This window comes from Curtobacterium sp. PhB128, from assembly GCF_004340725.1.
Lineage (GTDB): Bacteria > Actinomycetota > Actinomycetes > Actinomycetales > Microbacteriaceae > Curtobacterium.
Genome location: NZ_SLUR01000011.1, coordinates 1 through 115,343, shown reverse-complemented (window position 1 = coordinate 115,343; position 115,343 = coordinate 1). Strand labels below are relative to the sequence as shown.

General features: G+C 71.7%; 98 protein-coding genes (1 of these 98 running past the window's edge). 40 read left to right on the top strand and 58 right to left on the bottom strand.

The features are described 5' to 3' along the window. Positions 1-244 carry the 3' portion of a WhiB family transcriptional regulator gene (locus EDF23_RS16805; protein WP_017888820.1) on the top strand. 5 nt of this gene lie to the left of the window's left edge, so 244 of the gene's 249 nt are visible here — the last part of the coding sequence; its start codon lies beyond the left edge, outside the window; it ends in the stop codon at positions 242-244. A gap of 261 nt (positions 245-505) precedes the next feature. Here EDF23_RS16805 and EDF23_RS16800 read toward each other — a convergent pair whose 3' ends face one another. After that, positions 506-2,005 carry a PAS domain-containing sensor histidine kinase gene (locus tag EDF23_RS16800; protein ID WP_111085963.1) on the bottom strand — a complete coding sequence of 500 codons (1,500 nt, stop codon included), beginning with the start codon at positions 2,003-2,005 and terminating at the stop codon, positions 506-508. Between the two features lie 118 nt (positions 2,006-2,123). On the opposite strand from EDF23_RS16800, the gene EDF23_RS16795 reads away from it, so the two are divergent. Further along, positions 2,124-2,564: an Rv3235 family protein gene (locus EDF23_RS16795; protein WP_123292251.1), complete on the top strand. Its 441-nt coding sequence runs from the start codon at positions 2,124-2,126 to the stop codon at positions 2,562-2,564. A 151-nt stretch (positions 2,565-2,715) separates the two neighbouring features. Here EDF23_RS16795 and secA read toward each other — a convergent pair whose 3' ends face one another. The 6 genes from secA to mtrA form a co-directional block, all read right to left on the bottom strand. Next, positions 2,716-5,496: a preprotein translocase subunit SecA gene (gene secA / locus EDF23_RS16790; protein ID WP_123938737.1), complete on the bottom strand. Its 2,781-nt coding sequence runs from the start codon at positions 5,494-5,496 to the stop codon at positions 2,716-2,718. 171 nt (positions 5,497-5,667) lie between these two features. Next, positions 5,668-6,369, bottom strand: a complete 702-nt coding sequence (gene raiA / locus EDF23_RS16785) for a ribosome-associated translation inhibitor RaiA (protein WP_123292249.1) — start codon at positions 6,367-6,369, stop codon at positions 5,668-5,670. Between the two features lie 160 nt (positions 6,370-6,529). After that, complete coding sequence (locus tag EDF23_RS16780; RefSeq protein WP_131922475.1) at positions 6,530-7,198, bottom strand: phosphoribosyltransferase family protein; 669 nt, start codon at positions 7,196-7,198, stop codon at positions 6,530-6,532. Positions 7,199-7,298: 100 nt separating this feature from the next. Further along, positions 7,299-8,993, bottom strand: a complete 1,695-nt coding sequence (locus EDF23_RS16775) for a GerMN domain-containing protein (protein ID WP_131922472.1) — start codon at positions 8,991-8,993, stop codon at positions 7,299-7,301. Next, positions 8,993-10,714 carry an MtrAB system histidine kinase MtrB gene (gene mtrB, locus EDF23_RS16770; RefSeq protein WP_243648968.1) on the bottom strand — a complete coding sequence of 574 codons (1,722 nt, stop codon included), beginning with the start codon at positions 10,712-10,714 and terminating at the stop codon, positions 8,993-8,995. Before mtrB ends, EDF23_RS16775 begins: the two co-directional genes overlap by 1 nt. A 5-nt stretch (positions 10,715-10,719) precedes the next feature. Then, positions 10,720-11,394 (bottom strand): MtrAB system response regulator MtrA, encoded by a 675-nt coding sequence (gene mtrA / locus EDF23_RS16765; protein ID WP_123292246.1) that lies wholly within the window; start codon positions 11,392-11,394, stop codon positions 10,720-10,722. A 328-nt stretch (positions 11,395-11,722) separates the two neighbouring features. Here mtrA and EDF23_RS16760 point away from each other — a divergent pair, with 328 nt between their 5' ends. From EDF23_RS16760 to EDF23_RS16740, 5 genes are read left to right on the top strand one after another with little or no spacing between them, the layout of a single operon-like run. Next, positions 11,723-12,928 (top strand): glycerophosphoryl diester phosphodiesterase membrane domain-containing protein, encoded by a 1,206-nt coding sequence (locus EDF23_RS16760; RefSeq protein WP_131922470.1) that lies wholly within the window; start codon positions 11,723-11,725, stop codon positions 12,926-12,928. Then, entirely contained in the window at positions 12,925-13,566 is a 642-nt protein-coding gene (locus EDF23_RS16755; protein ID WP_131922468.1) for a DUF4129 domain-containing protein, read from the top strand. The genes EDF23_RS16760 and EDF23_RS16755 overlap by 4 nt, the downstream gene beginning before the upstream one ends. Further along, the gene (locus EDF23_RS16750; protein ID WP_131922466.1) at positions 13,563-14,795 is read left to right on the top strand and encodes a DUF4350 domain-containing protein; all 1,233 of its coding nucleotides are present in this window, start codon (positions 13,563-13,565) and stop codon (positions 14,793-14,795) included. Before EDF23_RS16755 ends, EDF23_RS16750 begins: the two co-directional genes overlap by 4 nt. Next, positions 14,792-15,820: a MoxR family ATPase gene (locus EDF23_RS16745; RefSeq protein ID WP_243648967.1), complete on the top strand. Its 1,029-nt coding sequence runs from the start codon at positions 14,792-14,794 to the stop codon at positions 15,818-15,820. The genes EDF23_RS16750 and EDF23_RS16745 overlap by 4 nt, the downstream gene beginning before the upstream one ends. Beyond that, positions 15,820-17,172, top strand: coding sequence for a DUF58 domain-containing protein (locus EDF23_RS16740; RefSeq protein WP_123292241.1), 1,353 nt, complete (start codon positions 15,820-15,822; stop codon positions 17,170-17,172). The genes EDF23_RS16745 and EDF23_RS16740 overlap by 1 nt, the downstream gene beginning before the upstream one ends. Positions 17,173-17,185: 13 nt before the next feature. On the opposite strand, the gene EDF23_RS16735 is transcribed toward EDF23_RS16740, so the two are convergent. Then, positions 17,186-18,184: a stage II sporulation protein M gene (locus EDF23_RS16735; RefSeq protein ID WP_131845594.1), complete on the bottom strand. Its 999-nt coding sequence runs from the start codon at positions 18,182-18,184 to the stop codon at positions 17,186-17,188. 42 nt (positions 18,185-18,226) lie between these two features. Between EDF23_RS16735 and EDF23_RS16730 the strand changes: the two genes are divergently transcribed. Continuing rightward, positions 18,227-19,096, top strand: coding sequence for an RDD family protein (locus EDF23_RS16730; RefSeq protein ID WP_131922465.1), 870 nt, complete (start codon positions 18,227-18,229; stop codon positions 19,094-19,096). 15 nt (positions 19,097-19,111) lie between these two features. On the opposite strand, the gene ahcY is transcribed toward EDF23_RS16730, so the two are convergent. Further along, the gene (gene ahcY, locus EDF23_RS16725; RefSeq protein ID WP_131922462.1) at positions 19,112-20,590 is read right to left on the bottom strand and encodes an adenosylhomocysteinase; all 1,479 of its coding nucleotides are present in this window, start codon (positions 20,588-20,590) and stop codon (positions 19,112-19,114) included. A gap of 105 nt (positions 20,591-20,695) precedes the next feature. Further along, positions 20,696-20,911 (bottom strand): DUF3499 family protein, encoded by a 216-nt coding sequence (locus EDF23_RS16720; RefSeq protein WP_123313702.1) that lies wholly within the window; start codon positions 20,909-20,911, stop codon positions 20,696-20,698. Between the two features lie 78 nt (positions 20,912-20,989). On the opposite strand from EDF23_RS16720, the gene EDF23_RS16715 reads away from it, so the two are divergent. Next, on the top strand, positions 20,990-21,430 hold the full coding sequence (locus EDF23_RS16715) for a metallopeptidase family protein (RefSeq protein ID WP_123938728.1): 441 nt from the start codon (positions 20,990-20,992) through the stop codon (positions 21,428-21,430). Positions 21,431-21,466: 36 nt separating this feature from the next. Here EDF23_RS16715 and EDF23_RS16710 read toward each other — a convergent pair whose 3' ends face one another. From EDF23_RS16710 to manA, 5 genes are all read right to left on the bottom strand, one after another. Beyond that, positions 21,467-22,870 carry a DUF5719 family protein gene (locus EDF23_RS16710; protein WP_131922460.1) on the bottom strand — a complete coding sequence of 468 codons (1,404 nt, stop codon included), beginning with the start codon at positions 22,868-22,870 and terminating at the stop codon, positions 21,467-21,469. Then, a complete protein-coding gene (locus EDF23_RS16705; RefSeq protein ID WP_131922458.1) occupies positions 22,867-25,704 on the bottom strand; it encodes a glycosyltransferase family 2 protein in 2,838 nt (945 codons plus the stop codon). The genes EDF23_RS16710 and EDF23_RS16705 overlap by 4 nt, the downstream gene beginning before the upstream one ends. 180 nt (positions 25,705-25,884) lie before the next feature. Continuing rightward, positions 25,885-26,208, bottom strand: coding sequence for a WhiB family transcriptional regulator (locus EDF23_RS16700; RefSeq protein WP_111085981.1), 324 nt, complete (start codon positions 26,206-26,208; stop codon positions 25,885-25,887). A gap of 197 nt (positions 26,209-26,405) precedes the next feature. Continuing rightward, positions 26,406-27,368 (bottom strand): UDP-glucose 4-epimerase GalE, encoded by a 963-nt coding sequence (gene galE, locus EDF23_RS16695; RefSeq protein WP_123292353.1) that lies wholly within the window; start codon positions 27,366-27,368, stop codon positions 26,406-26,408. A gap of 75 nt (positions 27,369-27,443) precedes the next feature. Beyond that, on the bottom strand, positions 27,444-28,652 hold the full coding sequence (gene manA, locus EDF23_RS16690; protein WP_131922456.1) for a mannose-6-phosphate isomerase, class I: 1,209 nt from the start codon (positions 28,650-28,652) through the stop codon (positions 27,444-27,446). A gap of 65 nt (positions 28,653-28,717) precedes the next feature. Between manA and EDF23_RS16685 the strand changes: the two genes are divergently transcribed. Beyond that, positions 28,718-30,097 (top strand): O-antigen ligase family protein, encoded by a 1,380-nt coding sequence (locus EDF23_RS16685; protein ID WP_131922454.1) that lies wholly within the window; start codon positions 28,718-28,720, stop codon positions 30,095-30,097. A 44-nt stretch (positions 30,098-30,141) separates the two neighbouring features. On the opposite strand, the gene EDF23_RS16680 is transcribed toward EDF23_RS16685, so the two are convergent. Beyond that, positions 30,142-31,500, bottom strand: coding sequence for a hypothetical protein (locus tag EDF23_RS16680; protein WP_131922452.1), 1,359 nt, complete (start codon positions 31,498-31,500; stop codon positions 30,142-30,144). A 131-nt stretch (positions 31,501-31,631) separates the two neighbouring features. Here EDF23_RS16680 and EDF23_RS16675 point away from each other — a divergent pair, with 131 nt between their 5' ends. Further along, a complete protein-coding gene (locus tag EDF23_RS16675; protein WP_123938722.1) occupies positions 31,632-32,918 on the top strand; it encodes an O-antigen ligase family protein in 1,287 nt (428 codons plus the stop codon). A 310-nt stretch (positions 32,919-33,228) separates the two neighbouring features. On the opposite strand, the gene EDF23_RS16670 is transcribed toward EDF23_RS16675, so the two are convergent. Further along, positions 33,229-33,975: a polyprenol monophosphomannose synthase gene (locus tag EDF23_RS16670; RefSeq protein ID WP_131845602.1), complete on the bottom strand. Its 747-nt coding sequence runs from the start codon at positions 33,973-33,975 to the stop codon at positions 33,229-33,231. Continuing rightward, entirely contained in the window at positions 33,972-36,461 is a 2,490-nt protein-coding gene (locus EDF23_RS16665) for a glycosyltransferase (RefSeq protein ID WP_131922450.1), read from the bottom strand. The genes EDF23_RS16670 and EDF23_RS16665 overlap by 4 nt, the downstream gene beginning before the upstream one ends. A gap of 137 nt (positions 36,462-36,598) precedes the next feature. On the opposite strand from EDF23_RS16665, the gene EDF23_RS16660 reads away from it, so the two are divergent. After that, entirely contained in the window at positions 36,599-37,915 is a 1,317-nt protein-coding gene (locus tag EDF23_RS16660) for a glycosyltransferase (protein WP_131922448.1), read from the top strand. Positions 37,916-38,122: 207 nt separating this feature from the next. Here the strand turns inward: EDF23_RS16660 and EDF23_RS16655 are convergent, their stop codons facing one another. Next, complete coding sequence (locus EDF23_RS16655; RefSeq protein ID WP_131922445.1) at positions 38,123-40,672, bottom strand: hypothetical protein; 2,550 nt, start codon at positions 40,670-40,672, stop codon at positions 38,123-38,125. Next, a complete protein-coding gene (locus tag EDF23_RS16650) occupies positions 40,672-41,265 on the bottom strand; it encodes a hypothetical protein (RefSeq protein WP_131922441.1) in 594 nt (197 codons plus the stop codon). Before EDF23_RS16650 ends, EDF23_RS16655 begins: the two co-directional genes overlap by 1 nt. 190 nt (positions 41,266-41,455) lie before the next feature. On the opposite strand from EDF23_RS16650, the gene EDF23_RS16645 reads away from it, so the two are divergent. The 6 genes from EDF23_RS16645 (at position 41,456) to EDF23_RS16620 (ending at position 47,373) form a co-directional block, all read left to right on the top strand. Next, entirely contained in the window at positions 41,456-42,358 is a 903-nt protein-coding gene (locus tag EDF23_RS16645; RefSeq protein WP_123292227.1) for an ABC transporter permease, read from the top strand. Between the two features lie 3 nt (positions 42,359-42,361). After that, a complete protein-coding gene (locus EDF23_RS16640) occupies positions 42,362-43,591 on the top strand; it encodes an ABC transporter ATP-binding protein (protein ID WP_131922439.1) in 1,230 nt (409 codons plus the stop codon). Continuing rightward, complete coding sequence (locus EDF23_RS16635) at positions 43,510-44,649, top strand: glycosyltransferase family 2 protein (protein WP_207895528.1); 1,140 nt, start codon at positions 43,510-43,512, stop codon at positions 44,647-44,649. Before EDF23_RS16640 ends, EDF23_RS16635 begins: the two co-directional genes overlap by 82 nt. Before the next feature lie 74 nt (positions 44,650-44,723). Further along, positions 44,724-45,926, top strand: a complete 1,203-nt coding sequence (locus EDF23_RS16630; protein WP_243648966.1) for a glycosyltransferase family 1 protein — start codon at positions 44,724-44,726, stop codon at positions 45,924-45,926. Continuing rightward, positions 45,923-46,777, top strand: coding sequence for a glycosyltransferase family 2 protein (locus EDF23_RS16625; protein ID WP_131922435.1), 855 nt, complete (start codon positions 45,923-45,925; stop codon positions 46,775-46,777). Before EDF23_RS16630 ends, EDF23_RS16625 begins: the two co-directional genes overlap by 4 nt. Before the next feature lie 50 nt (positions 46,778-46,827). Further along, positions 46,828-47,373 carry a DUF805 domain-containing protein gene (locus EDF23_RS16620; protein WP_165901175.1) on the top strand — a complete coding sequence of 182 codons (546 nt, stop codon included), beginning with the start codon at positions 46,828-46,830 and terminating at the stop codon, positions 47,371-47,373. A gap of 85 nt (positions 47,374-47,458) precedes the next feature. Here EDF23_RS16620 and EDF23_RS16615 read toward each other — a convergent pair whose 3' ends face one another. Genes EDF23_RS16615 through rfbC form a run of 3 tightly spaced genes read right to left on the bottom strand, consistent with a single transcriptional unit; the run spans position 47,459 to position 50,781 of the window. Continuing rightward, positions 47,459-49,279 carry a glycosyltransferase gene (locus EDF23_RS16615; RefSeq protein WP_131922431.1) on the bottom strand — a complete coding sequence of 607 codons (1,821 nt, stop codon included), beginning with the start codon at positions 49,277-49,279 and terminating at the stop codon, positions 47,459-47,461. Between the two features lie 8 nt (positions 49,280-49,287). Next, positions 49,288-50,151, bottom strand: a complete 864-nt coding sequence (gene rfbA / locus EDF23_RS16610) for a glucose-1-phosphate thymidylyltransferase RfbA (protein WP_111085998.1) — start codon at positions 50,149-50,151, stop codon at positions 49,288-49,290. 21 nt (positions 50,152-50,172) lie between these two features. Beyond that, complete coding sequence (gene rfbC, locus EDF23_RS16605) at positions 50,173-50,781, bottom strand: dTDP-4-dehydrorhamnose 3,5-epimerase (protein WP_111085999.1); 609 nt, start codon at positions 50,779-50,781, stop codon at positions 50,173-50,175. A gap of 98 nt (positions 50,782-50,879) precedes the next feature. On the opposite strand from rfbC, the gene EDF23_RS16600 reads away from it, so the two are divergent. From EDF23_RS16600 to EDF23_RS16575, 6 genes are all read left to right on the top strand, one after another. Continuing rightward, positions 50,880-51,821: a glycosyltransferase family 2 protein gene (locus EDF23_RS16600; RefSeq protein ID WP_111086000.1), complete on the top strand. Its 942-nt coding sequence runs from the start codon at positions 50,880-50,882 to the stop codon at positions 51,819-51,821. Then, the gene (locus EDF23_RS16595; protein WP_123292219.1) at positions 51,811-53,370 is read left to right on the top strand and encodes a glycosyltransferase family 39 protein; all 1,560 of its coding nucleotides are present in this window, start codon (positions 51,811-51,813) and stop codon (positions 53,368-53,370) included. The genes EDF23_RS16600 and EDF23_RS16595 overlap by 11 nt, the downstream gene beginning before the upstream one ends. After that, positions 53,367-55,031, top strand: a complete 1,665-nt coding sequence (locus tag EDF23_RS16590) for a glycosyltransferase family 39 protein (RefSeq protein ID WP_131922429.1) — start codon at positions 53,367-53,369, stop codon at positions 55,029-55,031. Before EDF23_RS16595 ends, EDF23_RS16590 begins: the two co-directional genes overlap by 4 nt. Continuing rightward, positions 55,028-56,014: a dTDP-glucose 4,6-dehydratase gene (rfbB, locus tag EDF23_RS16585; protein WP_111086003.1), complete on the top strand. Its 987-nt coding sequence runs from the start codon at positions 55,028-55,030 to the stop codon at positions 56,012-56,014. The genes EDF23_RS16590 and rfbB overlap by 4 nt, the downstream gene beginning before the upstream one ends. After that, positions 56,011-56,862 (top strand): dTDP-4-dehydrorhamnose reductase, encoded by an 852-nt coding sequence (gene rfbD, locus EDF23_RS16580; protein WP_131922427.1) that lies wholly within the window; start codon positions 56,011-56,013, stop codon positions 56,860-56,862. The genes rfbB and rfbD overlap by 4 nt, the downstream gene beginning before the upstream one ends. A gap of 179 nt (positions 56,863-57,041) precedes the next feature. Beyond that, a complete protein-coding gene (locus tag EDF23_RS16575) occupies positions 57,042-58,184 on the top strand; it encodes a glycosyltransferase family 1 protein (RefSeq protein ID WP_123292216.1) in 1,143 nt (380 codons plus the stop codon). A gap of 38 nt (positions 58,185-58,222) precedes the next feature. On the opposite strand, the gene EDF23_RS16570 is transcribed toward EDF23_RS16575, so the two are convergent. The 6 genes from EDF23_RS16570 to EDF23_RS16545 form a co-directional block, all read right to left on the bottom strand. Then, positions 58,223-58,978, bottom strand: coding sequence for a glycoside hydrolase family 16 protein (locus EDF23_RS16570; RefSeq protein ID WP_131922425.1), 756 nt, complete (start codon positions 58,976-58,978; stop codon positions 58,223-58,225). A gap of 250 nt (positions 58,979-59,228) precedes the next feature. Then, positions 59,229-59,507 carry a hypothetical protein gene (locus tag EDF23_RS16565; protein WP_131922422.1) on the bottom strand — a complete coding sequence of 93 codons (279 nt, stop codon included), beginning with the start codon at positions 59,505-59,507 and terminating at the stop codon, positions 59,229-59,231. 242 nt (positions 59,508-59,749) lie between these two features. Beyond that, complete coding sequence (gene purE / locus EDF23_RS16560) at positions 59,750-60,262, bottom strand: 5-(carboxyamino)imidazole ribonucleotide mutase (RefSeq protein WP_111086008.1); 513 nt, start codon at positions 60,260-60,262, stop codon at positions 59,750-59,752. Positions 60,263-60,271: 9 nt separating this feature from the next. Further along, the gene (locus EDF23_RS16555) at positions 60,272-61,369 is read right to left on the bottom strand and encodes a hypothetical protein (protein ID WP_131922419.1); all 1,098 of its coding nucleotides are present in this window, start codon (positions 61,367-61,369) and stop codon (positions 60,272-60,274) included. Between the two features lie 353 nt (positions 61,370-61,722). After that, positions 61,723-63,393 (bottom strand): glycoside hydrolase family 6 protein, encoded by a 1,671-nt coding sequence (locus EDF23_RS16550; protein ID WP_165901174.1) that lies wholly within the window; start codon positions 63,391-63,393, stop codon positions 61,723-61,725. 123 nt (positions 63,394-63,516) lie between these two features. Then, positions 63,517-64,653, bottom strand: a complete 1,137-nt coding sequence (locus EDF23_RS16545) for a 5-(carboxyamino)imidazole ribonucleotide synthase (RefSeq protein ID WP_131922414.1) — start codon at positions 64,651-64,653, stop codon at positions 63,517-63,519. 113 nt (positions 64,654-64,766) lie between these two features. Here EDF23_RS16545 and EDF23_RS16540 point away from each other — a divergent pair, with 113 nt between their 5' ends. Both EDF23_RS16540 and EDF23_RS16535 read left to right on the top strand, forming a co-directional pair. Beyond that, positions 64,767-65,252: a GtrA family protein gene (locus EDF23_RS16540; protein WP_131881413.1), complete on the top strand. Its 486-nt coding sequence runs from the start codon at positions 64,767-64,769 to the stop codon at positions 65,250-65,252. Continuing rightward, positions 65,249-66,802: a DUF2142 domain-containing protein gene (locus EDF23_RS16535; protein WP_131922412.1), complete on the top strand. Its 1,554-nt coding sequence runs from the start codon at positions 65,249-65,251 to the stop codon at positions 66,800-66,802. The genes EDF23_RS16540 and EDF23_RS16535 overlap by 4 nt, the downstream gene beginning before the upstream one ends. A gap of 181 nt (positions 66,803-66,983) precedes the next feature. Here the strand turns inward: EDF23_RS16535 and EDF23_RS16530 are convergent, their stop codons facing one another. Both EDF23_RS16530 and EDF23_RS16525 read right to left on the bottom strand, forming a co-directional pair. Next, positions 66,984-68,015: a lysylphosphatidylglycerol synthase domain-containing protein gene (locus EDF23_RS16530; protein ID WP_165901173.1), complete on the bottom strand. Its 1,032-nt coding sequence runs from the start codon at positions 68,013-68,015 to the stop codon at positions 66,984-66,986. A 72-nt stretch (positions 68,016-68,087) separates the two neighbouring features. Further along, a complete protein-coding gene (locus tag EDF23_RS16525; protein ID WP_131922410.1) occupies positions 68,088-69,950 on the bottom strand; it encodes a hypothetical protein in 1,863 nt (620 codons plus the stop codon). A 116-nt stretch (positions 69,951-70,066) separates the two neighbouring features. On the opposite strand from EDF23_RS16525, the gene EDF23_RS16520 reads away from it, so the two are divergent. Beyond that, positions 70,067-71,359 (top strand): acyltransferase, encoded by a 1,293-nt coding sequence (locus EDF23_RS16520; RefSeq protein WP_165901172.1) that lies wholly within the window; start codon positions 70,067-70,069, stop codon positions 71,357-71,359. Positions 71,360-71,502: 143 nt separating this feature from the next. Continuing rightward, positions 71,503-72,528: a GH25 family lysozyme gene (locus EDF23_RS16515; protein ID WP_207895526.1), complete on the top strand. Its 1,026-nt coding sequence runs from the start codon at positions 71,503-71,505 to the stop codon at positions 72,526-72,528. 577 nt (positions 72,529-73,105) lie between these two features. Here the strand turns inward: EDF23_RS16515 and EDF23_RS16510 are convergent. Continuing rightward, positions 73,106-74,329, bottom strand: coding sequence for a polysaccharide pyruvyl transferase family protein (locus tag EDF23_RS16510; RefSeq protein ID WP_165901171.1), 1,224 nt, complete (start codon positions 74,327-74,329; stop codon positions 73,106-73,108). 48 nt (positions 74,330-74,377) lie between these two features. On the opposite strand from EDF23_RS16510, the gene EDF23_RS16505 reads away from it, so the two are divergent. Then, positions 74,378-75,565 carry a glycosyltransferase gene (locus tag EDF23_RS16505; protein WP_131922408.1) on the top strand — a complete coding sequence of 396 codons (1,188 nt, stop codon included), beginning with the start codon at positions 74,378-74,380 and terminating at the stop codon, positions 75,563-75,565. On the opposite strand, the gene EDF23_RS16500 is transcribed toward EDF23_RS16505, so the two are convergent. From EDF23_RS16500 to EDF23_RS16485, 4 genes are all read right to left on the bottom strand, one after another. Then, positions 75,532-76,917, bottom strand: coding sequence for a hypothetical protein (locus EDF23_RS16500; RefSeq protein ID WP_131922406.1), 1,386 nt, complete (start codon positions 76,915-76,917; stop codon positions 75,532-75,534). The two genes, EDF23_RS16505 and EDF23_RS16500, sit on opposite strands and share 34 nt — an antisense overlap. Positions 76,918-76,958: 41 nt before the next feature. Next, positions 76,959-78,266 (bottom strand): UDP-glucose/GDP-mannose dehydrogenase family protein, encoded by a 1,308-nt coding sequence (locus EDF23_RS16495; protein WP_131922404.1) that lies wholly within the window; start codon positions 78,264-78,266, stop codon positions 76,959-76,961. 66 nt (positions 78,267-78,332) lie between these two features. Continuing rightward, positions 78,333-78,881, bottom strand: coding sequence for a PH domain-containing protein (locus EDF23_RS16490; RefSeq protein ID WP_165901170.1), 549 nt, complete (start codon positions 78,879-78,881; stop codon positions 78,333-78,335). A gap of 4 nt (positions 78,882-78,885) precedes the next feature. Beyond that, positions 78,886-79,686 (bottom strand): biotin--[acetyl-CoA-carboxylase] ligase, encoded by an 801-nt coding sequence (locus EDF23_RS16485; RefSeq protein ID WP_131922399.1) that lies wholly within the window; start codon positions 79,684-79,686, stop codon positions 78,886-78,888. A 74-nt stretch (positions 79,687-79,760) separates the two neighbouring features. Here EDF23_RS16485 and EDF23_RS16480 point away from each other — a divergent pair, with 74 nt between their 5' ends. Both EDF23_RS16480 and EDF23_RS16475 read left to right on the top strand, forming a co-directional pair. Further along, positions 79,761-81,356 (top strand): acyl-CoA carboxylase subunit beta, encoded by a 1,596-nt coding sequence (locus EDF23_RS16480; RefSeq protein ID WP_131922396.1) that lies wholly within the window; start codon positions 79,761-79,763, stop codon positions 81,354-81,356. Between the two features lie 13 nt (positions 81,357-81,369). Beyond that, entirely contained in the window at positions 81,370-81,624 is a 255-nt protein-coding gene (locus EDF23_RS16475; RefSeq protein ID WP_123292197.1) for an acyl-CoA carboxylase subunit epsilon, read from the top strand. A gap of 769 nt (positions 81,625-82,393) precedes the next feature. On the opposite strand, the gene EDF23_RS16470 is transcribed toward EDF23_RS16475, so the two are convergent. The 4 genes from EDF23_RS16470 to EDF23_RS16455 all read right to left on the bottom strand — a co-directional run bounded on the left by EDF23_RS16470 (position 82,394) and on the right by EDF23_RS16455 (position 86,965). Continuing rightward, the gene (locus EDF23_RS16470) at positions 82,394-83,443 is read right to left on the bottom strand and encodes a hypothetical protein (protein ID WP_131922393.1); all 1,050 of its coding nucleotides are present in this window, start codon (positions 83,441-83,443) and stop codon (positions 82,394-82,396) included. Next, complete coding sequence (locus EDF23_RS16465) at positions 83,440-84,852, bottom strand: ATP-binding protein (RefSeq protein WP_131922391.1); 1,413 nt, start codon at positions 84,850-84,852, stop codon at positions 83,440-83,442. Before EDF23_RS16465 ends, EDF23_RS16470 begins: the two co-directional genes overlap by 4 nt. A 5-nt stretch (positions 84,853-84,857) precedes the next feature. Next, positions 84,858-85,574, bottom strand: a complete 717-nt coding sequence (locus EDF23_RS16460) for a response regulator transcription factor (protein WP_111086608.1) — start codon at positions 85,572-85,574, stop codon at positions 84,858-84,860. 131 nt (positions 85,575-85,705) lie between these two features. Continuing rightward, positions 85,706-86,965 (bottom strand): TRAM domain-containing protein, encoded by a 1,260-nt coding sequence (locus EDF23_RS16455; protein ID WP_131845634.1) that lies wholly within the window; start codon positions 86,963-86,965, stop codon positions 85,706-85,708. Positions 86,966-86,979: 14 nt separating this feature from the next. On the opposite strand from EDF23_RS16455, the gene EDF23_RS16450 reads away from it, so the two are divergent. Continuing rightward, complete coding sequence (locus tag EDF23_RS16450; RefSeq protein WP_131845635.1) at positions 86,980-87,774, top strand: Maf family protein; 795 nt, start codon at positions 86,980-86,982, stop codon at positions 87,772-87,774. Between the two features lie 79 nt (positions 87,775-87,853). Beyond that, positions 87,854-89,638: a biotin carboxylase N-terminal domain-containing protein gene (locus tag EDF23_RS16445; RefSeq protein ID WP_111086611.1), complete on the top strand. Its 1,785-nt coding sequence runs from the start codon at positions 87,854-87,856 to the stop codon at positions 89,636-89,638. Between the two features lie 86 nt (positions 89,639-89,724). Here EDF23_RS16445 and EDF23_RS16440 read toward each other — a convergent pair whose 3' ends face one another. From EDF23_RS16440 to EDF23_RS16380, 13 genes are all read right to left on the bottom strand, one after another. Continuing rightward, positions 89,725-90,663 (bottom strand): hypothetical protein, encoded by a 939-nt coding sequence (locus tag EDF23_RS16440; protein WP_131922389.1) that lies wholly within the window; start codon positions 90,661-90,663, stop codon positions 89,725-89,727. A 188-nt stretch (positions 90,664-90,851) separates the two neighbouring features. After that, a complete protein-coding gene (locus EDF23_RS16435; RefSeq protein WP_131922387.1) occupies positions 90,852-92,528 on the bottom strand; it encodes a phospho-sugar mutase in 1,677 nt (558 codons plus the stop codon). Beyond that, on the bottom strand, positions 92,525-93,367 hold the full coding sequence (locus EDF23_RS16430; RefSeq protein ID WP_123292190.1) for a purine-nucleoside phosphorylase: 843 nt from the start codon (positions 93,365-93,367) through the stop codon (positions 92,525-92,527). The genes EDF23_RS16435 and EDF23_RS16430 overlap by 4 nt, the downstream gene beginning before the upstream one ends. Before the next feature lie 101 nt (positions 93,368-93,468). Then, positions 93,469-93,747, bottom strand: a complete 279-nt coding sequence (locus tag EDF23_RS16425) for a PTS sugar transporter subunit IIB (protein WP_123292189.1) — start codon at positions 93,745-93,747, stop codon at positions 93,469-93,471. Further along, positions 93,744-94,190, bottom strand: coding sequence for a PTS sugar transporter subunit IIA (locus EDF23_RS16420; protein ID WP_131922385.1), 447 nt, complete (start codon positions 94,188-94,190; stop codon positions 93,744-93,746). Before EDF23_RS16420 ends, EDF23_RS16425 begins: the two co-directional genes overlap by 4 nt. Positions 94,191-94,193: 3 nt before the next feature. Continuing rightward, the gene (locus EDF23_RS16415; protein WP_131922382.1) at positions 94,194-95,306 is read right to left on the bottom strand and encodes an adenosine deaminase; all 1,113 of its coding nucleotides are present in this window, start codon (positions 95,304-95,306) and stop codon (positions 94,194-94,196) included. Between the two features lie 120 nt (positions 95,307-95,426). Further along, the gene (locus EDF23_RS16410; protein WP_123938686.1) at positions 95,427-96,725 is read right to left on the bottom strand and encodes a thymidine phosphorylase; all 1,299 of its coding nucleotides are present in this window, start codon (positions 96,723-96,725) and stop codon (positions 95,427-95,429) included. 5 nt (positions 96,726-96,730) lie between these two features. Next, positions 96,731-97,129: a cytidine deaminase gene (locus EDF23_RS16405; RefSeq protein ID WP_123339066.1), complete on the bottom strand. Its 399-nt coding sequence runs from the start codon at positions 97,127-97,129 to the stop codon at positions 96,731-96,733. 166 nt (positions 97,130-97,295) lie between these two features. Beyond that, on the bottom strand, positions 97,296-98,585 hold the full coding sequence (locus EDF23_RS16400) for an ABC transporter permease (protein WP_123338926.1): 1,290 nt from the start codon (positions 98,583-98,585) through the stop codon (positions 97,296-97,298). Beyond that, on the bottom strand, positions 98,582-99,838 hold the full coding sequence (locus EDF23_RS16395; RefSeq protein ID WP_207895532.1) for an ABC transporter permease: 1,257 nt from the start codon (positions 99,836-99,838) through the stop codon (positions 98,582-98,584). Before EDF23_RS16395 ends, EDF23_RS16400 begins: the two co-directional genes overlap by 4 nt. 136 nt (positions 99,839-99,974) lie before the next feature. Beyond that, positions 99,975-101,495 carry an ABC transporter ATP-binding protein gene (locus EDF23_RS16390; RefSeq protein ID WP_131922379.1) on the bottom strand — a complete coding sequence of 507 codons (1,521 nt, stop codon included), beginning with the start codon at positions 101,493-101,495 and terminating at the stop codon, positions 99,975-99,977. A 138-nt stretch (positions 101,496-101,633) separates the two neighbouring features. Further along, the gene (locus EDF23_RS16385; protein ID WP_123292183.1) at positions 101,634-102,698 is read right to left on the bottom strand and encodes a BMP family ABC transporter substrate-binding protein; all 1,065 of its coding nucleotides are present in this window, start codon (positions 102,696-102,698) and stop codon (positions 101,634-101,636) included. 198 nt (positions 102,699-102,896) lie between these two features. After that, positions 102,897-104,012: a mannose-1-phosphate guanylyltransferase gene (locus tag EDF23_RS16380; protein ID WP_123672266.1), complete on the bottom strand. Its 1,116-nt coding sequence runs from the start codon at positions 104,010-104,012 to the stop codon at positions 102,897-102,899. Positions 104,013-104,199: 187 nt separating this feature from the next. On the opposite strand from EDF23_RS16380, the gene EDF23_RS16375 reads away from it, so the two are divergent. The 6 genes from EDF23_RS16375 to EDF23_RS16350 all read left to right on the top strand — a co-directional run bounded on the left by EDF23_RS16375 (position 104,200) and on the right by EDF23_RS16350 (position 109,733). Further along, positions 104,200-105,435: a glycosyltransferase family 1 protein gene (locus EDF23_RS16375; protein ID WP_235035928.1), complete on the top strand. Its 1,236-nt coding sequence runs from the start codon at positions 104,200-104,202 to the stop codon at positions 105,433-105,435. 78 nt (positions 105,436-105,513) lie between these two features. After that, entirely contained in the window at positions 105,514-105,963 is a 450-nt protein-coding gene (gene sdhC / locus EDF23_RS16370; protein WP_123292180.1) for a succinate dehydrogenase, cytochrome b556 subunit, read from the top strand. Between the two features lie 11 nt (positions 105,964-105,974). Then, entirely contained in the window at positions 105,975-106,421 is a 447-nt protein-coding gene (gene sdhD, locus EDF23_RS16365; protein WP_111086628.1) for a succinate dehydrogenase, hydrophobic membrane anchor protein, read from the top strand. Positions 106,422-106,470: 49 nt separating this feature from the next. Continuing rightward, entirely contained in the window at positions 106,471-108,264 is a 1,794-nt protein-coding gene (sdhA, locus tag EDF23_RS16360; RefSeq protein WP_131922377.1) for a succinate dehydrogenase flavoprotein subunit, read from the top strand. Between the two features lies 1 nt (position 108,265). After that, positions 108,266-109,036 (top strand): succinate dehydrogenase iron-sulfur subunit, encoded by a 771-nt coding sequence (locus tag EDF23_RS16355; RefSeq protein WP_123292177.1) that lies wholly within the window; start codon positions 108,266-108,268, stop codon positions 109,034-109,036. 52 nt (positions 109,037-109,088) lie between these two features. Then, the gene (locus tag EDF23_RS16350) at positions 109,089-109,733 is read left to right on the top strand and encodes a TNT domain-containing protein (protein ID WP_111086631.1); all 645 of its coding nucleotides are present in this window, start codon (positions 109,089-109,091) and stop codon (positions 109,731-109,733) included. Positions 109,734-109,803: 70 nt separating this feature from the next. Here the strand turns inward: EDF23_RS16350 and EDF23_RS19505 are convergent, their stop codons facing one another. The 5 genes from EDF23_RS19505 to EDF23_RS19340 all read right to left on the bottom strand — a co-directional run bounded on the left by EDF23_RS19505 (position 109,804) and on the right by EDF23_RS19340 (position 114,082). Beyond that, positions 109,804-110,571 (bottom strand): DUF805 domain-containing protein, encoded by a 768-nt coding sequence (locus EDF23_RS19505; protein WP_207895524.1) that lies wholly within the window; start codon positions 110,569-110,571, stop codon positions 109,804-109,806. Then, complete coding sequence (locus EDF23_RS16340; protein WP_111086632.1) at positions 110,568-111,146, bottom strand: DUF805 domain-containing protein; 579 nt, start codon at positions 111,144-111,146, stop codon at positions 110,568-110,570. Before EDF23_RS16340 ends, EDF23_RS19505 begins: the two co-directional genes overlap by 4 nt. A 70-nt stretch (positions 111,147-111,216) precedes the next feature. Continuing rightward, entirely contained in the window at positions 111,217-111,741 is a 525-nt protein-coding gene (locus tag EDF23_RS16335) for a DUF805 domain-containing protein (RefSeq protein ID WP_131922375.1), read from the bottom strand. Between the two features lie 132 nt (positions 111,742-111,873). Further along, complete coding sequence (locus tag EDF23_RS16330) at positions 111,874-112,806, bottom strand: NADP-dependent oxidoreductase (protein WP_131922373.1); 933 nt, start codon at positions 112,804-112,806, stop codon at positions 111,874-111,876. 10 nt (positions 112,807-112,816) lie between these two features. Next, positions 112,817-114,082, bottom strand: coding sequence for an ice-binding family protein (locus EDF23_RS19340; protein WP_207895523.1), 1,266 nt, complete (start codon positions 114,080-114,082; stop codon positions 112,817-112,819). A gap of 186 nt (positions 114,083-114,268) precedes the next feature. Here EDF23_RS19340 and EDF23_RS16320 point away from each other — a divergent pair, with 186 nt between their 5' ends. Then, positions 114,269-115,228 carry a diacylglycerol kinase family protein gene (locus tag EDF23_RS16320; RefSeq protein ID WP_131922371.1) on the top strand — a complete coding sequence of 320 codons (960 nt, stop codon included), beginning with the start codon at positions 114,269-114,271 and terminating at the stop codon, positions 115,226-115,228. Positions 115,229-115,343: the final 115 nt, after the last annotated feature.

The window sequence follows — 115,343 nt, the reverse complement described above, 5'->3', positions numbered from 1 at the left end:
CTGGCGTGACAAGGCAGCTTGCCTCACCGCGGACCCCGAGCTCTTCTTCCCCGTCGGGAACACCGGGCCCGCCGTCGATCAGATCGAGAAGGCCAAGTCGGTCTGTGCACGCTGCACGGTCACCGAGATGTGCCTGCAGTACGCCCTCGAGAACAACCAGGACTCCGGTGTCTGGGGTGGCCTCAGCGAGGACGAGCGTCGTGCGCTGAAGCGTCGCGCCGCCCGCGCCCGCCGCGCTTCCTGACCCGGGTCGGTTCCCGCAGGACACACCGACGCCCGTCGTCCCTTCGGGGGCGGCGGGCGTCGTCGTGCGCGTGGCGCGCGGGGCGGGGTGGCGCGGGCGGGGCGGCACGCCGTGCGCTGGTCCTCGGGGTTCCACAACATGCCGCGCGCTGACCGTCGAGGTTCCGCAACACGCGCGATCGCACGCCGAGATGCGCAGATCTCGGACCCTCACGAGCGGGCGCGGACCCGACGCACAACTCCCGCGGGCGCAGCGCGCGGGCTAGGCGGGAGCGGTCAGCCAGCGGAACGGGATGGTGATCGTCACCTCGGTGCCGCTGCCGGTCAGGGTGTGCCAGTCGATCGTTCCGCCGAGCTCACCCTGGATGAGCGTGCGGACGATCTGGGTGCCGAGGCCCGACCCGACCTTCCCCTCGGGCAGACCCACGCCGTTGTCACGGACCTCGATCTCCAGGTGGTCGTCGAACCGGCGGGCGACGATCTCGACCTCGCCGTCGCGGCCGTCCAGCCCGTGCTCGACGGCGTTCGTGACGAGCTCGGTGAGCCCGAGTGCGAGCGGCGTGGCAGCCTCGGACGGCAGCACCCCGAACTCGCCGGTCTTCTTCGGGTGCACGGTCGTGTTGTGCGACGCGGCGACCTCGGTGACGAGCTTGAGCACCGAGTCGAAGACGTCGTCGAAGTCGACCGTCTGGCTCAGGCCGCTCGACAGCGTGTCGTGCACGACCGCGATGGCTGCCACGCGGCGCATCGCGTTCTGCAGCGACGTGCGTGCCTCGTCGGAGTGCGTCCGGCGAGCCTGGATGCGCAGCAACGACGCCACGGTCTGCAGGTTGTTCTTGACGCGGTGGTGGATCTCGCGGATCGTCGCGTCCTTGGTGATGAGCTCGCGCTCCTGGTGCCGGAGCTCCGACACGTCGCGGCAGAGCACGATCGCACCGATGCGGTCGCCGTGGTCGCGGAGCGGGATCGACCGCAGCGACACCGTCACGCCCTTCGACTCGATGTCGGCCCGCCACGGAGCGCGGCCGGTGACCACGAGGGGCAGGGATTCGTCGACGTCGAGCTGCGCGCCGATGAGCTCGGTGGTGACCTCGGCGAGGGACTTCCGTTCGAGCTCCCCCTCGAAGCCCATCCGGTTGAAGGCGCTCAGGCCGTTCGGGCTGGCGAACGTCACGATGCCAGCGGTGTCGAGGCGCAGCAGACCATCACTGGCGCGCGGGGCGCCGCGGCGCGGACCGGCCGGTGCGCCGAGGTCCGGGAAGTCGCCCGTCGCGATCATGCCGAACAGGTCGTTCGCACTCGCGGTGAAGTTCAGTTCCTGACGGCTCGGCGTCCGCATCTCGTCCTGGTTGGAGTGCCGCGTGACGACGGCGATCGGCCGCTCGGTGGTCTCTGCGCTCTTGGCACTGAGGCGCCGCAGCACCGGGATCGCACGGACCCGGGTGGGGGTGTCCTCGTACCAGTCGGGCTCGGCGGAGTCGACGACGCGGGCGCCAGCGAAGCTCTCGGTCACCTGACCGCGCCACTCCTCGCGGATCTCCTGGCCGACGATGTCGCGGTAGAACAGCGTGGCCGCGGAACTCGGTCGGGCGTGTGCCACGGCGACGAACGAGCCGTCCTCGGCAGTCGGCACCCACAGCACCATGTCGGCGAAGGACAGGTCGGCGAGGAGCTGCCAGTCCCCCACGAGCAGGTGGAGCCACTCCACGTCAGCTTCGGAGGAACGGCCTTGCGCGAGGACGAGGTCACTGAGGGTCGACACCCAGCCAGTCTAGGTGCGCCGACTTGTGGAGAACGTCGCCCTCTCCACAGGCCCAGCAGCTTTGTATTTCTCATGTTGCACGCCCCATACGCTCGCTCCAGCAACGGAAGGGGCAGGGGTGGCGGAGCAGGCACGCCGGATCGACCACACGACGACGACGGCACACTCGCCGCCACTGACGATCGTCGAATCGCAACCGGTCGAGGAACCGGCGAGCGGCCCTCCGGACCCGGCGGACACCGCACGCGCCCTGGGACTGTGCGTCGCCGAGGTCCTGACCGGGGCCCGCGAGGTCGACAGCATCGCCCGCTGGATCACCGACGACGTGCACCGACACCTGCAGCAACGTGCAGCCGTGGCCGCGCACGCCCGCTCGGTGCGCCGACGGTCGCGGAGCCGAGCGGTGCTGCGGGTCGGCAGCGTGCTCGTCTGCCGACCGGCGGACGGCGTCGCCGAGGCGACCGTCGTCGTGCACACGCGCAGTCATGCACGCGCCGTGGCGATGCGGTTGGAGACGCGCGACGGCAGGTGGCGGGCGACCGCGATCGGCGTCCTGTAGGTGCCTGACGCGGACGGGAGGCCCGTGGCGGTGTCGCCACGGGCCTCCCGTCCGTCGTCGGTGCGCGTGGTGCGCTTGGTGAGCAGCAATGGTCGGGTCCCGACGCGGGACCCGACCATTGCTGCTCACGATGCGCTCGCGCGCACGTGGACTACTTCTTCGACGCCTGACGACGCTCGGCGCGGTTGCCGGCCGCGGCAGCCTGGCCGGAGGCCGTGGCTGCGTTGCCGAACGCGGAGCCCTGCTCGGGCTCGGCAGCTGCCTCGGCCTCGGCCTGGGCCTGCTGCGCACGCGCCGTGGCGGCCTGCTCGAGGCGGCCCTTCTCGTCGCGCACCTCGACCTCGCCGTCGATCGACGGTGCCGAGTACTCGAGGCCGGAGACCTCGTCCTCGCCGAGACCCTTGGCCTCGATGACGGCGTTCTCGCCGTCGGACTGCACCTGGACCTCGAGGTTGAACAGGTAACCGACCGACTCCTCGCGGATCTGGCCCATCATCGTCTGGAACAGCGCGTAGCCCTCGCGCTGGTACTCGACGAGCGGGTCACGCTGCGCCATCGCGCGGAGGCCGATGCCGTCCTTGAGGTAGTCCATCTCGTACAGGTGGTCGCGCCAGCGGCGGTCGATCACCGACAGCACGACACGACGCTCGAGCTCGCGCATCGCCTCGTCGCCGAGGAGCTCCTCACGCGTGGAGTACGCCAGCTTGGCGTCGGAGAGGATCTCGCGGCCGAGGAAGTCGCGCGACGCCTTGCCCTTCGAGCCGGCCTCGGTGATGACCTCGTCGATGGAGATCGAGATCGGGTAGAGCGTGCCGAGCTCGGTCCACATGGCGTCGAGGTCCCAGTCGTCCGGCGAGCCCTCACCGGTGTGGGTGTCGATCACGTCGTCGATGACGGCCTTGAGGAACGACTGCGCGCGGTCGTGCAGGTCGTCGCCCTCGAGGATGTGGCGGCGGTCGCTGTAGATCGCCTCGCGCTGCCGGTTCAGGACGTCGTCGTACTTCAGGACGTTCTTGCGGATCTCGGCGTTCCGGCCCTCGACCTGCGCCTGGGCGGAACGGATCGCGCGGCCGACGAGCTTGTTCTCGATCGCCAGGTCGTCCGGCACGTTCGAGCGGCCCATGAGGCTCTCGGCGGCACCGGAGTTGAACAGGCGCATGAGGTCGTCGGTGAGCGACAGGTAGAAGCGGCTCTCGCCCGGGTCACCCTGACGACCGGAACGACCGCGCAGCTGGTTGTCGATGCGGCGCGACTCGTGGCGCTCGGTGCCGAGGACGTAGAGCCCACCGGCCTCGCGGACCTTGTCGCCCTCGACCTCGACCTCGGCCTTGACGCGGGCGAAGACCTCGTCCCACTCGGCTTCGTACTCGTCGGGGGTCTCGGTCGGCGACAGGCCCTTGGCGTGCATCTCCTGCACCGCCAGGAACTCGGAGTTGCCGCCGAGCATGATGTCGGTGCCTCGGCCGGCCATGTTCGTCGCGACGGTGACGGCGCCGAGGCGACCGGCCTGCGCGACGATCGCGGCTTCACGCGCGTGGTTCTTCGCGTTGAGGACCTCGTGCTTCACGCCCTTCTTGGCGAGGAGCTTCGACAGGTACTCGGACTTCTCGACGCTCGTGGTGCCGACGAGGACGGGCTGGCCCTGCTCGTGGCGCTCGGCGATGTCCTCGGCGACCTGCTCGAACTTGGACTTCTCGTTCTTGTAGACCAGGTCGGTCTGGTCGATGCGCTGCATCGGCTTGTTCGTCGGGATCGGGACCACGCCGAGCTTGTAGGTCGACATGAACTCGGCCGCCTCGGTCTCGGCGGTACCGGTCATGCCGGAGAGCTTCTGGTAGAGCCGGAAGTAGTTCTGCAGCGTGACCGTGGCGAGGGTCTGGTTCTCCGCCTTGACCTCGACGTTCTCCTTCGCCTCGATCGCCTGGTGGATGCCCTCGTTGTAGCGACGGCCCATCAGGATGCGGCCGGTGTGCTCGTCGACGATGAGCACCTCGCCGTTCATCACGACGTAGTCCTTGTCGCGCTTGAACAGGGCGACGGCCTTGATGGAGTTGTTCAGGAACGAGATGAGCGGGGTGTTCGCCGACTCGTACAGGTTGTCGATGCCGAGGTAGTCCTCGACCTTCTCGATGCCGGGCTCGAGCACGCCGACGGTGCGCTTCTTCTCGTCGACCTCGTAGTCCTCGCCCGGCGTGAGGCGCTTGGCGATCGAGGCGAACTCCGTGAACCACCGGTTGGCCTCGCCCGAGGACGGGCCGGAGATGATGAGCGGCGTGCGGGCCTCGTCGATGAGGATCGAGTCGACCTCGTCGACGACGGCGAAGAAGTGGCCGCGCTGCACCATGTCGGAGGCCTGCCACGCCATGTTGTCGCGCAGGTAGTCGAAGCCGAACTCGTTGTTCGTGCCGTAGGTGATGTCCGCCGCGTACTGCTCGCGGCGCTCGGCCGGCGTCTGGTTGGCGATGATGCAGCCGGTCGTCATGCCGAGGGCGCGGAAGACGCGACCCATGATCTCGGACTGGTACGACGCCAGGTAGTCGTTGACCGTGATGACGTGCACGCCACGCGACGGGATCGCGTTGAGGTACGCCGCCGTCGTCGCGACGAGGGTCTTGCCCTCACCGGTCTTCATCTCGGCGATGTTGCCGAGGTGCAGGGCCGCCCCGCCCATGAGCTGCACGTCGAAGTGCCGCATGCCGAGGGTGCGCTTCGCTGCTTCCCGCACGGCGGCGAACGCCTCGGGGAGCAGGTCGTCGAGGGTCTCGCCGTTGGCGTACCGCTCGCGCAGCTCCTTCGTCTCGTCCTGGAGTTCCTCGTCGGTGAGGCTCGAGAAGTCGTCCTCGAGGTCGTTGATCGCCGAGGCGTACGCCTTCAGCCGGCGGACGGTGCGTCCTTCGCCGATGCGGAGGACCTTCTCCAGCACGTTTGCCACGTGAGCTCCTTACGGGGTCGTCGTGCGCGACCTGCGCGCCCGATCGACCAGTCATGCTAGCAACCCCCCGGTGCCGTGCGCTGTGAGGGGCGTCGGTGTGGGGGCAGCGGTGTGCGCGGCCCGCGAACGGACCGCGCACACACGGGTCGGACGGTGTCCGCAGCGATCGCGTCAGGCGAGCGCGGCGGCCGGCTCGGCGTCCACCGATGCCGCGGCACCGGTCTGGTCGTCGATGCCGATCACGCCGTAGTCCCAGCCCTTGCGTCGGTAGACGACGCTCGGGCGGTGGGTCTCGGCGTCCACGAACAGGTAGAAGTCGTGTCCGACGAGCTCCATGAAGTACAGGGCGTCGTCGACGGTCATCGGGGCGGCCTCGAAGACCTTGTGCCGGATGACCACGGGGCTGTAGACCTCGTCGTCCTCGTCCTCCGGTGCGTCGGCGTCGACGACCGTGACCGCGCCGGTGGCGACGTCCTCGATGAGGCGGCCGTCAGCGGGGACCACCCCCATGCCGTCGAAGCCACTGCCTGCGGCCTCGGCCACCGAGGTCGGGCGGTGACGACCACGGTGCACCTTGCGCCGGTCACGAGCACGACGCAGCCGTTCCATGATGCGGGCGAAGGCGAGGTCGAAGGCGGCGTACTTGTCCGACGCCGCGGACTCCGCCCGCACGAGGGGCCCGGGACCGATGAGCGTCAGCTCGATGCGGTCCTCGCCCTGGCTGCCGCCCGACTTCTCGTGGTGGCGGCTGATGCGCACCTCGAAGGCGAGCGCACGGTCAGCGAGCACGTCGATCTTCTCGGACTTCTGTTCGACGTAGGTGCGGAATCGGTCGGTGACCCCGACGTTCCGGCCTGTGATCGTCACGTCCATGTCGCGGCTCCCATCGAGCTTCGGCGCGTCGCCTCCATCCGGCGAACCCGAACGCCTTGCCGCGAGGCTAGACCCGCCACAGGTCCCGCGTCACGGTGCGTCGGCGAGTCTGCCGGACACCCACCGGACGCACAGCGGTCACCCGGTGTTCACCGAGCCGTCAGTCCTCGACGCTCGCGACGGCCACGCACCGGACGACCCGGCCGCCCGCGGCGCGGACCGCCCGCACCCCCTCGGCCATCGTGACGCCGGTCGTCACGACGTCGTCCACGAGCACCACGTCCCGCCCGTCGACCCCGCACGCCCGCAGCGTCCCGACGGTCGCGGCGACCCGCTCGATCGCCGTCCGTTCCTTCTGGCCCGGCCCCCCGCTCGCCGGTCCACCCCGGACCCGCACCCGTCGGAGCCGCCCGGTGCCACGGACGCCGCCGCGGGCGAGCAGCAGCACCACGGGGTCGAACCCCCGACGCCGTGCCCCCGCCCGCGACGGCGGGACCCGCAGCACGACGGTGCCGACGGGTGCCTCGGCGAGCGCGGCACGCACGAGCGAGCCGAAGCGAGCGCCGAGCGGTCGTGCGACGTCCACCCGACCGCGGAGCTTCAGCTCGAGCAGCAGGGTCCGGACGAGTCCCTCGTACTCGAAGGCGGCGTCGAGCCGCACGCCCGCGACGAGTCGGACCCGGCGCGGGCGCGCGACCAGGGCGGCGCGGCAGGCCCGGCAGAGCGCACGGTCCGGCCGTCCGCAGCCCAGGCAGTCCACCGGCAGGAACAGGCCGAGCACCGCGAGCACCGCGTCGCGCCACGGCGTGAGCAGATCCTCGGTGCGCATGCGACGAGTGTGGTGGCGACCGGACGGCGGTCGTAGGCCGACCGTGCGGACGGTGGACGGGCCTCCCGGCCGGGGTGGGTGTGGAGGGGTGACCGCGACGTCAGCGCTGGACGCCGAGCACGTCCGCGGTCACGCCGGTGGTGTCCCAACCGCCGCCGGTGGACTGCAGCACCGACCCGCTCGACATCCGGAGCAGCAGTGCACCACCGCTCCCGCCGCTGATCGAGGTCGCACGACCGTCCGGCTTCGGCAGGGTGCTCGACTGCCCGCCGATGGTGGTCCGGACGACGTTCGGCCCGGCCGTGGTCTGCCCGACCGACGCCACGTCGGTGTCGTTCACCCACGTCGCCCCGACCGCGTCGCCGGTGGCCGACTGCACCCGGACGGCTGCGCCGAACGACGTCGGGGACCGGTCGGACCCGCGGATGATCGCCATCACGTACAGGCCGGGGCCGTCGGCGGTCTGGATCAGGGCGAGTGCCCGGGTCGAGTCGCGGGAGACCTGGAACGACACGAGGTCACCGCGCGGCAACGACGTCGCGACCTGGTGCGGGTCGCCGCCGAGGCCGTAGGCGGTGATCCGGCGAGTGTCCGACGACTGGCCGACCCAGACGAACCCGAGGTCGTCGATCGCGGGGGCGACGAGGTCCTCGCGGGCGTCGACGCGCAGGTGGTCGTCGCCGCGGACGACGACGGCACCGTCGCGGTTGCCGACGGCGGCCGTGGTGCCGGAGGCGGACAGTGAGATCGAGGTCGGGTCGAGGCCGGCCACGGTGTCGCCGACGCCGCCGCCGAGCTTCGAGACCTTGCCGGTGCCCGTGGCCGCGTAGCCGACCACACCGTCCTCGTCGACGAGGGGGCGGGGGTCGACGTCCGGGTTCTGCTGCGCGTTCGCCCCGCTCGAGTCCGGGACGGACAGGCTCGCGCCCTCGATGGTCATCGACACCGACGAGATCGTGGCGACCGAGGCGAGCGACTTGCTCAGCTGCTCGCGCATCCGGACGCGGTCGACGGTGCTGGCGCGCAGGGCGTCGCTGGACAGGTCGACGAGTGCCGTGCCGCTGTCGATGGTGACCGCGTTCAGGGAGAGCTGGGTGCCCTCGGGGAACGACGAGACCACGGCGCCCTTCAGCCAGTCGGCGGGACCGGCCATCAGGGCGCTGGCGATGCGGGTGCTGGTGGACGAGCGGGCGAGGAACCAGCGCTCGTCGGGCACGAGGAACCGGAACGTCGGGTCGTAGAAGTACAGGGCGTGCTGCTGGAAGACGGAGTCGAAGCTCACCGGGGACAGGATGATGCCGTCCGGGGCGTAGGCGATGCGCCACTCGCCGTCCTCGCGGGTGAACTGGAACGTCAGCGTGGACGAGGTCGGGCGGACCGCCTGGGTGTACTCCCCCTCGGAGTCCACCGTCGCGCTCGCGGTGAGCGTGTACGTCAGCTCGCGGTCGTCGGCGCGCTCGACGGTGCCGCTGCCGTCGCGGATCGTGACGCCCTGCCGCGGGTTCCACTGCTGCGAGAAGTCCGAGGCGAGGAACTGCCGGGCGATGGCGTAGTTGTCCTGTGCGCCGGTGGCCGCCGCGATGAACCCGCGCAGGATCGCCGTCTGGTCGGATCCGGTGATCGGCTTGTCCGGCCGGAAGTCGACGCCGGACAGCGACTCGTCCTTGATCGTCTGCCCGGTGCGGACGGCGCCGTCGACGGGGATGGCGGCGCAGGCGGTGAGCGCCAGCACGCTGACGGCCGCCAGTGCCGCGGCGACGACGTGCCGGAAGCGGGGACGGAGACGGGGGCGCATCAGGACTCCTCTCGCACGGCGCGGGGGCCGTCGTACGACTCGTCGAGCTCGGGCAGCGGGATCGCCGAGGTCGCGGCGGTGACCTGTTCGTTGCGGGGCAGCGTCAGCACGAAGGTCGATCCCTGACCGGGGCGCGACCACACGTCGATCCGACCGCCGTGCAGCTTCGCGTCGCCCAGGCTGATCGCGAGACCCAGGCCGGTGCCGCCGATGGTGCGCTTGCGGCTCGGGTCGGCACGCCAGAACCGGTCGAACACCCGTGCTGCGTCCTCCGGCGGCATCCCGACGCCCTGGTCGCGCACCGCGATGGCGACCGTGCGGGCGTCGCTGTCGACGACGACCTGGACGGGCTTGGCGTCGCCGTGCTCGATCGCGTTGCCGACCAGGTTGCGCAGGATGCGGCGGACGCGCTTGGCGTCGAGTCGCATCGTGGTGTGGCCGCCGGGGGTCGCGAGCTGCAGGTCGATGCCGGCGCGTTCGGCCAGGGGGCGGAACTCCTCGACGATGTCCGCGGCGAGCGCCGCCGGCACCGACGGCTCGGTGTCGAGCTGCACGGCCTGCGCGTCGTAGCGGGAGATCTCGAGCAGGTCGGCGAGCAGCAGCTCGAACCGCTCCACCTGGGCGTGCAGCAGCTCGGCCGAGCGCCCGACCGACGGCTCGAACGCGTGCCGCGAGTCGAAGAGCATGTCGCCGGCGAGCCGGATGGTGGTGAGCGGCGTGCGCAGCTCGTGGGACACGTCGGACACGAAGCGCTGCTGCACGCGGGAGAGCTCGGCGAGCTGGGTGATCTGCCGGCTGACGGCCTCGGCCATGCCGTTGAAGCTCCGCGCGAGGGTCGCCAGGTCGTCCTGGCCGCGCACCGGGATGCGTTCGTCGAGGCGTCCGGCGGCGATCTTGCGGCTCGTCTCCGCTGCCTCGCGGATCGGGACCACGACCAGCCGGACGACGAGCGAGGTCACCAGGGCGATGAGCACCATGAGCGCGACGCCGCCGATCGAGAGCGTCTGCGACACGAAGTCGAGGGTCTGCTGGGCATCGGACAGGTCGTAGACCAGGTACAGCTCGTACTGGCCCGCGCTCGGGATCTGCAGCGTCGAGCCGACGGCCAGCCCGGGCACGCGGCGGCCGTCGTCGTCGAGCTGCACCGGCTGCAGGCTGAGCTTGCCGGTGTTCGCGCCGACCTCCTTGCGCAGGGCGTCCGTGATGACGGCGTCCGGGAAGTCCTGGCTCGCGATGGTCTGCAGCGTCTGCGGGGTGGACTGGTCCGGGCTCCGCTCGATCGCGATGCTCGTGCCGCCGGGGCTCGTCGTGTTCGACAGGATCGCCTGCTGCGCCTCGTTCTGCAGCGTCTCGAGCTCGGACTGGTTGTTGTCCTCGGCAGCGGTGGCGGCGTCGAAGATCCCCTGCGCGACGATGGTCGCGCGGGCCGACTCCGACTCGATCTGGTCGCGGCGCTGCGAGTAGACGTTCGTCGAGATGCTCACCATGACGGCGGTGCCGATGATCCCGACCGCCAGTCCGGTCGTCATCACGGTGATGGCGACCGAGCGGAACATCAGGGACCGACGCCACACGTACGCGACGGGCCGCCAGCCACGGCGGACCCAGCGGCGCATCCGTCGTCGGCCGCGGCCGACCACCCCGATCGACACGGTGGCCGTGCCGGGGGTGGCACCGGCTGCCGTGCCGGGAGCGGTGCCGGCGGGCGGGGCGGGCGGCACGGTGGTCAGGCTCCTCCGGCCCGGTACCCGACGCCGCGGACCGTGGTGACGGTCTTCGGGTTGTCCGGGTCGTGCTCGATCTTCGCGCGCAGGCGCTGGACGTGCACGTTCACCAGGCGGGTGTCGGCCTTGTAGTGGTAGCCCCAGACCTGCTCGAGCAGCATCTCGCGGGTGAAGACCTGGTTCGGCTTCTCGGCGAGCGCGCGGAGCAGGTCGAACTCGAGCGGGGTGAGCGCGATGACGGTGTCGCCGCGGCGGACCTCGTGCCCGGCGACGTCGACCGTCACGTCACCGACGTGCAGCACCGTGGCGTCGGTGGCGCTCGGCCGCAGCCGCGTGCGGATGCGGGCGACGAGCTCCTTCGGGTTGAACGGCTTGACGACGTAGTCGTCGGCACCGTTCTCGAGGCCGAGGACGACGTCGGCGGTGTCGCTCTTGGCGGTGAGCATGATGATCGGCGTGCCGCTCTCGGCACGGATGCGCTTGCAGACCTCGATGCCGTCGATGCCCGGGAGCATCACGTCGAGCAGGACGAGGTCCGGCTTCGTGCTGTGGAACGCGTCGACGGCGTCGTTGCCGTCAGCGCTGAACTCGGGTTCGTAGCCCTCCGAGCGGAGGACGATGCCGATCATCTCGGCGAGGGCCTGGTCGTCGTCGACGACGAGGATGCGCGGTGTCATGTGATGTGGACTCCGTGTGGCGTGCGGGTGGTGCCGGGTCGGCACGTGTCCCCACACGATAGCCGAGGCCCCGTCACGCGGCGTTTTCCGCCAGGATGGAGGTGGACCGCGCGTCGCAGCGCGGACCGACACGACGAAGGGGGCCGAGGTCATGTCCGATTGGCAGACGCCTGGCGGTGGTCAGCAGGGGGCCGGGCAGCAGGGCGCCGGGCAGCAGGGCGCGTGGCAGGGACAGCCGGGAGGCCCGCCCCGCTTCTCCGCGCCGCCGCCGCCCGCCCCGGGGCCGGGTCGACCCCCCGGCGGTCGTCCGCCATCCGGCTCGCGTCCGGTGATCCCCCTGCGCCCGCTCGGGTTCGGTGACGTGCTCGGCGGCGCCTTCACGGTCTTCCGCCGCAACGCCCGCGTCCTGCTGCTCTGGAGCGTGCTGCTCAGCGGTGTGCTCGGGCTGCTCTCCACCCTCGTCAGCACGTTCGGCCAGCAGGCGCTGCAGTCGCGGATGATGACGGCGTTCGACGGCAGCGGTGGTGGCGACACGATCGTCGCGGGCTCGGTGACGCTGTGGATCCTGCTGACGATCGGCCTGCCGTTCCTGGCGTACCTCGGGCGCGGCTTCCTGGTCGCGCCGGTCGCCGCGGACACCGGCCAGCGGGTGCTCGGCCGTCGCGCGACCTTCCGGGGCCTGTGGGCGTTGCTCGCCGGGCGGCGGTGGCCGGTCGTCGCGTGGATGTTCGTGCAGATCGGCGCGGGGCTCGTCGTCGGGATCATCGTCGCGGTGGTGTTCTTCGGGTTCTTCGCGGCGCTCGGTGCCGGGGGCGCCGGCGCCGGGTGGTTCGTCCTGGCGGTCTTCGTGATGGTGCTCGGCTTCGGTGTCGTGCTGACGTGGCTCGGCATCCGCTTCGCCTTCACCGTGCCGACCATCGCGCTCGAGGGCCGACCGGTCTTCGCCGCCGCCGCGCAGTCGTGGCGACTCACTCGCGGTGCGTTCTGGCGGACCTTCGGCAGCCTGCTGCTCGTGCAGGTGATGTTCGGGGTCGCGGCGTCGATCGCCACGGCGCCGCTCACCATCGGAGCCGTGCTCGTCGGCGGGGTGTTCGACCCGCTCGGGCAGACCGACGCGTCCTCGGGCATCGGTGCGGGCGCCCTCGTCCTGATCGTCATCGGCAGCCTGCTCGCGATCGCGGTGCAGTGCGTCACCGACGTGCTGAGCGCGGCGGTCGTCACCTTCCTCACCATCGACCGGCGGATCCGGACCGAGGCCCTCGACCAGCGCATCGCCTCGCACCTCGACACCGGGCAGCCGGCCGACCCGTTCGCACCGTCCGCACCGGTCGCCCGACCGCCGTGGCCGCCGCAGCAGTGGGCCGGGCAGCAGCAGCCGTGGGCGCAGCAGCAGCCGCAGCAGTGGCCCGGACAGCCCCCGCAGGCGTGGCCCGGACAGCAGCAGGCGCAGCAGCCCTGGCCCGGACCGCAGCAACCGTGGCCGCAACACCCGCCGCAGCAGGGGCAGCACCGCCCGCCGGACGGGACCGCATGACCGCGGTCGACCCCGACGAGGCCCGCCGTCTGCTCGAACGCGAACTCGACCGGCCCGCGTACGACGGCGCGCACGTGACCTGGTGGGACCGGGCGTCACGGACGTTCCTGGACTGGCTCGGGTCGCTCCGCGCCGACGGACTCGACTCCCCCGTCGCGGCCCGCACGGCCCTGGTGATCGCGATCGTGGTGCTCGTCGCCGTCGTCGTGCTCGTCGTCGTGGCCCGCGGGCTCCCGCGACGTCGTGCACGCAGCGGCGCGGACGACGCCGGCGGGGTGTTCGACGACGACGACCTCCGGTCCGCCCGGGAACTGCTCGACGCCGCACAGTCCGCGATCCGCCGGGGCGACTGGTCGGCCGCGGTCCTCGACGGCTTCCGTGCGACGGCCCGCGGCCTCGGCGAGCGCGACCTGGTCCCGGACGTCCCCGGGGCCACCGCACGCACCATCGCGGTGCGGGGTGCCGCGCCGTTCCCCGCCGAGGCCGCGGCGCTCGACGACGCGGCGACGGCCTTCGACGCCGTCCGCTACCTCGGGCTCGACGCCGACGAGGGCACCGCTCGCCGGGTCCTCGACACCGAGCGCGCCGTGCGCCAGGCTCGTCCGGCCAGGTCCTCGGGGCCGGTGGTACCGGCATGACCGCCAGCACCGCCACCGCCGCTGCGCCGCGCACGGGTGCGCCGTCGGAGGACCAGCCAGAGGGCCGCCGGTTCCGGTTCGGCTTCTGGATCGCGATCGTGCTCGTCGGGCTCGTGCTCGCCGTGCTCACCGCCGTGGTGCAGGGCGCCGAGGGACCGGACCGCCGGCCGCTCGACCCCACCTCGACCACCGCGAGCGGATCGGCGGCGCTGGTCCGGGTCCTGGAGCAGCGTGGCACCTCCGTCCGGGTGACCGACCGTGCCGACGGGATCGACGGTGGCACGGTGTTCGTCGACGACTCCGACGGCGTCCTCGACCCAGGCGTCGCCGAGCGCCTCGCCCGGACCGCCGACCACGTGGTCCTGGTGGGCGTCGACTCCACGCCGTTCGCGTCGTTCGGCCTCGACGTCACCACGGCCACCGCGCCCGAGGGCGACGACACCGTGTCCACCGCGTCCTGCGCGATCCCGGCCGCGGCGTCGGCTGCGCGGGTGTCCACCGCCGGGTACGGCTACACGGTGGACGACCCCGACGCGGATCGCTGCGCGCCGTCCGGCAGCGGCGACGACCGAGCCTGGGGACTCGTCCGCACGGCGACGCCCGGCGGCGACGTCACCCTCGTCGGCACCACGTCGGCGTTCCGCAACGACACGATCACGACCGCCGGGAACGCCGCGCTCGCCCTCGGCCTGCTCGGCGCGGACGACCGGCTCACCTGGTACACGCCGACCGTCGGCGCGCCCGACGCCGCCCCGACCCTCGGCGAGCTCGCGCCGCCGTGGGTGCCGAGCGGCCTCGCGCTGCTCGCCCTGGTGGCCGTCGCCGCCGCGGTGTGGCGGGGCCGACGTCTCGGGCCGCTCGTCGTCGAGCGGATGCCCGTCGTGGTCCGCGCCGCCGAGACCACCGAGGGCCGTGCCCGGATGTACGCCCGCACCCACGACCGCACCCACGCCCTGGACACCCTCCGTGTCGCCGCGGTGCGCCGGATCGGCCGGCTGCTCGGACTCCCCCGGTCCGCGCACGTCGACGACGTCGTCCGCGCAGCGGCCCGCTCCACCGGCATCCCGCACGACCGCGTCGGCGCCGTCCTCGTCGGCGGTCCGACCTCCGACGACCGCGCCCTCGTCGACGGCACGAGGGCACTCGACGACCTCGAACGGGCCGTCCGACGATCCACCTCGGGCGACCGTCCCAGCACCGACCACGACCGACCAGGAGCACGACCGTGACCGACCTGCCAGCTGCCCCCGACCAGCACGTCCCCGCATCGGGCGACCGCGCCCCGCACGACCGGAACCAGCACGACCCCGGGCTCCGCGACGCCTTCGGGCGGGTCCGGGCCGAGGTCGCCAAGGCCGTCGTCGGGCAGGAGGGCGCGGTGTCCGGCATGATCGTCGGACTCCTGGCGCAGGGGCACGTGCTGCTCGAGGGCGTGCCCGGCGTCGCCAAGACCCTGCTCGTCCGCAGCCTGGCCGCCGCGATGTCCCTCGACACGAAGCGGATCCAGTTCACGCCGGACCTGATGCCCGGCGACGTGACCGGTTCGCTCGTGTACGACGCCTCCACCGGCACGTTCCCGTTCCGCGAGGGCCCCGTCTTCACGAACGTGCTGCTCGCCGACGAGGTGAACCGCACGCCCCCGAAGACCCAGTCCGCCCTGCTCGAGGCGATGGAGGAACGCCAGGTCAGCGTGGACGGCGACGCCCGGCTGCTGCCCGACCCGTTCTTCGTCGCCGCGACCATGAACCCGATCGAGTTCGAGGGCACGTACACGCTCCCCGAGGCGCAGCTCGACCGCTTCCTGGTGAAGCTGACGCTCGACATCCCGCCGCGCGACGTCGAGTGGCAGGTCCTCCGCCGGCACGCCGACGGCTTCGTGCCGCGGGACGTCCGGTCGGCGGGCATCACCCCCGTGGTCGGCGTCGACGAGGTCCTCGCCGCGCAGCGCGCCGTCCGGGCCGTCGGTGCTCGTGACGACGTGCTGGCGTACATCGTCGACCTCGCCCGTGCCACCCGTCAGGCACCGTCCGTCCGCGTCGGGGTCAGCCCGCGCGGTGCGACGGCCCTGCTCGCCGCCGCGAAGGCCTGGGCGTGGCTCACCGGCTACGACGCCATCACGCCCGACCACGTGCAGGCGATGGCCCTGCCGGTCTGGCGGCACCGGCTCCGGGTGGCCGCCGACGCCGAGCTCGAGGGCGTCGGCGCAGACGGGGTGCTCCAGCAGGTGCTCGAGCAGGTGCGGGTGCCGATCTAGTGGCGGTCTCCGGCCGGTTCGTCGCGCTGCTCGCCGTCGCCGTCGTGCCCACCGTGCTGCTCGCCAGCGGGTGGGCCGGCCTGGCGTGGGTCGTCGTCGTGCTGCTCGCCGCGGCCCTCGACGTCCTGCTCGCCGCCGACCTGGCACGCGTGCGGGTCGAACGGCGGATGCCGCGACTGGCCCGCCGGGACAGCACCGCCGACGGCACGCTCGTGCTCGCGAACGACGGCGGGCGGGTGCTCCGGGGCATCGTCCGCGACATGTGGGAGCCCTCGGCCGGACACCGGCCGCGCCGGGTCCGGATGACGGTGCCCGCGGGCGAACGACGGACCGCCCGCATGCGGTTCACCCCGTTCCGCCGCGGTCGACGCCGCACGGCCGGCGTCGCGGTCCGGGCGTTCGGTCCGCTCGGTCTCGCCGCCCGGCAGCGGGTCGTCACGGCGCCGGGCGAACTCGTCGTCACCCCGCCGTTCCGCTCGCGACGGCACCTGCCGTCACGGCTGGCCCGGTTGCGCGAACTCGACGGCGAGACCACCCTGCAGCTCCGCGGCCACGGCACCGAGTTCGACTCGCTGCGCGACTACGTCCGGGGCGACGACGTCCGCTCCATCGACTGGCGAGCGACCGCCCGACGGCAGGACCTCGTGGTCCGCACCTGGCGCCCGGAGCGCGACCGTCGGGTCGTGGTCGTCGTCGACGCCGGACGCGCCGGCGCCGGCAGGGTCGCGGACGAACCGCGCCTCGACACCTTCATCGAGTCCGCACTGCTCCTCGGCGCCCTGGCCGCGGCCGCCGGAGACCGGGTCGACCTGGCGGTCCTCGACGACACCGTCCACGACCGTGTGCACGGGGCGACCCGCACCGACGTGGTCCAGCGCTTCGGCGAGGCCCTCGCGATGGCGGAACCCGGACTCGCCGCGACCGACTGGTCCGCCGTGCCGGCGCTCGTCGACTCGATCACGACCTCTCGGGCGCTCGTCGTGCTGGCGTCGAGCCTCGACTCGGTCGGTGCCTCCGGCGACCTGCTGGCGGTGCTGCCCCGGCTCACCCGGCGGCACGCCGTCGTGGTGACGAGCATCGAGGACCCGGCGGTGCAGCGGACCGCACGCGGCGGGGTGGACCCGGCCACGACGATCCGCACGGCGCGGGGCGGACGCGTGCCGGGCCTCCCGACCGGCGCGGAGCGCGACGTGTACCGGCGGGCAGCCGCCGAACGCACCCTGCTCGATGCCGACGGCGTCGCCGACGTCGCCCGCCGGAGTGGCGCCGAGGTCGTCCGTGGCGCACCGGAGGACGTCCCACCGCTCGTGGCCGACGCCTACCTGCGCGCGAAGGCGACCGGCCGGCTCTGAAACCGGGCGGACGCTACCCGGCGACCAGGGCGGAGGTGCCGCGCTCGAACTCGTCGAGGTCGCCGCGCTCCCCGGCCCGGTACGCGCGACCGCCGAGCACCCACTGGTACGCCAGGACCGCAGCGAGGGCGATCGTCCCGATGCCGATCTTGACCGGCCACGGCCAGTCCTGACGGGTGACGATGCCCTCGACCAGACCGGACAGCAGCAGCGTCAGCGTCAGGCCGACCGCGATCGTGATGAGGGCTCGGCCGTCCTCGGCGAGGGCCTGCGCACGGGTCCGGTGCGGTCCCGGAGCGACCCACGACCAGAAGATCATCAGGCCCGCCCCGCCGGCGAGGAAGACCGAGTACAGCTCGAGCTGGCCGTGCGGGGCGATGTAGAGGAAGAAGTCGCCCAGGCGGCCCTGCGAGTGCATGATCGCCGCGGAGACCCCGAGCCCGACGGCGTTCTGCATGATCGAGAACGGCACGAAGACGCCCGTGATGCCGAACGCGACCATGGTGGCCGCGATGTAGGCGTTGTTCGTCCACACCTGCGCCGTGAACGCGCCGAGACCGTGGTCGGAGTAGTAGTCGACGAAGTCCTGCGTGGCGTACTGGCGGAGTGCCTCCGGCGTGCCGAAGGTCGCCGTCGCCCCCGGTGTCGTCGTGATCCAGACGGCCACGATCGCGCCGATCGCGACGGTGGCCAGCGCCACCCAGATCGTCACCCAGCGGATCCGGTACAGCGCCGCGGGCAGCTGCCGGGTGAAGAACAGGGCAACCGCGGTGAGCGGGTCGACCGGGGTGCCGGTGAAGCGCAGGCGGGCGCGGTACAGGGTGAGGGACAGCCGGTCGCCGGTCGCGGTACGGGGTGCGGCGCCGCGGATGCGGGCGAGGTCCGTCGCGGCGGCCTGGTAGCCGGAGACGAGCTGGTCGACGTCGGCACCGGTGGTGTGCCGGGCGCGCGCGAGGCGGTCGAGCTCCTGCCACCGGTCGCGGTGCACCTCGGCGTAGGCGTCCAGGTCCACGTGTTCCCCCTCGTGTCGGCCGACTTCCGACAGAATGATCCCATGTCGAAGCCCCGCACGCCGCGCGACCTCGCCGACGCCCGGTTCTCGCTCGCCCTGGACGAGACCGCCGACGAGCTCGTGGTCGGCGAGGCGGTCGCGCTCGACGTGCAGCCGGCCGGACTCGTCCTGCGGTTGGCGTCGGCGCTCCTCGACGGGGTGTGCCTGCTCGTCCTGTACCTGCTGCTCGTGTTCGGGGTGTCCCGGCTGTGGCCGAGCGGCCTCGACGAGGCGTGGGGCGCCGCGCTGAGCATCGCCCTGTTCGTCGCCGTGCTCGTGCTCGTGCCGGCCGCCGTCGAGACGGTGACCCGGGGCCGCAGCGTCGGCCGGTACGCCGTCGGCACGCGGGTCGTCCGGGTCGACGGCGGTGCGATCGGGTTCCGGCACGCCTTCACCCGCGCGCTCGTCGGGCTGTTCGAGCTGTGGATGACGTTCGGGTCGGTGGCGCTGCTCGTGGCGTTGTTCGGCAGTCGTCCGCGACGCCTCGGGGACCTGCTCGCCGGCACCGTCGTGCAGCACGAGCGGCTGCCGAAGCAGCGCGACCCCCAGGTGGTGCTGCCACCCGAGCTGACCGCCTGGGCCACGGTCGCGGACGTCTCGGCGCTGCCGCAGCGGCTCGAGAACCGGCTCGGCGCGTTCTTCCGCGGGGCCGCCGTGATGCGCCCCGAACTCCGGGAGTCCGCCGCCCGCGCGCTGGCCGCGGACATCGCACCCTTCGCCCACCCGGTGCCGCCGGTGCCTGCCGAGGTGTTCCTCGCCGGGGTCGTCGTGCTGCGCCGTGGGCGGGACGTGCAGGCGCTGCGCTCCCGCGTCGGGTTGCTCACCGAGGCGGGCGCGTCGGCGTCGGCGCGGCCCCCGGGCTTCCCGCGCTAGCGCGCTGCGCCCCGCTCAGTACCGGTAGTGCTCGGGCTTGAAGGGGCCCTCGACCGGCACGCCGATGTACGCCGCCTGCTCCGGGCGCAGCGTCGTCAACTCCACCCCGAGGGCGCCGAGGTGCAAGCGTGCGACCTTCTCGTCCAGGTGCTTCGGCAGCACGTAGACCCCGGTCGGGTACTCGTCACGACGGGTGTGCAGCTCGATCTGCGCCAGGACCTGGTTCGTGAACGAGTTGCTCATCACGAACGACGGGTGCCCGGTGGCGTTGCCGAGGTTCATCAGCCGCCCCTCGGACAGCACCAGGATCGAGCGGCCGGTCGGCAGGCGCCACTCGTGCACCTGCGGCTTGATCTCGACTTTCTCCACACCCGGCAGGGACTCGAGCCCGGCCATGTCGATCTCGTTGTCGAAGTGACCGACGTTGGCGACGATCGCCAGGTGCTTCAGCCCGAGCATCTCGTCGACGCCCACGACGCCGAGGTTGCCCGTGCACGTGATGACCATGTCGACGGTCTCGATGACATCGGCCAGACGGGCCACCTGGTAGCCGTCCATCGCGGCCTGCAGCGCGCAGATCGGGTCGACCTCGCTGACGATGACGCGCGCGCCCTGGCCGCGCAGTGCCTCCGCCGCACCCTTGCCGACGTCGCCGTACCCGACCACGAACGCGACCTTGCCGCCCATCAGGACGTCGGTCGCACGGTTCAGACCGTCGGGCAGGGAGTGGCGGATGCCGTACTTGTTGTCGAACTTCGACTTCGTCACGGAGTCGTTCACGTTGATCGCGGGGAACCGCAGCTGTCCGTTGAGCGACAGCTCGTACAGGCGGTGCACGCCCGTGGTGGTCTCCTCGGTGACGCCCTCGATGTCCGCGGCGATGCGGGTCCAGCGGTCGGACGACGTCTCGAGCGACGCCGCGACGGTGTCGAGCACGATCTTCCACTCGGCACTCGCGTCGGCACCGGCGACCGGCGCAGCACCAGCGGCTTCGGCGTCGGCTCCGGTGTGCACGAGCATGGTGGCGTCGCCGCCGTCGTCCAGGATCAGGTTCGGACCGGCCCAGCCGGCTCCGACGGCAGCGGCCTCGGCGGTCCAGTCGAAGATGCGGCTGGTGCACCACCAGTACTCCTCGAGCGTCTCGCCCTTCCACGCGAACACGGGGACGCCGGCTGGTGCGTCCGGCGTGCCGGTCGGGCCGACCGCGATCGCCGCGGCGGCTTCGTCCTGCGTGGAGAAGATGTTGCAGCTCGCCCACCGCACCTGCGCACCGAGGGCGACGAGCGTCTCGATCAGGACGGCCGTCTGCACCGTCATGTGCAGCGACCCGGCGATGCGCGCGCCGGCCAGCGGCTGCGACGCACCGAACTCCTCGCGCAGGGCCATCAGGCCCGGCATCTCGTTCTCGGCGAGGCGGATCTGGTGGCGGCCCGCCTCGGCGAGCGAGAGGTCGGCGACGCGGTACGGTGCTGCGGTCTGGGCTTCGGTGGGCATGCCCATCAGTCTTCCATGCCGGGAGGCGCGGGTCCCCAGCCGACGTCGGTCACGTTCCACGGGCCTCCCCGTCCACCACCGCTGGTGCGTCGCGGACGCGAGCCGTCAGTCGGCCTCGCGCTGCAGCGGCTCGCGCCGCACCACCTGCCAGCCGCGCGGGACCCGCAGGCCGGCCGCGTGCCGGGCGCAGAGGTCGTAACCGTGCGGTTCGACCCGCGTGGAGAGCGGCCCGACGACGACCATGGAGTCCCCGTAGTCGTAGGTCAGGGTCGCCGAAGCGCTCGCGGCGCACGCGACCTTGCTGCAGATCCTCACGTCCATGTCGTCAGGGAGCCTAGCGGAGCGAGCTCGAGCGACCGGAGCGACCGGGAGTGACGACGGCACGCGTACGATGTGGGGATGCGTCGCAAGCCCCGCCTCGTCACTCCCGTCGACCGCGGTCGAGGCCGGTCCCGGCACGGACGCGGCGGGCGGTCGAGCGTGACCGGTCCCGAGCTCGCACCGATCACCACCCGCGCCGAGGCCTTCGACCGCATCGTCGGCGACAGTGCCCACTACCTGATCGGGCTCTGGCCCGACGAGCTGTCGGGCGTGGTGTTCCAGGTGGCCGACATGCCGACCGACGCCACCCTGCCCGACGCGATGCCCCGCTGGCGCATCGACCGCGACACCCGCAGGGTCACCGTGTTCCGGATCCCCGTCGAGCGGGTGAACCGCAGCCCCGAGAAGGACGACGCGGACCGGCGGATCATCATCGAGACGGCCGTGTTCCGCGCCGTCGGCGAGCTGATCGGCAAGGACCCGTGGGACCTGGCGCCGGACCGCTACCGCCACTGGTGACGACGCGGCACCCGGGGCACCGCGCCGACGTCACGGTCAGGGGTAGACGCGGACCGGCGTGGACACCTGGGTGGACGGTCGGACCGGGAAGCCGGCGATGCCGTCGTCCCCGCGGTAGGTCACGCCCACCACGACCCCTTCGGCGCCGGAGATCGAGAGCTGCTTCGCGGTCTGCACCGGCATGGTGGCGGTGGCACCCGACAGCACCGTGATGGTGCGCTTCTCGTCGCCGGAGCGGATCGTGATCGAACGGTCCTCACGCGTCGGGTTCACGAAGTTCATGCGGACGCCCTCCCCCGGTGCCACCGCGGTGATGACCTGGTCACCCAGGGGCTCGGCCGAGGCGAACCAGCCGAGGTCACTGTTGCCGTCGGCCGTCGGTGAGGTCGTGCGGGCACCGGCGACGACGGGCTGCGTCGACGTGACGGTGAACGAGTAGCGGCCGTCCGGGAAGTCGTCGAGCGCGACGTCGGTCACGACCCCGGGCTCGGCGGTGGCGTTCACGGTCGTGCCGCCGCCGTCCGCCGTGCTGATGCCGAGCGTGACGCGTGCCGACTCGGTACCGGGGACGAACAGCCGGACGACGGGGGCTGCGTCCGCCGTGTCGTCACCGCGCTGTGCCTCCTGCGCGCCGGCGAGCACGACGCCGGGGATGACCTGCGACCGCGAGGGAGCGGCGCCGCCGGAGACGATGTCGTAGCCACCGGGGGTCAGCGTGCGGACGACGGTCTCCTGCATGTGGGCGACGATCTGCCCGCCCGAGGACGACACGTGCACGACGGTGGATTCCTGGTCGGACACGAAGCCGGACAGCGGGACGACCTTCTGGGTGTTCGGGGCGACGACGATGCCGGTCGTGCCGGGGGCGCTGACCGTGCCGGTGCCGTCGTAGATCGCCAGGTCGACGGTCGCGTTCACGTCGGTCGGGTTCGACAGGGTGACGAGGCTGGTGCGCCCGGTCTCGGTCGAGCCGCCGACGAGCCAGGTCGACTGCGAGGGATCGTCGCACGACGCCGCGCCGGCACCGACCAGGTCGCCGCTGGAGACGCTCTGGTAGCTGCTGCCCGCGACCTGCGGTGTCGTGTCGCCCGCGGGGGCGGTGAGCAGGCGCGGGTCGCTGCCGCCGGTGGACGACGGGTCGAGCGAGGTCCGCTCGACGGTCGAACCGGTCGTCGCCGTGGCCACGGTCGCCGACCCGACGGTGCTCGCCTGGGTGGCGTCGTTGCCGGAGTCGTCGGACAGCCGCAGGGCGCTGCCGGCGCAGACGCGCTCGGCGTCGGCGGGCACCGGGGTGACGGTCCGGCCGGCCGGGCGACCCGGTTCGGCCGCGGTGCCGTAGGCGTGCGCGGCCGTGACGGCGCCGGCAGCGACGACGACGGCGATCGCGGTCGCGGTGCCGCGGACGACCCAGCGTCGGACGGAGCGGGTGGTGGTGCTCATTCGTCGCGCTCCTCGTCGAAGGTGGTCGCGGGTTCCTCGGCCTCGATGACGTTCGAGGTGGCACGGCGACGGCGCGGGGCCGTCGGCACGGCGAGCAGGGCGGCCGCCCCGAACACCACGCCGAGCACGACCAGGTACAGGACGTGCGTGGCACGGGCGGCGGCGGACCCGGTGGTGGTCCGGTCGACGTCGCCCTCGTAGTGGAACAGCTGGCCGTTCGTGGTCTCACCGATGCTCGTGAAGAGCGCGTTCTGCCCGATCGCGCCAGCGGCACGGTCGTGCACGGTCTGCGCCTCGGGGTCGTCACCGGCGTCGTCGAGCAGGACGAAGCTGATGCCGAGTTCCTGCAGTGCCGGCCGGGGGTCGTAGCCGCTGCGGCTCGCCAGGTTGCCGGCGAGCGTCGTCAGCCGGGCGCCGGACTCGCTCAACCGCAGGGCGGTGGCGTCGAGGGTCGACTGGTCGTCGAGGGTGGCACCCTGGCCGCGTTCGAGCGCGACCGCGAGCGACCCGTCGTCCTGCGGCACCACGACGAGCGTGCCGACGTCGGGGTTCGCCTGCGCCTCGGCGTTCACGTACGCGCTGAGCACCCGGCCGGTGGTCGGCTGGATGGCGGCGTTGCCGAGGTAGAACGCGGCGAAGGCGGGGGCCACCGCCACACCGGCGAGCACCGTCGCGACGAGTCCCGTGACCGGGGCGGCCTTGGGCAGCACGTCGACCCCGATGCAGGCAGCGACCACGATCGCGAGCCAGTACACCGACAGCCCGCTGCCCGGCCACACGATGGTGGTGGTCGACCCGACGCCGGTGACGGTCACGTGGGTGGCGGCGAACGCGGTGCCGAAACCCAGCAGTGCGACGACGAGCGCCGAGCCGGCGACGGCCCAGCGGTGTCCGAGCATCGCGCCGATCGCCGCGGCGGCGATCGGGACGGCGAGGACGGCCATCACGATCGGCAGCCACGTGCCGACGGCGGCGAGTCCGGACGTGGCGGGCAGCCACCCGCTCCAGTCCGGCAGCGGCTGACCGATGGCCAGCTGCAGCGCGGACGGCGCACGCGTGGCGGACGGGACGCCGGGGTCCGCGAAGACGGCGAGGACGTTGCCGCGCGCGACCTGGGCGAGGACGAGCGGCAGGAAGAGCACGGCGGTCGGCACCGGGATGAAGGCCCGACGGTGTGCACGGCGCCACCCGACGACGAGCGCGACGAGCCACCCGATCAGCAGGACCGGCAGCAACGACGGCGCCGAGGCCGCCACGACCGCGAACAGCAGCGAGGCACCCGAGGCCCAGGCCCACGAGCGGTGCGCCTCGAGCACGGCGACGAACAGCCACGGCAGCACCAGGTGCGCGATGACGGCGCCGAGGTGGCCCGTCGTGACCGCGCCGACGAGTGAGGGCGCGATGGCGTACAGCGCGGCACCGATCACCGGCACCCACTTGCGCGTGGTGACCTTGCGGACCGCGAACCAGGCGCCGAGGGCGGAGACCGGGAACGCGACGAGCATCACGAGCACGACGGACGTCGAGGGCGACCAGAACACGATCGACCCGAGGACCGCCAGCACGGCGGCGAACGGGTCGGACGGACCGGTGAACCCGGTGCCGAGCGAGTGCCAGCCGTACCCGACGTTCTGCCAGAGCTGCCCGACGCTCGTGCTGAGGGGCAGCAGGCCGCCGCCGGTCAGCGCCGGTGAGCCGAGCAGGGGGTAGAGCGTGACGACGCTCAGGACGGCCGCGGCCAGCACGACCCAGATCCCGCCGTCGCCGAGGAACGACGCCCGCGCGATCGGGGCGTCCTCGACCCGGGCGAGTTCGACGTCGCGCGACGTGGTGCGGTGCTCGTGCACCCGACGCCAGCTGACCCGGAGCGGTTCGACGGCGGCCCAACCGAGCTTCTTCGTGCGGGCGAGGTTCCTGCGCGCCCGACCGGTGCCACCGCCGAAGGCCACCGCGAACGCCGCGGCGAGCTCGGGGACGACGGCCGCGGGGTGCTTGGCGACGAGGTGGCCGATCGCCCGGCCGAGTGCGAAGGGGACGAGGGTGAGCCAGTGCAGCCAGAGCAGTCCGCCCGGCGCGTAGGTCATCCGGCGGTGCAGCTGCGCCTGCCGGTGCATGCGGACACGGCGGGCCTCGGAGACGCGCTTGCGGCCGAACTCCTCGACCGGACCCGCGGTGGTGACCTTCGCCTCGGGGACCACGGCGACGCGGTGCCCGGCCAGGCGCACCCGGACGCAGAAGTCGAGGGCGGCGTCGACGTCGGGCAGCGCGGGGTCGAAGCCGGCGAGCTCGGTCCACACCGAGCGGCGCACCAGCATGCCGCCGGCGGCGACGCCGAGCACGTCGGTGTGCCGGTCGTGCTGGCCCTGGTCGAGCTCGTCCTGCACGAGACCGATCGATCGGCCGAAGCGCGTCATGCTCTCGCCGAACGCGCGGATGAGCGAGGGGTCGTCGTCGGCGACGAGCTTCGGGCCGGCCACGACCACGGACGGCGCGATCTCGACGGCGGAGAGCAGGTCGGCGAGCGCGGTCGGCGACGGCGCGTTGTCGTGCCCGAGCAGCCACAGCCACTCGTCGACGGGCTCGTCCACGACGGTGGGCGGGGCCTCGCGCTCCCCGCGGGCGACGGCCTCGCCGAAGGGGCGTCCGGCCGGCAGGCGCAGGAGCTCGGCGGACCCGCCGAAGGACAGGCCGGCGGTGGAGCCGTCGGTCGATCCGACGTCGACGACCACCAGGTTCTCGGGGTGGCGGGTCTGGGCCGCGAGTGCGTCCAGGGTCCGGTCGAGGTGGGCCGCTCCGTTGGCGGCGACGAGGATCGCGGTGACTCTGGGCTGCATGACGGGCGTCACTCTACGGTCTGGAGGCACGGCGTCCGCTGCGGACGGCGGCGCGCCGTGAACCTGCGCGGCCGAGCTGTCACGGCGCGCCAGCGCCGTGCGAGGTCGCGCCGAGGAGCCTGCGACGAGGATTCGGGACCGCACGGTGTGCGCCGGGCGCGCACCGTGCCTCCTGGACGGCTACGCGCGCTTGCGCAACTTGCGACGCTCGCGCTCGGACAGGCCGCCCCAGATGCCGAAGCGTTCGTCGTTCTCCAGCGCGTACTCGAGGCACTGCGCACGGACCTCGCACGACGTGCAGATCTTCTTCGCTTCGCGCGTGGAGCCGCCCTTCTCGGGGAAGAACGCCTCCGGGTCGGTCTGTGCGCACAGCGAGTCGACCTGCCACGCGAGCGGGTTCTCCTCGTCGTCCGTCTCCGGCCGTCGAACACCCGGGACGCCGAGCGCCACGGGGTCGACGTGCCAGTCCTCCGGAACTCCGGCGTGGAAGTCGGAACCGTTCACCCTGATCACCCCTGACGTCTCGATAACGGGACCACAACGATTGAAGTCGTTGCCTGTAATTACAGCGGTGTCATTCGCCTGAGTCAAGTCGCGGATCATAGAAGGCACTGACCGCTTCGGCGTGTCATGTCCCCCGTCTGGGCGTGTCGCGCCCGGTCTGTCGGGGTTTCGGGGGACAACTGACACGTCCTCAGCCGCTAGGAGGCGCTGCGGCGGGCCTCCCACGCACTCGTGACCATCTCGTCTAGCGTGTGGCGCATCGCCCAGTCGAGGTCGCGCGTGGCGGCCTCGCCGGTGGCCACGATGCGCGCCGGGTCGCCGGGGCGGCGGGGCGCGATCTCCGGGTCGAAGGCGATCCCGGTGCCCTTCGCCATGGCGTCCATGATCTGCCGGACGCTCACACCGTCGCCGCTGCCGAGGTTGTACGCCTGCTCGAGCGACTCCCCCGCCTCGAGCTTCTGCGCCGCGACGGCGTGCGAGTGCGCGAGGTCGGCGACGTGGATGTAGTCACGGACGCAGGTGCCGTCCTCGGTGGCGTAGTCGTCACCGTTGATGCGCGGCGTGCGGCCGGCCAGCAGGGCGTCGAACACGAGCGGGAACAGGTTGTGCGGGCTGGCGTCGTACAGGTCGGGTTCGCCGGAGCCGACGACGTTGAAGTAGCGGAGCGAGGTCGTCGTGAAGCCCGCGGCGACCTCCATGTCGCGCAGCAGCCACTCGCCGATGAGCTTCGACTCGCCGTACGGGGACTCTGGTGCCTTCGGGGTCGACTCCACGACGACGTCGACGTCCGGGGTGCCGTACACCGCGGCGCTCGACGAGAAGACGGCCTTCGTGACGCCGTTCTCGGCCATCGCACGGAGCAGCGTCGCCATGCCGGTGACGTTCTGCTCGTAGGTGTGCAGCGGACGCTCGACCGAGACGCCGGCGTACTTGAAGCCCGCGACGTGCACCACGCCGGTGACGTCGTGCTCGCGCAGGGTGCGGGCGACCAGCTCGCCGTCCAGGATCGTGCCCTCGACGAACGGCACGTCGTCCGGCACGAACGCGCGGAAACCGCTCGAGAGGTCGTCGAACGCGACCGTGTCGATGCCGGCCGAGCGCAGTGCTCGGACGACGTGGGACCCGATGTACCCGGCACCGCCGGTGACCAGCCAACTCATGGTCGCCACGCTAGCGGACGGACGGTGCACCCCGGTCGCGGTGTGCGGGACCGCGCCAGCCGGTGCGGCTCCGCGCTACCGGCCGGTCGCGATGAAGACCGTGGACGTCACGCCGTTCGACGAGTCGGCCTCGACCGTGACGTCGCCCTCGTCCGGTGTGATGAAGCAGGACTCGCCCTTGCGGAGCAACGTGGCGGACGTCGCGCCGACGAGCGTCACGACACCCTCGGTGCAGATCGCGATCGACGGGCCGGCCAGCGGAGCCACCCCGCCGGTGCTCAGGCCGACCGGTCGCCCGTCGCCGTCGACCCGCAGCAGCGCGAACCCGACGTCCTCCGGTGCGAAGCGGTCCACGCCGGGGGCCAGGCGCTCGGGCTCGAGGACCGGTGCCGGGTAGGCCGTGAAGTCGAGCACGTGCAGGAGTTCGGGGACGTCGACGTGCTTCGGCGTCAGTCCCCCGCGCAGCACGTTGTCGGACGGTGCCATCAGCTCGATGCCGAGGCCGTCCAGGTAGGCGTGGATGTTGCCGGCGGGCAGGTACATCGCCTGCCCCGCGGTGAGCGTCACCCGGTGCATGAGCAGGGAGACGACGATGCCGGGGTCGCCCGGCCAGCTCGTCGCCAGCTCGCGGACCGTCGCCGTGTTCGGGGTGAGCAGGTCGTCGTCGAGGGCGACGGCGAGGTCGCTCGCGGCCTGCACGACGGCGAGCGCGGAGTCGTCGGCCGTCTCGAGCCACCGCACGGTGTCCTCGAGGCCGTGCTGCAGGTGCACCTCGAGCGGGCCGAGCCGACCGCTGCCGGCGTCGAGCACGCGGACCTCGGCCAGGGTCTCCTCGACCGGCCGGAAGCCACTCAGGGCCTCGAACCGCTCGCTCAGCGCGACGACGAGCTCGGGCTTCGGGAACGGGTCCTTGTAGTTGCGCGCCGGGTCGTCGATCGCGATGCCCTCGCGCTCCTCGCGCGCGAAGCCGGCCTCGGCCTGTTCGGGCGTCGGGTGCGCCTGCAGCGACAGGGGCGCCGCCGCTGCGAGCACCTTCAGCAGGAACGGCAGGCCGGTGCGGTCGCCGCCCAGGGCGTCCTGCGGCTCGGCGGCGATCCAGTCGAGCAGTGTGTCGGCACCGCCGACCATCGCCGGGTTGACGACCACGCTCGGGCTGCCCGGGTGGGCGCCGAGCCAGAGCTCTGCCTGCGGGGCGCCGGTGACGGTGCGACCGAGGAGCTCCGGGATCGCGGTGACCGAGCCCCAGGCGTAGTCGCGGGGGGTGTTCGTGATGCCGAGGAACATGGGCGAGAGCCTACCGGCGGGATCCGGGGACTCCGGTGGCCCGCTGCCGCCGGTAGCCTGACGTCGTGACGAACACCTGGCCGCTGGCACGCGGGACCGTACCCGAGCGCGAGGCGTTCGCCTTCGGTGCGACCACGATCTTCGTGCTGTTCGCCGGGGACGCCGTCCCGAACACCCTCACCTGGGTCGGAGCAGGCGTCCTGTGGGCGCTCGTCGCCGCCTGGGGCATCACGATCCTGGTCCGGGCGAAGCCGCCGCTCGTGCGCTCCCCCTGGCCGCTCTGGGCCTTCCTGGGGTGGTGCCTGCTGTCCGTCGTCTGGTCGCACTGGCGGTTCGCCACGATCTCGAGCCTGACCGTGCAGGTGATCTGCGCCGCCGTGGCCTTCACGATCGCGTCCACCCTGACCTGGCGCCGGATCCTCGACGCCCTCAGCCTCGCGCTCCGCTGGGTGCTGCTGCTCTCGATCCTGTTCGAGGCCGTCGTCGCGGTGTTCGTGCGGCACCCCATCGCGCCGATCTGGACCGACTACGGCGACGCCGACATCCCGGACGCCTTCTACTTCTCACGCGCCGAGCTCTTCACCGGTGGCCGCATCCAGGGCCTGCCGGGCAACGCGAACCTGCTGGCGATGGTCGCGCTGCTCGTCGCGATCGTCGTCGTGCTGCAGCTCGCCGAGGGCCGGATGCGCCGGCAGCGGGCCACCGGCTGGCTCGTGGTCGCCGTCCTCGGGTTCGTCCTGACCCGCTCCTCCACGGTCATCGCGGCCGCGCTGGTCGTCGCCGTCGTCGCCCTGGTCGCCGTGTGGATGCGCCGGGTCCCGACCGAGCGACGCACCCCGCGCTACCTGCTGCTCGCGGTGGGTGCGGTCGTCGTCGCCGGCGCGGCGTTCGTGCTGCGCGGTCCGGTCTCGGAGCTGCTCGGCAAGGGGTCGGACGCGACCGGCCGCGGCGAGATCTGGGCGAAGGTGCTCGGTCTGATCGACCAGCACGCCGTCGTCGGCTGGGGCTGGATCGGCTACTGGTGGCCGGGCATCCCCACCCTGGCCGACCTGGCGCACCGCAAGGGCGTCACGTACCTGCAGGCACACGACGCCTACCTCGACGTCTGGATGCAGACCGGCATCATCGGCCTCGTCCTGTTCCTGCTGTACGTCGTCACGACGCTGTCGCGCTCGTGGGCGTGCGCGACCCGGATCGGCTACGACGCCGCACTCCGTCCGCGCACGTTCGACCCGGTGTCGCTCCTGCCGCTGCTCGTCGTCGTCGCGCTGCTCGTGCAGTCCGTCGCGGAGTCCCGGCTGCTCTACCAGGGGAACTGGGTGCTCTTCGCGCTCATCGCCATCAAGACCCGGATCGTCCTGACCGGCGAGGAACCGACGTCGACCGGCGACGGCCCGCGCACCCCGCCCGCGAAGCGCGAGTTCCGCTGGGCCACCACACGCTGAGCGTCAGCCGCCCGCAGTCAGCGGTCCCGCGTCAGCGTCGCGCGTCAGCGGAACAGCCACGCGCACGCGACCGGTGACGACCACGGGTTCGACCGCACCCGCACGACCTCGAGCGTCGGGTCGGCGCGACACGCCTCGGCGGCGGCGGGCAGCTGCTCCGCCCACACCGGCCCGTCGCTGCGCCGGGTGTCCGCCGGCGCGACGTGCAGGACGGCCGACGCGACGACGGCGGCGACCACGCACCAGGCGGCCAGCGCCCCGACGAGGCGACCCGTGCCTCCCGTCCGCTGCGCGACACGCGACCACCGGTCGGTGTCCACCAGCGCGGCGGCGGCGACCACCGCGGCGCTGACGAGCAGCAGGCCGGACGCGGCTGCGTAGCGCTGCGGCGGGATCGCCGCCATGGCGGCCGTGGGGTTGGCCCACGGCTGCCCGGCACCGTCGTTCGCCAGCAGCGCCGCCCACCAGACGGCACCGGACGCGACCGTCAGCGCGACGACCATCCACCGGGAGCGGGCCGACCCGACGACGACACCGGCGACCAGGACCAGCACCAGTGCGCTGACGGGCACCAGGACCGGCGCCCAGCCGTGCTCGACGACCGCGGTGACCACGACGCCGAGGTGCGGGTCCCACGCGCCGGCGACGGGCCGGAGCAGGAACCCGGCGAGCACGTCGCGGAACGCGGGAGCGCCGGGCGTCAGGTCGCGCGGGTGGGTGAGCGTCGTGACGACCTGCACGACGGCCCCGGCGAGCGCCACGACCGTGACGGGCAGCGGGAGCAGGCGCGCGCGGCGAGACCCACCGTGCCCAGGACGACGCAGCGGCCACGCGAGCAGGAGCAGCGGCGTGAACAGGATCGTCTGCGGTTCCGTGAGGACCGCGAGTCCCGCGACGACGGCGAGCCCGACGGCTCCCCACCAGGTCCGGCTGCGGTGTGCGAACACCCACGGCACCAGCACCAGCAGGTACCAGTGCAGGTTGGCGGCGTTCCCGCTGATCTCGTACGGCGCGAGCGGCAGCACGACGGGCACCGCGGCGAGCACGAGGCGGAACGGCCACGGTCGGACCACGTCGCGGGACAGGACGAAGACCAGCGCGCACACGGCCCCGACCACCAGGCAGGACGACAGCGAGACGACCTGGGCGTACCGCGCGGTCGGCAGTGCGTACCCGAGGTCGACCACCATCCGGGGCAGCAGGTGCACGTACCCGGCGTACGGGTGCAGCAGGGTGTCCACGGGGCCGAGGGCGATGCGCTCCCGTAGAAAGACCCCGCCGTCCTCGGCCCAGACGGTGTTCCGGGGCACGGGGCCGAGCCGGTACCAAGCGAGCGCGGCAGTGGCGAAGCCGATGACGACCGCGACCAGCGGCAGGCCGGCGGCCCTCCGCAGGGGGTCCATTGCAGCGAAGCTAGGTCAGCATCGCGCTTCGTCGATGACGCCACACCGCGGATCGTCCATACAGCCGTTCCGCGATGCGGGCGACTCGTCACAAGGTCGTACGCCAAGATGGACGCGTGACGGACGGCCGGGTGAGCAGACACGTGCTCGGGCGCCGGTACCTCTCCGCCTGGATCGGCTTCTCGGCCGGTGGACGGTTCAGCCAGGCGCTCGCGACGGTCATCGTGCTGTTCGGTTTCGGGCAGCCGACCGTCCAGGCCCTCGTCGGCCGGTCGGGCACGTGGGCCGTGCTCGTGACGCTGTTCGTCCTCGCCGGGCTGAGCCTGCTCGGGCAGCGGTACCGGATCGAGTGGCACGGCGTGCTGCCCCTGTCGCTGCTGGCGTTCGTCGGGTACTGCGCGTTGAGCGTGCTCTGGAGCGAGTACTCGTGGGTCGCCCTGCGCGGTCTCGTGCAGACGGTCTGCTTCATCGGACTCGGCCTCTACCTGGCGCTCGGGCGGGACCTGGTGCAGGTGATCCGGGCGTCGGGTGACGCGTTCCGGATCCTCCTCGTCGTCGCCCTCGGCCTCGAGGTCCTGTCCGGACTGGTGCTCGACGTCCCGCTGCCGGCCTTCGGGATCCGCGGCGACATCGCCTACGGTGGCCCGATCCAGGGCATCGGCGGCACCCGCAACTTCATGGGGTTCATCGCCGCGATGGCCCTGGTCACCTTCGTCGTCGAGTTCCTCACCCGCTCGGTCACCATGTGGCGGGCGATCGGCTCCACCGCCCTCGCCGTCATCGCGCTGATGCTCGTGCAGTCCCCCATCACCGGCCTCGCGATGATCGCCCTCGCCGTCACCGCGCTGGCACTCTGGTCGCTCCGGCACGCACGGCCCGCCACCAGACCGGTGGTCAACGGCGTCCTCGGCGGCGCGGTCCTGCTCACCCTGGTCGTGGCCGTGTTCGCGCGGCACCGGCTGCTCGCGGAGATCGGTGCGGCCGGGGGCACGGCGACGCGCATCGACCTGTGGTCGCAGATCCGCGTCCTGACCGAGCGCTACCCGATCCAGGGCTGGGGGTGGGTCGGGACGTGGCCGACCGAGCCCGTCGTGCCGTACGTCACGCTCATCGACCCGTCCGGCGCGCGGTTCACGTCCGGCCTCAACGCGTTCGTCGACGCGTGGCTGCAGCTCGGGGTGGCCGGCACGATCATCCTGGGGATCGCCGCGCTGCTGGCCTTCGCTCGGGCATGGGTGACGGCGACGACGTTCCCCGGAGTGGCCTACGTGTGGCCGGCCGCGGTGCTGGTGCTGCTCGCGGTGACGAGCACGGCGGAGAGCTACCTGCTGCACGGTGCGGGTCTGATGTTCTTCGTGACGGTGCTCGTGATCGCGGCGCGGCGGCGCTCGTGGCGCCGGCACCTGCCGCGGGCGTAGGTGCCGCGGGGGCGCGCAGGCACGGCGTCTGACGCACTTCGTGAGCAGGAATGGTCGAGTCCGCCGCGGCGACCCGACCATTTCTGCTCACGAAGCGCCGGCCACCGCCGTCGTCATGCCTGCTCGTGCGCAGACCGCCGAGGTTCCACGACATGCCGCCCGTGTGTCGCCGAGGTTCCACGGAGCGGCGGTGGGAGCGCCGAAGGTCCGAGATCTCGGAACCTCGCGGGCGCACACGGGGGGGGGGGGGGCGCACACGGGGGGCGCGGGCGGGCGCGGGCGTGCGGGCGGGGGCAGCGCGGCGCGAGCGCTACGGGCGCGTCGGACGACCCAGGCGGCGCTGCAGGCCCCACTGCGTGACGCGGAGCATCGCCTCGACGACGATGGACCGGCTCATCTTCGAGACCCCGTGCACGCGGTCTCGGAACCGGATCGGCACCTCGACGATGCGGCCGCCCAGCGCGTCCACGCGCAGCGTCATGTCGACCTGGAAGCAGTACCCCTTCGAGTCGATCGAGCCGAGGTCCATCCGCGCGATCGCGTCGGAACGGTAGACGCGGTACCCGGCGGTGATGTCCCGCACGTGGATCCCGAGCACCAACCGCGCGTAGGTGTTCGCGCCGCGGCTCAGGGCCTGACGACGGAGCGGCCAGTCGACGACCGACCCACCGGGCACCCACCGCGACCCGATCGCGAGCAGCACGTCGTCCGACGAGTTGACCGCGTCGATGAGGGCCGGCAGCCGGTCGGCCGGGTGCGAGCCGTCGGCGTCCATCTCGACCAGCAGCGGGTACCCGCGCTCCAGGCCCCACCGGAACCCGGCGACGTAGGCCGTGCCCAGCCCGAGCTTGCCCGACCGCTGCAGCAGGTGCACCCGGTCGTCGTCGGCCGCGATGGACCGCACGATTTCGCCGGTGCCGTCCGGGCTGCCGTCGTCGACGACGAGCAGGTGGGCACCGGGCGACGCCGTCAGGATCGCGTCGGCGATGGCTCGGATGTTCTCGGCCTCGTCGTACGTCGGGACGATGACGAGGGCCGTCGTCTCGGCTGGGTTCACCGGTTGCCGAGGCGTCGCTTGATCTTCCCCGCGACGCTGCGCGGGCCCTCGGTGCGGAAGTAGTGCACCGCGCGCCCGACGTCGTAGCGGACGCCCGAGAGCTTCTTGCGGTCCGGCACGCGCACGCGCATCGTGTGGGGCGCGAGCTTCGTGCTGGTGTCGCGCACCGACTTGTCCGCCGCGCGGATCGGGTTCCGGCAGAACTCGACGAGCGGCGCCAGGACGTTCTCCCACGTGAACTGCTCGCGCACGCGGTCGACGTTGGCGATGAACTGGGCCCGGGCCTTCTTGTCGAAGAGCGCGGTCTCGAGTGCCGTGGCCAGGCCGTCGACGTCCTGCTCGTGCACCGCGACGCCGAGCTGCTGCTCCGCGACCAGGTCACCGAAAGAGTCGCCGGCCGTCGTGACGATCGGCAGGCGCGCCCAGAGGTAGTCGAGGATGCGAGTGCGGAACGAGAACGTGGTCTCGAGGTGCTCGTAGTGCGTCGAGACGCCGGCGTCGGCCTCGAGCAGGTAGGCACCGCGTTCCTCGTACGGGATCCACGAATCGTTGAAGAACACGTGCTTCCCGGTCAGACCGAGGGCGTCGGCCTCGGCGCGGACCTTCGCGACGACGTCCATCTCGGGCACGTCGGGGTTCGGGTGCTGCACGCCCATGAAGAAGAGCTTCACCGACGGCCGGCGGGCGGCGAGCTGGGCGATCGAGCGGACCAGGGTGATCGGGTCGAACCAGTCGTAGATGCCACCGCCCCAGACGACGAGCTTGTCGTTCTTGCCGATGCCCGGCACCACGCCCTTGACCCGCGGCTGGTCGTGCACCGGCGGGGTCGAGGACAGCCCGAACGGCACGACGCCGATGAGCGAGCGGAGGTCGGCGTCGCGCGAGTACGTGCGGGCGTTCACCCGGCCGGAACCGGCGAGCTGGCCGAGCCAGAACATGCGCTGGCGCTCCGAGGCGCAGATGAAGTAGTCGCCGAGCTCGAGCTGGTGGTTGAGCGTGTCCGAGGCGTCGAGGATCTGACGGTTCCACTGGTCGACGTCGTCGCTGCGGCCCTGCTCGAGTTGTTCGAGGTGCAGCGGGTCGTACACGTCGACGACCAGGATCTTGCTCGTCGACTCGAGCACCGGGAACAGCCGGAGCGCGTGGCCCTGCACGATGATGACGTCGGCCCAGCCCTCGTGCTCGACCATCTGGCGGGGGTGGCGGTGCGGCACGGTGACGACGTCGTACGACGGGTCGATCTGCGACGAGCGGGTCAGGCTGACCACGCGCACGTCGTGCTCGGACGCGAGCTGCTTGGCCATCTGGGTGGCGCGGATCGCGGGACCGGCCATCTTCGCGCCGATCGAGTCGCCCGTGATGATGAGGATGCGACGACGGGTGCCGACCTCGAGCACACCGAGGGAGTGCACGATCTTGTCGTAGCCGGCCAGGTAGTTCTCGATCGGGTACGCGGGCTCGTCGCGGTTGCCGAACAGGCGCAGCAGCTCGCGGTCGCTGCGGACACGCGTGGCCTGGATCGCGCGGCGCGACTCGGTCATCGACGGCAGCTGCTCGACGAACTGGTCGACGCCGTAGATGCCGGCCATGCTCGTCTTCGGCACCGGGATGGTGGGGACGCTGTCGTCGCCGGGGTTCCGCAGGTCGAGCTCCGTGGAGTCGAGCTCCCCGCGGCCCACGGCACGGCGGACGGCGAGCGCCAGCGAGCCGGGCAGGGCGGCGGCGAGCTGCTCGTCACCGAGGTTCTTGTACAGCGTGAAGAGGGCGTTCCGCTCGAGCAGGTAGGTCTCGCGGAAGTCGCCGAACTTGTTCATCGACGCGTGGTGCTTGTGGAACGCGACCGACTTCGGCTGGTACCGGAAGCGCCAGCCGAGCAGGTTGAGCCGCCAGCCGAGGTCGACGTCCTCGTAGAACATGAAGTAGCGGTCGTCGAAGCCGTCGAGCTGCTCGAAGAGCTCGGCGCGGATGAACATCGCGGCGCCGGTGCCGAACAGGACGTCGGTCTCGCTCTCCCAGCGGCCGGTGTCCGGCGACCCGGCGAAGGGCTTGTAGCCCATGCCGTACCAGGTCATCGCGGCCTCGGTGAAGTCGATGTTGACGCCCTCCCAGTCGAGGACCTTCGACGCCACGGCACCGATGTCGGCGCCGGACGCGAACGTGGCCATCGCCGCGCGCACCCAGCCGGTGTCGGGACGGGCGTCGTTGTTGAGGAACGCGACGACCTCGCCGGAGGACTTCTCGACGCCGAGGTTGCACCCGCCGGTGAAGCCGAGGTTGGCGGCCGCGTCGACCAGGGTGAAGTCGAGGTCGGAGGCCTGCAGCCGGCCGAGGTGCTCCGGACCGGAGCCGTTCTCGACGACGATCACCTCGAGCTTGTCCTGCGGCCAGTCCTGCTTGCGGAGTTCCGCGATGCTCGTCAGGGTGTCGTCCGTGCCCTTGTAGTTCACGAGGATGACGGACACGACTCCCGGCTTGCGCTCTGTCACGCGAGTTCCTCCAGCAGCTGCCGCGCACGGCGCGGATCGGTGGCTCGGCCCACGGGGTGCCGCGAGCCGATGACACCATACAAGGCGCGCCCCGCCACTCCCCTGTGGCCGTCGCCGATTCGTGCAGAATGGGCCGCGTGACTGCCGCAGTGATCCCGAACACTCCCCTGTCCTCGCCCCTCGCACCGGAGTACGCGGCCATCGCGGCCGGTGCGCACGCCGAGGGGCCGCGCGGCACCGTCCGGTTCGCCGTGTCGACCGCCGACCCGACCGAGGGCAAGGGCGACCTGTTCGTCGCACTCGGGCTCGCGCGGGCGCTCCGTGCCGAGGGCTGGGGCGTCGCAATGTGGCCGCTCGAGCGCTGGGGAGAAGCGGTCCCCGCCGACACCGCCGTCGTGGTCAGCATGATCGAGTCGTTCGTCCCCGGTTACGTCCCCGCCGGCACCGCCCTGGTCGCGTGGGTGCGGAACTGGACCGCGAAGTGGGCGGCCCTGCCCTACCTCGGTGAGTTCGACGCGGTGTGGACGTCGTCCGGCATCGCCCGCGACGCCGTCGCCGCGCAGTACGACGGTCCGGTCGAGGTCGTCCCGATCGGTGTCGACCTGGACCTGTTCACCGACGAGCGCCCGCACGAAGCCGGCACGACCGCGCCCGCCACGGCGTCCGAGCGCACGGACCGTGCCGTCGCGACCGTCAACTTCTGGGGCGTGCGCCGCCGCGTGCAGGACGTGCTCGCCGAGGTCGCCCCGGCCGAGCCGATCGTGTGGTTCGCCGCGAACGTCGACCACGTCGAGGCCACGGCCGGCGTCGAGCTCCGGCCCGCGGTGTCCTACTTCGCGCTGCCCGAGGTGTACCGCGCCGCCGGCTTCGTCGTCGACGACGTGATCGCCCCGGCCGCCGAGTACGGCACCCTGAACTCCCGCCTGTACGAGGCGCTCGCGTCCGGGGCGCTGCCGGTGACCGACTGCGCGCTCGGCCTGGACGAGCTCGGCCTGTCCGACGTGCCGGTCTTCGACGACGCCGCGTCGCTCGAGCGGGTGCTCGCGATGCCCCGCGCCGAGCGCACCGCCCTGACGGCCCGACTGCGTGCCGTGGTCGTCGAGCGGCACTCGTTCCGTGCGCGCGCCGAGCAGGTCGGTCCGGTCCTGGACGCGGCCGTCGCGGTCGCCTCGGGTCGGTCCGGCGAGCGGAACGCGTTCCTGCGCTGGGCGACCGCGCAGCGCGAGGTCCTGCGGCAGGCCGAGCACGACCGCGACGTCCACCTGTCCGGCGTGCAGGACATCAACCGGCGACTGGTCGCGTCGGAGCAGCAGGTCGGCGCGTACGACACGGCCCGCCGCCAGGCCGAGGCGGAGCGCGACCAGATCGCGGCGCGGTTCGCGGGCCTCACCCGCTCCCCCGAGTACCGGCTGCTGCACGGCGTGGGCCTGATGGCCCGGCGCGTGCGCCGCTGACGTCGGACCAGCACTGACGTCGGACCAGCACTGACGTCGGACCAGCACTGACGTCGAGCGCGCTCACTTCGTGAGCAGGAACGGTCGGGTCCGTCCACCGGACCCGACCGTTGCTGCTCACGATCCGCCGCCGTGGGCGCGACCACGGAACGGACGGGAGGCCCGTGGCGGATCCGCCACGGGCCTCCCGTCCGTCTCGGCGACCGTCTACTGCACGGTCACCGTCTTCGTCCCGAAGCTCTTGTACGTCCCGCTCGGCAGGTCCTGGTAGTAGACCCGCACGGTGTGCGTGCCGGGCTTCAGCCCGGTGAGCACCCGCGACAGCCCGACGTCCGAACCCCAGTTCGGGTAGTCCTTCTGCACGTCGGTGCGGGTCGCGTTCACCGTGCCGGGGGTGATCGCGACGCCGTCCAGGTGCATCTTGTACTTGACCGGGTCCCACACGTCGGGGTCGATCGCCCACCCCTTGACGGTGATGGTCCCCTTGCCGCCGGTGACGGAGTCGTACGACCCCTTCACCGATCCGGTGTTGCCGGTCTTGCCCGTCGCCGGCGGGTCGATGACCGTGAAGGACTTCGTGCCGAAGCTCTTGTACGTGCCGCTCGGCAGGTCCTGGAAGTACACGCGGACGGTGTGCGTGCCCGCGCTCAGACCGGTGAGCTGCACGGACAGGCCGACGTCGGAGCCCCAGCCCGGGTGGACGGCCTCGACGTCGGTGCGCTTGACGTTCACCACACCCGGGTCGATCGCGACGCCGTCCAGGTGCATCTTGTACTTGACCGGGTCCCACACGTCGGGGTCGATCGCCCAGCCCTTGACCGTCGCGCTGTAGACGCCGCCGGTGACCGACTCGTACGAGCCCGTCACCGCGCCGGTCTTGCCGGTCTTGCCGGTGGTGCCGGACGACGGGGCGGTGGCCGACGTCACCTTCACGGTCTTCGTGCCGAAGCTCTTGTAGGTGCCGCTCGGCAGGTCCTGGAAGTAGACCCGCACGGTGTGGTTGCCGGCGCTCAGCCCGGTCAGGCGGAGTGCCAGGCCGACGTCGGAGCCCCAGGACGGGTGCTTCGCCTCGACGTCGGTGCGGGTGGCGTTCGCGGTGCCGCTGTTCGTGCTGACGCCGTCGACGTGGACCTTGTACTTGACGGGGTCCCAGACGTCCGGGTCGATCGCCCACGCGCGCACCGTGGCCGTGCCGGCGCCGCCGGTGACGGAGTCGTACGTCCCGCGGAGTGCTCCGGTCTTGCCGGTCTTGCCGGTGGTGGGGGCACTGACGGTGACGGACTTCGACGCGACCTTGACGTAGCCGGTGCCGGGCTTGTCCTGCGTGTAGAGCGCCACGGTGCGGGTGCCCGGTGTGATGCCGCCGATCGTCTTCGAGAACCCGAGGGTGCTGCCGACGCCCTTGTAGACCTTGGCGACGTCGGTGCGGGTGCGGTCGGTGGTGCCGGTCGCCTTGCTGACGCCGTCGACCAGGATCTTCCACGGGGCGGGCTTCGCCGAGTCGGGGTCGAGGGCCCAGCCGGTCGCGGTGATCGTGCCGGCGCTGCCGGTGACGGTGTCGAGTGCACCCTTCGGGGCTGCGCTCACGACCGTGCGGGTGTAGCAGCCGAGCAGCGTGTTGCTGCCCTTGCCCTGGTTGATGGCGTAGGTGCACACCGAGTGCTTGCCGACGCTCAGCCCGGTCAGCTCGGTCGAGAACCCGTGCTTGAGGTTGTTCGCGCCGAGGGTGGCGGACAGGTCGGGGCGGTTCACGTTCGCGGTGACGGTCTTCGCCCCGGCCCCGTCGACGTAGAACGCGACGCGGAGCGCGCTCGTGGTGTCCGGGTCGACGGCCCAGCCACTGACCGTGATCGACGAGGTCGAGCTCGGCGTGACCGCGTCGACGTTGCCGTACGGGTTGCCACCGCCGGTCGCCGAGCCGAACCAGTCGGTGTACATGCGCCAGAAGTTGCGGTTGCCGTACGCCGAGCAGCCGTCACCGGTGCCGTAGAGGTTCGACATCGCGGCGGTGTTCGGGGTGTACGGGGTGTAGATGTACAGCCCCGCGGTCGCCTGGTTCTGGATGTAGACGGACTTGCGCCCGCAGGCCGCGTTCGGGTTGAGGAGGATCGAGTTTGTCCGACCCGCCTGGTACGCCCACGAGGTCGGCGACGACTGGTAGCGCTTGAACTGGAGCGCGGCGGCGTAGACCTGCTGACCGAAGCCGAAGTACGCCGGGTCGCACGGGGCGGTGTCCGGGCACGCGAAGCCGGTGGCGTGCAGGTACATGTAGGACGTCGGCGAGGACGTCGTGACGATGCCCTGCTCCTTCTGCAGGAGCACGAGGAGCACCTTCTGGCTGATGCCGCACGCGGCGCCGACCTGGGCGATCATCGTCGCGGCGGACTTGGTGCCGCCGGCGATGGCGCTGCACCGGCCGGAGACGGCACCGATCGCGCTCATCTTCTGCGAGAAGTCCTTCAGGCAGGCGGGGCCGCTCGACGACTTCCGGCAGTTCGGGGCGACACTCGTCAGGAACGACTGCACGGCCGCGGCGTTCATCGCCGAGCCGTTGTAGAAGTTGGCATCGCTGATGATGTTGCCCGGGTCGAAGTCGCCGGCGACCGCGGCCGAGGCGGACTCGGTCGTGGTCTGCTCGGACAGGATCGTGCCGAAGGTCAGCCCGCTGACGGCGACGGCGAGTGCCGCGACGATCGCGAGGGAGGTCCGGAAGGGTCGGCGACGGCGCCCGTCCGACTCGGTCTGGATGGAACGCATCACGGCACCTCCGCCGGCATCGGGTCGGACGTCGTCGACGCGGAGCCGACGGCGTAGGTCAGGGTGACGGACCAGGTGCCGCTGGGGACCTGGTCCGCGGGGAACGCGACCTGCGCGCAGTTGACCGAGGAAGCGCTCGCCTGCGCCGCGCTCGTGGCGGTGCGCGTGACGCTCCCCTTCTTCGCGGAGAACGTGCAGGTCCCGCTGGTGTCGGTGGTGCCCGAGACGAGTCCGCCGGCCTGCAGCGACTTCGAGGCCGTGTCCCAGCCGCTGTAGGTCACGACGGCGGTCGCCGGGAAGTCCGACGGGTCGGTGTCCGGCTCGTTGGTCGAGCCGCTCCCCGGGAAGGCACCAGGGGTGTCGTTGTCCGAGGCGGTGGGGTCGTCGGTGGCCTCGGACGCGGGCGACGACGCGGTGCCGGTGGGCTCCGTGGTCGCCGGGTCGTCGGCGGTCGGGGTCGGACTCGCGGTGCGGGTCGCTGACGCGGACGGCGACGGGGTGGCGTCGTCGCCACCACCGGAACAACCGGCCAAGAGAACACTGAGGGCACCGACCACCGCGAACGCAGCGATCGGCCTGGATGCGAGGAGCATGCTGACGGGCCGTCCTGTGGATGTTGACAAGGGTCCGGGCTGCGACAACGGTAACCCCAAAGTGAAGGTTGAGGGTTGGATCGGTCCGGAATCACCCCCGCTCGGGGTGCACGACGGCCGTCGCCCATCCCTGCCGCGCGGGCCCGGTGAGTATGCTGTTCCGGTCCTGCCCCCACGAACGAAGAGACGTATGGTCGATCAAGCCCGCATGGCGGCGCTCGCGAAGGAACCCCTCGTCGTGATCGGCGCTCCGACGAGCGCCTTCCGCGGAACCTGGCGAGAGCTGCGCGACGTCTTCCGGCAGCGCGAGATGCTCGGGATGCTCATCCGACGCGACCTGAAGGCGCGGTACAAGGACTCGGCGCTCGGGTTCGTGTGGACGCTGGTGCGCCCGCTGACCCAGCTGCTCATCTACTACTTCGTCATCGGCAAGGTCCTCGGCGCCGCCAACGGCATCGACAACTTCGCGATCTACGTCTTCACCGGCCTGACCGCCTACACGCTCTTCAGCGAGATCGTCGCCGGGTCGACCGGCTCGATCGTCGGCAACTCCGGGCTGATCAAGAAGGTCTACGTCCCGCGCGAGGTCTTCCCGCTCGCCAGCGTCGGCGCGGCCCTGGTCAACTTCACCATCCAGTTCGCGATCCTGCTCGCCGCGACCGTGGTCATCGGCGTCTTCCCGTTCCACGAGGGGCTCGTCTACCTGATCCCGTCGCTCGCGGTGATCCTCGTCTACGGCGCGGCCATCGGCCTGGTGCTGTCCGCGCTCAACGTGTACCTGCGCGACGTGCAGTTCGTCATCGACGTCGGCCTCATGGTCCTGCTCTGGGCCTCGCCGATCGTGTACTCGTACTCGCGGGTGGTCGCCACCGTGAACACCGACTGGCTCATCACCGCCTACACGAACAACCCCCTGACGCTGGCCGTGCTCGGCATGCAGAACGCGATCTGGCTGCACGACCCGGCCGACGTCACGTACCCGGACCACCTGATGCTGCGCCTCGGCATCGCGTTCGTCATCGGTGTCCTGTGCCTCCTCGGCGCGCAGCGGGTGTTCTCCCGTCTGCAGGGCAACTTCGCGCAGGAGCTGTAGACCATGGCCATCAGCACCCCCGTCGCCCCGACGCCCACCGAGGGCACCGCCGAGCGCCCGGACGTCATCGTCATCGACCACGTCCGCAAGCGCTTCACCGTCCGCAAGGACAACACCCTGCGCGAGCGCATCGTCACGCTCGGTCGCGCCGGCCGCAAGCACCGCCAGGACTTCTGGGCCCTCGACGACGTCACCGTGTCGATCCAGGCCGGCTCCACGGTCGGCCTCATCGGCCAGAACGGCTCCGGCAAGTCGACCCTGCTCAAGGCGATCGGCGGCATCATCCAGCCGACCTCCGGCACGGTGGCCCGCCGCGGTCGCCTCGCTGCCCTGCTCGAGCTCGGCGCCGGCTTCCACCCCGACCTGTCCGGGCGCGAGAACGTCTACCTCAACGCGTCGCTGCTCGGGCTGAGCCGCAAGCAGACCGACGAGAAGTTCGACGACATCCTGGCGTTCTCGGGGATCGGCGACTTCATCGACACCCAGGTGAAGTTCTACTCATCCGGCATGTACGTGCGACTCGCCTTCGCCGTCGCCGTGCACACCGATCCCGACGTCCTGCTCGTCGACGAGGTGCTGGCCGTCGGCGACGAGGCGTTCCAGCGCAAGTGCCTCGACCGCATCCGCACCTTCCAAGAGGCGGGCAAGACGATCATCATCGTCACGCACTCGCTCAGCCAGGTGCAGGAGATGTGCGACCGGGTGGTCCTGCTCAACAAGGGCAAGGTGCTGCACGACGGCGATCCCGTCCAGGCCGTGAGCATGTTCCGCGAGGTCCTCGAGGAACGCCGCCAGGGCGAGCTCAGCACCGACGTCGCCGTCGGCCGCGGCAAGGTCCTCGGCGCGAGCGTGCGCGTCGACGGCAAGGAGCCCCGCGCCGAGGTCATGCCCGGCGACGACCTCGTCGTGGACATGGAGTTCGAGCACCTGGACGGCATCGCCGACTGGGAGGCCGCGGTGCAGATCAACAACGCCGGCGGCCAGGTCGTGTACGGCACCACCACCGGCATCATGGGCCTCGAACTGCAGCCGCTGCACGGTCGCCGGAAGCTCCGCCTGCGGATCGCCGACACCGCGTTCGGCACCGGCAAGTACTTCATCAACGTGTCGATGATGGACTCCGCCGGCCGCCACCTGCACGACATGCCGGAGTGCGACTCGTTCGAGGTGCCCGGGTTCGAGAACGCCGTGGGCACGGTCTACGCGCAGCCCTCGATCGAGGAGCTGGACTGAGCCCGACCGACGACGGCACCGACGTCCGGACCCCGGCCGTCCCGCGCACCGCGGTCGTCGTCGTCAACTGGGAACGCGCCGACCTGACGACCGCGGCCGTCCGCGCCGTGCTCGCCGACGGCGCGGCCGACCAGGTGGTCGTCGTCGACAACGGCTCGTCGGACGACTCCGTCGCCGTCCTCCGCCGCGAGCTGCCCGACGTCGACGTGTTCGCGCGGGAGCACAACGGTGGGTTCGCGGCCGGCGCGAACACCGGCATCCGGCACGCGGACGCCGACGTCGTCGTCCTGCTCAACAACGACGCGGTCCCCGCGCCGGGCTTCGTCGCGGCGCTCCGCGACCACCTGGCGCAGGCGCGGCCCGAGGTCGCGGCCGTGACGGGCCGCATCGTGCTCGCCGGACGCTGGACGAGCCTCCCGGTCGGCGCGACGCCAGCACCCGGCCAGCGCGTGCTGCAGGGCCACGACGGCCGCTCGTGGACGCCGTCGCCTGACGGCGAGGTGCGCCTCAACTCGACCGGCGTGCGCGTCGACCGCGACGGCAACGGCATGGACCGCGACTGGTTCGCGCCCGTCGACCGCGTCGCGGACGTCGACGTCTTCGGGTTCTCCGGTGGGGCCTCCGCCCTGCGGCGGAGCGCGCTCGACGACGTCGGCCTGCTCGACGAGTCGCTCTTCATGTACTACGAGGACACCGAGCTCGCGTGGCGACTCCGCCGACGCGGCTGGCGCGTGGAACACGCGGCCGACGCGGTCGTCGAGCACGACCACTCGGCGTCGTCCGGGGTGCAGAGCGACCTGTTCCTCTTCCGCAACGCGCGCAACCGGGTGGTCGTCGCGCTCTGGCACGCGCCGTGGGGCACCGTCCTGCGGGCGGGCGCCCGGACCCTCTTCCGCGGCCTGCGCGGGCTGCTGGCCGGTCCCACCCGACGGGAGGCCCGGCTCGTCCTGGCAGCGTTCGCGGACGTCGTCGGGGCGCTCCCATCGCACCTCGCGCGGCGGCTCCGCGAGTCGCGGCGTGCGTCCGTCCCGCGCCGCAGCGTGGACCCGGGCGCATGAGCGCGGAGGGCTATCCTGGTCACTCCCCCGCCGACGGACCCGACCGTGGCGCCCCCGTTCGGAAGGACCCTCGCGTGCCGCAGCTCACCGTCCTCGTCGACGGGACCGCGGTACCGCGTGCACTCGGCGGTGTGGGCCGCTACGTCGAGGGGGTCGTGTCGCACCTGACCGACCCGGCGCTCGACGTCCACCTGGTGGTCCGACCCGTGCACGCTCCGCACTTCGCCGCCGTCGCGCCGCACGCGACCGTGCACACCGCGCCGGGCTGGACCGACTCGGTGCCGCTTCGTTTCCTGTGGGAGCAGACCGGGCTGCCGGCGCTCGGCCGACGACTCGGCGCGCAGGTGCTGCACTCCCCGCACTACACGTTCCCGTTCGCGTGGCGCGGCGGGTCCGTCGTGACCCTGCACGACGCCACGTTCTTCTCGAACCCCGAGTGGCACTCCCGCCTGAAGCGCACGTTCTTCACCTGGTGGAGCCGTCGGTCCCTGCGCTCCCGCCCGGTCGTCATCGTGCCGAGCGCGGCCACCGCGACCGAGGCTGCACGGGTGGTGACCGGCATCCGCGCCGACGTCCGGGTCGCACCACTCGGCGTCGACCGTGCCGTGTTCCACGAGCCGTCCACCGCCGAGGTCGAGGACGCCCGGATCGCCGCGACGCTGCCCGAAGGTGCGCCCTGGATCGCGTTCCTCGGCACGATCGAACCGCGGAAGAACGTCACCGCGCTGCTCGACGCCTACGCCGCGGTGCGTTCCGCGCGGACGGCCGCCGGCTCGGACGCCGGCTCGGCTGGTGGCTCGGCTGGTGGCTCCGACGTCCCCTGGCTGGTGCTCTCCGGGGCCCGCGGGTGGGACGAGTCCGCGATCGCTCGCCTCGACGCCCTGCAGCCAGACGAGCACGTGATCGAGGCCGGCTACCTGCCCCTCGAGGACCTGGCCGGCTACCTCGGCGGAGCGGAGTTCGTCGTCTACCCATCACTCGGCGAGGGCTTCGGCCTGCCGGTGGTCGAGGCGATGGCCTCCGGCGCCTGCGTCCTGACCACCCGGCGGCTGTCACTGCCCGAGGTCGGCGGTGACGCAGCGGTGTACACCGAGCCGTCCGCCTCCGCACTGGCGTCCGCGATGACGGGGCTGCTCGACGACCCGTCGCTCGTCGCGTCGCACCGGGCGGCCGCGCTGGCCCGGGCCGCCTCGTTCACGTGGGAGGCCACGGCAGCCGTGCACGTCGAGGCCTACTCGGCCGTGGCCCGGGACGCTCGGGCCGGGGGTACCCGGTGATCCGCGTCGCCGTGCTGACGGTCACCTACAACACCGGCGAGACCATCCGGCCGTTCCTGGCGAGCGTCGCGGCGGCGTCCTCGGAGCCGGTCGCCGTCGTGATCGCCGACAACGGGTCCGCCGACATCGACGCACTGCGGGCGATCGGTGAGTCCTACGGTGCCGTCGTGGTGTCATCCGGGGGCAACCGTGGCTACGGCGGGGGCATCGACGCCGCACTGAGCGCCCTCGACGACGTCCTGCCCGACGTCCGCCCCGAGTTCCTGCTCGTCACGAACCCCGACGTCGTGCTCGCACCCGACTCGATCGACGAACTCGTGCGCGCCGCCGACCGGCTGCCGTCCGGCGGGTCGTTCGGGCCGCGGATCCTCGACGAGCAGGGCGAGACGTACCCGTCCGCACGCCAGCTGCCGTCGCTCCGGACCGGGCTCGGCCACGCGGCGTTCTCGCGGTTCTGGCCCGCCAATCCGTGGAGCCAGCGGTACTGGTCCACCACGCAGGTCGTCGAGCGCGAGGCCGGCTGGCTGTCCGGCGCGTGCTTCCTCATCCGGACGTCGGTGTTCCGCGAGCTCGGCGGGTTCGACGAGTCGTACTTCATGTACTTCGAGGACGTCGACCTGGGCCAGCGCGTCGGTCGCTCCGGTCGCGCGAACGTGTACGTGCCGACGGCCGTGGTCACCCACACCGGGGCGCACTCGACGTCGTCCAACCGGCGCCGGATGGAGATCGAGCACCACCGCAGCGCGTACCGGTTCCTGTCGCGGAAGTACCGGGCGTGGTGGCTCTGGCCGCTGCGCGTCGCCCTGCACGCGGGCCTCTCCGCCCGCGCCCGCTGGGTCACACGCAAGTAGCCCGGTCGGGGGCCTGCAGGGCCGTGCGCGACCCCACTAGGCTCAGCGTCGTGCACCGCGACCCGGAACCCTGGCTCGGCTGCGGCCCGATCGACGCCGCCCGCCGCTACTGGACGGGGGCGTTCACGTTCCGCCGTGCCCGTGCGAGCCGGGCCGAGTTCTGGTGGGCACGCGCCGTCGACGTGCTCGTGGTCTGGCTCGTCGTGACGTTCGTGCCGATGGCCACCGGGATCCCGGACGCCGACGACTCGATGTCGACCTTCCAGAACACCCCCGGGTTCCTCGGGATCGGGCAGTCCGTCCTGAGCCTCAACGGCAGCCCCGACGGCTGGCACGTCGTCGCCCAGGGGCCGCCGTCGCAGTGGGTGCTGTTCGTGTGGTGCGTGCTGACCGTCATCCCGAACCTGGCACTCGGCGCACGACGACTCCGCGACATCGGGTCGCCGGCGTGGATCGCGCTGTTCGGCGGCTTCCCGATCCTGGACCTGTTCCTGCTGCTCGGTGCCCTGCGCCGCAGTTGGCGCCCGACGCTCCTGTCGGACCCGGACCCGGAGCCGTCCGGCGCCGAAGTCCCCGTCGCCCACCGCGCCGCGTAGGGGGTACGGCCGGAACCAGGTTCCGGACTCAGCACCACGGATCTTCGCGATGTTGTGTCCGGAACCTGGTTCGCGAGGAGTCGGGTCAGGCGCGGAGGCGGGCGCGCTCGGCGCGGGCGGCGGCCAGCAGCACGGCGGCTCGGGCGTCGAAGGAGTGCTCCGCGGCGATGCGCGACGCGACCGCCGCCCGCTCGGCAGCGGACGGCCACACGCGTGCCGGGTCGAGGAGCGCAGCGAGCTCGTCACGGGAACGCGCGACCGCGAGCGTCGGGACGTCGAGCACCTCGGTCAGCCCGGCGACCTCGTCGGTGACGACGACTCCCCCGGACGCCAACACGTCGAACACCCGGTTCGACACAAAGCCACCGGCCGCCATGTCCGCCCAGTGGTCGTTGAGCACCACGCGCGCCGAGGCGTAGGCCGTGGCGACCTCGGCCCGGCTCAGCGATGGTTCGCCGAGCGCTGCGTCGGGGACCACGCCCTGCCACGCCGGGCCGTGCACGCGAAGGTCGGCTCCGAGCGCCACGGCATCGGCGACCACCGGGCGCGCGGCGCCGCGGGTCGAGCCGACGAAGACCACCCGGTCGGCATCGGGGCTCGTCGTCGCCCGCGCGCCCGGGTGGAACACCGCGGGGTCGGTCGCCTGCAGCAGCGTGCGGACCGGGACCCCCGATCGCGCTGCGGCCGTCGCACCCCAGACCGGACCGGCAGCGAACGCCGCGTCGAACGACCGGAGCTCGGTGTCGGAGACGTCGTCGGGATGGCTGATCACCCAGAGGAGGTTCACCGACGCGGGGTTCGGCGGCACCCGGTCGAGCCCGCGGATCACGAGCGTCACGTCGTCCGAGGCATCGTCGTCCCGCACGTGGGCGTCACGGCGGTCGATCCGGACACGCTGCCCGAGCCGCTCGAGGGCCCCGGCCAGCTCGGCGGCGAAGTGCACGTCGCCCCAGCCGTCACCCTCGGGCCCGGCGGGAGCGGCGATCTTCAGCGACCAGGTGAGCGGGTCGGTGGCGCTGCTGGTCGTCCGGCGGACCGGTGTCACCGGTCGCGCTCCCCACGGCGGCAGCGGCGGCCCGGCCACGACGTCACGTGTCGCTGGCCCACGGTCCCGCCATGCGCTGAACGCGTCGACGGTCGCGGCGTCGACCGTGCGGCCGGCCTCGACCGAGCGGGTCGCCGCACCGACGACGCGCACCGGTCCGCCGTGGACATCGGCGACGGCGCGGGTCCAGGCAGTCAGGGTCATGCGTTCGTCCGGGAGGCACGGTGCCGGCACCAGCGCCGCCCCCGGCATCGAGAGCACTGGTTGGTCCGCCGCGAACACGGCGTCGGCGTCCTCGGCGGCGCCTCCGGGAACGGCGTCGTCGGACCAGGGCAGCGCCCCGGGACGGAGGAGCCGGGCGCCGGAGCGGAGTGCGCCGTCCGGCAGGCGGACCCGTGCCTGTGCCACCGCGTCGGCCGCGGCGAGGGCCCGGAGACCGGCGGCATCGATCGTCACCGAGGTGTCGACGAGCACGAGGACCCGTCCGACCCCGGCGGCGAGGCCGGCGTTGATCGCGGACCCCAGGCCGTCGACCGGCACGGTCCGCACCCACGGCAGGCGACGACCGAACGGATCGCGCGGCGAGGCGTCGGCGACGTAGCTCACGGCGCGGACGTCAGTGCCGCGGCCGAAGGCCTCGCGGGCGACGGCGACGAGGCGCGTGACCTCGGCGTGCCGGTCCGACCGGGTCGTGACGAGGACCGTGACGTCCTGGTCCAGGTGCGGCAGGGGGTCGTCGAAGCCGGCCACGCGGACGACGTCAGTCGTCGCTGCGGGCGTGGGACGGGCCTCCCGGTCGGGGTGGTCGGCAGCCGTCGTGTCGCGACGACGGCGACCGAACCACCCAGAACCGGACGCCACGGGCGGTGCTAGGCGCCGAGGAGCCGCTGGAGGTAGACGCCGTAGCCGCCCTTGACGAGCGGCGCGGCCAGCTCGGCGAGCTGCGCGTCGTCGATCCAGCCGTTGCGCCAGGCGATCTCCTCGATGCACCCGATCTTGAAGCCCTGGCGGTCCTCGATGACCTTGACGTACTCGGACGCCTGCATCATCGACTCGAACGTGCCGGTGTCGAGCCACGCGGTGCCACGGTCGAGGACCTGGACGCCGAGTTCACCGGCCTCGAGGTAGCGCTCGTTGACCGTCGAGATCTCGAGCTCGCCACGGGCGCTCGGCTCGATCGTCTTCGCGATCTCGATGACCTTGTTGTCGTAGAAGTACAGGCCGGGGACGGCGTAGTTCGACTTCGGCTCGGCCGGCTTCTCCTCGATGGAGACGGCAGTGAAGTCGTCGTCGAACTCCACGACGCCGTAGGCCTTCGGGTCGGCCACGTGGTACGCGAAGATCGTCGCGCCGTCGACCTCGGTGTTCTTCCGCAGGTTCGTGCCGAGGCCGGTGCCGTGGAAGATGTTGTCGCCGAGGACGAGTGCGACGCTGTCGTCGCCGATGAAGTCCTCGCCGATGACGAAGGCCTGCGCGAGCCCGTCCGGGGACGGCTGCACGGCGTACTGGATCTCCATGCCGAAGGCGGAGCCGTCGCCGAGCAGGGCCTTGAACTGCTCGTTGTACTCCGGCGTCGTGATGACGAGCACTTCGCGGATGCCGGCCATCATCAGGGTCGACAGGGGGTAGTAGACCATCGGCTTGTCGTAGATCGGCATGAGCTGCTTGCTGATGCCCTTGGTGATCGGCCAGAGGCGCGTGCCGGATCCACCGGCGAGGATGATGCCCTTCATCGGGATCGCTTCCTTACTTCGTTACTTCGTCGTGCGGAGAGACTCGGTGTAGGCCACGCACTCCTCGTACGTCGGCAGCAGACCGGCGGCGGCGGCCGCTTCGAGCGTCGGGGCGCTCGTGTCCTTCTCGGAGAGCACCGGCTCACCGATGCCGTCCGGCAGTTCGAGCCCGACGGTCGGGTCGAGGATCGTGATCCCCTTCTCGCGTTGGGGGTCGTAGTGCGCGCTGACCAGGTAGTTCACGGTGGAGTGGTCCTCGAGCGCGACGATCGCGTGGCCGAGGCCCTCGGACAGGTACACGGCCTTGCGGTCGACGTCGTCGATGCGGACCGAGTCCCACTGCCCGAACGTCGGCGAACCGACGCGGATGTCGACGATGTAGTCGATGAAGGCGCCACGGACGGCGGTGACGTACTTCGCCTGGCTCGGGGCGACGAGGGCGTAGTGGATGCCCCGCGCGACGCCGGCCGACGAGATCGACATGTTCACCTGGCGGAGGTCCAGCGGGTGACCGACCGTCTCCTCGAGGACGTCGGCCCGGTACGCCTCGAGGAATGCTCCTCGTGCGTCGCCGTGCTGGACGGGCGTGAACTCCCACGCGCCGGGGATCTTCAGTTCGCGGATCTGCACCGGGGAAGCCTAGCAAGGTGGCGCATCGCATAGGCTGTCCTGGTTCTGTGCCCCGCGCCCCGCGCGCTGCGACTCCCGAAACGAGACCAAGCGAGCCCGTGAAGCTATTCGTCCAGATCCCCTGCCTCAACGAGGAGAACACCCTCGCCAGCGTCATCGACTCGATCCCGCGTGAGATCGACGGCATCGACGAGATCGAGATCCTGGTCATCAACGACGGCAGCACCGACCGCACCGTCGAGGTCGCCAAGGAACACGGCGTCAAGCACTTCGTGCACCACACGACCAACATGGGTCTCGCCCGGTCGTTCCGCGACGGCGTCGACTACGCCCTGCTGCACGGTGCCGACATCGTCGTCAACACCGACGGCGACAACCAGTACCCGCAGGCGCAGATCGCCGAGCTCGTCCAGCCGATCCTGCGCAAGGAAGCCGAGATCGTCATCGGCGACCGGCAGACCCGCACGATCGAGCACTTCTCCGGCTTCAAGAAGCTCATGCAGCGCTTCGGGTCGTGGGTCGCCAGCCGCGCCGCCGGGCTCGACCTGCCCGACGCCGCGAGCGGGTTCCGCGCGTACTCGAAGTACTCGCTGATCCGCCTGAACATCGTCACGCGCTTCAGCTACTGCATGGAGACCATCGTGCAGGCCGGCTACAAGCGCCTGGCGATCGCGTCCGTGCCGATCACGACGAACCCGAAGACGCGCGAGTCCCGGCTGTTCAGCAACATCTTCCAGCACATGTTCGAGTCCGGCTCGGCGATCGCCCGGGTCTACCTGATGTACCGGCCGATGGCGCTCTTCGCCTGGGTCAGCGTGATCCTGGGCGGGCTCGGGCTCTGGCCACTCGTCCGCTACCTGGTGCTGCTCGCGATGCAGACCCCCGGCAACCACCTGCAGTCGATCATCCTCGGTGTGGTGCTGCTCATCACGGCGCTGCTCTCCATCGTGATCGGCGTCGTCGCCGACCTCACCCGCCTCAACCGCACGCTGGCCGAGGAGCAGCTCGACCTGCAGAAACTGCAGCGGTATGGCGACTGACACGGCCCCGGCCGTGTCGGGCACCGTCGCCCGCCCACGGGTCGACCGTGCCGAGCGCGTCGTCGTCATCGCCCTGACGGTCGCGTTCGCCGCCGTCCTGGCGGTCTGGGCGATCGTGACGACCACCTACAAGGCGCCGGACGAGCCGACGCACGTCGACGCCGTCCTGCACCTGGCGATCGGTGACGCCTGGCCGGAGCCGGGCGCGATGCACTACCTCAACGCCACGCACGACACGCAGATCAGCAACCTGCGACAGCCGGCGTCCGACAACGCGACGTGGGGCGAGCTGCTGCGGGAGTTCCCCGGGGTGCACCCGACGAGCATCGACCAGATGTCGCAGCACCCGCCCACGTACTACGCGCTGGCCGCCGGGGTCCTCCACCTGGTGCACTTCGAGGACCTGCGGTGGGACCACGCCGTGATGGCCCTGCGGCTGTTCGACGCCCTGCTCGTGCTGCCCCTGCCGTTCCTGGCGTGGGCCACGGTGCGTCGGCTGACCCGCTCGCCCCGGGCTGCCGTGGTCGGCGGGGCGGCGATCCTGGCCGTCCCCGAGGTCGCGTCGATCGGTACCTCGGTGACGAACGACGCCCTGATGCTGCCCCTCGCGGGTGCGCTGGTGTACTTCGTCGTCCGGCTGCTGACGGGCGACCAGCGGGTGCGGACCACGGTGTGGATCGGCCTGCTGCTCGGCGCGATGCTGCTGACCAAGGGAACTGCCCTGCCCGCCGTCCCCTTCGTCGGGATCGCGGTGATGGCGGCGGGCTGCACCCGCGCGACCGTCTGGCGGAACGTGCTGCGCACCACCTGGACGCTGGGGATCGCCGGCGTCGTCGGTGGGTGGTGGTGGCTGCGGAACATCCTCGTGTACCACGCGATCCAGCCCGACGGCATGGCCTACGCCCGTCCGTCGATGCCGTTCCCGGACGACACCGCGGCCAGTCCGGAGGTCTTCCTGCGCGACTACTGGAACGGCGTGACCCGCACGTTCTGGGGCAGCGTCGGCGGTCTGACGCAGTTCCAGTTCGCCCAGTTCCTGATCGACGGCCTGACCATCGTGTCGATCGCCGGCATCGTCATCTGGGCGTTCCGCCGCGGCCCGTCGCTGCGACCCGCGATCGTCCTGGCGTCGTACCCCGTCATCCTGATCGCCCTGCACATGCAGAGCGGGTGGGGCGGCTACGTGCGGAACACGATCGTCGCCGGCACCCAGGGCCGCTACTACTACCCCACCCTCATCGCCCTCATCGCCCTGAGCGCCCTGGCCTGGCGGCGCGTGACCGTCACCGCGGCCGGCGCCACACGACTGGCCGTCGGCATGTCCGTCGCGGCGACGGCCATCGCCCTCTACGGCGTCGTCTACGCGCTCCGGGCGTTCGGCCGTGACGCCGCGTTCTGGATCGACGAGTTCTCGATCGTCAAGTTCGACCAGTACGGCATGCTCGCTGCCGGCGGGAACTTCACGCTGGCCACCGTGGCAGCGGTCGCGCTGATCGCCACGGCGGTCCTGCTGGTGCGTTTCGTGCGCCGGACGGCGGTGACGGCGTGACCGCCCGCCGCGAGTGGGTCGTGCTCGGCACGATCACCGTCGCGTGGCTGGGCCTGCTGCTCGGCTTCGCCCTGCTCACCCCGGCGTTCGGCGCCCCCGACGAGCCCGCGCACGTCGACGCCGCGTTCCGGCTGGCGCTCGGCCTCGGGTGGCCGCACGGCGGCGAGATGCACTACCTCGCCGCCATCCGGCAGATCGTGGAGCACCCGGTGCCCGCCGTCGACCGCCCCACGGTCGACGCGCTCCTGGCGGCGGTCCCCGGCGACTCCCCCGCGATCGACCCGATGTCGCAGAACCCGCCGACGTACTGGCTCGTCGCCGCGGGCATCCTGCGCCTGATCCGCTTCGGGGCGCACGACTGGGCCACCTCAGTGCTCGTCCTGCGCCTGTTCGACGTCGTGCTCGTGACCGCGCTGCCGGTGCTCGTGTGGGCGACCGTCCGCCGGGTGACGCGGTCGCCGCGGACCGCCCTGGTCGCACCGCTGCTGCTCTTCGCGGTGCCGCAGCTCGCGCAGGTCGGCGCCGGCGTGACGTCGTGGGCACCGATGATCCTGCTCGGCGCCGTGCTCGTGTGGCTGAGCGTGCGGGTGCTCACCGGTGACCGGTCGTGGTGGACCACGGCGGGGTTGGCCGTGGCGGTGACCGGGCTCGCGGCGATCAGCGCGCTCGGTCTGCTGGCGGTGCCGTTCGTCGTCCTCGTGTTCGCGCTGGCCCGCGACGAGCGCGGCGAGCGCGGCGAGCGCGACCGGGACCGCGACCGCGACCGCGACCAGCGCACCGCACGTCCGTGGCGCCGGTCGGCCCTGCACGCCGGCGTGGTCGTCGTCGCTGCCGCCGCGGTGTCCGGCTGGTGGTGGGTCCGCACGCTGCTCGTCAGCGGGACCCTGCTGCCGGACGCCCTGCGCGGCGTCACCACGGTGCAGCCGTACCCGTCGGGCGGCGCGAACCCCGGCGCGTTCGCCGGTCGGCAGTGGGACGGCCTGACCGCCTCGTTCTTCGGGGACTTCGGCGCGAACCAGTGGCCGCTGCCGCCCATGGTCGTCGACGCCCTGGCGATCATCGGTCTCGTCGCCCTCGGCTGGTCGTACGCGCGTCGCGGCGCCGGACGCCGGGTGATGACCATCGCCCTGGTCTGGCCGGCGCTCGTCGTCGTCGCGACCCTCGCCTACAACTGGCGGAACTACCTCGGCACGCACCAGGGCAACGGGCTGCAGGGCCGGTTCCTGTTCGTGGCCGTCGTCGCCCTCGTGCTGTCGCAGGCCGTGGCGTGGCGTGCCCTGGTCGTCCGTCCGGAACTGCGCCGCCGGCTCGCCCGGATCGCCGCCGTCGGCTCGTTCGCCATCGCCCTGTACGGCATCGGCATCGCGTACCGCGGCGCGTGGGAGAACGTCCAGTTCCGGGTCACCCCCGGCGGCCTGTCGGCGATGGCCGGTGGCTCGCTCGCCGGGCCGCTCCCGATCGCGCTGGCCGGGGCACTGTTCCTCGTCGCCGCCGTCGCAGCCGCCGTGTTCGTCTGGCGCGCGGCCGCCGTGCCGAGCACCACGGCCGCCGTGCCGGGCACCACGGCCGCCGTGCCGGGCACCACGGCCACCCCCGTCACCGGGCTCCCGCTAGAATCGCCGCCGACCCACGAACCGACCGTCAGGAAAGAGAACTCGTGAAGATCCTCGTCACCGGAGGAGCCGGCTTCATCGGCTCGAACTTCGTCCGCCGCACCCTGGAGGACGCGTACCCCGGCCTCGAGGGCGCCGAGGTCGTCGTCTACGACGCGCTGACCTACTCCGGCAACGAAGCGAACCTCGCACCGGTCGCCGACTCCCCCCGCTACACCTTCGTGCACGGCGACATCCGCGACGCCGCGAAGCTCGACGAGGTCGTCCCGACGGTCGACGCGATCGTGCACTTCGCCGCCGAGTCCCACGTCGACCGGTCGGTCCGCGACTCCGGCATCTTCGTCGAGACGAACGTCGTCGGCACCCAGCGCCTGCTCGACGCTGCGCTCCGCCACGGCACCGAGCGCTTCGTGCACGTCTCCACCGACGAGGTCTACGGCTCCATCAGCGAGGGCTCGTGGGACGAGGAACGACCGCTCGAGCCGAACTCCCCGTACTCGGCGTCGAAGGCCGGCAGCGACCTGCTCGCCCGCAGCTACCACCGCACCCACGGGCTGAACCTCTCGATCACGCGCTGCTCGAACAACTACGGGCCGTACCACTTCCCCGAGAAGGTCATCCCGCTCTTCGTCACGAACCTCATCGACGACGTGCACGTCCCGCTGTACGGCGAGGGCAACAACATCCGCGACTGGCTGCACGTCGACGACCACACCCGCGGCATCGCGATGGTCCTGACCCGTGGCCGCGCCGGCGAGATCTACAACATCGGTGGCGGCACCGAGCTCACCAACAAGGAGCTCACGCAGCTGCTCCTCGACGCCACCGGCAAGGACTGGTCGTACGTCGACCGCGTCGCCGACCGTCTCGGCCACGACCTGCGCTACTCGGTCGACATCTCGAAGATCCAGGCCGAGCTCGGCTACGAGCCGCAGGTCCCCTTCGAGCAGGGCCTGGCCGACGTCGTGCAGTGGTACCGCGACAACCGTTCGTGGTGGGAGCCGCTCAAGGAGCGCGCAGCGATCGCATGACCAGGTACCTCATCACCGGCGCCGCCGGCATGCTCGGCCGTGACCTCCGGGCCGCGCTCGCCGGCCGCGACGTCACGGCACTCTCGCGCGCCGAGCTCGACATCACCGACCCGGCCACGGTGGACGCCGCCGTCGCCGGACACGACGTCGTGATCAACTCCGCCGCGTACACGAAGGTCGACGACGCAGAAGACCACGAGGACGACGCCTTCGCCGTCAACGCGACCGGCCCGAAGCTCCTGGCCGAGGCCGCGGTCCGCCACGGTGCGAAGCTCGTCACGGTGTCGACGGACTACGTCTTCGACGGCAACGGCACCGCCCCGTACGCCGAGGACGCCCCGACCGACCCGATCAACGCCTACGGCCGCACCAAGGCCGCGGGCGAGGCGTTCGTGCGCGAGATCGCCCCGGACACGTCGTACGTCGTCCGGACCGCCTGGATCTACGGCGCGCACGGACCGAACTTCGCCGCGACGATGCTCCGGCTGGCCGGCTCGCACGACACCGTGAGCGTCGTCACCGACCAGGTCGGTCAGCCGACGTGGACCGGCGACCTCGCCGCGCGGATCGTCGAGCTCGTCGACGGCGACGCCCCCGCGGGCGTCTACCACGGCACCAACGCCGGGCAGGGGTCGTGGTTCGACTTCACCCGCGCCATCTACACCGAGCTCGGACTCGACCCCGAGCGCGTCCTGCCGACCGACAGCGCCGCGTTCGTCCGGCCGGCGCCGCGCCCGGCGTACAGCGTGCTCGGCCACGACGGCTGGTCGCGCGCCGGCCTGGCGCCGATGCGCGACTGGCGCGAGGCGCTGCGCGCCGCGGTGGCCGCAGGAGCGTTGACGAAGTAGGCACGGCAGTCGACCGGGAGGCCCGGATCACGTCCGCCGCGTCGCGAACGTGATCCGGGCCTCCCGTCCCGGTCTCCTGCCGCGGCTTCCAGGGGGCGGCCCACCGGCCCTGGTAGGGTCGGGCAGCCGGGCGCCGGGCCGGTCCTCGGCCCCATCACCACGACGAGGAGAGCAGCACCATGACCACCCTCCACGTCCTCGTCGACCAGGTCGTCGCACCCGTTCCGGGTGGCATCGGGCGGTACGCCGAAGAGCTCGCCCGGCACCTCGTCGCGAACGCGCCGAGCGGCTGCGACGTCGCCGGGGTCGTGTCCGCGGTCAGCTCCGACGAGATGGCCCACCTGCGCACCCTGCTGCCCGGGCTGTCCGACCTGCAGCGTCTGCCGCTGGCCCGTCGTGAACTCTCGCTCGCGTGGCAGGGCGGCTTCGTCGGTGGCATCGCGAAGGGCATGGTGCACGCGCCGAGCGTCCTCGCTCCCCTGGTCAAGCACGACCGGTTCCAGGACCCGGGCCGGCAGACCGTCGTCACCGTGCACGACACCGTGCCGTGGACGAACCCCGAGACCCTGACGCCCCGCGGCGTCCACTTCCACAAGGCGATGGTGAAGCGCGCGTGGAAGCACGCCGACGCCGTCGTCGTCCCCACCCACGCGGTCGCGAGCGCACTGAACGAGATCCACCGGTTCGACGACCGACTGCGCGTCATCGGCGGAGCTCCGAGCGGTCGGCTGCGGCTGCCCGTCGACGCCGACCTGCGCGCCGAGCGTCTCGGTCTGCCGGACCGCTACGTGCTGGCAGTCGGCACGCTCGAACCACGCAAGGCGCTCGGGTCCCTGATCGAGGCGCTCGCGCACCCCGACGCCCCCGCCGACATCCCGCTCGTGATCTCCGGCCCGGACGGCTGGGGCGACGTCGACGTGTACGGCACCGCCGAGCGCGCCGGGCTCGCCCGCGACCGGGTGAAGGTGCTCGGGCGGATCGACGACGCCGACCTCGCCGTGGTCTACGACCGGGCCACGGTGTTCGTGTTCCCGAGCTTCGCCGAGGGCTTCGGCCTGCCCGTGATCGAGGCGATGAGCTTCGGCACCCCGGTCATCCACTCCGACGACCCCGCGGTGGCCGAGGTCGCGTCCGACGCCGGGGTGACCGTCGCCCGGAACCCGCGGGACTCCTACCCGGAGCGGATCGCGCAGGCGGTGTACCAGGTCGTCAACGACCCGTTGCTCGCGGGGCAGCTCGCCGTCGCCGGGCCGGACCGTGCCCGGATGTACGACTGGAGCGACTCCGCCGCCGAGACCTGGCAGCTGCACGCCGACCTCTGAGCCGGCGCGGCCGTCGCGTCACTCCTCGGAGATGCACGTCACTTCTTGTACGTGTACGTGCTGACCCAGTCGATGTACAGGTGACCGGTGGCGCCCCAGTTGCCGACCTGGAACATGTACCGGTGCGCGGTCTTCGGCACGTGCTTCGTGATCGTCTTGATCACCTTGCCGTCGAGGCGGTAGCGCACTGACTTCCCCGGGATCCACTCGATCGAGTACGTGTGCCACGACCGCCACGAGACGCCGGTGCTCAGGCTCGTCGCGTTGACCTCCTGGCCGGGGGTCATCGAGTGGTGGTGCAGCATCGGCTGCTGCTCGAAGTTCGCCTCGGGGTAGTCGATCTCGCCGTCCGACCACTTGTCGGACGACGGCCAGAGCATGAACGCGGCGCCGTTCCCGTCGCCGCCGGTCGCCTTGGCGCGGACGATGAACTTGCCGCCCTTGTGCCCCCATGCACCCGACGGGGTGCCGAAGGTGCCGGCAGCGCCGTGCTTGCCGTCCAGCTTGACGTCCATGTACCCGTTGTGCGAGCTGATCTGGGCGCCCGAATAGTACATGCCCCCGGTGCCGTCCGGGTAGGGCTGCCACGACTTCGCGTAGGTCGTGGCGAACTTCCCCTTGGCCGCCGCCGCCGTGCTGAAGTTCTCGCGGAAGGTCTGCTTGAAGTTCCCGACGTTGCCGATCGGTGCCGAGCTGGCGGACGCTGCGGTTCCCGTGCCGAGCGGTCCTGCGACGAGTGCGGCGCTGAGGAGCACGACGGTGAGTGCGGCCCGCTTGGTTGCACGTTTCTGCATGAGCTGTCACTCCCTGACGTGACGGTTCGCACCCGTTCCCGTGGGTGCCGGGCGGCCGGATCTCGACCACCCGCCGTTCACCGTAGTTGCGAAATGCAGCCCGCGCGCGGGGTTGACAGAACCGCTTTATCCCCAGTACGCGGGGGTTGCAGAACGTTCCGTCTACGTCGAAGAAGTGCTGATCAGCGCCGTGTTGCGTCCCCCGTTCTGGGGCTGCCGGCGACTCGTGGGCTCCGGCAGGCGGTGGTGTTCAGACCCGCGTGCGACGGCGGCGGGACGACACGACCGCGGTGACGACCGCGGCGAGGACAGCGACGACCGCGACCACCGCTGCGACCTCGGCCACGTGCGACGCCAGGAGCCACGACTCGAACTGCGACTTCGTCGCGACGACGTGCTCGTCCGTGCCTCGGATCCACCAGGACACCGGTCCGGCGCCCCGTGCGGCGACGGCGCCCACCACGGCGGCGACGACCGCGACACCGACCAGGACGAGGGTGGCGGTGTGGCGACGGAGACGAGCGGGCATGGCGGTAGCGTAGCGCGCATGACCCGATGCGAGGAATGCGGCCGACCGATCACCGGCGAGGTCGTCCGGACAGCGACGCGGACGCTCGACCGTGCCTGCGCCGACCGGACGAACGCGATCGCGTACGGCGTCCTGAACGGCGGGAACCCGTTCGACGGTCCCGGGGCCACCCGCGCGGAACGCTCGAGGGAGTCGCGCAGGCGCGCGGAACGCTAGAGGGAGTCGCGCAGGCGCGCGGAACGCTAGAGGGAGTCGCGCAGGCGCGCGGCCTTCTCCTCGACCAGTCGCTCGAGGCCGTCGGCGTACTCGGTCAGGCGAGCCGCGACCGCGGGCTCCGAGGTGCCGATGATCCGCGCGGCGAGGAGTCCGGCGTTCGCGGCACCGTTGATCGCCATCGTCGCCACCGGGATACCGGCCGGCATCTGCACGATCGACAGCAGCGAGTCGAGGCCGTCGAGGCGTGCGAGCTGCACCGGGACACCGATGACGGGCAGCGTCGTCATCGAGGCCACCATGCCCGGCAGGTGCGCGGCGCCACCGGCACCGGCGATCACGACGCGGATGCCGCGCTCGGCGGCGCCGCGTGCGAACCGGGTCATCTTGTCGGGCGTGCGGTGCGCCGACACGACGTCCGCCTCGAACGGGATGCCGAGCTCGGCCAGGATGTCGGCCGCAGCGCGCATCGTCGGCCAGTCGGAGTCCGACCCCATGATGATCGAGACGAGCGGCTGGACGGGTGCGTCGGTGTCGGTCACACGACGAGCCTAGCCGAGCAGCACGCGGCGCCAGGCGTCGTCGTCACGGCCGATCGTGCGCTCCCCCGTGACCCACCGGACCGCCCGTTCGTCGGCCGTCCCGCGCTCGACAGCGGCGCGCACCGCACCACGCCAGGCCCCGACGTCGTCCGGCACCGCGACGGCCCCGTGGGCCCGCGCCACGGCGTAGGAGGGCCGGTCCGAGACCACTGCGGGCAGTCCGAGTGCGGTGTACTCGAGGAACTTCAGGTCGCTCTTCGCGCGGTTGAACTCCTCGTCACGCAGTGGCGCGACACCGGCACGCCAGCGCTCCCGGTGCGCCACGAGCCAGCGGGAGAACGCCGGGTAGTGGCCGTCCGGCACCTCGACGCGGCGGAACCAGTCGGCGCCGCCCTCGTCGGTCACACCGATGACCTCGAGCCGGATCGGCGTGCCGTCGGTGGTCGTCAGGTCGGTGAAGACGTCGCGCAGGAGTTCGAGGTCGGCGGCGTGGGTGAGCGTGCCCATGTAGAGCACCCGGTGCTCTGCTCCGGGGCGATCGTCGTCGTCCTCGGTCGCGCCGGCGGTCCACAGCCCCGGGTCGAGGGCGTTCGACACGACCGTGACGTCGCGGGCGACCGGGCGCACGACCTCGGCCAGTTCCGGTGTGCTCACGACGACCGTGTCGGCACCGCGGACCAGTGCGTCGATCGAGGCGAGGCGGTCCGGGTCGTACTCGGCGCGGGCGAGGCGCTGGCGGCCGGACTCGGTGAAGAAGTCGTCGTCGACCTCGCCGACGACGCGGACGCCGCGGGCCGCAGCCGCCGCGAGGAAGGGCTGCACGGCGTCGCGCGGCAGGATGTCGCGCTGCACCAGGACGGCGGCGTACGACGTCGTGTCGGTCCCGTCGACGAACGCGACGGGGTCGACTTGGCGGACCTCGGCCGTGCCACTGGCCGCCAGGTGCTCGGTGCGCCGGACGACGCGCACGTGGGCGGATGCGGGGTGGGCGCCGTCACCGCCCGCGACGACGTAGCCGAGGACCGGCAGCGGAGCGGGCACGGGGGGCGTCCCGGCGACGACCCGGCGGAGTCGACGAGCGGCCCGGCGGACGAGATCACGCGGCATGTGCCCATCCTCTCGCACCGGGCGACCTGGCTCGCACGCAGTGATCGGACGCGCACCGTGCGGAGTTCGTCGCCGGGGAGCCCGCTGACCGATCCGTGCGAGCCTGCATGACCGCACCCAGCGATCAACCTCGCACCGAGTGAGCAGTGCCGCACCGTGCGCAGGGAGGAGAACAGGCGAGCACCGTGCCCCGTTCCCCACTCCTGTCGTCGCTGACCGCTCCGTGCGAGCCTGCATGACCGCACCCAGCGATCAACCTCGCACCGAGTGAGCAGTGCCGCACCGTGCGACGGCAGCACCGGCACCTCGCACCTCGCACGGTGCGGGGTTGCCAGCGGAACGGGCCCGAGCGGTCAGCGCCGCGCCACCGTCACCGTCCGGCAGGGGCTCGACTTCCGGTCCTTCCCGGTGCCGGTGTTGCGCGCGACCGCGCAGACGGTCCGCTTGCCGGCCTTGAGGGCGACGGTGCCGGCGAAGCCGTGCTTCGTTCCGGACCCCCACGTCCGGTCGACGTCGGCGCGCACGCGTCCCGCCGACAACGACGTCACCCTCCTGCCGTCGACCGTGATCGCGACCGTGCTGGCGGAGGACACGGCGTCACCGTCGAAGGCCCAGCCACGGACACTGATGCCGCCCTTCTTCCCCGTCACCGACTCGAGCGCGACGTAGGGGTCGTGCCGGAAGGCGCGGACGGTGGCGCACCCGAGCGTGGTGTCCGACCCGGCGCCGATGTTCACCGCGGTCACGCAGACCCGGCGAGCGCCAGCGGCAGTCGGGACGACGGCCTCGAAGCCGTGGGTCGCCCCGACGCCCGCGGCGGCGTCGACGTCGGTGCGGCGGAGTCCGGCGGTCACGGCTCCAGCGGCGACGCCGTCGACGGTGGCACGGACCCGGACGGGCTGCGTGGGGTCGTCCTCGTCGAAGGCCCATCCCCGGACCCGGACGCCGCCACCGGTGCCGGCGACGACCTCGAGCGAACCCTGCGGCGCGAGGTCGGCCGCGGGGACCCCGAGCCGGGCGTTCGCGACGAGGGCCTGGGCGTAGGAGGACCACCACTTGCCCGCGGCGGGGGCGCCGTTGCAGGTGCCGTCGCTCGCGCCCGGGGTCTTCACCCACAGCAGGGCGTCGAGCGCGGTGCCGTCGGTGGCGACCCGGGGCGAGGTGCCGAGTCCGGCGCCAGGACCGTTGCACCAGGTCCCCCGCCAGCCCTGCCCGTTCCGCGAGGTGTCGATCACGTAGTGCGATCCCCCGGTCGCACCGGAGACCTTCTGCGCGTAGGCCTGTTCCTGCGCGGTCGGGTAGTAGTTCGCGACGTTCGTGAAGAACCCGCGGGCCTGCTGCACGCCGGCGCTGTTCAGCCGTGCGGCCATCGTCGCGGGCGGCACCCAGTTCGAGTTGCCGGCGTCGAGGTAGGCCGGCACCCCGGCGGCGGTGAGCCCGGCGACGGTGCGGGACAGGATCCGGTAGCGCTGCTCGTCGAGCGTGGTGCTGCACTTCGCGTTGCTGAGCATCGCGAGGGAGTCCGGCTCGACGATCACGGCGGCGCGGTGTCCGGCGAGCGCCGCGGTGACCTGGTCGACCCAGGCGTCGTAGGAGGCCTCGGAGAACCCTCCGGCGGAGTACCCGCCGCAGTCCCGGTCCGGGATCGCGTACAGCACGAACACCGGGGTGGTGCCGGACTGCTCGGCCCCCGAGACCGCCGTGCTGATCGTCTTGGTCAGCTGGGTCCCCTGCGTCCACTCGCCGAGCCACGTCGCGACGGAGTACCGGGCGATGGTCGACGCCGCGGCGGCACCAGCGGGGTCCGAGGCGGCGAGCGCGGTGGCCGCCTTCGCTGCCTCGCTCGTGGGCGACCGGTACGGACCGGCACCGTACAGCGACGCAGCCGATGCGGAGCGGATGGTCGTCGCGGACGTCGCGGCGGTGGCGCTCGACCCGAACGCGACGGGCAGCAGCCCGCCGACGAGGGCGGTGAGTGCGACGGCGGCGCCGCAGACGACGACACGGCGCGGACGGCGGCGCATGGACACTCCCCTGGACGATCGGACCCCTGACCCGTCCATGGCACCATGCGCCCGCAGTGGCGGCCAGCCGCCAGTGCGGGTGGCACCCGAGCGGGTGTCGGCAACAGTGCCGACACCCGATCGTCAGTCGTCGAAGTGCGCCGCGGCCGCGCGTGCCCGGTAGACGACGTCGTCGACGTCCTCACCGATCACGGTGACGTGCCCGATCTTCCGGCCCGGCCGGGGGGCCTTGCCGTAGAAGTGGTACTTCGCCTCGGGGAACGCCTCGAGCGCGGCCGGGTACCGGGCGGCGAGGTCGCCGTCGGCCGGTCCGCCGAGCACGTTGATCATCACGGCGGCCGGGGCGAACGACCCGGTGGCACCGAGCGGCAGGTCGAGGACGGCACGCAGGTGCTGCTCGAACTGGCTCGTCGTCGCACCATCGATCGTCCAGTGACCGGTGTTGTGCGGTCGCATCGCGAGTTCGTTGATGAGGATGCGCTCGTCGGCGGTCTGGAACAGTTCGACGGCCAGGACCCCGGTGGCCCCGAGCTCCTCGGCGATCCGGACCGCGATCGATTCCGTCACGTCGGCGATGCGTCCGGCGCTGTCGGGCGCGGGGGCGATGACCTCGGCGCAGACCCCGTCGCGCTGCACGGTCTCGACCAGCGGCCACGCGACGACCTGGCCGGAGGGGCGGCGGGCCACGGACTGCGCGAGTTCGCGGGTGAACGGGACGAGCTCCTCGGCGAGCAGGGCCTGCCCGCCGCCGGCCTCGGCGACGGCGATGAACCAGTCGTCGACGTCCGACGGGTCGGACACGACCCGGACGCCCTTGCCGTCGTAGCCACCGCGGGGCGTCTTCACGACCGCGCGGCCGCCGTGCTCGTCGAGGAAGGCCCGGAGCTCGTCGGGGTCGTGCACCGCGGCCCAGTCCGGCACCGGCAGGCCGAGCTCGGAGAGCTTCGTGCGCATCGTGATCTTGTCCTGGGCGACGGCCAGCGGACCGGGTCCGGGGCGGACGGCCACGCCGGCGTCGACCAGGGCGCGCAGGACGTCCTGGGGCACGTGCTCGTGGTCGAACGTCACCACGTCGACGTTGCGGGCGAACGCCAGCACCGTCGCGGCGTCGTGGTAGTCGCCCTCGGCCGTGGCGGCGATGGCGGCCGACATGCCCGGCCCCTCGGCGAGGACCCGGATGTCGATCCCCAGCTCGACGGCCGCCGGCACCATCATCCGTGCCAGCTGTCCCCCACCGATGACCCCGACGCGCAACGCCATGCTGTGTGATCCTTCCGGCGTTCGCACCATCGAGGGTGAACGCGTTGTCTACAATCGCTGTTCGGGTCGCGTTGTGCACGGCCCGCGACAACTCTACGGATCCTGGAGGGCACGTGCGGCGCCTCATTGCCCAACTGGCACGCTTCGGCGTGGTCGGTGCCGTCGGCTTCGTCGTGGACACCACGGTGTTCAACGTGCTGCGCATCACCGTCCTGAACCCCGACGAGGTGCACTCCGGGCCGTTCTGGGCGAAGGTGATCTCCACCGTCATCGCCATCTTCGTCAACTGGATGGGCAACCGGTACTGGACGTTCCGCGAGCAGCGCCGTGCCGTCGCCACCCGCGAGGGCATCGAGTTCGTCGTCGTCTCGCTCGGCGGCATGGTCATCGCGCTCGCGTGCCTCGGGGTGTCCCACTACGTGATGGGACTGACCTCGGTCTTCGCCGACAACGTCGCGAACATCGTCGGCCTGGTGCTCGGCACGGTGTTCCGCTTCTGGCTCTACAAGGTGTGGGTGTACCACCCCGAGCGGACCGGCTCCGAGCCCGCCGCCGCGGACGTCGCACCCGAGGGGCGCGCCCTAGACTCGACCGGGTGACGGCCCACGAGACCACCACCAGCACCACCGCACCACCCCGCACCGCCCGCTGGGAGCGTGTGGCGATCGCCGTCGTCACGGCGACCTTCGGCCTGTGGCTCGTCGCCTGGGCGCTGATCGTCCCGGTCTTCGAGGCCCCGGACGAGACGGCGCACATCGACGCCGCCGTGCACGTCGCGCTCGGAGACGCCTGGGCCGCCCCGGGCGACCTGTACGTCACCAACGCGGTGCAGGCCGCGAAGGTCGAGCAGGCGACGAAGCCGTCCAGCGAGTGGTCGACCGTCAGCGAGCTGCTGCAGAACGCCCCCGGGCCGTCGTCGACCGTCAACCAGATGACCCAGCACCCGCCGACCGCCTACCTCGCCGGTGCCGCCGTGCTCCGTGCCGTGGACTTCGGCGACCTGCGGTGGGACCGGGCGTTCACCGCGCTGCGGCTCGCCGACGTCCTCGCCGTCACCGCACTGCCGCTGCTGGCGTGGGCGTCCGTCCGCCGCGTGACCCGGTCGCCGCGGGCCGCGCTCGTCGGTGGGCTCGCGGTGTTCGCGACGCCCGAGCTCGCGTCCATCGGTTCCTCGTTCTCGAACGACGCCCCCGTCCTGCTCGTCGCCGGGATCGTCGTGTGGCTCGCCACCCGGCTGCTCACCGGTGACACCCGGTGGCGCACCACCATCGCGCTCGCGGTGGTGCTCGGCGCCCTGGTCTGGATCAAGGGCACTGGACTGCCCGCCGTGCCGTTCGTGGCGGTGGTCGTGCTCTTCGCCGGCGCCGGGGTGCTGTCGCTGCGGCAACGGGTGGTCCGCACCGTGGTGACGATGGCCGTGTCCGGCGGCATCGGGGCGTGGTGGTGGGTGCACAACTGGTTCGCCTACGGCCGGATCCAGCCGAACGGCTACACGGCGATGCGTCCGCCGAAGGACTTCCCGCCCGGCGAGCACCCGACGCTCGGGCACTTCCTCGACGTCAGCTGGGGCACGCTCGCGCGCACGTTCTGGGGCAGCTTCGGCGGTCGCGCACAGGTCAGCATGGGTGACCTGCTCACGGCCGTCCTGACGGTGATCGCGCTCGTCGTGCTCGTCGGCTGGGCGTTCCGGCGGGGCCCCGACCTGCGGGTGGCCCTGTGCCTGGCGGTGTTCCCGGCGCTGCTCATCGGCATCCAGAACCGGACGAGCGCGCACTCGTACCTCACCACCACCGAGGTCGCTGCGACCCAGGGGCGCTACTACTTCCCCGCGATCGTCTGCCTGATCGTGCTGAGCGCCCTGGCCTGGCGTCGCCTGGTGCCAGCCGGACGCGCACGCTCGTGGGTCGCGGTGGCGCTGGCCGTCCTGCTGCCCGCCGTGGGCGTGTACGGCTTCGCGGTGGCGTCGGCGTGGTTCTGGAACGCCGCCCTGTTCCCGGTGACGGGGCGCGGGCTGCTCCGCTACACGGAGATCGGGCCGGTGCCGCCCGCAGTGCTCGTGGCCGTGGTCGCGCTGGTGGCCGTCGGCCTGGTCGCGTCGGTCGTCCAGGTCGCCCGCGCCGACCGTCGGGTGGACGCCCCCGCGTCCTGACCACACGTCGGGCGTGCGGCTGACGGGGTGGACGCCCCACCAGACGGACGGGAGGCCCGGTGCCAGCTGGCACCGGGCCTCCCGTCTCGGTCGTCACGCGCGTCGCGTGCCCCCGGATGGTGAGCAGGAATGGTCGGGTCGCGCACCGCGGACCCGACCATTCCTGCTCACGAAGTGCGGGTCAGGCGGCGGGGGCGCTGCCCTCGACGGCCGACGGGTCGTCGGTCGGACGACCACGGCGGAACCAGGTCGGTGCTGCGGCGCAGAGCAGGAACAGGCCGTCGACCGCCAGGCTCCACACGCGGGTGACGACGACAACGACCAGGGCGATCCCCGGCGGCATGACGAGGGTGAGGAGCAGGGCCTGCACGCCCTCGCGGACGCCGAGGCCGCCGGGGGCGAACACGGCCAGCATGCTGATCGCCGAGGCCATGCTCGCGGCACCGATGACGAACGCCGCGTCGCTGAGCTTGAGCGACGGGTACACCCCGAGGGTGATGAAGTAGTACGCCGTGCCCGACAGGATCGCACCGGCGACGTACAGACCGGCACCGCCGAGGACGGTGCCGAGGTTCGGGCGGACGTCGGCCTCGAGCGGCTTGCGGCGCAGGATCTTCAGCGCGATGCCGATCAGGAACACGAAGACCCGCGGGATCAGGCAGACGACGCAGGCGACGAACGCCGCGATCATCAACGCGATGAGCCACGGGCTGAGCGCGTGCGTGCGGGGGTCGATGAGCAGCAGGACGAGCGCCAGGGCGAGGGTGGCGGCGATCTGCAGCGCGCCCTCGAGCAGGCCGCTGACGCCGAGCCGGGCCTTCGAGACGCCGTGCTTCGAGGCGAAGTAGACCTTGCCGATGATCCAGGTCGCGGCCCCGGGGATGTAGCGGCCCATCCAGGACTTCGCGTACACGTAGGTCAGCGTGACGCCGCTGCCCTTGAGGCCGGTCGCGCCGAGCCGCCGCAGCAGGTAGAACCAGATGCCGACGCCCCAGTACCGGAAGCCCAGGCTGATCACGGTCGCCAGGATCACCCAGCCCCACTGCCAGTCCAGCCCGGCGAGCTGCCCCCAGTCGACGCTCCGCACGTACAGCACGAGGAAGACCGCGAGCAGCACGTAGAAGACGATGGGGATCGCCTTGCCGAGGAACCGTCGCCAGGTCGGCGGACGCTTCCCCTCGGGCGCGGGGGTGTCGCTGGTGGTTCCTGACAAACGTGGTCTCCTGCCGGGCTTCGGGACCAGGTCATCGTAGACGCTGGTGTGGCGCGCTCCCTGGAGCGGCGGCTACTTCGCGAACTTGACGATCTGGACGCGGCAGGGGATCTCGGGATCCGTGGACCGGTCGGCGCTGCACGAGATCGTCGCGTTGTACGTGCCGACGAGCTTCCCGGCCATCGAGTAGTCGCGTGCCGGCGCGTTGGCGGGGTCGAACTGCACGAAGTACTGCACGCCCTCGTCGATGAACAGCTTGCGCATCGCGTCCGAGTGGTACGTGTAGCCCTGACCTGAACGACCGTACACACGCGTGTCGGTCAGGAACGCCAATGAGGACAGCGACCGGTAGTTCGAGCCGATGACGGTGGCGTCCTCGGGCAGGGCACCACTCGCCCGGATCTGGTCGGCGAGCCGCACGATCTCGGGGACGTCGGTCGGGCCGGTGACGCGAAGCGCCTCGGTGCGGTTCACCGACGGGTAGAAGGGTGCCGGCGACCCGATCCAGTTCTGCGTGAACGACGCCACGGGGACGACGGCGATCGCGACGCACGCCACGATCGTCCGGACCACGCCGCGTCGTCGGACCAACCGCCAGACGGCTGGCAGCATGAGCGCGCCGATCATCGCCGTCAGGTAGAACAGCGGCCAGTAGTAGCGCGCGTTCCCGCCACCGCTCGACGACGACGTGATCATGCCGTAGCCGACGAAGTAGACGAGGGTCGTCGCCGCGACGATGCAGGTGAACGCGTACCGGCGGAACCGGACCACGCCGATCACCAGGGCGGCGGCGAAGAGCAGGGCGATCGGTGCCGCGAAGGGGGCGAACGTGCTGATCTTCTGCAGGTAGTACGGCAGCGCGAGCATGCGCTCGTGCAGGTAGTAGCCGGCGCGGGCCGCGATGCCGGAGTCCTTCGTGACCTTCGGCGCGGTGTCCTCGGTGGTCGACTCGGTCGTCGGCGGCACCACGGACGGGTCCGGGTTCTCCATCGGGCCCTGCTTGTAGACCGACGGGGTGAAGTCCTCGTTCGGGGAGAACGCGTGCGAGTTCGGCGGCACGGGCAGGAACGGCCAGTCGGTCGCACGCCCGCCGTCGTCGAACTTCGAGCCGATGTTCACCGAGAGCGACGAGCCCAGGGTCGGCGACCCGTACTTCATGGTCAGGGCACCGACCCACGGTGCGATGACGACGGCGAAGACCACGATCGTGGCCACGGGCGACGTCCACCAGTGCAGCACCGGCTCACGACGGCGTCGTGCGGACCAGACCCGGAGCAGCAGCCACAGGATCACCGCGCCGACCGCCACCGGCAGCAGGAAGAGCTTCACGAAGTACCCGATGGCCGCGACCGCGCCGAGCACCCCGCCGGAGACCAACCGGGCCCGCGTCGACCCGTGCAACGCCTGGTCGGCCCACCGGAGTGCCCACAGGTAGCCGACGACCCACGCGACGACGAGCAGGTCGGGGGTCTGCACCGACACCGCGCTCATCAGTGCCGGGATCGCGGTGACCATGAAGAGGACGGCCGGCACGATGCGGTGGTTCTGCGACCACACCAGCCAGCCGCCGACGCCGAGCACGACGGCGACCGCGAAGCAGTTCACGACCGCGAAGGCCGTCTGCATGCCGAGGCCGGCCGCGATGAACGGCGCCATCATCCAGGACACCATCGGCGACCAGTAGGCGTTGATCGCGTCGGGCAGCCAGCCGTTCGCGTACTCCCGGGCGATGCCCATGTAGGAGATGCCGTCGACGTTCGTCACGCCGAGGCGGTTGTGGTACGCCACGGCGGCGCTGAGCCCGACGCCCACGACGACCAGCACCGCCAGGATGACCGGCGCGACGACGTGCTTGAACCGGCTCGGAACCGCCCCCGAACGCCGGTGGACGGGCTCGTGGGTGATCTGCGTTGCGGCTGCGCTCGTCGAGGTCACGTGCTTCATCATGACATCCGAACCGAAACACCAGGCACAGGGTGCCTGATCGCGGCGCCGGGTCGGCGTGTGGGAGACTGCCTGCGACCCCGCTCCGACCACCACGAGGACGATCGTTGGCCACCGAAACCCGCGCCGCAGTACCCGCAGCCGACTCCGCTGCCCCCGCGCCCCGCGCCGGCGGCCGGCTCGAGTTCCCCTACCTGGACGGACTCCGGGGGCTGGCCGCACTCGCGGTGGTCTTCTACCACGCGTACCTCTTCACCGGGACGACCGGCACCGGCCCGACCGAGCTGCCCTGGCTGCGCCCGATCATCGGCTGGGGCTACCTCGGCGTCCCGCTCTTCATCGTGCTGTCCGGCTACGTGCTCATGCTGCCGGTGCTGACCCGGTTCGACCGCTACCGTCTGCCCGGCGGGTTCTGGAAGTTCGTCTGGCGTCGCGCCCGCCGCATCATCCCGCCGTACTGGGCGTCGCTCGTGCTGTTCGCACTGCTGATCCTGTTCGTCCCCGTGCTCGGCCAGCCCGGCGGCACGCAGTGGGACACGAAGCTGCCGATGGGCTGGGGCACGTTCCTGACGCACTTCTTCCTGGTGCACGACTTCTTCCCGCAGTACATCGGCAAGATCAACGGCCCGATGTGGACGGTCGCGGTCGAGTGGCAGATCTACTTCCTGATGCCGCTGCTGATCCTGCCGCTGTGGCGGGTCTTCGGCGGGTGGGCGACGGCGTCGAGCCTGGTCCTCATCGGCATGTGGATGGGCGCCGAGAGCCGTTACTCGTTCATGCACCCGTGGTTCGTCGGCCTGTTCGCAGTGGGGATGCTCGCCGCCGAACTGACCGTGAAGGCGCGCGACGAGCACCTGTCCGGCGTGGTCCGCGAGCGCTCGAAGCTCGGTGGCCCGCGGTGGGCGAGCGGCGCGTTCGTCGGTGCCATGGCCCTCGGGACCCTGCTCGTGTTCTTCCGCAACCGCGACTACTGGCAGCACCAGACCTGGCCGTCCGAGGTCGTCACCGGCATCCTCGCCGGCATCCTGCTCACCTGGATGGGACGCCAGGCGGTCACCGGCAACCACACCTGGCTCGCCCGCTTCTTCGCCTGGAAGCCGTTCGTGCTCGCCGGTCTGGTGTCGTACTCGATCTACCTGTTCCACAGCCCGCTGCTGGGCCTCGGCAACCTGCTGCTCCTGCCCCTCGGCCTGTACCCGAAGTACCAGTTCCTGATGATGGTGTTCGTCGTGATCCCGGTCGTGATCGGCATCTGCATCGGCTTCTGGTGGCTCGTCGAGCGCAACTTCATGAACCGCCGGCAGAAGCACGCCACGGCCGAGGTCTCGCACCGCGGCCGCCTGCCCGAGGTCGAGAGCGACGCCGCCACCCCCGACGCGAGCAGCCGCACCGCGCGCTGACGCACCCGCGGCGTACCGCAGCACGTCCTGCGCCGACGTCCTGCGCGTGGCGGACAGCACGGTCGCTCGCCAGGTAGCATCGCTCGGACCGCGGCGTGGGTGATCAGGGGCCCACGGCATCTCGACAGGGAAGACGAGACCACATGCGCGCACCGATCACCAAGATCCTCGGACTCGGCACCGCTGCCGCCGTCGCCGGGGCCATCACCTTCGGCAGCGGGACGGCGGTCGCCGAGACCACCCCGGCAACGCCGGCACCGACTGCCACGACGACAGCGGCGGCGACCCCCGCCCCCACTGCATCCGCTGCACCTGCTGCATCCGCTGCACCCGCTGCACCCGCAGCCGAGCAGCTCTCCATCGCCGAGATGGACCGCACCGGGAACCACACCATGGGGGCCGGCATCGCCGCCCACGCCGGAGAGTCACACGTCACGGTCACCGCGCCGGACAGCGCCGCCGGTGGCGTGAGCGCCCAGTCGCTGAGCACCTCCTCCGCCGCCACCGCCTCCGGCCCACCACCGGGACGCGTCCAGGGCTTCGACATCAGCGCCTGGCAGCCGAGCGTCAACTTCCTGCAGGCGTACCGCAACGGCGCCCGGTTCGCCTACGTCAAGGCGACCGAGGGCACCTCGTACGTCAGCTCGACCTACAAGCAGCAGTACGCCACCGCCAAGCAGCGGAACCTGTACCGCGGCGGCTACGTGTACGCGCAGCCGAGCCAGGCGAGCGGCGCCGCGACGGCGAACTACTTCTTCGCGCACGGCGGGCAGTGGAGCAAGGACGGCAAGACCCTGCCGCCCCTGCTCGACATCGAGTACGGCAGCGCGGCCCAGGGCACCTGCTACGGCAAGAGCTGGGGTCAGATGCGCAGCTGGATCAAGGACTTCTCGAACACCGTCTACAAGAAGATCCACCGCTACCCCGCGATCTACACGACCACCGACTGGTGGAAGCGCTGCACGAACAACAGCAACCAGTTCTCGAAGAACCCGCTGTTCGTCGCGATCTACCCCGTGAAGAACTTCACCACGCCGGGCACGCTCGGGCGCAGCTGGTCGAAGTGGACCTTCTGGCAGTGGGCGTCCAGCGGGGTGCTCCCGGGTGACCAGGACGTCTACCGGAACGACATCACGTACCTGAAGCGCTTCGCGGCCAAGACCGAGTGACGCGCGTCACGCCCTGAACGGGTGCGGATGACGGACGGGAGGCCCGTGGCGGTGTCGCCACGGGCCTCCCGTCCGCCGCACGGTGCGGACTCCGACACCCGGTGCGCCGTTGCACGCCCCGTGCCGACACACAACCGCGCACCAAGCGGGCAAGCCCGCACCAGACGACCATGCACGCACGATGCGCAGCCCGCGCGCCACGGGCCTCCCGTCCGCCGCACGGTGCGGACTCCGACACTCGGTGCGCCGTTGCACGCCCCGTGCCGACACACAACCGCGCACCAAGCGGGCAAGCCCGCACCAGACGACCATGCACGCACGGCGCGCAGCCCGCGCGCCACTGGCGTCCCGTCCGCCGCACGGTGCGGACTCCGACACCCGGTGCGCCGTTGCACGCCCCGTGCCGACACACAACCGCGCACCAAGCGGGCAAGCCCGCACCAGACGACCATGCACGCACGATGCGCAGCCCACGCACCACGCGCCGGCGAGCTTCGCCCGGACGGACGGGAGGCCCGTGGCGGTGTCGCCACGGGCCTCCCGTCCGTCATCGGCTCACGATCGCGAGCCGCGCATGTCAGCGGACGTCGCGGGTCGCCTCGGCGAAGTCGGCGTCGAGCGCGGTCGCCATCCGGGCCACGCCCTCGGCGAGCTGCGCGCGGACCGCGTCGCGGTCGGCGTCGAGCCGCTCCAGCTGCGCCGTCACGTCGTCGACGAACGTCGGCTCGAGTGCTGCTTCGATCGGCTTCGAGAACTCCTGCTGGCCCATCTGCTCGAAGAACAGCCGGCCCTTGTCGACGTAGTAGAGCACCGCGGCGGGGACGCCGGCGATGGTCGCGACGATGGCGGAGTGCAGTCGGCTCGCCAGGAACAGGCGGCTGCGGGACATCAGGCCCGCGTACTCGGACGGCGAGAACTCGTCGGCCTCGACCACGTGGGTGCGGTCCGCGTGCCGCATGAGGGCGATGACCTCGCGGGCGAAGGCGGCGTCGCCCTCCGACGCCTCCATGTGCATCGGGTAGAACACGACGTCGGCGTCCCAGCGGTCGATGACGCGGTCGGCCAGGTCGGCGACGGCCTGGCGGTAGGTGACGAGCTTGTCGCTGTCGACGCCGGTCTGCCGGAAGCGCTTCGGCAGGAAGCGGAACGGGATCCAGCCGCTGCGCTTGTAGTGGAACCAGCGGCGGACGCCGAAGCCGATCGAACCCTCGAGGCGCTCGGCGGTCAGGCCGGTGGTGCGCTCGAGCCGTTCGAGCACGTCGGCGTCGGGCGTGGTGACGGTCCCGACGACGGCCGGGTCGAACGACGACACGATCGGCGTGCGGACGCCCCACGCCAGGAGCTTCTCGCGGGACTCGTCGTCGCGGACGGCGAACGAGCGGCACAGGTCGACGGTGGCGCGGATCAGGCGCTTGCTGACGCCGGCGGTGGTCGGACCGATGCCCTGGAAGGCTCCGATCAGGTTCTTGTTCACCGCGCGGACGAGCAGCATCTTGCCGAACCAGTACACGAGGCCGAGCTTGTTCGTGTAGTCCTTGAGGATCTCGCCGCCGCCCCAGAGGACGACGTCGGCGCTGCGCGCGGCACGCAGCAGGGCGAACAGGTCGCCGATGCCGGTGCTGTACGGCGAGACCGGCAGGAACCGGATCCCGAACCAGGCGGCGTCCCGCTCGGGGTACTGCGACAGGGAGACGATCTCGGCGTCCGGCCACCGCCTGCGGACCAGCTCGACGTTGCCGGCGAGGATCGCCCGGTCCCCGCGGTTGTGGGGCGAATCGCTATTGTGGATCAGAACGCGCACGGGTGGAGAGCCTACCGGACCGTCCCCCGCGACCCCCGGAAAGGCACGATGTCCCGCCCCACCCCCTCCGCCCGTCCCCGCCTGCTCGTCCTCGGCTCGACGTTCCCGGCCCGTCCGGACGACGGCGTGCCGGCGTTCGTGCTCGACCTCGCGCACCAAGAGGCCCTCGAGTTCGACACGATGGTGCTCACGCCGCGGGTCCCGGGCGGTGCCACCACCGAACGCATCGGCGACGTCGGGGTCCGGCGGTTCCCGTACTTCCCGAAGGCGTTCGAGGACCTGGCCGACGGCGCGATCCTCGACAACCTCAAGGAACGCCGGTCGCGCATCGTGCAGGTGCCGGCCCTGGTGCTCGCGCAGTGGTTCGCGATCCGCCGCGTGGTCCGCTCCGCGAAGCCCGACGTCATCCACGCGCACTGGGCGATCCCGCAGGCGCTCGTCGCGACGTTGGCAGCCCCTGGTGTCCCCATCGTCGTCACGACGCACGGCGGGGACATCTACGCCCTCCGTGCCGCTCCCCTGGTCCGCCTGAAGCGCTGGGTGTTCGGCCGCTCGGCGCACGTCACCACTGTGAACTCCGAGATGCGCGAGCGGCTGACCGAGTGGGGCGTGCCCGAGGCCCGGTCGACCGTGATCCCGATGGGCGTCGACCTCGGCCCGGCCCGTGACACCCGCGCCCGCGTCCCCGCGCAGGAGCACCACGTCGTGGCGGTCGGCCGGCTCGTCGAGAAGAAGGGCTTCGGCAACCTGATCGAGGCGCTGCGGGGACTCGGCGAGGACGTGCCCTGGCGACTCACCGTCGTCGGCGACGGCCCGTACCGGGCACAGCTCGAGCAGCAGGCCGCCGGACTGCCCGTGACGTTCCTGGGCCAGCGCGGGCGCACCGAGGTGCTCGAGACCCTGGCTGCGGCCACCGTCGTGGCGGTGCCGTCGATCCCCGCGGCGAACGGCGACCAAGAGGGACTGCCCGTCACCCTGCTCGAGGCCGCTGCCGTCGGTGCCGCGATCGTCGCGAGCGACCTGCCCGGCATCCGCGACGTCGTGCAGGACGACGTGTCCGGGGTCCTCGTGCCCCCCGGTGACGTCCTCGCGCTGCGGACAGCACTGCAGCGCGTGCTCACCGACGACGCCGCGCGGGCGCGCTACCAGGAGCAGGCCGTGGTGTCGGCGGCGGAGTTCTCCACCGAACGGATCGGCGAGCGCTACCGGGCGGTGCTGCGCGCGGCCATCGCGTAGGCCACCAGCATCCCGGCGGCGCACAAGACCGCCGCCGCGAACGCGACCACCACGACGGCGCCGGAGTGCCCGACGAGCTCGGAGCCCTCGAACCGGACGAGCGACCACGTCGGCAGGACGGCCGCGGCACCCCACACCAGCACGAGCCACGTCGCCGCACGACGCCAGGCGAGGAAGCCCGCCGCCATCGCGAACGCGATCGGCAGCAGCACCGTGAGCGTGTACCGGTTGAGCGGTGCGCCGCCCCCGGCGGTGTAGCGGATCTCGACGAGTACGAACAGCAGCGTGACCACGACGAGCATCGCGACGACGAGGCGGCGCGGCCACCGGTCGTCGTCGTCAGGTGCCCAGGGGCGCAGGCGCCGCAGCACGAGGGCCGCGACGAACAGCAGCACCGGGACGAGCAGCAGCACCCACGGCAGCGGGCTCGCGATCGGCAACGAGCCGCGGTACAGGGCGAAGAGCTGCCGCCAGAAGCCGAGCATCGAGACGACCTCGGCCTCGGAGTAGTGCGGCCGCGGGGTGTACCCGGGCCAGGCGGTCGGCCGACCGCTGAACGAGCCGGTCAGGGCCTGGTTCCGCAGCCAGAACCACCCGGAGGCGGCTGCGGCGGCGAGCACCGGGACCGCCGCGACGACGACGCGGACCCAGACACCGCGGAGCCTGCCGAACCGGACCGTGCGGGCCAGTGCGAACGCGACGACGATCGCCACGAGCCACAGGGCGAACGACAGGCGGGTGGTCGTGCCGGCCGCCGCCACGAGCGCTCCGCCCACGGCGAGCCCCGGTCCCACGCCGGACCGGAGCGCTGCACCGGCGACGCCGCACGCCAGCGCACAGGTCAACGCTGCGAGCGAGTCGTTGTACACGACACCGCCCTGCACCACGAGGACGCTCGTCGACGCGGTCACGACGGCCACGGTGCCCGGGAGCCGCACGACCCCGGGGAAGCACCGGGCCGCAGCCCAGGCGGCGACCGGCACGATCGCGGCGACGAACACGGCGTTCGCCAGACGGCCGAGCACCACGGCCTGCACCGGGTGCCCGGCGTCGACGAGCGGGCCCATCACCGGGGCGAGCAGCAGGTAGTAGAGCGGCGGGTGCTGGGCGACCCACTGGACGGGCGGTGTCCCGCCGAAGCCCGGACGGAACCGGATGCCGTCGGACAGGACCGGCAGCTGGCCGTGCCAGACGCGCAGGACGTAGTCGACGTGGGCCGACTCGTCGACGCTCGCGAGCGGCATCGACGAGAACGTCCGCGCCACCGAGGCCGTCAGGACGAGCAGGGTGGCGGCGAGCACGACCGGGGTCGCCCAGTCGCGCCCGCGGAGTCTCCCGGCGGGACGCAGCACGGCGGAGGACAGCAGCCGGAGCCGGTCCGCGACGATCGGCGTCAGCGCCCCATGCCGCGGTACGTGAACCCGGCGGCGGTCCAGGCGTCGCGGTCGAGGCAGTTGCGGCCGTCGATGACGACCGGGCTCGACACCAGGGACGCCACCGTGGTCGCGTCGAGCTCGCGGAACTCGGTCCACTCGGTCAGCACCAGGACCAGGTCGGCGCCGGACAGCGCGTCCGCCGCCGTCTCGACGAAGTCGAGCTCCGGGTGCACGCGACGCGCGGTGACGACGGCCTCGGGGTCGTAGGCGGACACCGTGGCACCGAGCTCGTGCAGGCGCGCAGCGATGTCGAGGGCGGGCGAGTCACGGACGTCGTCCGAGTTCGGCTTGAAGGCCAGACCGAGGACCGCGACGCGCTTGCCGCTGACGACCCCGCCGAGCAGCTCCTGCGCCAGCTCGACGACGTGCGCACGACGACGCAGGTTCGTGGCGTCGACGTCGGCCAGGAACGCCAGGGACTCCCCGACGCCGAGCTCGTTCGCCCGGGCCTGGAACGCCCGGATGTCCTTGGGCAGGCACCCGCCGCCGAAGCCGAGGCCGGCGTTGAGGAACTTGCGGCCGATGCGGGCGTCGTGGCCGATGGCGTCGGCGAGCGCGGTGACGTCGGCGCCGGCGACCTCGGCGATCTCGGCCATCGAGTTGATGAACGAGATCTTCGTGGCGAGGAACGCGTTCGCGCTGATCTTGACGAGCTCGGCGGTGGGCAGGTTGACGACGAGCCGGGGGGTGCCGGACGCGAGCGCCTCGGCGTAGACCTCGTCGAGCGCGTCGACGGCGGCCTGCCCGGCGTCACCGTCCGGCACACCGTAGACGAAGCGGTCCGGGCTGATGGTGTCCTGCACGGCGAAGCCCTCTCGCAGGAACTCGGGGTTCCAGACGAGCGTCGCCCCGGGCACGGCCTCGGACACCTCGGCGGCGAGGCGTGCGGCGGTGCCGACCGGGACGGTCGACTTGCCGACGACGAACTCGTCGGCGGACAGGTAGGGGGCGAGCGCGGCGACCGCGGCGTTCACGTAGGTCATGTCCGCGGCACCGGTCGGGCTCTGCGGGGTTCCGACGGCGAGGAAGTGCACGCGGGCACCGGCGACCTCGGCCATGTCGGTGGTGAAGCGGATCCGGCCGGAGGCGAGCGCCTCGGTCAGGATCTCCGGGAGCCCGGGTTCGAAGAAGGGGGCTTCTCCGGCAGCGAGCCGCTCGATCTTCGCCGGGTCGACGTCGACGGCGACGACCTCGTGTCCGAGCTTGGCCATGGAGGCGGCGTGCACGGCACCGAGGTACCCGCAGCCGATGACAGAGATACGCACGACGAAGAAGGTACCGGTTTCTCGTGGGAGTTCCAGCACCGCGGTACCCAGGGTGTCGCGGCGGCGTCAGGCGCGGACGTCGCCCCACGACGGTCGGTCCGGGCCGCCGACGATCTCGTCCCAGTCCGGCTCGCGGTGCCGCCGCCGGGCCTCGTACGCCTCGACCAGGTCGTGCAGGACGGCCACCACGAGGTCGGCGTGCGGGACATCAGCGAGCACCACGGCGGGGTCGTCGCCCGGGAACACCAGGACGTCACCGGAGCGGAACACGCCCTGGAGCCCGCGCCGGCGCACCGTCACGTCGTACCCGCGGGAGTGCAGGAGTTCCTGCCGGGTCCGGGTGCCGAGCCCGTGCACGACGACGAGCCGCCGGGTCGTGACGACGTACCGCTCGGACATCCAGCGGAACAGCGGCACGGCGCCGCCGAACACCACGAGCACCACGACGAGTCCTGCGATGACGGCGTTCAGCCATGCCAGCTGCGCCTGGAACACCCCGAACCCGAACCCGCCGGCGACCACGACCAGCACGACGAACACCGCCGGGCGCACGAGCCGACGAGCGTGCGGTCGCAGGCGAGCGACGACGCGTTCGGGCGGCGGCTCGGCGGTCATGCCGTCATGCATACCGCAGGTGGGTGACGTCCCCCACGGCGACGCCCCTGGAGTCACCCGCTCGATCCCGGATCGTGATGCGGCCCTCGTCGTCGATGCCGGTGGCGTCGGCCTCCTCCACGGTGCCGTCGGGCAGCTCGAGGCGGATGCGGCGACCGATCGTGCCGCACGCGGCGCGGACGTGGGACCGGACCGACTCGGCGGCGGGACCACCGGCGACCAGGGCGGCCACGGCCTCCAGGACGGCTGCCAGGAAGGCGGACAGGACCGCGTCGGCCAACGCGGGGGCGTCGTCGACCGCGCCCGCCACGAGCAGCGACGTCGACGTCGGGGTCGGCAGGCGGTCGGCGGGCATCGTGAGGTTCACGCCGGCGCCGACCACGATGCTGCCGTCGGAGGCGACCTGGCAGAGGATGCCGCACACCTTGTCGCCCGCGACCTGGACGTCGTTCGGCCACTTGACGGCGACGTCGGCGCCGGCGGGCAGCACCCGTGCGATCGCGTCACGCATGGCGGCGCCGGCGACGAGGGGCAGCCAGCCACGGTCGTGGTCGGCGAGGACGGCGCGCACGAGCAGGCTCGCGGCCAGCGCCTCGCCCGCCGGTGCGCTCCACGTGCGGTCGAGGCGCCCCCGGCCCGCGGTCTGGTGGAGCGTCGCGACCACGCTGCCGTGCTGCTGCTCGGGCGCCACGGCGAGCAGGTCGGCGTTGGTCGAGCCGGTCTCGTCGGGGACGGTGAGGGTCGCGCCCGCCGACCGGACCGCCTCGCTGGTGGCGGGGAACGACGACGACGGGGATGTGGACATGCACGCAAATGTACGGGCAGGAACCGTGGGGGTCCTCCAACCGGCCCCGACGTCGCCGCCGGTAGGGTGAGCGGGTGACTTCAGGAGACACCCCCGATCTCTCGACGACGGCAGGCCGACTGGCCGACCTCCGCGAGCGGTACCACGAGGCCGTGACCGCTGCGGGCGAGTCCGCGATCGCCAAGCAGCACGCCAAGGGCAAGGGCACCGCGCGCGAACGCATCGAGCAGCTGCTCGACGAGAACTCCTTCGTGGAGTTCGACGAGTTCGTCCGCCACCGCACCACCTCGTTCGGCATGGACGCCAAGCGCCCCTACGGCGACGCGGTCGTCACCGGCGTCGGCACGATCCACGGCCGCAACGTCGCCGTGTACGCGCAGGACTTCACCGTCTTCGGCGGCTCGCTCGGCGAGGTCGCCGGCGAGAAGATCATCAAGGTGATGCAGCACGCGCTGAAGACGGGCGTGCCGATCATCGGCATCCTCGACTCCGGCGGGGCCCGGATCCAAGAAGGCGTGGTCGCGCTCGGCAAGTACGGCGAGATCTTCCGCCTCAACACCCAGGCGTCCGGCGTCATCCCGCAGCTGTCGATCATCATGGGCCCGGCGGCCGGCGGCGCGGTGTACTCCCCCGCCCTCACCGACTTCGTGATCATGGTCAACAAGACCAGCCACATGTTCGTCACCGGCCCCGACGTCATCAAGACCGTCACCGGCGAGGACGTCGGCTTCGAGGAGCTCGGCGGCGCACAGACCCACAACGCGGTCTCCGGCGTGGCCCACTACCTGGCCGAGGACGAGACCGACGCGCTCGACTACGCCCGCTCGCTCATCGGGTTCCTGCCGGACAACAACCTCTCCGACGCCCCCGCCTACGACGTCGCCCCGGAGCTCGAGACCACCGACGCCGACCACGAGCTCGACCTCGTGATCCCGGACTCGACGAACCAGCCGTACGACGTCACGACGATCATCGAGCACGTCGTCGACGACGGCGAGTTCCTCGAGGTCCAGCCGCTCTTCGCGCCGAACATCCTGATCGGCTTCGGCCGGGTCGAGGGCCGCACCGTCGGCATCATCGCGAACCAGCCGCAGGCCATGGCCGGCACGCTGAACATCGATGCCGGTGAGAAGGCAGCCCGCTTCGTGCGGTTCTGCGACGCGTTCGGCATCCCGATCCTGACCCTGGTCGACGTGCCCGGCTACCTGCCCGGCACCGACCAGGAGTGGACCGGGGTCATCCGCCGCGGCGCGAAGCTGCTGTACGCCTACGCCGAGGCCACCGTCCCGCTCGTCACCGTCATCACGCGCAAGGCCTACGGCGGCGCGTACATCGTGATGGGGTCGAAGCAGCTCGGCGCCGACATCAACCTGGCATGGCCGACCGCCGAGATCGCGGTCATGGGCGGTCAGGGCGCCGTCAACATCCTGTACCGCGCCGAGATCAAGCGCGCCGAGGAGTCCGGCGAGGACGTCGCTGCGGTCCGCACGAAGCTCGCGAACGAGTACACCTACAACGTCGCGTCGCCGTACCTGGCGGCCGAGCGCGGTGAGCTCGACGGCATCATCCAGCCGCACGCCACCCGCGTCTCGGTCATCAAGGCCCTGCGTGCCCTGCGCGGCAAGCGTGCGACGCTGCCGCCCAAGAAGCACGGGAACATCCCCCTCTGATGGGTGCGCACTGATGGGTCGTCACGCAGCACCGGTCCCCTCGGACGAGCCCGCCTCGGTGGCCGACGTCCGGGTGGTCTCCGGTGAGCCCACCCCCGAGGAGCTCGCAGCGGTCGTCGCCGTGCTGCAGCGCCAGGCCGACGAGGCCGCAGCAGCCGGTCGCGCCGAGGTCGTCGACGAGCCGCGCACCGGGTGGCAGGCCTCGGCCCGCGGCCTGCGTCGCCCGCTCGACCACGGCCCCGGCGCCTGGGGCCGTTCGCTCCGCTGACGGACCTTGGCCTCCCTGTACCCCTGGTGTCCCCGACCCGGCGGACGTTGCAGGCTGCACTTCCCGGTCGGTATCCCCTCGCACGGGGGACACGAAACGCCGAAGAGGACCGGAAATGCCGAATTTGTCCCCCATAATGACGACTGACACCGGGGTTGTGGGTTGGCATAGTTACTGGTGTTCGGTGTCCTTCAACGAAGAACATCGCAGGTCGGTGGCCGACTAGGGTACGACGCCACCGCCCGCTGCGAGGCAGGGCGACATTCGGGTTGTCGCTCAGCCTCGGGTCGTGAACGGGCCGGTCGGATACGACCGGCCCGTTCCCCGTTTCCGGGGGCGTTCGCGCCGGCCGTCGTCGATGCGGAACGACATCCTCGACGTCGTGCGGCGTCCAGAGTGTCGTCCCCCGGCACCTGCAACAGTTGCACGCGCGCACGAGCGACATCCCCGACGTCGTACGACGTCCGTGTTGTCGCGTCAGCCGTCGGCGCCAGCCCGGCGCGACCACGTTCGGCCGGGAGGCCCGTGGCGGCGCCGCCACGGGCCTCCCGGCCGGCACGTGTCCTGTCCACCGCCGCGCGCGCGTCCCACGGACCCGGAACGACTACCTCGACGTCGTACGACGTCGACGTAGTCGTCCGCGCGCGGACGCAACAGTTGCGCGCGCGCACGAGCGACACCCTCGACGTCGTACGACGTCGACCTTGTCGCTTCCGTCTCGCCGCGCGCGACGCCGCACACGACCACGCGCGGGCAGGCGCAGCGCGCCTCAGGCGGGCTCGTGCCGCGGGATCTCGAGCCAGAGGGCCACGGAGTCGTCCTCGTCGCCGTCGTCGTCCTCCATGCCCGCTCCGAGGGCGGCGGACTCGCTCGCGGCCGTGTCGAGCTTGAGCCCGACGACCGTCACCGCGGAGTCGGACCCCTCGCTGACGGTGCGGACGATGACGTTGTCGGCCTCGCGGGCCTGGCGGAGCGCCTCGGCGATGCGGGCGTGGATGCGGCGGACGTCGTCGACCTCGAGCTCGTCGAGACCGCCGTCGTCGTGCAGCTGCACCGTCGCACCCCGGCGGCGCAGGCGCATGACCTCGTCGCGGACGTCCTCGGACAGCAGGGAGCGGCCGCGGATCTCGTCGCGGATGGCCTGCTCGAGGTGCAGGCACTCGGCCCGGTCCGCGTCGTCGAGGTCACCGCACGAGTCGATGATCCGCTGCAGCATCGGCAGGGCCATCCGGGTGGTCTGGCTCAGGCGGAACTGCCGCTCGAAGACGTGGGCGTCCTGCGCCGCCTGCCAGTCGGCGGTCTCCTGTTCGGCGCGCATGAGCTCGCGGGTGTTCCGGATGGCGCGGTTCATGGCGATGGCGAACACCGTGGCGATCGCGACCCAGGCCACGCTGCCGAGCACCCCGAGTGTGCCGAGCGCATCGAGACCGGCCCAGGCGACCGTGTACACGGCGAGGAACAGGACCCCGGCCCAGGCGAACGGGCCGCGTCCCCGCACGACGAGCACGACCATCAGGGTGCCGACGGCGGCGATCCACCACGTGGCGGACCCCGGGCCCTTCGCCAGGTCGACGACCGGCGCCGCGACGAGCGGCATCACGATCGCGGTTGCGAGTGAGAAGCACGCCGTCCAGACCGGCAGGACCTTGCCGGGCACGAACAGCGCGGTGCCGGTGGCCGCGGCGTAGAGGACCATGCAGGCGATCACCGGGCCGACGTCGTGCACGCGCTGCAGTGACGCGACGGCGAGGACCAGGTGGTAGACGGAGAACAGCGACGCCAGGCCGAGCGCGATGCTCGCGGGCAGGGAGACCTTCACGCTGCGGCTCCCGTCGTCGTGGGCGTGGACGGCGTGGTCGGCGACCAGCTCAGCTCTATTCGCGTGCCCTCGCCCGGGGCGGTGTGCACCTCGGCACGGCCGTCGACGGAGGCGACGCGCTCGATGATCGACCGCCGCACCCCGAGTCGTTCGGACGGGATCGTCGCGACGTCGAACCCGCGACCGTCGTCACCGACCTCGATGTGCACGCCGTCGTCGTGCTGCTCGACGCGGACCCACCGGGCGACGTCGGGCCCGCCGGCGTGCTGGACGCTGTTGACGGCCGCCTGCAGCGCTGCTGACGCGAGGGCGTCGGCGACCGACGCCGGCAGCCGGACCGACCCGGACGGGGCAGGGACGAGCCGGACGGGCGCCGCGAGGGCACCGATCGCCTCGCCGATGCGGGTGCGGAGGTCGGCGAGCGTGACGGGGGTGTCGTCGTCCGGACCGTCGGCCGCTGCGGCCTCGAGGTGGTCGATGGCGTTCCGTGCCATGCGGGCGGCGAGGGTCTTCGCCTCGAGCGTGTCGGCCCGTGCGGCGGAGAGCAGCGTCGTCAGCACGCTGTCGTGCACGATCGCGTCGACCTGCACGCGCTCCACCTCGACCGCGTGCTCGCGGATGGCGAGCGAGTACCGGCGGACCGCGGTCGACTGCGCCGTGTCGACCGACGAAGCGGCACGGCGCAGGACCACGGCGATGACGAGCACCGCACCGCTGAGCAGCGCCGTGTACACGCCGTCGAGCAGCGCACGGACGAGCCCGGCGTCGCCACCGACCGGGGTGAGGCGGAGGACGACGTAGATCGCCGGCACGAGTGCGGTGTAGATCGTGGCCCGCCAGGTGGCGAAGCCCATGGCCGCCGCGGTCGAGCCGACGGTGCAGAACCACCACGGCCACGGCTGCTGCGTGGACGGGATCGAGTCCTGCACCGTGAGCGGCCACGTGGTCAATGCGACCAGGAAGAGCAGGGCGCACAGGATCTGCGCGAACTGCGCCACCCGCGGCACGAACGCCGAGACCCCGACCAGGACGAACGACGCCCCGAGCGCGATCGCGACGACCGGGCCCCAGAACGGATCGAGGTACGGCAACTGGGCGAGGACCGCCGGGGTGTCGACGATGCCGAGGCCGACCGCGGTCATCGCCAGCAGGATCGCGAAGGCACGCTCCACCGACGCCTGCGTGATCGACGCGCGGACGCTGCGCGACGGGTCGGCACCGAACGGCGCGCCGTCCCCGAAGCCGACCGGGTCGCCACCGGGAGCACGACCCGAGCCTGCTGGGACGCGGCCGGCATGGCCGGACGCCGCACCAGCGCCGCCCGACCCGCGGCCGAACCACCGACCGGTCCCCCGACCGGTCCCCGGGCCGCTCCCCCGGCGCGACGCCGGCTCAGCCGCGCTCGCCATCGTGTTCAGCGACCGTCACCGTCGGGGTCGATGCCCGAGTCGAGACCGGGGAGGATGCCGTCCTCGACCGCCCGCCGCAGGAGGTCGACCTTCGTCGGGGCCGGGCGACCGACCTCGACGTACTTCACGCGGATGCGGTCGAGGTACTCACGAGCCGTGGAGTACCCGATGCCGAGTTGCTGCGCCGCCAGCTTGAGCGGCAGGCCCGAGGCGTACAGGTGCAGGATCTCGCGCTCGCGCCGGCCGAGCTGGGCCTTCGCGAAGTCGCGGTCGGCGTCGATGGCGCTCGCCCACTCGAGGTTGTTCAGCACGTCACCACGGGCGACGGTGGCGACCGCTGCCATCACCGTCTTCGTGGCGGACGACTTCGGGATGACACCGGCAGCCCCTGCTGCGAGTGCCTCACGGACGTTGGCGACGCGGTCCGCGATGGAGTGCACGAGCACGGCGGAGCCGGTCCCCTGCACGCCCTTGACGTTCTCGGTCACGGTCGAGCCGTCACCGAGGGACAGGTCGAGGACGACGACGTCGACCTCGCGCCCGTCGAGGTTCTGGACGTACTCGGGCACGCTCGCGGCGGTGAGCACCACCTCGAAGCCCTCGTTCTGGCATGCCGCCTGGATCCCGAGTCGCACGGACTCGTGGTCGTCCACGATCGCGACCCGGACCGGCCTGGTGGCCGTGCCCGACGTCTCGGCTGCGGTTGTCGTTCCTGCTCCCACTGTGGCCTCTCGTTCCGATGTGCGTCCCCGGCCCCTGAAACCGGATCGCCATCAGCGCCCAGGATACCCAGGCTGGACTCAGGTCCGGGGAAACCGGACGCGCCACGCGGACGAAACCGCCCGGTTGCCCGTCAGCGCGCGGGCGTCAGGCGCGCCACGGCCTCCATGTGGTGGGTGTGCGGGAACAGGTCGAACGCCCGCAGCGCCTCGAGCTTGTACCCCAGGTCGGCGAACGTCGCGACGTCGCGGGCGAGCGCGACCGGGTCACAGGCGACGTAGACGACCTGCGACGGGTGCAGGGCCGCGATCTGCTCGACGACCTGACGACCGGCACCGGCGCGCGGCGGGTCGAGGACGATCGTGCCGGCGCGGAACCGGTCCTTCTCGGCGCGCGAGGCGTTCGCCACCGTGTTCGCGAGCCAGCGGTCGACCCGGCCGGTCTCGGCGCGCGCGCCGAGCCACTCGGCGAGGTTCTCCTGCGCGTGCTCGGTCGCGCGTGCGGCGCTCTCGACGCTCGTGAGGCGCGCCTTCGGGCCGACGAGGTCGCCGAGTGCGGCGGCGAGCAGGCCGACGCCGCCGTACAGGTCCAGGTGGGTGCCCTCGGGGTCGAGTCGGTCGCGGTCGACCAGGTCCTGCACGGCCTCGGTGAGCACCGACGCCGCGGCACGGTGCACCTGCCAGAAGCCGTTGTCGTCCACCGCGAAGGTGCGCTCCCCCACGACCTCGGTCACCACGGTGGGCTTCTGCTCGTCGATGACGAGGCGCGCCCCCTCGGAGCCGCTCGGTGCCAGCACGTCGATGACCGACGAGCCGGGCATCACGCCACGGCCGAGCGGCGCGCTCTCCTGCACGGCGTCGTTCGCGAGCGGCAGGCTGGTGACGGGGATGACGGAGTGCGAGCGCGCGGCGAACGGGCCGGCGGTGCCGTGCTCGTCGACGTGCAGCCGGACCCGGGTGCGCCAGCCGAGGCCGTTCGCGGCGTCGTCACCGGGTGCGGCCTCGACGACGACGTCCGAGCCGAGCACCGATGCCAGGTCCGTGTGCGCGAACCGCGAGAACGAGTCGACGAGCACGTCGTGCTTCAGCGTGCGCTGGTGTGCGAGGGCGATGTGGCCGAACTCGGCACCGCCCGGGCGCGTCTCGGGGTCGCGGTCGAGCGCGGCCTCGGCCCAGACGTGGTCGACGCGGTGCTCGCTCGGCGTGACGACACTGACGGTGTCGGCGCGCCAGAACGACTTCTTCCGGTCCTCGGTCACCCGGGCGACGACGCGCTCCCCGGGGATCGCGTCCGTGACGAAGACCACCCGGCCTTCGTGCCGTGCCACCGAGATGCCGCCGTGGGCGATCCCGGTGACGTCGAGTTCGAGCAGCGTTCCGACGGATTCACCCATGGTTCGATGGTCCCATGCGTCTGTACCTCGCGAGTACATCCCCCGCCCGCCGAGCACTCCTCGCCCAGTCCGGGATCGAGCCCGTGCTCGTGTCGCCCGGGGTCGACGAGGACGCCGCGGCGTCCGCGGCCGCCGCCGCACTCGGCCGTGACCTGACCGGCCCGGAGCTCGTGTCGCTGCTGGCCGTCGCCAAGGCATCAGCCGTCGCGGACGCCGACGTCGCCGGGTCGCCGGTCGACGGCTTCGTGTTCGGCGGCGACTCCGCCTTCGAGGTCGACGGGCGCCTGTACGGCAAGCCGCACGACCCGTCGGTGGCCCGGGAGCGCTGGCGGCAGATGCTCGCCGCCGGCGGCGGGACGCTGTGGAGTGGACACTGCGTGATCGATCGACGACGCGACGACCGGCGCCGCGACCTGGACCCGGCCACGGGGCGGACGGGAGGCCCGGATGCGGGCCGCCCCGCGCCTCCCGTCCGCAGCCTGGTGACGTCTCCTGCCGGCGTGCCGGTGCTGGGGGACGTCGCGCCCGGCGGGTCGGCCCTGGCCGCCGGTGGCGACCGCGTGGTCGCCGTGGACAGCGCCGCGCTGACGTTCGCCGACGACCTGTCCGCCGAGGAGATCGACGCGTACGTGGCGACGGGCGAGCCGCTCGAGGTCGCGGGGGCGTTCACCATCGACGGGCGGGCGGCGGCGTACATCTCGCGCATCGACGGGGCACCGTCGGCCGTGGTCGGGCTGTCCCTGCCGGTGCTGCGGTCGATGCTGCTCCGCGGCTTCGGCGTCCGCTGGCACGAGTTCTGGTCACTGTAGACATCCGCACTTGTTCGGCACGGTTCTTTGTGGGTGCCAGTCAATTCGTGCTCCCGTTGCACGAATACGCTGATGTCTCATGCCCCGTATCAGCAAGGTCCTCATCGCGAACCGCGGCGAGATCGCCGTCCGCATCATCCGCGCGGCCCGCGACGCAGGCAAGGCATCGGTCGCCGTCTACGCCGACCAAGACCGTGACGCCCTGCACGCCCGCCTCGCCGACGAGGCCTACGCGCTGAACGGCACCACGAGCGCCGACACCTACCTCGTCATCGACAAGATCATCTCGGTCGCCCGACGGTCCGGCGCAGACGCCGTGCACCCGGGCTACGGGTTCCTTGCCGAGAACGCCGACTTCGCCCGTGCCGTCATCGACGCCGGACTGACCTGGATCGGCCCGTCGCCCGACTCGATCGAGCGCCTCGGTGACAAGGTCTCCGCGCGCCACGTGGCCGAGAAGGTCGGCGCGCCGCTCGCCCCCGGCACCATCGAGCCCGTCAAGGACGCCTCCGAGGTCATCGCGTTCGCCGACGAGGTCGGCCTGCCGGTCGCCATCAAGGCGGCCTTCGGCGGTGGTGGCCGCGGCCTGAAGGTCGCACGGACGCGCGACGAGGTCGCCTCGCAGTTCGAGTCGGCGACGCGTGAAGCCATCGCGGCGTTCGGTCGGGGCGAGTGCTTCGTCGAGAAGTACCTCGACAAGCCGCGCCACGTCGAGACCCAGTGTCTGGCGGACGAGCACGGCAACGTCGTCGTCGTGTCGACGCGTGACTGCTCGCTGCAGCGCCGGCACCAGAAGCTCGTCGAGGAAGCACCCGCGCCGTACCTGACGGACGCGCAGCAGGAGCGACTGTACGAGTCGTCGAAGGCGATCCTGCGCGAGGTCGGCTACGTCGGTGCCGGCACGTGCGAGTTCCTGATCGGCGCCGACGGCACGGTGTCGTTCCTCGAGGTCAACACCCGCCTGCAGGTCGAGCACTGCGTGTCCGAAGAGGTCACCGGCATCGACCTGGTGCGCGAGCAGTTCCGCATCGCCGAGGGCGGCGTGCTCGACTACTCCGACCCGACGCCCCGCGGGCACTCGTTCGAGTTCCGCATCAACGGCGAGGACCCGGGCCGCAACTTCTTCCCCGCGCCCGGCCCCGTGCACGCGTTCAACGCGCCGTCCGGCCCCGGCGTCCGCGTCGACTCCGGCGTCGTGAGCGGCGACGTCGTGTCCGGTTCGTTCGACTCCATGCTCGCGAAGCTCATCGTCACCGGCGCCACCCGCGCCGAGGCGTTGGAGCGCTCGCGTCGTGCACTGGCCGAGTTCGAGGTCACCGGCCTGCCGACCGTGCTCCCCTTCCACCGTGCGGTCGTGTCGGACCCGGCGTTCGCAACGGACGACTCCTCGCCGTTCTCTGTGTACACGCAGTGGATCGAGACCGACTTCGTCAACGAGATCCCGGCGTGGAGCGGTTCTCCTGAAGAACTGCCGGCGCCGGCTTCGCGCGACTCGGTCGTCGTCGAGGTGCAGGGCAAGCGCATCGAGGTCACCATGCCGTCGATCGTCGGTGGCGGTGCCGCCGCCGGTGTCGCCGGTCGTCGTCCGGCCGGTCCCTCCGCTCCCCCGAAGCGCCGCTCGTCGGCGGTCAAGGGCGGCATCGCGAAGTCCGGCGGGTCCGTCGCGTCGCCGATGCAGGCGACCGTCGTGAAGCTCGCGGTCGCCGAGGGTGACACCGTGGTGAAGGGCGATCTGCTCGTCGTGCTCGAGGCCATGAAGATGGAGCAGCCCGTGCAGGCCCACAAGGACGGCGTCGTCACCGGCCTGAACGCCCCGGTCGGCCAGACGGTCTCGTCCGGTCACGTGCTGCTCGAGCTGGCGTAGGCGCGCGGCGGGGTTCCCTCCGCCGGAACCAGGTTCCGGATACAGCACCGTGCATCCGCGCGGTGCTGTGTCCGTTCCACGGTGTGTCACCAGGCCGGCGTCGTGCGGTGCGCCAGCGAGACCGGAAGCCCCGACCTCCGGAGCGTGGTCGGAGCGTCCCCGCCGGGAAGGACCTCGCGCCAGGTCAGCCGCGCAACGCTCCGGACCCCCGGGACTGCACGCACCGCGTCTTCTCGGAACTTCTCTGCGACGACCACGTCATCTGCAGTCCGCGTGCCCCGGACGTCACCGGCCCGGTACTTGACCAGCCCGTCGAACTCCACGACCACCCCGTGCTCGGGGAACCAGAAGTCGACCCGCGCGATGCATCGACTGCCCAGGAAGAACTCCTGTTGCAGCTCCGGCTTCGGCAGCCGGAGATCGTGCATCACCAAGTGCGCGAGGCTCTCACCGACGGACTCGATCCGAGCGTCCGCGAGCTCGAGGAGCGCTCGGACCCGCTGGACACCGCGGCGGATCGGTCGTGATTCGAGTTCGACCAGCAGATCCCGACGATCGACCCCTCGGCCGAGCACCGCGTCGAGGATGACCAGCGCATGGCCTCGGTCGGATCGGAGCGCGACGTCGATGGCCGTCGTCACCAGGTCCGTCGTCTCGACCTCGTCGATCATCACGGTCGCCACCTCCCGACCGCGCGCCGGCACCTTGTCGCTGAACCGCAGACGCTGCGCACGGTCGCGGGTCGGATCGGTGAGCACGACACGATCCGGGAGTGGCCCGAACCACGGCAGGTCGTGCATCACGACGGCCGACGCGTGCGAGACGATCAGGCCCGGCCTGGACACCGCGAGGACGGCGTCGATCCGAGCCCGGTGACGAACCATCTCCGATGCGTCGCGGAATGCTCTGGCGGGCGTCGACACCCCGTGTCCGATCCGGAGGAGATCGCCCCGCGCGGTGCTGCGCCGCAGGTTCCGAGCCGTCGCGGTGTCCACCGGTGTCGTCATGAGCGTGAGTCGTTCCATCGGGCCAGCGTGTCGTCCGGGCGGCTTCTCGTGGCACGATGCCCCGGTCGCTGTGGAGAACCAGCTGACCCGTTGCCGCTGTGGAGCGGTGCCCGCCCCACGAGACACCGCGGAACGGACACAGCACCGCGAAGTTGCGCGATGCTGTGTCCGGAACCTGGTTCCGGGGGGGGCGGCGGGCGGCGGCGCTACGAGACCAAGGGGCGGACGGACTCCGCGAGGGCGTCGACGAGGCGCTGGGCCTCGGCGGGGGTCTCGGCGACGGTGTCGATGTAGACCTTGACCTTGGGCTCGGTGCCGCTCGGTCGGACGATCACCCGCGCGTCACCGGTCAGGTCGTACCGCAGGATGTCCGACGGCGGGAAGCCCTCCACCCCGTCGACGTAGTCCGTCACTGTGCGGACGTCCAGGCCGCCGAGCGACGACGGCGGCGCAGACCGCAGCGAGGCCATGATCTCGCCGATGCAGGACAGGTCGTCAACGCGGGTCGCGACCTGCCCCGACGCGAACGCCCCGAACTCGGCAGCGAAGGCGTCGAGCTGCCCGGCGATCGACGATCCGGCAGCGGCCAGGTCCGACGCCAACGACAGCAGCGACAGTGCCGCCGAGATGCCGTCCTTGTCGCGCACGACCGACGGGTCCACCAGGTAGCCGAGCGCTTCTTCGTACCCGAAGAGGAGCCCGGGGACCCGGGAGACCCACTTGAAGCCGGTCAGGGTGTCGCGGTACTCCAGACCGTGGCGGGCGGCGACGCGGGCCAGCGCCGGCGACGAGACGATCGACGCTGCGAGGGTGCCCGTGGCGCCGGTCTCCGACGCACGGACGGCGGCCTGCCACCCGAGCAGCCACCCGACCTCGTTGCCGGACAGGCGGCGGTAGGTCGGAGCCCCGGAGTCGGAGACCGCCGGGATCGCGAGCGCGAGCCGGTCGGCGTCGGGGTCGTTCGCGATGACGAGGTCAGCGCCGACGGCGAGCCCGCGGGCGATCGCCAGGTCCATCGCGCCGGGTTCCTCGGGGTTCGGGAACGACACGGTCGGGAACGCTCCGTCCGGCTCGATCTGCTCCGGCACGACCGCGGGCGACGCGAACCCGGCGGCGGCGAACACCGCGCGTGCGGTCTCCCACCCGACACCGTGCATCGCCGTGTACACGACCTTCGGCTGCTCCTGCGGCGCCAGGGTCGGGGCCGGCACGATGGCGGCCGTCGCGGCCACGTAGGCATCGAGCAGCGCCGACGACGCGACGGTGTAGTCGGTGCCCCGGGGCAGGTCCGTGATCGACCCGGCAGCGACGGCTTCGATGGCCGCAGCGATCGAGCCGTCGACCGGCGGCACGATCTGCGACCCGTCGTCGTCCTGTCCGAGGTAGACCTTGTACCCGTTGTCGCGGGGCGGGTTGTGGCTCGCGGTGACCATCACCCCGGCGCCGACGTCGAGGTGCCGCACAGCGAACGCGAGCACCGGCGTGGGCAGGGCGACCGGCAGCAGCGTGACCTCGAGCCCGAGGCCACGCATGACCTCGGCGGAGTCGCGCGCGAAGACGTCGGAGTTCACCCGGCCGTCGTAGCCGATCACGACGCTGCGCGACCGGCCTGTGTCGATCAGGAAGCGTGCGAGACCGGCAGCGGCCTGCGACACGACGACCCGGTTCATGCGGAGCGGGCCGTAGCCGAGCTCGGCGCGGAGTCCGGCAGTACCGAACTGCAGCCGGCCGCCGAACCGCGCGGCCAGGGCCTGCACGGCCGGACCGGAGCCGTCGGACGCGGCGTCGATCGCGGCGGTCAGCTCGTCGCGGGTCTGCGGATCCGGGTCCTGCGCGAGCCAGGACCGAGCGGTCCCGAGCACGTGGTCGAGGTCGATCTTCACGACGCCGGCTGCCCGAGGGCGGTCACCACGCGGGCGAGCAGGTCCGCGATCACGGGCTCGGCCTGCTTGCCGGCCTCGAGCACCTCGGTGTGCGACAGCGGCGTCTTCTGGATGCCGGCGGCGAGGTTCGTGATGAGCGAGAACCCGAGGACCTCCATGCCGGCCTGTCGGGCGGCGATGGCCTCGAGTGCAGTTGACATGCCGACGATGTGTCCGCCGATGGCCTTGGCCATCTGGACCTCTGCCGGGGTCTCGTAGTGCGGGCCGCGGAACTGCGTGTAGACGCCCTCGTCCAGGGACGGGTCGACCGACCGCGCCACGTCACGCAGCCGGGACGAGTACAGGTCCGTGAGGTCGATGAACGTCGCACCCTCGAGCGGGCTGTCGGCGGTCAGGTTGATGTGGTCGCTGATGAGCACGGGTGTGCCGGGCGTCCAGTGCTCCTTGATGCCACCGGCACCGTTCGTCAGCACCATGACCGTGGCGCCCGTGGCCGCGGCGGTGCGGACGCTGTGCACGACCCGGCGGACACCGTGGCCCTCGTAGTAGTGCGTGCGTGCGCCGATGACGAGCGCGTGACGGCCGTCGGCGAGGCGGATCGACCGGATGGTGCCGGAGTGCCCGGGCACGGCCGAGGCGCTGAACCCGGGGACCTGGTCCGCCGGGATCTCGGACACGGTCTCACCGATGATGTCGGCGGCCTTGCCCCAGCCCGAGCCGAGGGTCAGGGCGATGTCGTGCCGCTCGATGCCGGACTTCGCGGCGATGACGGCGGCGGCGTCCCGCGCGACCTCGAACGGGTCGGCAGCGGGGTCGTTCAGCGGGTTCTCGGTGCTCATGCCCCAACTCTAAAGGGCCGACGCCCGCCGCAGCGGCCGCCGCCGCGGCCGCCGCAGCGGCCGCCGCCGCTCCCGCCGCAGCGGCCGCCGCCGCACCCGCCTCAGTGCTCGCCGAGCGCCCGGTCCACCGCCGCCGTGATCTCGCCCTGGTCGAAGTGGTTCCGGATCACGATGACCTCGGCGTAGGTGTCGCCGATCGCCTCGACGAACTCCTGGCTCGTGAGGATCACGTTGGCGTCGTCGGACACGTCGCGCACCGAGGCCACGTCGGCTGCGACGACCGATGCCTGCAGACCGAGGGCCGACAACGCCTTCTCGGCGTTCACCTTGAGGATCCCGCTCGAGCCGATGCCCGCGCCGCAGATGGTCACGATCTTCACGCGGACACCCCCATGATCGTGCGGACCTCGTCCGCCGTCGTCGCGTCGGCGATCCGCCCCGTGACGGCCTGGTCGTTGAACAGGTTCGCGATCTCGCCGATGGACTCGAGGTGCGTGCCGACCCCGGCGACCGCGAGCCCCAGGATCACGCGGACCGGGTCGTTGTGCGGGTGGCCGAACGCGACCGGTGTCTCGAGGGTCACCACGGCGAGCCCGTCGCGCAGGACCGCGCCACCCGGTCGGGCGTGCGCGAACGCCAGACCCGGGGAGATCACGATGTACGGCCCGTGTTCCTCGACCATGCCGATCATGGCGTCCGTGTACTCGTCGGTCGCGGCTCCGGACGCGACGAGCGCGCCGCCGGCCAGGCGCATCGCGTCACGCCAGGTGGGCGCGGTGGCCCCGAGGAGCACGGCGGCGTCCGGCAGCGGCGGCAGTCCCATGTGTCAGGCCTCCGAGTACCCGGAGGTGATGGTCGCGATGATCTCCTCGCGGTCCTCGAGCGGCAGGAAGGAGCCGAGCGCCGCGTTGATCTGGAACGCCGCCAGGTCGTCGAGGTCGTAGCCGAACGTGCCGGCGAGCAGTGCGAGCTCCTTCGACAGCGACGTCCCGCTCATCAGGCGGTTGTCGGTGTTCACCGTGACCCGGAAGCCGAGCTGGTAGAGCACGTCGAAGGGGTGGTCGGCGAGGTCGTCGCCCCAGGCCGCGATCGCACCGGTCTGGAGGTTGGAGGACGGCGAGACCTCGAGCGGGATCTCGCGGTCGCGGACCCACGACGCGACCTCGCCGAGGGAGGCCAGCGTCGAGCCGTCACCGGCGTCGGAGAGGGTGACGTCCTCGAAGATCCGGACGCCGTGCCCGAGGCGCAGCGCGCGGCCGTCGACGAGCGCGGACCGGATCGAGGCGAGCCCGTCGGCTTCGCCCGCGTGGACGGTGACGGGGAACAGCTCGGATGCGAGGTAGTCGAACGCGGCACGGTGGTTCGAGGCGGGGAACCCGGCTTCGGCACCGGCGATGTCGAAGCCGACCACCCCGTTGTCGCGGTGCCGGACGGCGAGCTCGGCGATCTCGAGCGAGCGGTCGGCGTGGCGCATCGCGGTGACGAGCTGGCCGACCCGGATGCTGCCGCCGGCGGCGTCGACCGCTTCCTCGATGCCGGCCTGCACGGCCTCGACCGTCTCGTCGAGCGTCAGCCCGCCCTGCAGGTGCTGTTCCGGGGCCCACCGGACCTCGCCGTAGACGACGCCGTCGGCGACCAGGTCCTCGACGAACTCACGGGCGATGCGCGTCAGCTGCGGTGCCGTCTGCATGACCGAGGTGGTGACGTCGAACGTCTTCAGGTACTCGACGAGCGAGCCCGAGTTCGACTGGTCGGCGAACCACTGCCCGAGCTCGGACGGGTCGGTGGTCGGCAGCGTCACACCCGAAGCAGCAGCCAGCTCGACGATCGTCGCGGGGCGCAGTCCGCCGTCGAGGTGGTCGTGCAGCGAGACCTTCGGCAGGTCGTTGATGACCGCTCCGGCGTCGGGCAGGCGGTAGGTCGGGGCGTCGGCGCTCATGCGACCAGGCTATCGGTGGTCACCGACCACGCGCAGGCACCTGTGCACAACAGACGGACGAACCGACTGGAGGCTCTCCACACGTGTGCGGAGAGCCTCCAGCCGGTCGGACGGTCGCGTTCAGCCCGCGATGCGCTCCCGCACGATCGGCCCGCGGGCCGCCACGGCTGCGTCGGACGAGCCGATCGACCACGCACCCTCGAGCGACTCGAGCGCCCGCGGGATCCGCGAGGCGTCGTCGGTGTGCAGCGTCCAGAGCGGCTGCCCCTCGGTCACGGTGTCACCGGGCTTGACGTGCAGCTCGATGCCCGCCCCGGCCTGCACCGGGTCCTGCGCGCGGGCACGACCGGCACCGAGGCGCCAGGCCGAGACGCCGAACGGCAGGGCGTCCTGCTGCGCCAGCACACCGGACGACGGCGCCGTGACGACGTGCTGCTCGCGGGCGACCGGCAGCGCGGCGGAGGGGTCCCCACCCTGCGCGGAGATCATCCGACGCCAGGTGTCCATCGCCCGGCCGTCGGCCAGTGCAGCCGCAGGATCGGCGTCCGGCATCCCGGCGAGCGTCAGCATCTCCGAGGCCAGTGCCACGGTCAGCTCCACGACGTCGGCCGGACCGCCGCCCTCAAGCACCTCGACCGACTCCCGCACCTCGAGTGCGTTGCCGATCGTCAGGCCGAGCGGGACCTCCATGTCGGTCAGCAGCGCCGAGGTCTTCACCCCGGCGTCGTTCCCGAGGTCGACCATCGTCTGCGCGAGCTCGCGCGACGCCTCGTACGTCGGCATGAACGCACCGGAGCCGAACTTCACGTCGAGCACGAGCGCACCGGTGCCCTCGGCGATCTTCTTCGACATGATGCTCGACGCGATGAGCGGGATGCACTCGACGGTGCCGGTGATGTCGCGCAGGGCGTACAGCTTCTTGTCGGCCGGTGCGAGACCCGAGCCGGCGGCGCAGATGACCGCACCGACGTCGGACAGGATCTCCATCATCCGGTCGTTCGACAGCGCCGCCTGCCACCCGGGGATCGACTCGAGCTTGTCGAGCGTCCCGCCCGTGTGACCGAGGCCACGGCCGGACAGCTGCGGCACCGCGACGCCGAACGACGCCACCAGCGGTGCGAGCGGCAGCGTGATCTTGTCGCCGACCCCACCGGTGGAGTGCTTGTCGACGGTCGTCTTGCCGAGCGACCCGAACGACATCCGCTCCCCGGACGCGATCATCGCGAGCGTGAGGTCCTTGACCTCGCGCCGCTCCATCCCGTTCAGGAAGATCGCCATCGCCATCGCGGCCATCTGCGGGTCCTCGACGTAGCCGCGTGTGTACGCGTCGACGAGCCAGTCGACCTCGGCGGTGCTCAGGGCGCCACCGGATCGCTTCGTGCGGATGAGGTCGACGGTGTCGAACGGCTCGACGGCCATGGGGATCAGTGCTCCTGTTGGTAGGTGGCGAGGGTGCGCGGCCCGAACGCGTCGGGCAGGACCTCGTCGATGGTGCGGATGCCGGAGACCGTCTCGAGGAGCATGCCCTCGGTCGAGTGCTCGAACAGCAGCTGGCGGCAGCGGCCGCACGGCATGAGGGTCGCCCCGTCGCCGTCGACGCACGTGAACGCGACGAGCTTGCCGCCGCCGGTCATGTGCAGCTGCGACACGAGCGAGCACTCCGCGCAGAGCGTCACCCCGTAGCTCGCGTTCTCGACGTTGCAGCCGGAGACGATCCGGCCGTCGTCGGTGAGCGCCGCGGCGCCCACCGGGAACGACGAGTACGGCGCGTAGGCGCGCCGCATCGCGGCTGTGGCGGCGTCCCGGAGAGCGCCCCAGTCCACGTCGTCGACCGGGAGGCCCGTGGCTGCGTCCGCCCCGTCGGCGGCGGTGTCGCCGCCTCCCGCGCGCAGGGCCGTGGCCGGGTCCGTCCAGGCGATCGCGTCGGTGGACGCGGCCGTGCCGTCGTCCGCAGCGTGCGTTTCGGTCATGTGCCGTGCCTCCTGGCCGTCAGCTCTTGATGTACGGCTTGCCGGACGCGGCGGGACCGCGCGACTGCCCGACCAGGCCGGCCACCGCGAAGATCGTCACCACGTACGGCAGCATCAGCAGGAACTCGCTCGGCACGGGCGAGTCGATCGCCCCGAGCGTGTTCTGCAGGTTCGAGGCGAAGCCGAACAGCAGCGCCGCCAGCGTGGCCTTGATCGGGTCCCAGCGACCGAAGATGACGGCGGCCAGGGCGATGTAGCCGGCGCCCGCGGTCATGTCCTTCGTGAACGGTCCGACCGCGTCGAGCGTGAAGTACGCACCACCCAGGCCGGCGATCGCGCCGGCGAGCGACACGTTCCAGAACCGGGTGCTCGTGACGTTGATGCCCACCGTGTCGGCCGCCTGCGGGTGCTCGCCGACCGCGCGGAGGCGCAGGCCCCAGCGGGTCTTGAACAGGCCGAAGGTGACGACCGCGACGGCCACGTACGCCAGGTAGACGATGACGCTCTGCTCGAAGAACACCGGACCGATCACCGGGATCTGGTGGAGCAGCGGGATCTCGAACTTCGGGAACCGGACGCCGACGTTGAGCGTGGTCTCGTTCGGGGACAGCACCTGCGAGTACAGGAAGCCGGTCAGCCCCGAGATGAGGGCGTTGATGACGACACCGACGATGACCTGGTCGACGAGGTACTTGATGCTGAACGCGGCCAGGATGAACGAGACGAGCACACCGGCGACGAGCGCGCCGACGAGTCCGACCCACGCGGAGCCGGTGAGCGACGCGATGAGCGCCGAGGTGAACGCGCCCGCGAGGAACTGGCCCTCGATGGCGATGTTGACCACGCCGACCCGCTCGGAGATGACGCCGCCGAGGGCACCGAACACGAGCGGGACGCTCAGCCCGAGTGCGCCGACCAGCAGGCCGGGCAGCGGGATCGTGGCGCCGGCCGCTGCCCACGTCAGGAAGCCGACGACGAAGACGATGGCGAAGACCGACGTGACCCAGAGCGGGACGTGCCGGTAGGCGCGGACCTCGACGAAGGCGTAGACCGTGGCGATCGCCAGGAGCACGACCACGACGTAGCCGGTCGGTGCCGCCGACAGCGGGACGTTCGGCAGCGCGACGAAGTCGCCGGCGTTCGCGAGCCGGAAGGTGGTCGTGCCGGCGCGGCTGAGCAGGACGAAGAACACGACCGCGAGCAGCGTGAACACCGCGTACCCGATCGGGAGCTTCCAGCTGCGGGTCGTCTCGACCGGACGGTCGGAAAGGGGCGACGCGGGCGCCGCGGTGGGGCTGAGGGTGCTCACGCGGCGACCGCCTTCTTGCTGTTCTTGCTCGTCTTCGTGCGCTGGCGGGCTCCCGGCTGCGGGATCCGGAAGATCGCGCGGACGAGCGGCGGCGCCGCGATGAACAGGACGATGAGGGCCTGGATGACACCGACGATGTCGATCGGGATGCCGTTGGCGGCCTGCATGGCGTAGCCGCCGTTCTTCAGCACACCGAACAGGATCGCGGCCCAGAACACGCCCCACGGCTTCGAGCGGCCGAGCAGCGCGACGGTGATCGCGTCGAAGCCGATGCCGGCGTCGATGCCCGAGGTGAAGCCCGTCGTGACCGCACCCTGCACCTGGTAGGCGCCGGCGATGCCGACGAGGGCACCGGAGATGACCATCACCCAGATCGTCAGTGCCGGCACGCTCATGCCGGCGACGCGGGCGGCGCGGGGGTTCTCACCGATGGTGCGGAACCGGAAGCCGAGCGACGACTTGTTGACGAGCCACCAGACCACGACCACGGCGATGATCGCGACGATGAAGCCGAGGTCCACGCCGTACCGCACGCCGAACAGCTGCGGCAGCAGGGCGCTGTCCTTCGTTGCCGGGGAGATCGGGTTGCTGCTGCCCGGAGCCTGGAGCAGACCGGGGGTTCGGAGCAGGTAGCTGACCAGGTAGAGCGCGACGTAGTTGAGCATGATCGTGACGACCACCTCGTTCGCACCCGTGCGCGCCTTGAGGACACCGACGATCCCTCCCCAGACCGCACCGCCGACGATGCCGGCGACGATCGTGAGCGGGATGTGGATCGCGGCGGGTCCGTCGAACGAGAACCCGACCCAGCCGGCGGCCGCGGCCCCCATCAGGATCTGGCCCTGGCCGCCGATGTTGAACAGCCCGGCGCGGAAGGACAACGCGATCCCGAGGCCGGCGACGACGAGCGGCACCGCGTAGTCGATCGACCGGGTGAGCGGGGCGATCGCCTGCTGGAAGCTGGTGGCGCCGAAGTTGACCACCGAGCCCTGGAACAGCGAGGCGTAGGCGCCGCCGACCGCGGTGCCGATGGCCTGGAGCATGTCGGCGGGACGGGCGAAGAAGTAGCCGGCCGTGGCGCGGACGTTCTCGTCGGTCAGGGCGATGAGGATGCCGCAGGCGACGAGGGCAAGGACGACCGCGAGGACCGTGACGAGCACGGAGCCGTTCAGGATGCTCTGCATCGCGGCGTGCCAGCGGTCGGTGCCGGGGGCGCCGTTGCGGCGCTCGGTGTCGTCCGCCGAGTCCGTCATCAGGTGCGGGGTCTCCGGGGACTCCTGCAGACGGTCGTCGGTGAGCGGCTGCTGCGTGTTGTCTGGGTCCTGCGCGGTCACGCTGCCAGCTCCGTTCCGGTCGTGGATGTGGCTTGGATCTCGCCGGCCGAACCGGTCATGCGGCCAACTCCGTTCCTTCTGGGATCTCGCCGGCCATCATGAGGCCGAGGACGTCTCGCGGGGTGGTCGCCGGCACGATCCCGACGATGCCGCCGCGGTACATGACGGCGATGCGGTCGGCCAGTGCCACGACCTCGTCGAGCTCGGTGGAGACGACGATGACGGGCACACCGGTGTCGCGGGTGGCGACGATGCGCTTGTGCACGAACTCGATCGACCCGACGTCGATGCCGCGCGTGGGCTGCGCGGCGACGAACAGCCGGAGCTCGCGGCTGAGCTCCCGGGCGAGGACGATCTTCTGCTGGTTGCCGCCGGACAGCCGACCGGCAGCGGTCGCGTGGCCCGGCGTGCGGATGTCGAACTCGGCGATCTTCTCGTCGGCGAAGGCGTCGCGCTCGGCGGCACGGATGGTGCCGGCGCGGACGAACGCGTCGTGGTCGGACCGGTCGAGCATGAGGTTCTCCGCGATCGTGAACTCGCCGACCAGGCCGTCCTCCTTGCGGTCCTCGGGCACGAAGCCGACGCCGGCGTCGAGCACCTGCTTGACGCTGCGGCCGGTGAGCTCCTTGCCGTCCAGCGTGATGCGGCCGGCGTGGACGGGCTCGAGACCGAGGATCGCCTCGGTGAGCTCGGTCTGCCCGTTGCCCTGCACCCCGGCGATCGCCAGGACCTCGCCACGACGGACCGAGAACGACACGTCGTCGACGAGCACGATGCCGGACGGGTCGGTCACGGTGAGGCCCTCGACGACCAGGGCGTCCTCGCCACCGGTCGACGGCGTCTTGTCGACGACGAGGGAGACCGCGCGGCCGACCATCATCGCGGCCAGCTCGTTGTTGGTCGCCGCGGGCGAGGCCTCGCCGACGACCTTGCCGAGCCGGATCACCGTGATGCGGTCGGCGACCTCGCGGACCTCGCGGAGCTTGTGGGTGATGAAGACGATCGCGGTGCCGGCCTCGCGGAGCTGCCGCATGATGCCCATCAGCTCGTCGGTCTCCTGCGGGGTGAGGACGGCCGTCGGCTCGTCGAACACCAGCACGGAGGCGTCGCGGGAGAGCGCCTTGATGATCTCCACACGCTGCTGGACGCCGACGGGCAGGTCCTCGATCTTGGCGTCGGGGTCGACGTCGAACCCGAAGCGGTCGGAGATCTCCTTGACCCGCTTGCGGGCGCCGGCCAGGTCGAGCCGCCCACCGAAGGTGGTCTGCTCCTGACCGAGCATGACGTTCTCGGCGACGGTGAAGACGGGGACGAGCATGAAGTGCTGGTGCACCATGCCGATGCCGGCGCGCATGGCGTCACCGGGGCCGTCGAAGTCCTGGACCACGTCGTCGAGCAGGATCTCGCCCTCGTCGGCGTCGTACAAGCCGTAGAGGACGTTCATCAGGGTGGACTTGCCGGCGCCGTTCTCACCCAGGAGGCAGTGGACCTCACCCGGCTCGACGGTGAGCGAGATGTGGTCGTTGGCGACCAGGGCGCCGAACCGCTTGGTGATGCCGCGGAGTTCGAGCTTCATGTTCGGGAGTCTATTTCTGTCTCGAGTGCGCCACGCGGGCGCACGGTCGCGTGCACCGCTCGGGCGCACGGTATCGCGTGCACCGCTCGGGCGCACGAGAACGCGGGCGAGGGAAGCCCCTCGCCCGCGTTCGTCGGGTCAGGACTGGGTCTTGACCTTGATCGAGCCGTCGATGATGCCGGCCTTGATGTCGTCCAGTTCGCCCTGCAGGCCCTTGTCGACCTTGGACTCGTAGTCGTGGAACGGCGCGATGCCGACGCCCTCGTTCTCGAGCGTGCCCACGTACGGGGTCTTCGAGAACTTCTTGTCGGCCGCCTGCTCGACGACGTCCTTCACGGCCGGGCGCATGCCCTTCTCGACCGAGGTGAAGGCGATGTCCTTGTAGCGCGGGTCGGCCTCGTAGAGGTCGCTGTCCGCACCGATCAGGACGGAGCCGTTGTCGGCGTCCTTGATGGCCTCGGCAGCCGACTGGTAGATCGGACCGCCGACGGGCAGGATCACGTCGGCGTCCTGGTCGAGGAGCGTCTGCGCGACCGACTTGGCCTGCGTGCCGGCCTCGAAGCCACCGGTGAAGGAGCCCTTGCCGGTGTCGACGTTCCAGCCCTTGACCTGGACGTCCTTGTCCTTCTGCTCGTTGTAGTACTTCACGCCGTCCGCGAAGCCGTCCATGAAGATGGTGACGGTCGGGATCTGCATGCCGCCGAAGGTGCCGACGACGCCGGTCTTCGAGTAGGACGCCGCTGCGTAGCCGGCGAGGAACGCGGCCTGCGAGGTGTCGAACGTGATCGGCTTGACGTTCTTCGCGTCGATCGAGCTGTCGTCGATGATCGCGAAGTCGGTGTCGGGGTTCGCCGCGGCCTGCTTCTTCGTGGCGTCGGCGAGGTTGAAGCCGACGGTCACGACGAGGTTGCAGTTCTGGCCGATGAGCTGCTGGATGTTCGAGTCGTAGACGGTGGCGTCCTTCGACTCGGCTTCCTTGTAGGTGGCACCGAGGTCCTTGGCGGCGTCCTTCATGCCCTCGTAGCCGAGCTGGTTGAACGACTTGTCGTCGAAGCCACCGGCGTCGGAGACCATGCAGGGGCGGAAGTCGGTCTTCTTGGCGGTCGTCGTGTCGGACGGCGCCGAGGCGCAGCCTGCGAGGACGGCGGCGGTGCCGAGGAGCGCGAAGCCGCTGAGGACGACGCGTCGGGTACGAGATGTCACGGGTGGGTTCCTCCGGGGAGCGTGCCCGGACCACGTGCGTTCCGGGCGATCGTGGCGACAGTACACGACCGCCCGGCCGGTACAGGACCCGTTCTGAGCACCGGACGGATCAGTTACGGGATCGCGACCGCGCCGAAACGCGCCCGTAACGCGGGGTCACGCCCGGACCCCCAGTTTGAGGGGTTTGTCGGTGGAGCGCTACAGGACGTCGCCGCGGCCGCTGATCTTGAGCGCATCCACGACGCCCTTGACCCGCTGCGCGTTCGCGCTGGTCGTCACGAGCAGCGCGTCGGGGGTGTCCACGACGACGATGTCCTCGACCCCGATGAGCGAGATGAGCCGCTGGCTGTGCGAGATCACGATGCCGCTCGACGAGTCGGCGAGGATCCGGGCGCCGTCGCCGAGGACGGCGAGGTTGTTCGGGCGACCGCCGGACTGCAGCTTGGCGAGCGAGGCGAAGTCGCCGACGTCGTCCCAGTCGAAGTCGCCGGGGACGACCGCCATGCGGCCCGCCGCGGCGGCCGGCTCGGCGACCGTGTAGTCGATCGCGATCTTCTCGAGCGTGGGCCACACCGCGTCGACGACCGCGCCGCGGGCCGAGGTGTCCCAGGCGTCCGCGAGCTCGTTGATGCCGGCCAGCAGCGTCGGGTTGTTCCGGCCGATCTCCTCGAGCAGCACGTCAGCGCGGGCGATGAACATGCCCGCGTTCCACAGGTAGGTGCCCTGTTCGACGTACGAGCGTGCGGTGTCCAGGTCGGGCTTCTCGACGAACGACCGGACGGCGTGCGCGGTCGGTGCGCCCTCGATGTCCAGGGTGTCGCCGTGCGCGTGGATGTACCCGAAGCCGATCGCGGGCTCGGTCGGCGTGATGCCGATGGTGGTGATGTACCCGGCACGGGCGACGGCGACGGCCTCGCGCACCGAACGGCGGAAGCCGCGGGCGTCACCGATGACGTGGTCGGCGGCGAAGGAGCCGATGACGACGTCGGGTTCGCGGCGCACCAGGATCGCCGCGGCGAGGCCGATGGCCGCCGTGGAGTCCTTCGGTTCGCTCTCGAGCACCACGTTGTGGTCCTCGACCCCCGGCAGTTGCGACTCGACTGCGACGCGGTGCGCCCGTCCGGTCACGACCATGATCCGCTGCTCGCCCGCGAGCGGGGCGAGCCGGTCCCAGGTCTGCCGGAGCAGCGAGGTGCCGGACCCGGTCAGGTCGTGCAGGAACTTGGGTGCGTCCGCGCGCGACAGCGGCCACAGGCGCGATCCGATGCCCCCTGCGGGGATGATCGCGTAGAAGTCTTCGAGAGCGTCAGCCACGCGCTCACCGTACCGGTCCTGCCGCGCGGATCCTGGGTGGTCTCCGCACGATTCCCGCATGCGGGCTCCCGCAGGGCATCGTCGGCGTGCGCGCGGCGACGGCGTCGCGTTGTTCACCCGTCGCCTCCGCCCCGTTCACGTCGTCGGCCCCGCGGGGTCACGTGACGCCCGGAGCATGGGCAGCACCATGAGCGCACGCAGCGTGGAGCGCGGCACGTCCCCCCGGACCGTCGCCGTCGTGACCGAGAGCTTCCTGCCCACCCTCAACGGCGTGACCACCAGCGTCCTGGCGGTCCTCGACCACCTGGAACGCCGTGGCCACCGCGCGGTCGTGATCGCACCGGACACCCCGGGACTCGCGCAGTTCCGGTCCCGCAGCAGTGTCGAGCGCTACCGTTCCTTCGACGTGCACCGGATCCCCGCCGTCGCGTACCGGCAGTTCCCCGTCGCACTCCCCCACCCCGTCCTCGACACGATCCTCGCCGCCTCCGGCGCCGACGTGCTCCACGCCGCGAGTCCGTTCCTGTTGGGTGGGCGCGCGATCACGGCAGCCGGGAGGCTCGGCATCCCCTCCGTCGCCGTCTTCCAGACCGACGTGGCCGGTTTCGCCCGCCGCAACGGGTTGACGGCGACCGTCCCGTTGGTCCGCAGGATCCTCGGCCGCATCCACGCCGGCGCCTCGCTGACGCTCGCGCCGTCGAGCGCGACCGCCGCGATGCTCGCCGAGGACGGCGTCCCCCGCGTCGCACGGTGGGGGCGCGGGGTCGACACCGAGCTCTTCCACCCGGCCCGACGGGAGTCCGCCCACGTCCGAGCGCTCCGACGCCGGATCGCGCCGCACGGCGAGACGATCGTCGGCTACGTCGGACGGCTGGCCCCGGAGAAGGAGGTCGAACGGCTCGCCGAGCTCGGCGGGATCCCCGGCATCCGCGTCGTCGTGGCCGGCGGTGGACCGTCCCGCGCGCTGCTCGAACGGCGACTGCGGCACCTCGACGTCACCTTCACCGGACCGTTGCGCGGCGACGCCCTCGCCGACGCGTACGCCTCGCTCGACCTCTTCGTGCACACCGGTCCGGCCGAGACCTTCGGGCAGACCCTCCAGGAAGCGCACGCCTCGGGGCTGCCGGTGATCGCGCCGGCGTCGGGTGGTCCGCTCGACCTCGTCGCCCCCGGACTCGACGGCGAGCTCTACGACACCGACGCACCACAGGCCCTGCGACAGGCGGTCCTGCGGCTCCACCACGACCGCGCACTCGCGGAACGGATGGGATCGGCGGGCCGTCTCCGGGTCGAGGGCACCACGTGGGAGGCCGTCGGCGACCAGCTCCTGGGGCACCACGACACGGCCAGGAACATCGGCGCGCCGCCCGTGGGTCGGGGCCTGCGGGCCGGTCGGGACGAGAAGGTCAGCACCCGCGCATAGGATGGGACGTGTTCCACACGAACACGAACGGCAAGGGCTCGCCGATCGGGCGAGCCCGTCCTATGGAAGGACGAGCTCATGGCTGAGCCCACCGGCGGCGGTACGGCGACCGCCGTCCCCGAAGTCACGATCGAGGCGCCCCGCGCCTCTCGGAAACTCGAGGGCACGCTGTACCGCGGGTCGACCGGCATGTGGTCGTGGGTCCTGCACCGGATCACCGGTGTCGCGATCTACTTCTTCCTGCTCGTGCACATCCTCGACACGGCACTCGTGCGCCTCTCGCCCGAGGCGTACAACGCGGTCATCGGCACGTACAAGACCCCGATCATGAACCTCGGCGAGATCGCCCTGGTGATGGCCATCGTGTTCCACGCGTTCAACGGGCTCCGGATCATCCTCGTCGACTTCTGGTCCAAGGGGCCGAAGTACCAGCGGGCCATGTTCTGGGTCGTCATCGTCCTGTGGGCGATCGCGATCGCGGGCTTCCTGCCCCGCCAGCTCATGAACCTCTTCGCGGACTTCAACTAGAGGGGCACCTGATGACCACGCAGATCGTCGAACCTCCCCGTTCCGCCTCGGCCGCCCGCCGCTCCACCAACTGGGAGAAGTGGGGCTGGATCTACATGCGCGGCTCGGGCGTCCTGCTCGTCGTGCTGATCTTCGGCCACCTCTTCGTCAACATGGTGGCTGGCGAGGGTGTCAAGCAGATCGACTTCGCCTTCGTCGCCGGCAAGTGGGCGAACCCGTTCTGGCAGGTGTGGGACTCCCTCATGCTCGTCCTCGCGCTCATCCACGGCTCGAACGGCATGCGCACGATCGTCAACGACTACGTGTCGAAGCCGGGCATCCGGAAGACCCTCCTCGCCGCGATCCTCATCGCGTGCGTCGTGTTGATCGTCCTCGGCCTGCTCGTCTGCTGGACGTTCGACCCGTGCCCCGCCGGCGCAGCCGCCGCGGACCTGCCCTCCTTCTGCCCGGCGCAGTAGCACTATCCCCGCTGCCGACCGCCTTCCCACCGTCTACGGAAAGACCCCTGTGACCGAGACCACCGTGCACCACCACCAGTTCGAGATCGTCATCATCGGCGCAGGAGGCGCGGGCATGCGTGCCGCGATCGAGGCCGGCCCGAAGGCGAAGACGGCCGTCATCTCGAAGCTCTACCCGACCCGCTCGCACACCGGTGCGGCGCAGGGCGGGATGGCCGCGGCCCTCGCGAACGTCGAAGAGGACTCGTGGGAGTGGCACACCTTCGACACGATCAAGGGCGGCGACTACCTGGTCGACCAGGACGCCGCCGAGATCCTGGCGAAGGAAGCCATCGACGCCGTCATCGACCTCGAGAACATGGGCCTGCCGTTCAACCGCACGCCCGAGGGCAAGATCGACCAGCGTCGCTTCGGCGGCCACACCCGCGACCACGGCAAGGCACCGGTCCGTCGCGCCTGCTACGCGGCCGACCGCACGGGCCACATGATCCTGCAGACGCTGTTCCAGAACTGCGTCAAGCTCGGCGTCGAGTTCTACAACGAGTTCTACGCGCTCGACCTCATCATGGTCGACGTCGTGGGCGAGGACGGCGTCACGCGCCAGCAGCCGGCCGGCGTCGTCGCGTTCGAGCTCGCCACGGGTGAGCTGCACGTCTTCCACGCCAAGGCGATGATCTTCGCGACCGGTGGCTTCGGCAAGATGTACAAGACCACCTCGAACGCGCACACCCTGACCGGCGACGGCGTCGGCATCGTGTGGCGCACCGGTCTGCCGCTCGAGGACATGGAGTTCTTCCAGTTCCACCCGACCGGCCTCGCGGGCCTCGGCATCCTGTTGACCGAGGGTGCTCGTGGCGAGGGTGCGATCCTGCGCAACGCCTCCGGTGAACGCTTCATGGAGCGCTACGCCCCCACCATCAAGGACCTCGCCCCACGCGACATCGTCGCCCGGTGCATGGTGCAAGAGGTGGCCGAGGGCCGCGGTGCCGGCCCGAACAAGGACTACGTCCTGCTCGACTGCACGCACCTCGGTGCCGAGGTCCTCGAGACCAAGCTCCCGGACATCACGGAGTTCGCCCGCACCTACCTCGGCGTCGACCCCGTCGTCGAGCCGGTGCCGGTGATGCCGACCGCGCACTACGCGATGGGTGGCATCCCGACGAACACCGACGCGCAGGTGCTCTACGACAACACCACCGTCGTCCCCGGCCTCTACGCCGCCGGCGAGTGCGCCTGTGTCTCGGTGCACGGCTCGAACCGTCTCGGCACGAACTCGCTCCTCGACATCAACGTCTTCGGCAAGCGCTCGGGCAACAACGCCGCCGAGTGGGTCAAGACCGCCGAGTTCCTCCCGCTGCCCGAAGACCCCGCTGCCGGCGTCCGGGCGATGCTCGACCAGCTGCGCGCCTCGACCGGCACCGAGCGCATCGCCGTCCTGCGCAAGGAGCTGCAGGACGAGATGGACAAGAACGCCCAGGTGTTCCGCACCGACGAGTCCCTCGCCCGCGTCACCGAGACCATCCACACGCTCCGGAACCGCTTCATGCAGGTCTCCGTGCAGGACAAGGGCAAGCGGTTCAACACCGACCTGCTCGAGGCCGTCGAGCTCGGGTTCCTGCTCGACCTGGCCGAGGTGGTCGTCTACTCGGCCCGCAACCGCAAGGAGAGCCGCGGCGGCCACATGCGCGACGACTACCCGAAGCGCGACGACGAGAACTACATGCAGCACACGATGGCGTACCTGACGGGCGACCCGCACTCGTCACTCGCCGACGACCACATCACGCTGGACTGGAAGCCGGTCGTCGTGACCCGGTACCAGCCGATGGAGAGGAAGTACTGAGATGACCGACACCCTGGTCTCCGACGCACCCCGGACCGACACCACCGACGCGCCTCCCGGGTCCTTCTCCGTCACGCTCATCATCCGGCGCTTCGACCCGGACGTCGACGACGAGCCGCGCTGGCAGGACTTCGACGTCATGATGCTGCCGACCGACCGCATCCTCGACGCCCTGCACAAGATCAAGTGGGACCAAGACGGCTCCCTGACGTTCCGACGTTCCTGCGCCCACGGGGTCTGCGGCTCGGACGCGATGCGCATCAACGGCCGGAACCGGCTGGCGTGCAAGACCCTGATCAAGGACCTCGACGTCTCGAAGCCGATCTACGTCGAGGCGATCAAGGGCCTGCCGCTCGAGAAGGACCTCGTCGTCGACATGGAGCCCTTCTTCAAGTCCTTCCGCGAGGTCCAGCCGTTCCTGCAGCCGAAGACGGCGCCCACCCCGGGCAAGGAGCGCATCCAGTCGGTGGCCGACCGCGCACGCTTCGACGACACCACGAAGTGCATCCTCTGCGCTGCGTGCACCTCGTCGTGCCCGGTGTTCTGGACCGACGGGCAGTACTTCGGCCCGGCCGCGATCGTGAACGCGCACCGCTTCATCTTCGACTCGCGTGACGACGCCGCCGAGGTCCGCCTCGACATCCTCAACGACAAGGAAGGGGTCTGGCGCTGCCGGACCACCTTCAACTGCACCGACGCCTGCCCCCGTGGCATCCAGGTGACGAAGGCGATCTCCGAGGTCAAGCAGGCCGTCATGCGGGGCCGCGCCTGACACTCGGGGTCGTCCAAGACTCGACATCGACTCCACCGATAGGCTCCGCTCCATGACGTTCGCGGCCACCCGCCCCATCCTCGACCAGCTCGGCTACACGATCCGCTACGTGCAGCTCCCCGGAGAGACCCTGCACGAGCCGCCGGTCGAGGGTGCGCTCCGCGTTGTCCCGGCCGAGGCGTCCGACGAGTTCGCGCTCGAGGTCGTCGACTACGGCACGGCTCGTCGCCTCGCCACCGCGCGCGGTGAGGAGGACGCGGTCGAGATGCTCCGTCGGTTCCTGAACCGGCCGTTCCCGGCTCCGCGCGACATCGCCCGGCACGAGCTCGACGGGCTCCGTGACCGTGCGGCGTCGACGTACCCGCAGCTGGCGCAGCAGGTGTCGCAGGCCGGAGAACAGGGGTTGACCATCCAGATCCCCGCGGGCGTCCCCGTCGACCGCATCGGTGGTCCGGACGGCTACCTGCTGCACCCGCTCGACACTCCGCTGCCGAGCCGGTCGCTGCCGCCGCACGTCGCCGGCGTCCCGGAGACCCACCGCTACCTGGTCGAGCGTCCGTTCATGGTGAACGTCCGCTTCGTGCAGCCGTGGTTCGAGCAACCGGGTGGCGCGCTCCGCTTCCAGATCGCCGACCCCACGGTCACCGTGCGCGACCTCGTCGTCGATGGTGCACTGGCTCGACTCCGCGTGGTCTGACACCCCGCACGACGAAAGTCGGCCCGCACCGCGCTTTCGCGCAGTGCGGGCCGATTGCCGTTCAGTGTTGCTACGCCTGGTCCGGGCGGTCGTACTGCGCACCAGCCGGGTTCGGCGGCAGGCAGCCGAACACGATCGCGGCGATGCCGACGAACATCCCGATGAGCCAGAGCGGACCGGCGAGGTTCGCGTCGTGCACGCGGCGCCACCCCAGTGCGATGTTCGGGATGAGGGTCGCGAGCCACCAGAGGCCGTACAGGACGAGCAGGATGAAGATCCACGCCGGGGGTGCACCCTCGGTCTGGGTGTAGCCGTACTCGTCGGTGGTCGAGGCCGAGACGCTCCACGAGATGATGCCGGCGATGAACCCGCCGTACAGAACGAGGGTCACGATCGCGTTCGCCAGGATCCAGTACCAGTACTCACTGCGGCTGGCGCGCCCGTCGAACCGGGCGTATTTCTTGAAGAAGCGCGTGAAGGCGTCGAGGAAGCCGGCACCGTAGAAGGGTGCCCACAGCGGTGGAGCTCCGTCGGGCCCGACCGGGATCGGCGGACCGGCCTGCGGGTACGGGTCGGCGTACTGCTGGCCGTACCCGGGCTGCTGGCCGTACTGGGCAGGCTGCTGGCCGTACTGGGCAGGCTGCTGGCCGTACTGGGCAGGCTGCTGGCCGTACTGGGGCTGCTGACCGTACGGACCAGGCTGCTGTCCGTAGGGTCCGGGCTGCTGCCCGTAGGCACCAGGCTGCTGCCCGTACCCCGGCTGCTGCTGCCCAGGGTCAGGCTGCCCCGACGGCTGGTCGCCGCCGGGCTGGCCCCACTGCGGTGTGTCGTTGCTCATCGAGCGCCGGTCGGTCGGTCGTAGCGCTCGCCCTGCGGGTTCGAGGGCAGCAGGCCGAACACGATGCCGACGATGCCGACGAAGATCGCGATGATCCACAGGGCACCGGGCAGGTTCGCGTCGTGCAGGCGTCGCCAGCCGAGGGCGAGCGTCGGGATGATGATCGCGAGACCCCAGAGCCCGATCAGGATGCCGGCGATCACGAAGAGCGCTGACGGGCTGGTGACGGTCGACTGCACGCTCGCCGAGGTCGCGGTCGACATCGACACCGTCGAACGCTCCGACGTGGCGATGCCGATGCCGTACAGGATGCCGAGGACGATGCCGACGATCGCGTTCGCCAGGTACCACCACCAGAACTCGCTGCGGCTCGCGCGGCCGCTGAAGGTCGCGTACTTCTTGAAGAAGCGTCCGACGGCCTTGCCGAAGGAGATCCCGTACCAGGGGGCCCAGATCGGCGGCTCGCCGTTCGGGCCGGTCGCCGGCTGCTGGCCGTACTGCGGCGTTCCGTTGTACGGGTTCGGCTGGCCGCCCGGCTGCTGGCCGGACGGGTTCTGCGGGTACTGGTCACTCACGGTGTCCCCCTCGATCGTTGGCTGGTAGTCGGGTCCGAGTCAACCAGAACCGTCGCGCGGCCGTCGCTCGCTACCCGCGGTGGGGTTCGTCGTACCGCTGCCCCTGCGGGTTCGAGCCCATCAGACCGACGATGAGCGAGAACAGGACGCCGAGCGGCGGGATGATGAAGAGGAAGGCGAAGTACCCGCTCAGGTTCACGTCGTGCAGTCGTCGCACCGTCAGGGCGATGAAGCCGAGAGCGCAGGCCAGGGCCCAGAGCCCGCTCAACCCGTTCGACGCGTCGTCGAAGAACGGCAGCACGTTGAAGAACCCGCCGACGATGCCGGTGGCCGCCGAGCCGATGACGTACCAGAGGGCCCAGAACCAGAACTCCGACTGGCTTGCGCGGCCGTCGAACCGGACGTACTTCTTCCAGAACCGCGGGAACGCCTGCACGAACGGGATCCCGTACCAGGGCGCCCACAGCGGGGGCTGGCGCGGGCCGGTCGGCTGCTGGCCGTACGGTCCGGGCTGCTGTCCGTACGGTCCGGGCTGCTGGCCGTACGGTCCGGGCCGCTGGCCGTACGGGTTCTGCGGCGGGTACTGGTCACTCACTGGTTCGTTCCTTCCGAGGCCGACTGCGATCACCGTCGAGTCTGGCAGCGGCGGCGGCAGGACGCGTCCCCCCAGCGGAGGACAGCGCAGCGACTGCGCTCCCACAGCGCTCCGACCGGCGCTCCGACCGACTCAGGGCACCAGCGCGAGCTTGCCGCCGGGGTGCCCGGACTCCAGCAGCTCCGCGGCCGCCTTCGCCTCGGCGAGCGGGAACGTCCGCGCCACCGGGACCTCGAGCTGTCCGGCCCCGGCCAGGTCGATCAGTCGCTGCCGCACCGAGTCGCGGAACGCCTTGCTCGCGGGCTGCGCCCCACCGACGGCGGCGAACCCCGCCTCGGCGGCGCGCGCCTGCGCGGCGATGGTGACGATCCGGTCGCGGTCCGCGACCACCGCGAGCGAGACGTCGACGGCCTCGTCGGTGCCCACGCAGTCCAGTGCCACGTCGATGCCGGAGGGTGCGAGCGACCGGACCCGTGCCTCCAGGCCGTCGCCGTACGCGACCCACTCGCCGCCGAAGCGTCGCACGACGTCCGCACCCCGCTCGGAGGCGGTGCCGATGACGCGCGTTCCGAGCAGGCGGAGCTGCTGCAGCAGGCTGACGCCGACTGCTCCGGAGGCACCGTGCACCAGCACGGTGTCGCGGCCCGCGGCACGGGTGACGCGCAGCATGTCGGCTGCGGTGGTGCCCGCGAGCAACAGGTTCGCCGCCTCGGGGAAGCCGAGCCCGACGGGCTTCGCGAAGACGTCCGCAGCCGGGACGGTGAGGGACGACGTCCAACCGCCGGCGACCCGGAACGCCAGGACCTCGTCGCCGACCGCTCCCCCGCCGGACGCGATGGTGGTGTCCGGTCCGACCGCAGTGAGCACGCCGGCGACCTCGTAGCCGACGGGCACCGGCAGGTCGGCCGGGTCGCCTTGCCGCGTGTGCTTCGTGTCGGCGGGGTTCATGCCGGCGGCGCGGACCGCGATGGTGACCTCACCGGGTCCGGGTGCGGCGACCTCGGTGTCCACGAACTCGAGGACCTCGCTGCCGCCGAACCGCGGTGCCACCCAGTGCTTCGTCATGCGGCCGACGCTACGCCCCGATCCGCCGGCGGCGTGCGCGGAGGGTCCGTGCACGGAGCACCATCACGGCGATGCCGCCGAGCAGCATCGCGCCTGCCGCGGCGAGCGGGATCGTCGGGTCGCTGCCGGTGAAGGCCAGCTCGGTCGTACCGCCGCCGTTGTCGCCTCCACCGACCACCGGGACCGCGGGTGCTGTCGACGTGGGAGCGGTGGGCACGGGAGCCGAAGCAGTCGGCGTCGCCGTGGGCGTCGGTGCCGGCGCACCGACGGTCACCACGTAGGTCTCGGTGTCCGGCGGTGCCGTGCCGTTGTCGACCGTGATCGTCACCGTCGTGGTGCCGGGCGTGGTCGGCGTGCCGGAGATGACGCCCGTGTCCGGGTTGATCGTGAGTCCGGGCGGCAGGGTCCCTCCATCGGAGTACGTCGGTGCCGGGTTGCCCGTCGCGGTGACGGGGAACGAGTACGGCGTGCCGGCGGTCGCGTCGGTCGGGGTGCCCGAGGTGATCGTCGGTGCGACGCTCTCGGACGGCGTCCCCGCAGCCGGGCAGTTCGTCGGCCGGGTGATGGTGTTGTCGTCGAGCGTCACCGCTGCGTTCCGGGCGAGCAGTCGGCCCACGACCGTCGCACCCGTCGTGGCGGTCACGGACTGGTCGGCGAGGACGGTGCCCTGGAACTGGGCGGCGCTGCCGATGGTCGCGGAGCTGCCGACCTGCCAGAACACGTTGCACGAACTCGCGCCACCGGTGATGACGATCCTCGTGCCGGACCCGATGGTCAGGGTCGACGCGGCCTGGAACACCCAGACGGAGTCCGCGCTGCCGGCCAGGGTGAGCTGGCCGGTGTTCGCGAGCTGCAGCGTGTCGCCGTTGTAGACGCCCGGGCTGAGGCTGAGCCCGTTGAGCTCCTGGAGGCCGGTCTGCGTCGGCGTCAGCGAAGCGGCCACGTCGTAGGCGGTCGTGGTGTCCGACTGGGCCTGCGCGGCCGCCGCGTCGGTCTGGTGCACGGTGCCGTTCACGGTCCCGTTGCCGGTGCCGCCGAAGCCGGTGATCGAGGTACCGGGCGAGACGCCGAGGTCACCGTTGACCACGGTCGGCCCGGTGTTCGTCACGGTCTGCGCGCCGAGGACGCCGTAGCTCGCTGCGGTCCCGAGACCGACGGGGCCGTCGATGATGGTGGCGGCGGACGCGGCCGAGGAGGCGCCGAGGGCGAGCGCTGCGGCCAACCCGATCCCGGTGCTGACGACGATGAGCGGACGGAGGATGGGCGTTCTGGCCACGGAGGCCCCTGCCTGAGATGGCGAAGAGCCGATCGGGCATCGGAGACACCCGGCGTTCACCGTGTCCCGAGTGTGTCCGGATCGCATGTGTTCCGAGGTCCTGACTCCCAGATTCGCCCGGATCGGCCGATGGCGGACAGGATCGGTCCGATCCGGACCACGACGGCTGTTCGGTATCGTCCTCACATGCCGCGCGCCGCGATCGTCGTCAACCCGTCCAAGGTCGACCTGCGGGTGCTCCGCAACACCGTCGCGGCAGAGGAGGATCGGAGCGGCTGGGCTCCCACGACCTGGTTCGAGACCGCGGCGTCCGACGACGGCCGTGCCGCTGCGGTCGACGCACTCGCCACCGCGCCGGACGTCGTCCTCGTCGTCGGCGGCGACGGCACGCTGCGCGTCGCAGCCGAGGTGCTGCACGGCTCCGGCGTGCCCCTCGCCGTCCTCCCCGTGGGGACCGGGAACCTGTACGCCCGGAACCTGCGCATCCCGCTGAACGACGTCGCCGGCTCGGTCCGAGCCGCCTTCAGTGGGACCGATCGGCCGGTCGACCTCGCGTTCGCCGAGCTCACCGACCAGCAGGGCACGACGACGCGCCACGCTTTCCTGGTGATGGCGGGCATCGGCCTCGACGCGAACATGGCGGCCAACACCAACGCGCGCCTCAAGAAGCGGTTCGGGTGGCTCGCGTACTCCGACCCGATCATGCGGTCCGTCATCGGCAACCGGCAGATCGACCTGCGGTACCGCCTCGACGACGGTGACACCCGGACGATGCGGGCGCACACCGTCATCGTCGGGAACTGCGGCACCCTGACCGCCGGCGTCCTGCTGCTGCCCGCCGCGAAGCCGGACGACGGGGTGCTCGACGCGGTCGCGTTCCGCCCCGGTCGGACGGTCGGCTGGGCCGGCGTCGGCTACGGCCTGTCGCTGAACCGCTTCTTCCACCGGACCGGGTTCGGTCGCTTCCTGTCGTGGCTCATCCCGGCCACCCGGACGCTGCGGTACACGAGCGCACGGGTCCTCGACCTCGAGCTGGACCAGCCCGAGCAGGTCCAGCTCGACGGCGACCCCTTCGGCACCGTGGTGGCGGTGCGGCTGACGGTGGACCACGGCGGGCTCACCATCCGGGTGGGGCCGTCGCGGTGACCACGTGAAGACGGGAGGCCCGGTGCCAGCTGTGAACTGGTCCCGGTTTGTTGGACCGTGAAGTCAGATTAGGCCGCGAGGGCGTGAGCTCGGTATTGAACCGGGCTCATGCCCT

Coding starts and splice junctions, on each gene's coding strand:
- raiA (WP_123292249.1), bottom strand. CDS start 6,369: ATGGACGTGACGATCACAGGCCGGAACGTCGGGGTCACCGACCGATTC.
- EDF23_RS16780 (WP_131922475.1), bottom strand. CDS start 7,198: ATGCGCACCGAGGATCTGCTCACGCCGTGGCGCGACGCGGTGCTCGCG.
- EDF23_RS16775 (WP_131922472.1), bottom strand. CDS start 8,993: ATGCGCCCCCGTCTCCGTCCCCGCTTCCGGCACGTCGTCGCCGCGGCA.
- mtrA (WP_123292246.1), bottom strand. CDS start 11,394: ATGACACCGCGCATCCTCGTCGTCGACGACGACCAGGCCCTCGCCGAG.
- EDF23_RS16755 (WP_131922468.1), top strand. CDS start 12,925: ATGACCGCGGTCGACCCCGACGAGGCCCGCCGTCTGCTCGAACGCGAA.
- EDF23_RS16750 (WP_131922466.1), top strand. CDS start 13,563: ATGACCGCCAGCACCGCCACCGCCGCTGCGCCGCGCACGGGTGCGCCG.
- EDF23_RS16730 (WP_131922465.1), top strand. CDS start 18,227: ATGTCGAAGCCCCGCACGCCGCGCGACCTCGCCGACGCCCGGTTCTCG.
- ahcY (WP_131922462.1), bottom strand. CDS start 20,590: ATGCCCACCGAAGCCCAGACCGCAGCACCGTACCGCGTCGCCGACCTC.
- EDF23_RS16720 (WP_123313702.1), bottom strand. CDS start 20,911: ATGGACGTGAGGATCTGCAGCAAGGTCGCGTGCGCCGCGAGCGCTTCG.
- EDF23_RS16715 (WP_123938728.1), top strand. CDS start 20,990: ATGCGTCGCAAGCCCCGCCTCGTCACTCCCGTCGACCGCGGTCGAGGC.
- EDF23_RS16710 (WP_131922460.1), bottom strand. CDS start 22,870: ATGAGCACCACCACCCGCTCCGTCCGACGCTGGGTCGTCCGCGGCACC.
- EDF23_RS16705 (WP_131922458.1), bottom strand. CDS start 25,704: ATGCAGCCCAGAGTCACCGCGATCCTCGTCGCCGCCAACGGAGCGGCC.
- galE (WP_123292353.1), bottom strand. CDS start 27,368: ATGAGTTGGCTGGTCACCGGCGGTGCCGGGTACATCGGGTCCCACGTC.
- manA (WP_131922456.1), bottom strand. CDS start 28,652: ATGTTCCTCGGCATCACGAACACCCCCCGCGACTACGCCTGGGGCTCG.
- EDF23_RS16680 (WP_131922452.1), bottom strand. CDS start 31,500: ATGGACCCCCTGCGGAGGGCCGCCGGCCTGCCGCTGGTCGCGGTCGTC.
- EDF23_RS16655 (WP_131922445.1), bottom strand. CDS start 40,672: ATGCGTTCCATCCAGACCGAGTCGGACGGGCGCCGTCGCCGACCCTTC.
- EDF23_RS16650 (WP_131922441.1), bottom strand. CDS start 41,265: ATGCTCCTCGCATCCAGGCCGATCGCTGCGTTCGCGGTGGTCGGTGCC.
- EDF23_RS16645 (WP_123292227.1), top strand. CDS start 41,456: ATGGTCGATCAAGCCCGCATGGCGGCGCTCGCGAAGGAACCCCTCGTC.
- EDF23_RS16640 (WP_131922439.1), top strand. CDS start 42,362: ATGGCCATCAGCACCCCCGTCGCCCCGACGCCCACCGAGGGCACCGCC.
- rfbA (WP_111085998.1), bottom strand. CDS start 50,151: ATGAAGGGCATCATCCTCGCCGGTGGATCCGGCACGCGCCTCTGGCCG.
- EDF23_RS16595 (WP_123292219.1), top strand. CDS start 51,811: ATGGCGACTGACACGGCCCCGGCCGTGTCGGGCACCGTCGCCCGCCCA.
- rfbD (WP_131922427.1), top strand. CDS start 56,011: ATGACCAGGTACCTCATCACCGGCGCCGCCGGCATGCTCGGCCGTGAC.
- EDF23_RS16575 (WP_123292216.1), top strand. CDS start 57,042: ATGACCACCCTCCACGTCCTCGTCGACCAGGTCGTCGCACCCGTTCCG.
- EDF23_RS16570 (WP_131922425.1), bottom strand. CDS start 58,978: ATGCAGAAACGTGCAACCAAGCGGGCCGCACTCACCGTCGTGCTCCTC.
- EDF23_RS16565 (WP_131922422.1), bottom strand. CDS start 59,507: ATGCCCGCTCGTCTCCGTCGCCACACCGCCACCCTCGTCCTGGTCGGT.
- EDF23_RS16555 (WP_131922419.1), bottom strand. CDS start 61,369: ATGCCGCGTGATCTCGTCCGCCGGGCCGCTCGTCGACTCCGCCGGGTC.
- EDF23_RS16550 (WP_165901174.1), bottom strand. CDS start 63,393: ATGCGCCGCCGTCCGCGCCGTGTCGTCGTCTGCGGCGCCGCCGTCGCA.
- EDF23_RS16545 (WP_131922414.1), bottom strand. CDS start 64,653: ATGGCGTTGCGCGTCGGGGTCATCGGTGGGGGACAGCTGGCACGGATG.
- EDF23_RS16515 (WP_207895526.1), top strand. CDS start 71,503: ATGCGCGCACCGATCACCAAGATCCTCGGACTCGGCACCGCTGCCGCC.
- EDF23_RS16505 (WP_131922408.1), top strand. CDS start 74,378: ATGTCCCGCCCCACCCCCTCCGCCCGTCCCCGCCTGCTCGTCCTCGGC.
- EDF23_RS16490 (WP_165901170.1), bottom strand. CDS start 78,881: ATGACCGCCGAGCCGCCGCCCGAACGCGTCGTCGCTCGCCTGCGACCG.
- EDF23_RS16485 (WP_131922399.1), bottom strand. CDS start 79,686: ATGTCCACATCCCCGTCGTCGTCGTTCCCCGCCACCAGCGAGGCGGTC.
- EDF23_RS16475 (WP_123292197.1), top strand. CDS start 81,370: ATGGGTCGTCACGCAGCACCGGTCCCCTCGGACGAGCCCGCCTCGGTG.
- EDF23_RS16465 (WP_131922391.1), bottom strand. CDS start 84,852: ATGGCGAGCGCGGCTGAGCCGGCGTCGCGCCGGGGGAGCGGCCCGGGG.
- EDF23_RS16455 (WP_131845634.1), bottom strand. CDS start 86,965: ATGGGTGAATCCGTCGGAACGCTGCTCGAACTCGACGTCACCGGGATC.
- EDF23_RS16450 (WP_131845635.1), top strand. CDS start 86,980: ATGCGTCTGTACCTCGCGAGTACATCCCCCGCCCGCCGAGCACTCCTC.
- EDF23_RS16445 (WP_111086611.1), top strand. CDS start 87,854: ATGCCCCGTATCAGCAAGGTCCTCATCGCGAACCGCGGCGAGATCGCC.
- EDF23_RS16440 (WP_131922389.1), bottom strand. CDS start 90,663: ATGGAACGACTCACGCTCATGACGACACCGGTGGACACCGCGACGGCT.
- EDF23_RS16430 (WP_123292190.1), bottom strand. CDS start 93,367: ATGAGCACCGAGAACCCGCTGAACGACCCCGCTGCCGACCCGTTCGAG.
- EDF23_RS16420 (WP_131922385.1), bottom strand. CDS start 94,190: ATGGGACTGCCGCCGCTGCCGGACGCCGCCGTGCTCCTCGGGGCCACC.
- EDF23_RS16415 (WP_131922382.1), bottom strand. CDS start 95,306: ATGAGCGCCGACGCCCCGACCTACCGCCTGCCCGACGCCGGAGCGGTC.
- EDF23_RS16410 (WP_123938686.1), bottom strand. CDS start 96,725: ATGGCCGTCGAGCCGTTCGACACCGTCGACCTCATCCGCACGAAGCGA.
- EDF23_RS16395 (WP_207895532.1), bottom strand. CDS start 99,838: ATGACGGACTCGGCGGACGACACCGAGCGCCGCAACGGCGCCCCCGGC.
- EDF23_RS16390 (WP_131922379.1), bottom strand. CDS start 101,495: ATGAAGCTCGAACTCCGCGGCATCACCAAGCGGTTCGGCGCCCTGGTC.
- EDF23_RS16375 (WP_235035928.1), top strand. CDS start 104,200: ATGAGCGCACGCAGCGTGGAGCGCGGCACGTCCCCCCGGACCGTCGCC.
- sdhC (WP_123292180.1), top strand. CDS start 105,514: ATGGCTGAGCCCACCGGCGGCGGTACGGCGACCGCCGTCCCCGAAGTC.
- sdhD (WP_111086628.1), top strand. CDS start 105,975: ATGACCACGCAGATCGTCGAACCTCCCCGTTCCGCCTCGGCCGCCCGC.
- EDF23_RS16355 (WP_123292177.1), top strand. CDS start 108,266: ATGACCGACACCCTGGTCTCCGACGCACCCCGGACCGACACCACCGAC.
- EDF23_RS16350 (WP_111086631.1), top strand. CDS start 109,089: ATGACGTTCGCGGCCACCCGCCCCATCCTCGACCAGCTCGGCTACACG.
- EDF23_RS19505 (WP_207895524.1), bottom strand. CDS start 110,571: ATGAGCAACGACACACCGCAGTGGGGCCAGCCCGGCGGCGACCAGCCG.
- EDF23_RS16330 (WP_131922373.1), bottom strand. CDS start 112,806: ATGACGAAGCACTGGGTGGCACCGCGGTTCGGCGGCAGCGAGGTCCTC.
- EDF23_RS16320 (WP_131922371.1), top strand. CDS start 114,269: ATGCCGCGCGCCGCGATCGTCGTCAACCCGTCCAAGGTCGACCTGCGG.